Raw genomic sequence first — 115,343 nt, forward strand, 5'->3', positions numbered from 1 at the left:
GAAATGGATCGCCAGCTGGACGGCTGCTACCGAAGCGTGGTTCGATTTCCGCCGCACCGGTTTGCCTGCATTGAAAGCAGGCCCTGCCGCCAAACGCGAAGTTTTGCCGGTGCGCTTCTATTATATGCAGGATGAATTGCGGATCAATAAAGCGAATGCGGAAGCAGCGGTGAGTAAGCTTGAAATTACCAGCTATTCACAGGCTGATAATGGCAATAGCGCGTGGTCGAAACAATGGCTTTTGCAGGGAACCGGCAAGCCGTGGTAGTCATATTGTTTTTAAGGTGAGTATTTAAAACCGGGACTGTGGGGCCATCCCGCAGTTCCGGTTTAGTTTTTAACCGATAAACCTATCGTCAATGAAAGCCAGGGCCATTCTTTTTTGCTTTTTAAGCTTGTGCCTGAGCCAGGTCACGGTCGGGCAGCATTTCAGGGCTGCGGCTGCGGTGCGGGTGATCACGCCCGATCCGCTGTTACCGGTTTCAGGCGGCATTGGTACACCCAAAAAAGCGACTCAGAAGAATGGCGAGCTGTATGCCAGGGCATTTGTCATGGAAAAAGGCGCTGTCCGGATCGCGATCGTGAATGTGGATAACCTCGGCTGGCCGGCCGCGTTGGGGAACAAATCGCGGAAGCTGATCAAAGGCATCGCGCCGGAGAATGTGCTCATAGGCGCTACGCATACGCATAGCGGGCCTGATGCGTATGGTTTTCCCAATGAAAAAGGCGAGTCGTTTGCCGATATGGCTTACCTCGACCGCTGCGTACAGCAAATCGCCGATGCCGTGAACGAGGCGGTAGGGAAACTGGAAGACGCTTCACTGAAAATCGCGGTGGGCGATGCGAAAGGCAAGATCGCCTACAACTACTACGCCGACCAGCTTTATGATCCCCGATGTGGTGTGATACAGGCCGTGGCTACTTCGGGGACTAATAAAGGCAAGCCCATTGCTACGCTGGTGAATTACGCAATCCACCCGGAGGTAATCGGCTCTGGCAGGGGCATTCTGAGCCCGGACCTCTGCGGACCACTGTACGACCGCATCGAATCGCAGGGTGGCGGGACGGCCATTTTCATGAACGGCGCGCAGGGCGGAATGGTAACTGCGGATAACCGTTTGGAAGATGGAAAGGAAGCCAATGACTGGAACGAATGCAAAAGGATAGGAGCGTTGCTGGCCGACGAGGCATTGCGGATCGTGAAAGAAGCGCCGGTGCAGGAAAACCCGGATGTGTTTTGCGCTTCCCGCAGGATCGAGTTTCCGGTGGATTCGGAGATCATGCGTTATATCCTTCAAAAATCACCGATTAAAAATGAAATGGCCGGGGATAACCGCATTGTGACGCAGCTTAACCTGCTCAATATCGGTACGGCCCAGGTGCTTACGGTACCCGGCGAAGCATTGCCCAATATCGGGTATTATGTCAAAAGGCATATGAATACCAAACAGCCATTCCTTTTCGGATTGACGAACGACGCGTTCGGCTATATGCTCACGAAAGTCGATTTCAACAGTTTCAAAAGATATGACTACGTAAGCCGGACGAGCCTGGGCGAGATGACCGGCGAGATTTACATCGAACAGGCATTGAAATTAGTAAAAGATAGCCCCGTACCCGCAGGTGCCGCGCCTAGGCCGGCCGCGCCTAAGCCGGCCGCACCTAAGCCGGCCACCACTCCCGGAAAGTAAACCGAATCTTCAACCCAATACGCGTGATCATGTTTTTGAAAATAGCTGTAAGAACCGCTTCGTCAATATTGCTGGCCCTGGTAGCCATTGTTTTTGCAAATGCACAAAAGGTTACGCCTGAAAATGCATTGGAAAGTTATCTCCATAATGGCGACAAAACCTTCAAATGGGAGCTGAAAGAGACATTCAAACGTGACGATCTGACATTTTACCAAATACTCGTTACCTCGCAGAAATGGCGCGAGTTCACCTGGACACACCAGATGACGGTGATCGTCCCTAAGGAAAACCGCCACGACGACGCATTGCTCTTCATCACAGGCGGTTCCAACGCCAACGGACAGCCGAATTGGAACAGCAAAAAGGATGAAAAAATGTACGAATCGCTCGGTGCGGTGGCTACCACTAACCAGGCTATCGTGGCCTTGCTGAAACAGACGCCCAATCAGCCGTTTTTTGACGACCTCACCGAGGATGCATTGATTTCCTACACTTTACACAACTTCAAAAAGGATAAGGATTACACCTGGCCGCTGCTTTTTCCGATGGTTAAAAGCGCCGTAAAGGCAATGGACGCGGTGCAGCAGTTTTCGCAAAAACAATTGAAGCATACCGTCAATAGCTTCGTCGTTACGGGTGCATCCAAACGCGGCTGGACTACCTGGCTCACGGGTGCGAGCGACAAACGCGTGGAGGCGATCGCGCCCATGGTGATCGACGTGCTGAATATGCCGGTAAGCCTGGATTACCAGATCAAATCATGGGGAGATTATAGCGTGCAAATTGAAGATTATGTGAAGTTGGGCATTCCGCAGTCAACCGGCTCGCCCGATGGGCAGGCCATTACGACGATGATCGACCCGTACTCCTATCGCGCCAAGCTGACGATGCCGAAGATGATTTTCATGGGAACGAACGATGAATATTGGGTGGTGGATAATATCAAAAACTACCTCGACAAGATTCCCGGCAAAAACATGCTGCATTATGTACCCAATGCCGGTCACGACCTCGGCGACGGCAAGCAGGCGATGGAAGCGTTGAGCGCATTCTTCGGCGCGACGATTAACAAACGGCCTTATACCGAATGCAAATGGAGCCAGTCGGTAGCCAACCGGAAGGTAAACCTGGACATTAAGGCTACGCCGGACGCATTGGTGGATGTGATCCTGTGGTCGGCCAACTCGCCCGATCAGGACTTGCGGAATGATACCTGGACCGCCCAAAGTTTGAAAATCAGCCAGAAATCCAATGTGAAAGTGACTGCGGAGTTACCAGCCAGCGGCTTTCGGGCATTTTATGTGGATTTGAAATACAAAACCCCGCAAGGCGATGTCTACACCGAGAGTACCAGGGTGTTTTTGACGGATAATAAGTCGGTTCTGTAAATCCCGGAAATAGGTGTATCTATACCTGACGGGAAACTTGAAATAGCCATGATCAAAATTAAAAGAATATACTGGTGGGCCTTGCTATGCCCGGTTTGGATGTCTTTCTATGCCACAGGTAGTGAGCAACCGGAAAGAACGGTGAAGGAAGTGGTCGATCGTGCTGTAACCAAGTTATACGCATCCCTTACACCCGCTCAGCTGGATACGATTTCGGACAACTATATTCTGGGTGTTCTCAGCGACCGTGATAAGGAGACGTTGTCGACGCGTTTCTGGACTTTCGAGGTAAATGTGCCCGTTCGCGTTTCGCTCATGCGGCATACGGGCCAGGCAGTGGTGCCTTTCTGGCTCTCCAAAAGCGGCTTTCGGAAGACGCAGATGGTCGTCAAAAACGAGGAATATACTTACGAAGTGTGGCAAAAGGATTTCGAAAAAGGCCAGGTAGGGCTGGGTATCAATGGTTTTGATAAAGACAGGCCGGTATACTTCATCAGCGTGGCGCCACTCGACAAAGCTGAAAAACTCACCGTTTCGAATGTGGTTCCTGCGCAATATGCATTGAATACGATGCAAAAAGGCGCATTTACCTATCATGACTGGGACGGCCTCGTGTTGACCGAAGTGCCCGACGAACTGAAAGGCCAGACGCTCTTCACGACCGTGCGAGGACGAGCGCGTGAGGCGCATCTGGTGAATGCATTCCGGCGAACGTCGACGCCCTCTTCCGAAAAACCCGATCAGGTGATCATGACGTGGAGTGGAGACCCTGCCACCACGGCGAATATCCAATGGCGCACGAGCCCGAAGGTGCTCAGAAGCAAAGTTAAATACTGGAAACCGGGGACCTCCGATACGCTCTTTACCGATGCTTCGGCATTCAATATGGAAGACAGGCTGTTGCAGAACGACCGGTTCGTGAACCGCTTTACCGCGCAACTCAAAGGGCTGAGCCCTGGTTCATCCTACCGTTATTCGATCGGGACCGGACCATCGCAATGGTCGGCACCAGCTTCGTTCCAAACCGCTTCCGACCGTGTGAAGGACTTTTCGTTCATCTGGTTCGGCGATACGCATTATTCGCCTATCTGGGGCGATATGGCCCAAAAATCCATCAAACGGCATCCTGAAACCGCTTTTTTCTCCATCGCCGGCGACCTGGTAACTACCGGCCTGCACCGGGATGACTGGGATCAGCTCTGGGCACACGCCGGGCCGACGTTCAGCACGCGGCCATTAATGCCGGTGCCGGGTAACCACGACAGCCAGGATGGCCTGGGCGCGTGGATGTACAAGGAGATGTTCAGCTTGCCGGAAAACGGCCCGGCCGGTCAGCCTTCCGAAATGACTTATGCTTTCAATTATCAGGACGCACTGTTCCTGATGATCGACGCCACACTTTCGGTGCCGGAGCAAAGCGCCTGGGTCGAGCATCAGCTCAAAAACTCGAAAGCCAGGTGGAAGTTTGCGATGTTCCATTTTCCGCCTTACAATTTTGAAGAGCCTTATGACGAAATCAAACGCGAATGGTGTACGCTTTTCGATAAGTATCACGTGGACATGGTCATGAGCGGGCATATGCATTATTACTTGCGCACGAAGCCGATGTTTGGCGACAAAGAAGTGGCGAGCCCGGCGAAGGGTACGATTTACCTGATGTCCATCAGCATTCCCGGCAAGCAGGAACGCTGGCCGAACGAAGATTACGCTTTGGTAAGGTATAAGGACGGCCCGCTTTACCAGCATATATCCATCAAAGGAAATACGCTGCATTACAAATGCCTGAACCCCGAAGGCGAGGTGAAGGACGAGCTGACGATTACGAAGTAGTTAAAAATAAAGCCATTCCGGTCGCCCGGAGTGGCTTTTATATCGCTTTCATTTTGTTGCCTTTGGCGTCGTGGGTTACTTCTGCCAGGCCCAGCTTTTCACAGAGATAGGACAATTCATGTGTTTCCCGATGATGCACATATTAAGTCTCACTCAAACCGCCTGTTCGCCCCGTTCAACTCCCCGTGCGAGCTGATAGCGACGGCGGTGAGGATGGCGAAAATGGCTATGATGAACAGGAAGTTGACGGCCCATCGACTGAGATTCAGGCCACGATCCGAGAAGGACGCCTCGGTTTTTTTCATGAGAACGACCAATAGAGCGACATTCAGGATGTATAGGTATTGCTCGACGCGGTAAAGACTTATGAATGCACAGGTGATGAGAATGCTGTAAACCGTGTACAAGCCCAGGTTGAGAAAGAAGAATTGTTGAATGTCCTCGTATTTGAATGTTAAAAGGGGCGCATTCGGCCGGATGTAGTATTTGAACATCGCGTAAGCGGCGAACGCGATAACGAGAAAAAGTGCTACCCATTGCACATAGGTAGTGATCCCGGCGGCATCAGCGAGCGGATCGAAGCCCTGGATCGTTTCGACCAGCCTTTTCGTTTCAAACGACTGGTCCCAGACGATGAACGGGATGATTAATGTTAGAATAATGATCGGTGCCAGTAGGTGCGAACGCGACGCCTGCGTGTCGGTGACCTCCCATTCGGAAGTGAAAGTGCCGTAAGCCATACCCACGCCACCGAAAAAGCCGATCGAGTATTCCATGACATTCCAGAAATTGAAATGAAGGCCGGACACGCTGCCCATTACCTGCAGAAAGTTGCCGAATGCGAACCCGAAACCACCGCCAAGTCCGGCGAAAACGGCCAGTCTCATGGCCGAATGTTGCTTGTGGCGGATCATGTACCAGAATAGCGCGACGGTCATACCCAGACAGGCGGCCCAGGCTTCCGAGCGGGGAGGTGTCATGAGCCAGCCGAGCTGCTCGATCAGGAGATAGTAAAACAGGATGGCGCCTGCCGTCATTTCGGTGATCAGTTGTGCCCATTGTACCGGTTTTTCGCGGGAGGAGGCCAGGGTAAGCCCGAATAACCCGCCGCCGATCAGCCCGAACAACCCGCCGATTACGCAGAGCATCAGAAACCCGTAATAGACATTCCCGAATTCGAGCCCGCGTGCGAAACCGACCACTTTGCCATAGCTGATAATGCCGCCTACGCCCCAGCCGGCCGCCGAGGCCAATGCCAGTTGAAATGCTTTTGCATACCAGTCTTTGCGCTTGGCGATGAGGACGATGCTCAATCCGCCGACACCACCAGCCCAGGCGGCGCCTTGCTCGTGCCCGAACTGGCCGCGGATGGCCCAGGCAGTGCCCAGCGAAATGCCTGCAATCAGCAGGGCGTAAAGTAGTTGTCTGTTATTCATGAAAGGGATTTGAATAAGGGTTTGTCGGATAAATACTGGATTGTCGTTGAAAAAGACTATAATCCGCCGCTGGCTAACAGCAAATAGCCTGATTCACTTTTGAGATCGTATTTCCAGTAAAATTACCACTACATTTCCCGACACCCATGAGCATCAAAAAGGAGCAACTCGCGATCCACGGCGGACCGAAAACCATTGACAAGACATTCCCCTGGCCGATTTACGATGAAAATGAGGTGAACGCCGTGGCGGCGATCGTCGAGAGCGGTAAATGGGGTAACCCCGATTGCGGAGACGAAGTGGAACGTTTCGAGCGGGCATTTGCCGATTACTGCGGGAGCAAGTATGCCATTACCTGCGTGAATGGCTCGGTGTCGCTCCGGCTGGCGCTGATGGCGTGCGGCGTGAAGCCTGGCGACGAGGTGATTGTGCCGCCTTATACTTTCATTACCACGGCTTCTTCGGTGATCGAATGCAACTGCGTGCCGGTTTTTGTGGATATAGATCCTGAAACGTACAACATCAGTCCGGAGGCCATTGAAGCGGCCATCACACCGCGTACCAAAGTGATTATTCCCGTGCATTTCGGCGGGTTGGCCTGCGATATGGATGCTATCATGGACATCGCGAAGCGGCACAAACTCAAAGTAATCGAAGACGCAGCCCACGGGCATGGGGCCGAGTATAAGGGAAAAAAATTGGGCTCAATTGGGCATGTGGGCAGTTTCAGTTTCCAATCTTCCAAAAACCTTACCTCCGGCGAAGGCGGCATTGTCATTACCGATGATGACGATTTGTATGCCACGATGCATTCGCTGAGGAATGTAGGCCGCATTGAGGGTGGGCAATGGTATGAGCATTATAATCCCGGGTGCAACTACCGCATTACCCAAATGCAGGCCGTGCTGCTCTCAGAACAACTTAAACGCCTGGAAGAACAAACCCGGCGAAGAAATAGTAATGGATTGTATTTAAATGATTTATTGGAAAAAATAGATGGAATATCCCCCCTGAAACGCAACGAGCACATTACATTGCACGGGTATCATATCTATATTTTCAAATACGATGCGGCAAAATTCGGCGGACTGCCCAAAACAGAATTTGCGGCCATGCTCGCCGCCGAAGGTGTGCCGAGCTTCAAGGGGTACCCGCATCCGCTGTACAAGCAACCCCTTTTTCAGAACAAAACCTTCATGTGCTATGCCATTCCCGACAGCGCGGATTACAGCCAAACATTTTGTCCCGTAGCCGAACAAGCCTGTGATACCGACGCCGTCTGGATTCTCCAACATGCTATGCTGGGAGAAAAAGAGGATATGGAGGCCTTTGCAAAGGCGATTTTAAAAATTCAGGAGGCCGTTACAGCGCTCGCCGCATCATAATGTCGGTCTGAATTTCGTCACCGAGTTTGAAAAGGTGCTTGTCAAATTCTGCAAAGCCATTTCGTTTGTAAAAGCCGATCGCCTTTTCATTCTCTTCCCACACGCCCAGCCACACATACGCGTACCGGCGCGCACAGGCGATTTCGATGGCCTTTTCATAAAATAGCTGCCCGATTTTCAGCCCCTGCCATGCCCGCAGGACATATATCCGTTCGATTTCCAATGCGGTATCGTCTTTCAGTTCACTTTGGGCGGGGCCGTGGTTTACTTTGAGATAACCGATCAGTTTGTCGCCATCGTAAGCCAGGTGAAATTCTGAATCCTCATTGCTCAGCTCGGAGGCAACCCGCTCTAAACTAAAACCGGTTTCCAGGTAATGCGTCATGTTTGCTTCCGTGTTGACGGAAGCAAACGATTCATAAAAAGTGTCAATCCCGATTTGCCGGACGGCTTCCAGATCGTTGATGGTGGCCTGAATAAGTTGAATGGACATGTTACTTCCGCGGTAATGCTCTTAATCTCACACCCTCGCTATGAGCGGTGAACTCCGGCGCGTACATGCATTGGATCGTGGTGATACCGTTGCTGAAATCGCCCTCGTGTGTTATAAAAAGCGGGTATTCGAACACATAAGTTCCTTTGCGCAATGCATTGAAGAAAAAATTGGTGCTCGCATCGCGCGTACTTTCATAATACCCGAGGCCGCCCTGCCAGCGATAGCCGCTCATGACATTCACCGGTTCGAGTCCTGACGCCCGCATGTCTTTCATATGCACATATTCCATGTCACGGTCGACGCGCAGCTCGATGCGGACCTTGATTTTATCACCCACCTTCACGGCTTCGCCTTCGCGTACGGGCGTGAGTACGGGGCCATTATCGCTGTTGCTTTCTACAAAAAGCTGTTTGGAGAGCTTTAACGGCGTTTCGGCGAAAGTGATTTTGTCGAGGTCTTCGAAGTATTGCCAGTAGACGGCGCCCCAGGTGGGGAGTTGGGAAGATGCGGAACCACCATTCACGGTAACGTCGATATTACCCATTTGTGCGGTAATGTCCGTGGCGATCGTCTTTTTGAAATAGCCTGTACCGCTTTCCGTTTTCTCGTCTTTTGAACTAACCTCCTTGTCGCCCAAGCGGACGCTGGCGCTCGGGGACTCGGCCAGCCAGTCGCTTCCATTCATCAAAAGCGCGTAACAAGCCTCCGCTGTGGCCTTTGTGCTCTCCCAGTTATTGGTTTGCTTGTTTTTCAGCAACCAGGTTTTCAAGTCCGCGACAGTCGCCGGGTCATTAGCGATTTCCTGGAAAGCCTCAATGAGTAATGCCTGGCGCTCAATGGGCGCTTCATGCCACCACCAGCCACGCTGGTTGGTTTTCCAGTACATGCCAAGTTCTTCGTTTCGAATAGCTGTTTGACGTAATGATTCCAGGATCTGATTCGCCGTTTTTGCATCTTGCGTGCGATGGCATATCAATGCCGTCATGCCTTGCAGCAGTTTGGTTTGGGAAACCCAGGTTAGTCTTGCCCGCTCGCGGTAATATTGGTACGCCTTCTGTGTCGCGGCAGGGATTGGTTTTTTGAAAAAGCTACGCGCATAAAGGTATTGTATTTCAAACGGGCCCGGGACATATTTTTTAAGGTCCGATTTGGATTTAACCAGCTGATCGTAATCCTCTTGAATGCGCTTGTCGATATAAGGCAGCGCTTTTTCCAGGATCGCATTGATATTTCCTGCCTGAGACGAATGCAATGCATTGATTTTCTGTAAATGCGCAATGCCTGTCACAATGTATTGCGTCATGTAGCGGTCGTCCGGGCCGCCTTTGAACCACACGAATCCACCGTTGGGACTTTGCATTTCCCGCAGTTTGAGCATGCTTCCGTTCAATTCGTTTTCCATTCTGACGAGGTCAAAAAGCAATGCAATGTTCCGCTTTTGTTCTTCTTCCGTTTTGGCAGCCAATACCCATGGCGTTTCCTGGGTAAGCAGCGATTTCAACTCCTGATTTTTAGCCAGATTGCTTTGCAGCGCATCCGTGCCTTTCCACGATTTGAAAACCTCGGCGATCCTCGGTGATGCATTCGCGATATGCGAGGCCAGCGAGTTGGCATAATAGCGGTTCCAGGTCTGCTCCGCACATTCATACGGATACTCCATTAAATATGGCAGGGACTGCACCGCATACCAGACAGGGTTGCTGCTGTATTCAACCGTGACAGACTGGTTAGTAAGTGTTTTGGATTTGGAGGAGTCCAGTAGTTTTTCAAATGTAAAATGCTTCGAACCATTTCCTTTCATCGATATGGGCATACTCTCGGTCACCAGCATTCGATTGGGCAGGACCGGTACCAGGTTTTCTTCGCCATCCGACAAGTTGCCTGCCTTCGCAACCGCCCGCCATGTCACCATTTTGGTGAAGCCTTTGGGTATTTCCAACGTGAAAAGCGTGGTGTTGCTTTGGCCCGCAGCGATCGAAAACCGGCTCGATGGCTTTTCGTTTTTGAAATGTTTATCCAACGCATCATTCGTTTCCGTATCAAACAACAAAAGCGAAACTTCTCCATTAACCGCTTCGCTGCTGAGATTTGCCACTTTTACCGGAAAGCTGATCTTGTCGCCTTCTCTCAAAAAGCGTGGGGCATTGGGCTGTACCATCAGGTCTTTCTGCGTAACGATCTCTTTGCTGCTGTAACCCAATGCCAGCTCCTGCGTATGCGCGAGCGCCTGGAATTTCCACCGGGTAAGCGCTTCCGGCATGGTGAAAGAGAAAGTAATGTTGCCTTCGCTATCTGTTTTCAAATCGGGGAGGAAGAAGGCGGTTTCGTTGAAGTTGGTGCGGATGGCAGGTGCCGGCTGCTTTTCCTGCGAAGCTTTTGGGTCGCGTAGGACGCCGTAGCCTACTTTCTCGACTTCATTCGCATTGGTTTCTCCCGTCATCACAGAGGAATCAGCCATTTCTTCTGCTGCTATTGGGGCAGATTTCGGGACAGCAAGAGAAGCCTTGGCGACACTCCGCATATATCTCGCATTGCCACCTCCGACTGGGGAGCTTGGTGGATAACTGCCGAATGTGTGCAAGCCCGAGATCAGTTCATCGTAGCGTTTTTCAAACGATTTGTATTCTCCTGATTCATCATATTGGATATCCGCATTCGTATCGTTAAAATTTCCGCTGTCCGACCAGCCTCCCAGGCCGAAGCGTACGGGCCAGATGTATGGTTTCCGCCATTGGTGCGGGTAGAACTGGTCGAGAGAGGCATCGTACATGCTTCCGAGCATTTCGGCGGCTAAGGATTCCTTTTTGTAACCGCTGATTTTGACTTTCCACGTTTCCTTACTGCCGGGCAGCGTTTTGTCCCTGAATGTCGCGTACTCGATTTGCAGATCCTTATTCGTCCACGGTACCGCAATGCTTTCGGTATACGTGTGAATGCGGTTGTGTTTTACAAATACATAATCCACCTGATAACCGCCCCGGTCTTCTTCCTTAGGCGTGTAGTCGAATCTTTTGAGTTCTTCATTTAAAGTGAGGTAAGAAAAGCCCGCAGGGCCGGATTTACGGTTGGTGGTGCTGATCACGGATGCTTTGTCGACCGAAGTTCCCAAAGTATAAGACGCTTTGTCGCCAGGCTCGGCGGGGGCGGCTGGTGTTGCTGCAATATATTGGGGGTAAGGTGGTTTGTTCGTTCCGGGGTCTTTGAGTTCGGTAAATTTAACCTCGGTCAGTTTTTCGCCGGCCGCATTCGTGCTGCTGATCTCGATTTTATACATGCCTGCGGAAAGGTTAAATTCCGAAACCGGTATCGGGCTATCCGGTTGCAGCGATACCGTCTTTGACACGGGTATTCCGGCTGTTTCCCAGTTTTCCATTTCCGTTTCGCGATCGTACTCGTCATGCGGGAAGCTGGCCGTGAATTCGTTTTTGGACATTGCAAAAAGGTCCGGCCGTTCCCAGTAACGCTTCCGGATAAGCCGGTTTTCGGGCATTATGCGGGTGATCCGGATCGTCGCTTCGGCCGGCGCAAACACGCCTGCGAGGTTTTCGGTGCGGATAGTAAGCGATTTGAATTGGCTTGCCTCCATTTCCGACGGTATTTCCACCTTCAATACATATGATTTGTAGCTGACCGATACGGTTGTTTCCGCGCTTCGAGTTTCTCCGTTGCCATCGGTCACGTCCGCGTGTATGGTATAATCGAATACGGAGTCGGTCTTTGGATCAACTTTACGGTCCGGAATAGCTTCAAAATCGAGATGAAAATGCCCCGAAGCATCGGTTACCGTCTCACCATACGTGATCACCATCGGTTCTTCCGACGCCCACCACCGCTTGCGCAGCCACGCGTACGGGAAGCGCGCCATGCGCACGACACGGTACTTCACCGTCGCCGCGTCGATCGCATTCCCGGCATATGCCATAGCCTTTCCGCTTGCTTTAATTGTCTCGTTGACCTTGTAAGTAGCTTTCAGCGTATCGAATTCGACCGCAAAACGGGGGCGTTTGTACTCCTCGACATAAAAATCAACCCGGAAATTGTCCCTCACCTGGATGTAGAAATTGCCCGGCAGCCCATTACCCGCGATCACAAATGACCCCGAGAAGCTTCCGTATGCATTGACATGGTGCTTCGATTCCGCTACGTGTTCAGCATTTGCATTATAAAGTACCGCCGTGAATTCCTGCTGCTGGTTTTGGAGCACGCCGTCGCCTTTCCCGACAATGCCTTTGTAATAGACCGTCTGGCCCGGACGGTACAGGCTTCGGTCTGTAAAGAGGAAAATACGTTCCGTTCCTTCTTCGCGCGGTGGCTCCGCATCCTCGTTGTAATAGTACCGGTTCTTATTTTCCTGCACGAACAGCCGGTCATTTCCATACGTGATGTCGAGCATGTGCTCTTCTCCGTAGTTGATTTGCCGGATATGCCCGCGTTGGAAATGGCCGTCCTTGTCGGCAGTGAGCAAAGGACCTTTGTTTTTGACATTGCTCCTGGTATTATAATCGTAACGTTTGTGCCACAGTTGTACTTTGGAACCCGGCAACGGCTCACCGGTTTCGCGGTTTAGGACAAAGAAATTGTCGCCTTTTTGGATAAAGCTAATGTCCGAAACATAGCATATCGCAGCGCCCGTTATGCCGTTCGCACGCTCGAAATCGGCTGTGGTGCTGGTGAGCAAAACATACTCCCCGGATGGAAGTCCATCGACTTTAACCTCTACGGAATGCTCCTGGTAATCTTTGGCGTCGGGAAGCGGCTGTTCCCAGGATTTGATCGGCTTTGCAGCGGCTAATGTCTTCCATTTCGTATTCCGCTCGTCATTTTCCAGATTTTTTCGGAGGAATTCATTGAGCTTAATGGCACGGAAGTATAGTTTGTCGAAGTTCCGGTATTTCACCAGCACCCGGAATGGCTTTGCAATGCTGTTAACTGTTTCGACGGATAATGCCAGATTTTTACGGGTGATGGTTTTGGAAAGGTTGTATGCATTTACTCCGCCTTCGGTCTCAGGATTGTCCCGGATGACCTGCCGGCAAATTTCCAGCGCTTTTACCCGCTCAAATTGTGATGCCGAATCCTTACCTGGCTTGTACCTATCTGCTTTTTCGTTCAAATAAGCTGCTTTCAGGTACCAGGCTTGCGCCGCTGCGGGTGTAGATTGGTACTGATCGGCCACGTGGCTGACGGCCAGAAAATAGAGCTCGCTCTCATCCGGGTGCACCGATTTCTGACTTACATACTGCAACCTTGCCAGGTCGACGTCGATCAATGCGGCGGGGTCTTTGTCGTCGAGATGAAAAGCGATCAGTTTCTGATACAGGAGCAGCGCATGGTGTTCCAACGAGGCCGAATCTTTTGTTTCAAACTTCCGGTGCGCGAAGTCCGCCGCGGGGTCAAATGCCGAGGCTGTATTGATTTCAAATGCATATGCAGGCTTTTTGATATTAGGCTCATCGGAAGAAAAGTAATCCAATGCCCTGAATGCCAGCAGATCGAACAACGTTGGGCGAAGCTTGCGCATATTGCCTTTGGTAATAATGGCGTCGTATTGATCAAGTTTGGTATTCTTTAAAATTGCTTCGTCCCGAATGGATTCCAGAAATAGCGCACCAATTTTTTGATGAAAGTCTTCGGTACCCCAGGTAGCAATATCCATTTTGTCGAAACCGGTCGTGGCCGTGCGGTTGTACAGCTGCCAGCGAACGGTTTGGTAATAATTGTAATACTCCGAAGCCACCAGGCTTGTCAGGATCGATCGGGTCGGGCCTTTGCTTTCGGTCATTTCCTTTTCCAATTCCCGGATCGAGAAAATGGAGTTGTTTTCCCTGTTTTCAGTCTGCAACTGGGTCATGTAAACAGCCGCTTTGATGACCTGCGCTTCCTGATTTTCTTTTTTCGCGAGCTGGTAAATGCTTTTGACCTGTTCCAGCGCGTCCTTATCGAGCCCCTTCCCCGTCAACTCACTGACTTTCTTCCATTCCGCATTGTAGCCCTTCACCGGGCCTTGTCCGTACGTGTGCATAGTTAATGATAAGATAATGGTGATGATCAGATAGTAACCGAAGGTGTACGCTAATTTCATCGTGTGAATGATTTGGTTTGTGATGAATTCGATAAAGATAACAAAACGCCGCAGCGCTAAAAACGGCATTGAGCAGCCGGAAAGCGTCATTCAGCAAACAACCGGGGAAAGGCTTGCTTAGTGGAAGTATAAAAGATGTACATTGCCTCTTTTTGCAATATGAAGTATCTTTAAATAATGCTTTTGCAAAATATAACTAATTACTACTCTTCTAGAACGAATTTTATTTTTAAGTAATCATGCGTACGATCATGTTGGTGGCGGGGATCATAGTCGCGCTGGTTTTGGGAAAACTGTTTATCTTCTCGAAATCCGGCGAAGGCAAGGGCTCTGATGCGAAAAAAGGGGGTGAAGGGAAAGGTGCGAAATCATCCGGCGGTGCTGTGCCGGTGAATGTATTTATTGTAGGTAAGGAATCCATTGAAAACCAGATTTTTGCTTCGGGAACGGTAGTGCCCAACGAGGAAGTGAACCTGATGGCGGAAATATCAGGCAGGCTCGTGAAGCTCGACATCAAGGAAGGTTCGTATGTGGCCAAAGGGCAGCTGATCGCGAAAATCAACGACCGCGAGTTACAGGCGCAATTGCAAAAAGTGGCTTACAACCAGGATTTAAGCAAAAAAATAGAAGCAAGGCAGAAGAAATTGCTGAACGTGGAGGCGATTAACCTCGAAGAATATGATGTGACTTCCAACAACATCCGGGTTTTGGATGCGGAAAAGGAAGTGATTGAGGCGCAGCTTGAAAAAACGGAGATCCGGGCGCCGTTCAGCGGACGTATCGGATTGAAATTCATCAGTGAAGGCGCGTATTTGGCTCCGGGTACGCCCATTGTTACGATTGTTCAGAGTAATCCGGTCAAAATTGATTTTACGGTTCCTGAAAAATACAGCCCGAGCATTCGCGTAGGAAGCTCGGTGAAGTTCAACCTCGACGGCGATCCGTCGACTTATAGCGCCAAAATACTGGCCATCGACCCAAAAGTGGACGAAAACCTTCGCACGCTACGTGTACGCGCGCTGGCAGGCAACCCCGACGGCCGGTTTGTGCCGGGTATGTTTGTGAAAGTGCTGGCAGATCTCGACGCGAACCGGGCGGCGATAATGATCCCGACAGAGGCCATTGTGCCGGTTTTGAAGGGTAAGAAAGTGTTTGTAATAAAAGATGGCAAGGCGCAGGAGGCTATGGTGACGACGGGCCTGCGTACCGACAAAAAGATCCAGATCATAGACGGCTTGCAGCCCGGTGATTCACTGATTACCTCGGGTATTATCGCCATCAAACCTAACACCGCCGTGAAGGTCAACCTATGAGTATCTCAACCCTTTCTATCAAAAGGCCGGTTCTCGCGATTGTGATGAACCTGCTGATCATTTTATTTGGGTTCCTGGGGTACAAGTTCCTGGGGATGCGGGAATTCCCGTCGATCGATCCGCCCGTGGTTTCCATCCGCACGAGCTACACGGGCGCGAATGCCGACATTATCGAATCGCAGATCACCGAGCCGCTCGAAAAGCAGCTGAACAGTATCGAAGGTATTAAATCCATCAGCTCCACCAGCAGCCAGGGTACGAGCCAGATCACCGTCGAGTTCGATATTGGTGTGGATATGGAACGTGCCGCGAACGACGTGCGCGACAAGGTAGGGTCCGCCTCGCGGACATTGCCGCTCGATATCGATGGTCCGCCGGTCGTGAGCAAGGCCGATGCCAACTCTGAACCCATTATCGTACTGACTTTCACGAGCAACACCCGCTCGCACCTCGAAGTAAGCGACTATGCGGAAAACGTGATCGCCCAACGCCTGCAGACGATCGAGGGCGTGAGCGAAATCCGCATTTTCGGGCAGAAGAAATATGCGATGCGGATCTGGATGGACCCCGTTAAAATGGCTTCGCTGGGCATTACGACCCAGGATGTGAAAAACGCACTAGACAATGAGAATGTAGAATTGCCGAGCGGAAAACTGGCCGGCGACAATACCGAGCTGACCGTGAAAACGATCGGGCGCTTCCGTACCGAGGAGGATTTTAATGAAATGATCATTAAAAACTCGGCCACGCAGACGATCCACCTGAAAGATATCGGTTCGGCGACGCTGGGGCCCGAGAACGAGGAAACGATCCTGCGGCTCGACAATGTGCCGATGATCGGTCTGGCGATTTCGCCGATGCCCGGCGCGAACTACCTCAATATCGCCGAGGAGGTCAACAAGCGGATGGAGGCCATCAAAAAGGAGCTTCCCAAAGATTACAAGCTGGACACGCTGATCGATAATACCATTTTCGTAGAGCGTTCGATTGAGGAAGTAGGAGAGACGCTGCTAATCGCCATCGTGCTCGTGGTAATCATCATTTACCTCTTCTTCCGCGATTGGCTCATTGCCTTCCGCCCGCTCATCGATATACCCGTTTCGCTCATTGGTACATTCTTCATCATGTACATTATGGGCTTTTCCGTGAACGTACTCACGTTGCTCGCGATCGTATTGGCGACCGGGCTTGTGGTGGACGACGGTATTGTCGTCACGGAGAACATTTTCAAGAAGATCGAACAGGGCATGAGCCCGATCGAGGCTGCCATTAAGGGCTCCAACGAAATCATATTCGCCGTTTTATCCACATCCATTACACTGGCTTCCGTGTTTTTACCGGTGATTTTTATGGAGGGTTTTGTAGGAAAACTGTTCCGGGAGTTCGGTATCGTTATTTCCGCCGCTGTATTGATCTCGGCATTTGTTTCGCTGACATTGACGCCGATGCTGAATGCCTACCTGGTGCGCAAGACGCATAAGAAAAGCTGGTTTTACGAGAAGACGGAGCCGTTTTTTGAAAAGATTACCAATGACTACGGCAATGCACTGGGCAAATTCCTGAAAATGCGCTGGGTGGCTGTGCCGCTGGTGGCCATTACGCTGGGAATGATCTGGTTTTTCGGGAAAGACCTGCAATCCGAACTAGCACCGCTCGACGACCGTAACTGGTTCCGGATCAATATGACGGCGCCGGAAGGCTCCTCGTTTGAATTCACCGACCGATACATGCAGAATGTGAGCGATATGCTGATGGACTCCATGCCTGGCCGGAAAGGGCTGATGATGATTACATCGCCCGGGAACTCAGGTCTCGGTGCGGCCAATACGGGTAGCGGACGCATTGCATTGGTAGACAAAACGTTAAGAAAAGAATCGCAACAGGAGATTGCGGATTATATCAATAAAAAGCTGAAAACAATGCCGGACGCCAAGTCGTTTGTCGTTCAGCAGCAAACTATTTCTGTGGATTCCCGGGGTGGCTTGCCCATTCAGTATGTGATCCAGGCGCCGGATTTTGAGAAGCTGAGAGAATACCTCCCGAAATTCATGGAAGAGGCTTCGGAAGATCCCACATTCGCGATTACGGACGTCAACCTGAAATTCAGCAAGCCGGAAATCCAGATCGTGATCGACCGCGAAAAGGCGAAATCCCTGGGTGTGTCGGTACAGGATGTGGCGCAAACGATGCAACTGGCATTTGCCGGGCAGCGTTTCGGTTATTTCACGATGAATGGCCGTCAGTACCAGGTAATCGGCCAGTACGACCGTGCCAACCGCGACGAACCGCTGGATTTAAAGAGCATGTTTGTTAAAACGAATACGGGTACCCTGGTGCAGCTGGATAATATCGTGAAAGCCGAAGAAGAGAGTAGTCCTCCGCAGCTTTTCCACTTCAACCGTTACATGAGCGCCACCGTGCAGGCCGCGCTTGCACCAGGCAAGACCATCGGCGACGGTATTGCGGCCATGGACCGCATCCGCGATAAATTGAACGACGAGACGATTCAAACCTCATTGAGCGGCTCGTCCCGCGACTATGCCGAAAGTTCGTCGAACACGATGTTCTCGTTCTTCCTCGCATTGATATTGATCTACTTCATCCTGGCCGCCCAGTTCGAAAGTTTTGTGGACCCGTTCATTATCATGTTCACGGTACCACTGGCGATTGGCGGAGCTGTATTCTCGCTTTGGTTTTTTGATCAGACACTCAATATTTTCAGCCAGATCGGTATGATCATGCTCATTGGGCTGGTAACGAAGAATGGTATACTTATTGTCGAGTTTGCCAACCAGTTGCGCGAGCAGGGTCGTAGCATTCAGGAGGCGGCATTGGAAGCAGCAACAATGCGTTTTAGACCTATCCTCATGACCAGCCTTGCCACCGTCCTTGGGGCATTGCCCATCGCGATGGCGCTCGGTTCCGCGGGCCGCAGCCGGATGTCGATGGGTATCGTGATCATGGGAGGGCTGCTCTTCTCGCTCGTTTTGACATTATACGTCATCCCTGCCATTTACACCTTCTTCTCACGTCCTAAGAACTTCGAGAAAATGAAAATGATCGAGCGCGTGGCGCGTGATAGTGAATTGGAGGAGCCGGCGCATTTCTGAGAGCCGAATCAGAGGAATTGTATCAAATGGGAACGTGGACTACCGCGTTCCCATATTTTTTAACATCCTCACATGCGAGCCCAACGCGTTGCGAAAGTTGGATTTTGCATTGTAGACCAAACCAAATTCAAGAGCGGTGGCTTTTACAATCGGTGACAACGCGTGGTAATGAACGTGGGAGATAGTGGGGAACAAATGGTGCTCGATCTGATAATCCAGGCCGCCGATGAACCAGGACAACATGCGGTTTTTACCCGCAAAATTAGACGTTGTTTGCAGCTGATGTACTGCCCATGCATTTTCGATGCTGCCGGTTTGATCGGGCTCGGGCTGTTCCGCGCCTTCTACGACGTGCGCCATTTGAAATACCGTGCTCAATATCATTCCCGCAGTTCCGTGCATGATCATAAAGCCGATCAGCCACTGACCAAATGTGATGGAGGTGAAGGCAAGCGGAATGACGCAAATAAACACGACGTAGGCCAGTTTGGTTAAGATCAGTCTAATTAGCTCTTTTTTAGGGAAAGGCTTCGTCATTCCCGATTTTGACATTTCATTAAAAAGGGATATTTCCTTAAAATCTTTCCACAAGAACGACAGCGTCATAAGGCTGTATAGGAAAAACGCATAAATGTGCTGAAACCTGTGGATATACCTTTGCTTTTCCTGGAATGAAAGACGCAGGAGAAATTTGCCGGTAATATCTTCGTCGACGTCGTGGATATTCGTGTAAGTGTGGTGCAGTCGGTTGTGTTGCACCTCCCAATTGTAGGCATTTCCGCCAAGTAAATAAATGGATGCACCAAATACCTTGTTCAGCAGATTGGACGTCGCCAGCGAGCCGTGAATGGCATCGTGCATGACCGACATACCTACGCCCGCTACGCCGAGACCCATCACAAAAGCAAAACCTGCCATTGCCAGCATGCCGAACTGATTGGAAAGGATCAGAATATAGGGAACCAGATACAAGCTCAGCATGAACAATGCTTTGTAAATAATACCGGACCCACCCGACTTGCAGATGTCGTTGGTTGAGAAGTACTGATCGACCCGATGTCTGAGGGTTGGAAAAAACGTACTTTTCTCCAAGTTGGTAAATTTGACTTTCTGATATTGCATTGAGGGCAAGCGGAAGACGCAGTTTAGATTAGTGGGATGGCTCCGAGAGAACGGAGTTTTGCCGCAAATATTGGCAAATGCTTGATATAATTTCAAAACTAGCCTCAAAAATGCTGTCGAAAACTGATATTTGAAACATTATTTTGAAAATGTACCTAAAAACAAAAGAGGTCGACATTCCTGCCGACCTCTTTCTGATTTATCAGAAATGCTTTCTTAAAGCGAGAATTTTGCTTTGATCGCATCTACGAAATCGAGTTTCTCCCAGGTGAAGAGTTCAACTTCGACTTCTTTTTCTTCGCCGTTGGCGCCTTTGAACGACTTCTTCACGATTTCGTTCTTACGTCCCATGTGGCCGTAAGCCGCTGTTTCGGAATAGATCGGGTTGCGCAGTTTCAAGCGTTGTTCGATCGCATATGGACGCAAATCGAAGATTTCGCCCACTTTCTGAGCGATTGCACCATCGTTTCCTTCCACTTTCGCAGTTCCGTAAGTGTTGATGTACAAACCGCAAGGCTCAGCCACACCGATCGCGTACGAAACCTGAACGAGTACCTCGTCGCACAAACCGGCTGCTACCAGGTTTTTCGCGATATGACGCGTTGCGTATGCCGCAGAACGGTCTACTTTGGAAGGATCTTTTCCGGAGAATGCACCACCGCCGTGAGCACCTTTACCACCATAAGTGTCTACAATGATTTTGCGCCCTGTAAGACCCGTGTCACCGTGAGGACCACCGATTACAAATTTCCCGGTCGGGTTGATGTGGTGTGTAATGTCGCCTGTGAACAGTTTTTGCAGTTCAGGCGTCAGTTTCGCTTTCACACGTGGGATTACGATATTGATGATATCGTTTTTGATTTTCGCAAGCATCGCTTCTTCGGAATCGAAGTCGTCGTGCTGTGTCGAAACCACGATGGTGTCGATGCGTTGTGGAACGTTGTCGTCGCTATATTCGATCGTTACCTGTGATTTCGCGTCGGGGCGCAGGTAAGGGATCAGTGAAGGTTCGTTGTTGCGGATGTACGACATCTCTTGCAGGATCTTATGCGCCAGGTCGAGAGCAAGCGGCATGTAGTTCGCTGTCTCGCGGGTCGCATAACCGAACATCATACCCTGGTCACCAGCTCCCTGTGCATTTGCTTTCGATTCGAAATCCTCGGCCACCGCAGCGCGGTCAACGCCCTGGTTGATGTCCGCGCTCTGATCGTGGATCGCTGAGAGAATACCGCAGGAGTTCGCTTCAAACATGTATTCACTCTTCGTGTAACCAATCCGTTTAATCACTTCGCGGGTGATCTTCTGAACGTCCAGATAGGTGTTGGTCTTTACCTCGCCGGCCAAAACTACCTGTCCGGTCGTTACCAGTGTTTCGCAGGCCACCTTACTATTGGTATCCCATGCTAAGAAATTGTCAATCAGTGCATCTGATATTTGATCGGCTACCTTGTCAGGATGTCCTTCAGATACGGACTCCGAGGTGAATAAGTATGGCATTGGAAACGAAATAAGAAGTTAAAGAATGTTTTAAATGTGTGATAGATTTACCTCGTAAGAAGCGCTTCTATTTTCCTAGTTGAAGGCAAAAATAAGTAATCATTTAGATAATGACTTTGTGAATCGTATTGTTTAAGAATAATTTCCTCAATTTTCTCAAAATTCAATCCGTTTTCCTGTCTGATCCTGTAAATGGTGTAGTTCAGGCTTTTAACTAGTTCGACCAGTCTGTTGGCCCGGTCCTGCAATACCTTGAGGTTTGTCTCGGCGTTGTGGCAGTCAAGTACTTCGCAGGTGATCACGGGGTTGTGTTTTTGCAGCGTCTGCCTCAGCCCTGTAAGCACTTCCAGCTCGGCCCCTTCCACGTCGATCTTTATAAACGATATATCTCCGATCCCCTTCATGTCGAGCTCGTCGAAGGGGAATACAGGAATGTAACTTACGTCTTCTTCGCTGTAATGACCCGGACGGAGCTCGCCGACGATCGTCGCTGATTGGTCACCGCCTTCTTTGCAATAGAATTTGAGAATTTCGGTAGAAGAGGAGAGGCCTATCGGAATGAGGTGGGTATTGCGCAGCTTATTGGCCTTAATGAGTTTGTTGACATAAAAGACGCATTCGGGACTTGGTTCGAAACCGTAGTAGGGATTGTCCCCGTAGCTGCGAAATGCGATCAGCGACTGGCCCACATTCACGCCTATGTCTATGAAACTGCTTCCCTGCGGTAATTCGACCGCTTTTAGTAGCTGCAAAAACCAATTCTTGTCTTCCACGGCGAAATTGGGCAATCCAATGTTGTTAACGACGGGAATTTTAAAGCGCTTGTTGTTCTGGGTGATCGACTTGGTGAAGTTGACGTACCGGGTCAGGTCCTTGACGGACTTTTTGAGAATGTTGGTCAGAGAAGCCATTGAGTACGAGTGGTATAGTAAGGATGTAAACGTACATATTTATGCCACGGATTCAAATGCAATTTCGCTTACGGTTACAAAGAATAATACTCATTTAATGAACAAAGCCGGAATAGCGTCGCTAAACCGGCTTTGTTCATTAAATGAGTATTCTATTGGTTAGATAGGCACATTCACATGGCGTTCCGCATGGTAGCTGGAACGCACCAAGGGGCCTGATTCAACGTATTTCAGTCCGCGTTTCAGTCCTTCTTCCCTGTAATTGTCGAACATTTCGGGCGTGATCCATTCGATTACCTCGTGGTGCATCTTGGTAGGTTGCAGGTATTGTCCCAATGTAAGGATATCGAGGCCGTTCTCAGCCAGGTCGTCCATGGCTTTGTAAACTTCGTCCTGCGTTTCACCAAGGCCCAGCATAATGCCCGATTTGGTACGCTGGCCAAATTCTTTCGTACGTTTGATCTGTTCGAGGCTGCGGGTGTATTTTGCCTGCGGGCGTACCGCGCGATACAAACGTTCCACAGTTTCCATGTTGTGGGAAACTACTTCCTGGCCCGCTTCGATCATGTGGATCAGCGCGTCCCAGTTGCTTTTTACATCGGGGATGAGCGTTTCAATGGTCGTCTCCGGCGTATTTTCCTTTACCTGACGAACGGTTTGATACCAGATTTCCGCGCCTTTGTCTTTCAGTTCGTCGCGGTTAACCGATGTGATTACCGCATGCTTTACCTGCATCAGCTTGATCGCCTCTGCTACGCGGCGTGGTTCGTCGGTGTCATATTCATTAGGCCGGCCGGTCGCTACCGCGCAAAAACTGCAACTTCTGGTACACACATTCCCGAGGATCATGAAGGTAGCCGTTCCGGCGCCCCAGCATTCCCCCATATTCGGGCAATTTCCGCTTTCGCAAATGGTGTGGAGTTTATAGTTATCGACCAGCTGTCTTACTTTCCTGAATTCGGGGCCTGCGGGGAGCTTAACCCGGAGCCAATCGGGGCGTTTTCTGCGTTCCGACGGTATTACTGGCAATTCAATCATATCAATCTGTAATGGTAATTATCTTTTCTTACTTCCAAAATAAAGGGTCAGGTATCCGGATGTAAAAAAGGCCTTATTCTGCGCATCCGCCATAATCGTAATTTTTCTTGAAAAAGCTTCGGCTATAAAACCGACTTCGACGCCGGTTACATTATCCCGGAAAGCGCTCAGTTCGAAGCTCATCGCCGTTTTAATGTGCAGCCCGGGTACTACTTTCGATTTCCCGAAACCGGAGAAAAAGCTGCCCGCACCGATAATGTCACCGGCCCTGTTCGGATCGAAGGGCTGCGTGGTCACGCGGCCGTCGGAGCCCTGGTACTGGACCATATAAGGCTTTTCAAAGCCTAATGAAGGGCCCGCGGCGATTATCCCGCTGATCGAAATGCCTTCGTCGTCCTGCCGGCTGAACAGCGAGATTTCACGGCCATATTCCGGACGGAGTACAAACAGGTAATTTTGTTTACCATAGACCAACCGCGCACCGGTCACAAAATCCTGGGTGGAAAGTTCTTTCGGGTGCTTCACATTCACCAGTTCCAGCGCGAGGTAGCGGTATGCATTCTTTCCGAACATTTTGGAGCCCAATGCCGACGACTGGCGAAAAACCGCGCCCCCGAGAATCCCGGAGTTGGTATTGGTGGTAATACCCACGGAGGTAAATGATTTATAGGTCTCCTCGGCGTCCTCGTTATTTTTCACAGACCTGCGCTGAGCGTATATTTCTGTCGATAGTGCAAACAGAATGGCTACTGAAAGTAAAAGTTTTACACGCATCATATTATTAGTATAAATTCCCTGTGAATGTGTATGTGTCGTATGAACAGTGAAAGTACAAAATAATAGCGTATGCTGCTGTATATCGACACCACTTTAACGGTTTTTTGTACATTTATGTTCTTTAAACGAAAAAAGATACGAAAAAGCCTGTTGGCGGCCTCTAATCCGCCTAAATGCCGGTCATTTCTCGCATTTCTAATGTCCTTTTAATCAGAGTCTTTTGGTGAAAATCATTTATCAGGTCGTCATCCGGGTTTTCGCATTTCTATTCAGGTTAGCAGCACCTTTCAATTATAAAATAAAGCTTGGCGCGGACGGGCGGAAAGGCCTTCTCGATCGTCTGCGTGCATCTTTTCAGACGCAAGCGGCGGGGCGGCAGGTAGCTTGGTTCCATGCGGCATCGCTGGGGGAATTTGAGCAGGGGCGGCCGGTTATCGAAGCTTACCGGAATGCTTACCCTGGTCATTTTATATTGCTTACCTTTTTTTCGCCTTCGGGTTACGAAATCCGGAAGAATTACAATGGTGCCGATCTGATTTGTTATCTGCCGGTTGATACGCGCTCTAATGCACGTGAGTTTGTGAAAATTATCAACCCGCACGTTGCTTTTTTTATCAAATACGAGTTTTGGTTTAATTATCTCCGCGAGCTACGGAAAAACGGTAGCTACATTCTTTCTTTCTCCACTATTTTTCGTCCAAACCAGATTTTCTTTAAACCCTACGGCGGCTTTTTCCGGGAAATGCTGGGGTATTTCGACCATTTGTTCGTGCAAAACCAGGCTTCCGTGACACTGCTTAAAGGCGTCGGCATTACCAATGCCAGCATCGCGGGCGACACGCGCTTCGACCGCGTACGTGCGATCGCGTCCAACGCACGCGAGCTGCCTGAAATCGGGCAATTCAAAGGCGATAGCCCGTGCCTGATCGCGGGCTCGGTGTGGGATGCGGATATGCAGGTGCTCATCCCAGCGCTGAATGCATTAGCAGGCAAATTAAAGGCTATTATCGCGCCTCACGAGATCAAGTCGGAGGAAATAGCCGGCTGGCGTTCCAAATTGAACGGTCGTTCCATTTTGTATTCCGAAGTGGCGGCCGGGCAAGAGGCGGAGGGGTTCGATTATTTGATCATCAACAACATCGGAATGCTCTCGTCGCTTTACCGTTACGGCAATATGGCCTACATCGGCGGTTCGTTCGGTGTAGGGCTCCACAACATCCTCGAAGCCGCGACATTCGGGTTGCCGATCGTTTTTGGTGACAAAAGCTATCACCGATTTCAGGAAGCAGTGGATTTGATTGAAAAAGGAGGGGCATTCCCCATAGCGGACAGGGATCAGCTCTTCAAAATCTTGGAGAATTGGGTTAATAACCCTTTCGAAGCGCAGAATGCGGGCAATGTAAGTGCCGGATACGTGCAATCGGGGACGGGTGCCACGGAGCTGATTATGCGGAAGGTGCAGCAGGCAATAGGCTGACGACGCCCCGGTTGGAGCGCCGTCAATGCTACTTTCAGGAGAATTCCTTTGCAATCAGATTGTCGAACAAATAGGCCTGTGTGCCCAGCAAACGCGCCTTGGCGCCCAGCTTGGAAATATGGATCGAAAGCGGGTTTTTGAAATCCGACAGGCAGTATTTGTTAATCGCCTGCTCGATCGGATTGGAAATGAACGGCCCGGCTTCTGCCAGCAAACCACCCACGATGATTACCTCAGGATTGAATAAATGAACCGCCGTAGCAAGTCCTTTGCCCAGCTCGGTACCGACAGTACTCAGCAGGTCGATCGAAAATTCGTCGCCCGCATGAACCGCTTCGATGATATGGGAGGTTTCCAGCAAGTCGAGATTTCCATTCACGATCTGTTTCAGGATCGTCGCTCGGCCGCTGTTGATGCCGTCCTTGGCCTGGCGGATGAGCGCGATGGCCGAAGTGATCGTGTCGAGACAGCCTACCTTTCCGCAATGGCAAAGCATTCCGTCCGGTTTCACCTGGATGTGCCCCAGCTCGCCGGCAAAGCCCGATGCACCGTTGAATACCTCTCCATTAATAATGATCCCCAATCCGACTCCCCAGTCGATATTAATCGTCAGCACCTGCGATTTATCCACGGCATAACCGAAGCGGTGCTCGCCGATGGTCGTAGCCTTGGTATCGTTAAAAAGGCACACCGGGAGGTCGAAATGCTCTTTGAGGTACGTTACCAGCGGTACACCCGGAGGTGTCAGGTTCAGGTAAGTTAAGTTAATGCCCTGCGAAGAATTGATCAGGCCCGGCATCGAAACGCCGATGCCCCATAGTTTGCCGCGGGTGATATTGTTGGATTTCAGGAAATCGTCCGTCGATGCGAAAAGCTCTTCGAGGAAATTCGAGGAGTCGTCGAGGCGGATGTCGACTTTCCTTTTCAGGATCAGCTGGTTATGCAGGTCGAAAATGCAGAGCTGCGTATCATGGCGATTGATGTCCATGATCAGGTTCAGGTATTTCTTCGCGTTCAGGCCGTAAAGTACCGGTGGACGGCCGGCCCTGGCGGGTCCTGTACCCGTCTCCGTAATCCAGCCTTCCCGCATCAGGTCGTTTACGATTCCGGTTGCGGACGGGATACTCGCATGGAACAACTTGGCCATTTTGTTAATGGAAGTGTCGCCGGATTGATATAGATGCAACAACAGGCTGCTTCTAATGCGATTTTTACGAATATCAATGACCGAACTCGGTTCTTCTGCCACTAAGTCCATTCTGCGGAGTAAAAATAATTATAGGATGACGTTTTTAATTTTCTTTATGATTGGGTGTACTAATGTAGGAAATAATCAGTAAAAACGGGTGTGATTTTAAAAAATATTATTATTTGTTGTAAAATCCTTAGCAAATCGGGCGATATGCCAAACGTTTGCTAATAGTAATGCGGTCACAAAAAAGGGGATTTTTTAACTTGAAAGAGATAATGACAAGAATGCAAGTAAAAATCTCGGACGTGGGAAAACTACTTGTTTTGTAGCTGCTTTTGACTTCGCGGCCAAATTTTAGGGACTTCTGCCAAAGTCCTTTTAAATTCGCTGATTCCAAAACAAAGACAAATGAGTTTAATAAGGGGTTTGGTGCTGCGTTCGACCGGTTCATGGTATGAAATCAGGGATAGCAGGGACGGGCACATCTGGCAGTGTCGTTTGAAGGGTAAATTCAAAGCATTGGGTTTGAAAGTAACCAACCCGATCGCGGTGGGGGATTATGTGAATTTCGAGGTGGAAAACGAGGGTGAAAACTTCGGCATTATCCATGAGATCGTTCCGCGCGAGAATTATGTGATCCGCCGTTCGGTCCACAAAACGGCCCACGCACATCTCATTGCTGCGAATGTGGATCAGGCTATATTGATCTGTACATTGGTTTTCCCCCGCACTTCTTTGGGCTTTATCGATCGGTTCCTCGTGGCTATCGAGTCGTTCCGCATTCCGGGCGTGCTGGTTTTCAACAAGCAGGACTTGCTGAACGACGAAATGAAGGAATTCCAGGCCGAACTCATGCAGTTATATACCGGTCTGGGCTACCGTTGCCTTACTACGACCGCATTGGCCGATCTCGGTCTCGGTGAATTCAGGGCATTACTGAAAGACAAAGTTTCATTACTTTCCGGCCATTCGGGTGTCGGCAAATCGACGCTCGTGAATGCGATCGCGCCCGATCTGGACATTAAGACACAGGAAGTTTCCACATTTGCGAACAAGGGCGTGCATACGACCACATTCGCGGAAATGTTCGAGCTGGAAAAGGATACATTCATCATCGATTCGCCGGGGATCAAAGAACTCGGGCTAGCCGATATGGAAAAGGAGGAAATCAGCCATTACTTCCCCGAAATGCGCGATCTGCTCAATCAATGCCGCTTCAACAATTGCCAGCACATCAATGAACCCGGCTGTGCGGTGAAGGATGCCGTTTCGGAAGGAAAGATCGCAATGAGCCGTTTTGAGAGCTATTTGAGCATTATGGCGGGGGATGATAACCGGAAGTAAGATGACGAACGTCGAACACATCGGTATTGCGGTCACGGACCTTGCCGCGGCGGAAGCGGTTTATACCGCGTTGCTCAACACAGCTCCCTACAAACGCGAACCTGTCGAATCGGAGCAGGTGACGACTTCTTTTTTTAGAGTAAACCAAACCAAAATCGAGTTGCTGGAAGCCACCAGCCCGGATAGTGCCATCGCCCGTTTTATTGAAAGGAGAGGCGAAGGCGTTCATCACATTGCTTTCGAAGTGGAAGATATTGTTGCTGAAATGGAGCGGCTGCGCAATGCTGGTTTCACATTATTGAATGAAGTGCCCAAGAAAGGGGCAGACAATAAGTTGGTTTGTTTTGTGCATCCTAAATCTGCGAATGGGGTACTGATTGAGCTTTGTCAGGAGGTGAAAAACCGTTAAATAAACTTAGAATTGAATATGTAACCGATAGTTTCAAGAAATATTTTCTTTAACTATTTTTGGTTGAACGTAATTAATTCTACTAATGAAAAAAGTAATTCTATCTCTCTCTCTCGTTTTGTTTGCATTGTTTTCTTGTGAGCAAGAGCAAATTTCCTCCCAGGGCAAGGCCTCCGGTAAGGGCTCAAAGTACATGTCGCCTGCTGTGGAATCGGGTGTCGCAGCTGATTTGCCTCCTGAGATGCCTGAAAGCGGGCCCTCGGGAGGAGACCTCACTTTTTATCCACCTCAATCGCCTGCCATATTTAATGCGACACCCTTTGTGCCGTCAGGTCAGGCAAGTTCATCATTTAGTTCGACTGGCGGAGTTACCACTGATGCAGTAGCGTTTGGGCCTGCGGAGGGGGATGTTTTTCCCTTTGTTCCTCCCACGGGTGCTGCGAAAGTCTGGATGGGGTTTATTTTTGACAATCAAAATGGGCCTAATGCCAAATTGCTAATAAGTGGGTATCCGATTGCTATTTCAAATTCACACGCTTACTGGTATGGTGGGCCGCTAACCCGTCGACTAGTGGCAGTGGGTCTTGGTAGTGGTCTCTCGGATATAAATTTTACTTGGGTACCTGCGCATGTTGAGAATAACGTAGTGATCCCAGGAAACTATGATCTTTCTGGATCAGGTACAACATATTCTGTTGCCAATGCCGAAGTGACGATTACAGAATTAAGTATTAATGCCCAAGACCGTTTAACGTTAAGAGCAACCGTCAAGATTGGAAGTTCGACCTATCAGGTTAATAAGACAAACTATATAAGGGTACATTAAATTCTTGGTGATTTGCCATGGATGACATGGCAGATCACCAAGGCCTAGAACGGCAACCCCACCGCAATATTCAATATCAGATTCTCCTTTCGCCAGGCTTTGCTTCCAAAATTGATTTCATTGAATACCCACGGACTTTTGTATTCCAAAACAATCCCCTCATCGTTTACCGTCTTGGCCTCATTCACATACCACGGTTTGCGGAATGGCGTCGCCAGATCGAGGCGGAAGATCAGGTAAGAGAAGTCGAGGCGGAGACCGATACCTCCTCCGACTGCCACTTGTTTCAAAAATTTGTTGCTGATCAATGCCGTGCCTGGGTATGCGGCGCGGGTACTATCGCCGAATGACCAGATATTACCGGCATCAACAAAAACAGCGCCGTTAATAATGTCCGTGAACTTCATCCGAACTTCCGAGTTGAATTCGAGCCGGATATCCGCGAAAGACTGGTACCCTAGCAAGCGGATAGATAACGTGTCCGGAGCAACCGAGCCTGGTCCCAACGAACGTGCGCGAAACGCTCTGAGCCCGGTGCTACCACCACCAAAATATTGCTTGAATTGCGGTATTGGCATCGTTTTAGAGTTTCCGTATGGCTTTGCGGCACCAACGAGAATACGGTTCGCCCATTTAATCGACGGGGTGATTGTGCGGTAATATCTTACGTCGCCATCTACTTTTACATATTGCAGGATAGGCACTTTAAGAAATTCTTTGGGATAGCCCTCATCGTTTTTCTTTGCTAAAAGGCTTAGAATGTTCCCGCCCCACTCGACACCGCCACTCATGGCGACCTGATTTTTGCTAAATGGCCGCGGGGTAGGGCGATAGGAGATTGAATAGTTTGAACCCATTATGAAGAATTTGGTATCGACCAGCCGGAAGAGCCGGTCAATGTCCAGCGGGTTGGTATTCGGGTCTGAGGCGACTTCCCCAAGCAACTCGGTATTGATATTCCTGGGTTCTACGAAGTTGATGGAAATAGGCGCGAATGTATGCTCTACCTCTGAGTTGCGACGCCATACATACGACCAGTCACCACGGATGGAACGCGTGGTGTAGAAGTTACGCTGTATCCGGTTCTCGTAGGTCAATGACAGAATGGTTTTGGGCAACGACTGACTTTTTTCAGGTCTGATCCTTACAAAAGGAATGATAAACCTCGGAAACGACAGATCAGCTGTGGCTCCATAGCGGATGTATTCGTTGCCAATATTGTTAGAAGTCGTACGGCTTCCGCCCAACTGCACGTCGAATCCGAAATATGCTTTGATCGCCAGCATTTCGGCGCCACGGAAGAAGTTGCGGTTACGCCAGGTCACATCAAGTTGCGAGCCACCCAAGTTGTTGGATTTCGTACTGGCCGAGAGGATGGTCTGCAACGACTTTTTCTTCATCGGCGCCAGATCATAATACACATCCAGCAATGCTGAATCGGAGCGGGGGACGAGGTCGAAGCGGTTTTTGACGAAGCGGAAATTTTGCAGGTTAATCAGCCTTTGCAGCGATACGTCGTGCATGGTATTGGTATACATATTCCCCCTTCTGAAACCGATGGCGTCGTAGAAAATGCGTCGTTTGTAATTGTTGCCCGGGTCTGTGATCGTAATGCCCCTGCGCAGCGGCCCGCGCGCGGCGAGACCGGTAGAGTCGGCCAGCTTGTTTTCGTCGGTGCCGGTATTGACGAAAATGCGGTTGATAAAATACTGTTTCAGCGAAGTCTGCGCTGTTTCCTTTTTTACTTCGAGAAACAAATTGACCTGTTGAGGCCCCAGCGTCGAGTCCGCGCGGCCGATGGTCGAATCTACTTTTACAATCAGGTAATCGGGGTTGAAATAGTAATAGCCCTTGCTTTTCAGCTCCTGGTCGATGCGGGTACGCTCGGTCGTGACCACGTCCAGGCGGATAGGGTCGCCTTTTTTTAGTAATGTTTTCTGTTTGGTCAAAACCAGGTCGCGGTTAAAAAGCGAGCTGTCGGGCACGACGTAGCTGATCTCGTTGATCACGTAGCGCGGCATCACGTACGCATCGTATTCCGTGATCGCGGTGCGTTTCCGCTTGTTCTTGTTCGGAACGATTTTGCCCTTCGCATTGGAGCGGTAATAGCCTTCATTATCCAGGAATGCCACCATGTTGGCCGCGTTGATATCCACAATGCGCTGCGTGGCGTAGCGCGGCGGTTCGCCGAGTTTTTTGCGGAACCAGCTTCGCAGCCCGCCTTCATCTTTCGGTTCGCCGATCCAGTAGTAAAACCACACTTTCCACGGAAACCCGAAAATAGTCTTATTGGCAGGCGGCTTGATCAGTCCTTCCAGCTGCTCGGCTACGCCGGTTACATTCGGCTTGGAAATGCTGTCGGGCTGCACATTTACCTTGTTGCCCACATAAATGCTCTGCCCCTCGGGTACATATCTATTGACCGAGCAGCTGCCCAGGAAAATACAGATTGCCAGTATATATCCTATGTTACTTCTCATTGCGCTGCTTTTGGAAAATTTCACGGAACAGGTCATAGTCCGCCGTAATGATAAAACTCACACCGGTTTCGATGATGAAACCTTCGAGGATCGACTGGTACTGGTTTTTGCGGTAACCGCGGAACATGTACCGGCCGTCTTTACTGATGGAATAGTCGAGAGCGATGTTGTCGAAGACCTCGGTTGAATTACCGGCGTTGGACTTGCTTTCGAGTTCAAAGTTTTTGCCTACCGAAATTTTCAACCGGTTGTTCAGAAATGCCTTGCTCAGGCCGACATTCAGGTCGGTGCGGGCGCCGGTGGACTGATCGGCTGTGGAGTTCAGGCCGATGTTCAGGTCGACACCCTTCACGAGATCAGATGCCAGGTTATTGAGCTGGTCGGTAAGCAACTGGCTCACGCTTTGGCGGGCGACAGCTTCCGCGCTGGAACCGATATTGAAACCGGCAGTGGATTGATCGGTGATGAACTTGTTGGTAATCAGCAATGCAAATGCCTGCTTATTGGCTTCCGACGGATTGTTCTCCATATCCTTCCAGAATGTCTGCTGCATCACGTCGTTCTGTACCTGCTTGTCGACGGCATCGTCGGGTATGGCAATTTTGAATGCGATGTTAGGTGTTGTGAGATTTCCCGTGATCACGATCTGTACCTCCACCGGTATTTTGCTCGCACCCTGGAATTTGGCGGCAATGGAGCCCGGGTCGACCATCACGGGATAGACTGCCGTAATATTCAAATCAGCCTTCATCGGGTCCCCTGTCCAGAGCAGCGTACTTCCCTTTTTGATCTCAAACTGTCGTTTCAGGATTTGCAGCGTGAGGTCGTAGGAACCTTCTGTTAAGTCATAAGAACCCAGGAGGAAGAGTTGCCCGTTCGGCGCGACGCCGGTATTGAGCTGCGCATTACCTTTCAGGCGGATATTATCGCCATTCAATTCGTCGATCACTACTTTGAACTCCGATTTGTCGTCCACATCGATATCCAGCGAAATCTGCGAAGCAAAATCGACCATGACATTTTGTGCCGCTTCGACCGAATCCTTTTTGACGACTTGCGTGGAATCGCTCATGTCCACAAATTCGATCACCCCTTTGGAGGCGTCACCCGCTTCTGTGGCATCGCTGGGCATTACCACCGTGATATTGCTTCCCGGGTCCACCTTCACATTGCCGTCGATCACCGATTTGGCACCCACGCCTTTTACAGTCAGGTTGGCGTCGATATTGGCTTTCCCGAAAAACAACTCATTCTCTTTCTGGGTCGAATTCAGGACATTGAAGTTTTTGGCAGAAATATTCAGGTTATACCCTACATCCGGCAGCTTCGCAATGTTCACGTTCCCATTGATTTTCATCGCCTGGTTCAGCGAATCGGTAATTGTGAAGTTGTTAAAATTGATATTCTGGCCCGCGAACTGGATTTTTTGCCCGGCGAGCGAGTACCGTGATCCCAGCTGCGTCGCATTGAATGCTACATTGTCGAAATTGACGGCGCCGTCCAGTTTAGGGCTGTCGGTAGCACCGGTAATGGCAATGTTTCCGGTCAGGTTACCTTCCGCGCGTTTGAGCTCTCCGAAACTGAATGCTTCGATGGTTTTGGCACTGAGTTTTTTCAGATCCATCTTGAAATCCATCGGACTTTCGGATTTCAGATTGTAGCTTCCGCGGATATTGACGTCGTTCTGGTCGTTCACGAGCGACATTGCAACGCGGATCAGGTTTTCAGTTTCGTTGGTCGATTTCAGCGACAGGTCGCCCACCGGGATTTTGGTAACGGCCAGGTTATTGATCGTCAGCTCGCCCGTGTACACCGGCGAGCTCATGTAGTTGCTAAGAAGCACTTTCCCGTTCAATGTGCCGGTCGCAAGCGTCGAATCGAGCGTGGCGATCTCGATCAGCGGGCCAATGGAGATATTGGCCATCGTAATGTCGAGCGGGCTGTTCGGCGCTTCGGAAGTCGAGTTGATTTTTAAAGACTGACCCTTGTTGCTGATCGCCAGATTCTTCACATACACGCTATCGGACGCATATCGCACGTAACCCGCCGTGTCGGTCTCCCATTTATCGTAGTTAAGCAGCAGATCGTCGCGCAGGTTGAGGCGGTATTGGTTATTATTCACCGCGAGGTCGCCTTTCACCGCATGCCTTTCGGTGTTCACCGAGTCGCGGACGATGAAGTCGAACTTCACATCATTATTGACAATCTGGCTTGCGAGGGAAGCATTCTGCATTCGGAAACCGCTCGTATTCACCGAACCTATATTCGCATTGAAAGCCGCATTGGCCTCCACCGTGCTGAAATCCACCGACACGCGCTCGACAATCGTGCTGTCGTAATTGACCATCGGAATGCTTAGCCGGGCTACCAGCGAGGAATCCTTCTGGTTATCCATTTGCGCACGCAGCTGGATCGTCTTCATTTCCCGTATTTCCGGAACGAAAATCTGAATGGCCGGGTGGTTGTTGAGTGTGGCATCGAGGGCAAAATTGACCGGTTTGGTCACTTCCTTGTAAGTCAGATCAGGTGATTTAAAATGCTTTCCTACCTCGGTCAGGATCGCGTCGCCGATTTCTGTGTAGGAATACTGGCCGGTCATTTTAGCTTTTAGGATAGGCGATTCGATATAGGCCTGCCGCCCGCCGCTGGAATCGGTCAGTTGTACATTGATATTCGAAATGCCGATCGGCTTGCGATGGTGGGTCAGCACCAGGCTGTCGACATTCACCGTACCCAGCGGGTTTTCCGGATTTGTCGAAGGCATATCGACCTTGATGCTGCCTTTCACTTGCAAAGAATCCGCGTACAAATTCAGCGCCGTTAAATCCAGGTTGGTTATTTCCATATCCGCTTTGACCGACGGGTATTCTTTGGACAAATCGGCTTGCGCATTCAGGTCGAGGTCGATATTGCGGTCTTTCATATCCGCGGAAATGTTAGCCAGACCATGGTCGACGTCGCCTTTCAGTTTCAGGTTTTGATACACATAACCTTTGATATCCGCGCTCTCGATCGTACCGTCCAGCTTCGCTTTCATCGTTTTCGGCGCATACCCGACGCCGTCCAGATCGGCGCGGAGCGTCAGTTTGCCCATTTCGGTTGGGGGCTGTTTCGTCAGTTTACCGAGGTCGAACTCCGTAAATGTCAGCGTACCATTATATTGTGCCCGCAGACTGTCGGTAATGTTTTTAAGATTTCCTGAAAAAGTACCTGTGCCAAACGAGGTATTGATGGTCGTCGCCAAAGTTAGGTTCTCCATCGAGCCTTTTATTTTTCCGGAGACCTTTATGGCATCGGGCAGTTCAATGGAAGCCGGTACCGCGCTGTCGGGAAGCATTTTAAGCAAATCGGCTTTGGTAGAGGATATTTCATTGATATTCAAATCCATATTCAGCTTTTCCGCATCCGGCAGCCCTTTCAGCCGGCCGTCTGCGCTCAGTACCGTGCCATCGAGCATGGTAAATTTCGCTTTCGAGATCAGCATATCATCCACCGATCCGGTAATCTGTCCCGTACCTTTCACCACTCCGTTCGGCTCCTGGTCGAATGGTGGGGTTTTGGCCAGGTCGGGCACGAGCAGCAGAATGTCCGCGAAGGCAATGCGGCTGTCGGTGAGGCGTAGTTTGAGTTTAACCTTGCCAATATCGTTCGTCAGCTGATCGAGGTTTTTGTAGCGGAGGCTCAGCTCGTCGCGTAACAGGGTATTCGGAGTTTTGAGGTAAAGATTGTGGAGATAGGTTTCACGATCGCCGTAAGCGAAATCGGTTCGGAATGCGTCCAGGCGGAAACCGCTTTTATCTTTGAATGAAGCGGATTTCAACGCGCCCGCGATGTTTTCGGGCGAGAAAAGGAATTCCCGCAAATCTACATTCAGGTTTTTGATGTTAAGGTGCGCATAGTCGAGGCCTTTGGGGACGGCAGGAGAATTGAAATCATCGTAGCGGATGTCGTTGTTTTCCAGCTTGATCTCACCCACTTTCACATACCAGCCGGGTGCTTCGGCCGCCGTAGTGTCTTTCTTTTCGTCCGTAGGAGCGCCGGTCGCCGGGCCGCCGGCCGCCGGAGCGCCGGTCGCCGGGCCGCCGGCCGCTTTGGGTTTCGGTTTTTTGGCAAATTCAGCGAAAAGCGACATGTTTTGCAGCGAAACATTCTTCACATCCACACGCTGGCTACCCATGTAAATGCTGTTCACATGCCCGGCGAATTTGTCCACGGTCAAGCCATTTTTCAAGCCTGAAACTTCGTCGTCAAATTGCCATTTGAATTGTTGAATATCAATATCGCCGACTTTGATATCGAGGGAATCGGCCGGATCGGGCTTTGGCTCGGGCCCGGCGGCCGCTACTTTCAATGCATTATACATTCTCAGTTTTACCTGGCTGTTATGCAATGCAGTATTGGTGAGATGATATTGCGAAATGGTCGGGTTGAATTTATCGAATTTCACCAGGGCCGAATCGATGTTCCCGGAAGCGTCGGTACCGATTATGGCATCGCGGTAGGAAAACCTGACATCTTTAAGCGAAATCTGGTCCAGCCGCATTTTGAGGGGCTTCGACGGCGTAGTATCGACTTCCGTGGTGTCGGTACCGGCAAATGCGTCGACGATAAACTGGAAATTGAATGTAGTGTCCGGCAAAACGCGGTTGATATTGGCATTCACTCCTTCCAGTTCCACTTTATTGATACCGATGTCACCTTTAATGAGGCTGTACATATCCAGGTCTACGTAGAGGCGTTTGCCCGAAACGAGGGTGTCGCCATGCAAATCTTCGAAATACACGCCTTCGAGCAGTACCCAATCGGGAATATCGAAGCGTACTTTCTCGATATTGACCTTGGTTTTGAGTTTTTTACGTAAAAAGGAATTCGCCTGGGACGTTAAAAAATTCTGGCCGAACGGTGTCTGGATGCCCCAGATCAACACGCCAACCAGAATCAAAACTGTCAGGAGTATTATGGCCAATACTTTCAGTGCTTTCTTCATCCCTGGCTGTTTTCCGCCACATCGAGGCGTTGAGAATCTTGGTTTCATGAAACCTGCCGGCAGGATACGGGTTTCGGCCGGCAGGTGTTTTAGAGGTTGGTATCCCCGTTGTTATCTTTTAAACAGTTCGACGTTTACATTGTCATTCACAGTCAATGTAGATTTGATCGTCACCGGCTTTTTATCCTGGCTGTTCAGTTCCACGAGTTTGGTGGGGTACAAAATACCATACGCGGATTTGGCGTAATCTGATAAATCGCTGGTGGTTTCCACGCCGCCCTGGTTCGTTTTCTGGCGCAAAAGCAGACCCGATTTAGCATCGAAATAGAGGTTGTATTTCACGCCTTTTCCCTGCAATTCCACATTGTTTACCTGCGCCCCATTGAGTGTTTCGGTACCCACAGTGGTCGCGATCAGCCCCCGATTTTTGTAATTGATAAATGGCACGAGGTTGTCATACAATTCCATGCGCATATTTTGCTGCTCGGCCTGGCTCAGGTCTTTTACATCCACTTTCTGCCCGATCGGCACCTTGATCCACCCCTGATCGCCCTTCACGGTATACACAAAGCTGCGTTTCATGATGGTTTTGTTCTTATAAATCGACTGCTCGGGGATGGAGGCTGTGATCACCGCATTGTACGGAGTAGCTGCCGCTGCGGAATAGCTTCTGGACAGATTATAGGATTTTACCCCGTCCCATAGCGCTTTGCCGCCCGTCGCCTTGTAAAACTGTGAAAATATGGAGTCAGCGGGCAATTTTTGTGCGTACGAACCAGCCGTTACTAATAGCAGCGCGGCCAGCATTTTGAGCTTTTTCATTTGTGTAAAGATTTTGTTTTAAGTTTTTGACCTGTTTCCGGATTCCGGTTGGCCGGACCTCGGTTTTTTAGATCACTATGCGTGTTCGGGGTTTAAATAAGCAAAATTAATCGACTCCTGTGCGAGCTATTTGCAAAAACCGTTCCATCAGAGCCGATCCGGGCGAAATTGAGGCTGGCAGTGCTTCCTATGCGCTTCGGGAACTGCTTGTAAATGAAAAGGAAGGGCCGAAACGACCCTTCCTTTTCACATATATTAACAATTTCTGCCCGGCGGATCAGGCATCGTCGCCACTTGCGGAAATTTTTCCGAACCTGTATTGGAAAGTCACATTCACGAGCCGGTTGGTCTGGTGCCAGTTCGACGATTGCGAATAGGTATCCGTGTTCAGCTGGCTTCTGTAATTCCGGGACAGGAAAATGTCCTGCACATTAAAGGAAATGGTCGCCTTCTTTTCGAGCAAATCTTTCCGGATACCCATATTGGCGATGAAAACGCCGTCGCGCGTGCCCTGCGCGATCGCCCTCGGGCCCTCGTAGTTCACATATGCCGATGCGCGGAAGTCGGCCGGGAGCGTGATGAATGCATTCAGGTTACCCGAGTAGCTCCACGTGCGGTTGTCGATCTGCGCGATGGCGGATACCACTTCGCTGCGGAAAATGCGGCCGCTACCATTCAATTTTACAATGTCTCCGAAAAGCTTTTGGGAAAAGTCGGTTTCAAAACCATAATTCAACTCACGGCCGACATTGTCATATCTGGTGAGCGAAACGCCTGCTTCATCGATCGTACGGATCTGCGTGATGGCATTGTTGGAATAATCCATGAAAAGCGATGGGCCCCAGCCGCCGTTGGCTTCGTAGTTGGAATAGCCCATTTCAGCCTTATGCGTAAACTCGGGACGGAGGTTCGGGTTACCCGTTTTTACGTTGCGTGGATCGGAAACGTCGGTATAAGGGTTCAGCCAGTCGGCCTCGGGGCGCTGCACGCGACGGCTGTAATTCAGTTTCACCTGCGAGGCTTCACCCAGCTTGCGCGTCACGGCGAAAGACGGTACGAGCGTGAGGAAATGCACGCTGAAATCCTGGTTACGGCTGATCTGGTTGATATCCTGGTTGTAATCGGTGACGCGCAAACCTGCCCGGACGCCCCAAAGATCGGTTTTTTGCGAGAATGTCATAAACCCGGTGTAGGTAGCATCCTTGTAGCCGAAAACGTTGCTGATATTGTTGTCAAAAACGTAGCCGTTCGTCTCGCGATCGAGGTTGTAGAAAGCATTTACATTGTCATTCGAGCTGCTGCGCGAGCGTATGCCGGCTTCCAGGGTCGCTTTCGGGTTGATAGGCCAGGTATAATCGGCATTCAGGAAAAGCGAATGGCGGTTGTTGTTACGCAGGTTTTGCTGGTTGCGCATCAGGCTGTCGATCGTACTCTCCTGCGCGAAATATGATTCCCCGTCGGACCCGCCGAGCGAATAACTCGAATTGAAATTAAGCTGATGGTCTTTTTCGGCAAATTTCAGGCGGTAATCGAGGTTGAAATTGAGGTTATCGCCGTTGCCTGTGCTGTTGTTCAGGCGGCGGAAGGTCTCCGAAACCACGCCCGAAGCGAGCGTCGTTTCGTTGAGGATATTGCTGTTGTTGCGGTTGTTGTCACGCGAGTAGTTCACCCCGGCTTCGATGGAGTTCTTATCATTGAAATCATAATTGACCCCCACTCGGCCGAATGCATTTTTGCCTTTGTTGCCGCCGGTACCATCCTGCTGCAAATGCGACTTAGATTCGGTCACGAAATTGTCGCGGCTCAAAGCTCTTTCCCAGGTTGTAGCGCGCGTTTGCCCGCTCAGGGACGCGTTCAAGCCAAACTTTCCGGCTTTGTAGCTCAGGTTACCCGATGCCGCATTGTTGTTTTTGTTACCGATGCTTAACCGCGCACCGCCGTTCATCCCGCGGATTTTCGTCTTTTTGGTAATAATGTCGATCACCCCTGAGGCACCTTCGCCTTCATATTTCGCGGAGGGCGTCGTCATCACGTCGATCCTTTCAATCAGGTTTGCCGGGAAAGATTGCAGGATCGTGGGGAGGTCACTGCCATAGAGGTTGGATGGTTTGCCATCGATGAGCACCACTACATTCCCTTTTCCCCGGACTTGCGGGTTGCCGTTTTCATCGAGCGAAACGGCCGGTACTTTTTCGAGCAGGTCGCTTACATTGTTGCTCGTTGCGAGCATATCCTTCCCGATATTGACCATCTTCTTGTCGATATCGTCCACGATCATGGTCTTTTCGCCTTTCACCACCACTTCGGCGAGCTTTTGCGCTTCGGGCTGCACGGTAATGCTTCCAAGATCGAGCAGGCTGGCTTCGGCCGCCAGTTTTACATTCGGGCGGTATAGCGTTTGGTAACCCATATTGGTCACACGCAAAATGTAGTTGCCCGCTGCAACTTCGGCAATGGTGAATGCTCCGTTCTCGTCGGCTACTGCACCGTTGACGAGCGACGAGTCTTTGGGCATCAGCAAGGCCACAGTAGCAAATGCGACCCCGGCATTGTTGGGCCCCTCAACGATTTTGCCCACCAGCTTACCACCGACCGCACGCTGCGATTTTGTAGGATTCACAGGACGCGAATGGTTGCCAGGGGTTGCGAGAAGTAGATGTGTAGGTAAAATTAGGGCAAGACTGTTAAGAAACAGAGTTCTTTTCACGGGTATAGGATTTTAGATTTTATTAGGAGTCAAGCAGGGCAAAGATGCCGGTTTCGTATTGTAAAATATAACTAAATCAAGCGTTAAAGCTTTAATGGGTACAAAGTTACATGTATTTGTGGTAACGTACCCTTTTTCGAAATAATTACATAAAATTATAAAAAATTTAAGATTCGCAGTATTTTAAAATAGGAATACGATAACTTGCAGTATTTTTAAATAATTTTAATAAATACCGGATTCCTAATTCATGAAACGTTTCCTTTTCGGATTAATCTGTTGCGTGCTCGTACACTCGGCAATGGCGCAGATTAACGTCATCCCCAAACCTACCCAGGTCCTGACGGCCAAAGGCGCATGGACGCTTAAAGCCAAAACGAAGGTCGGCGCACCTGCCGACGCCAAATGGTCGCACGTGGCGGAAATGCTGGCGGCGCAACTAGGCAAAGCCACCGGGCAAGCCGTTTCTACCGCGAAAGGCAAGGGCGACATATCATTAGTTCTGTCGTCGGACACCAGCCTCGGCGAGGAGGGCTACCGCTTGCTTTCGACTTCCAAAGGCGTAACCATTCAGGCGCAAACTGCCAGGGGCGCATTCTACGGTGTGCAAACGCTTTTGCAACTTCTGCCAGCGGAAATATTCAGTGAAACACCTGTCGCAGGAGTGAAATGGACCGTGCCTTACGTGACGATCAAAGACGTACCCCGCTACGCTTACCGCGGCTTGATGCTCGATGTCTGCCGCCATTTCATGCCGATCGAATTTGTCAAAAAATACATTGATCTGATTGCATTGCACAAGCAGAACCAGTTCCACTGGCACCTTACCGACGACCAGGGCTGGCGTATCGAGATCAAGAAGTATCCCGAACTGAAAACCATCAGCTCGAAGCGCAAGGAGACGATGAAGGGGCATTACAAAGATCAGAAGTTCGATGGGACGCCTTACGAGGGCTTCTATACCCAGGACGAAATCAAAGAGGTGATCAAATATGCGGAGGACCGTTTCGTGAATGTGATCCCCGAAATCGAAATGCCCGGGCACGCGCTGGCGGCATTGGCTGCTTATCCGCAGCTGGGCAACAATCCCGACAAAATTTATGAAGTAGGTACGAAATGGGGCGTTTACGACGACGTGTTCATGCCGCGCGAAGAGACTTTCAAGTTTCTCGAAGACGTGCTCACCGAGGTGATCGACCTTTTCCCCAACAAATACATCCACATCGGCGGCGACGAATGCCCGAAAGTACAGTGGAAAGAAAGCCGTTTCGCCCAGAACATCATTCAAAAAGAAGGATTGAAAGACGAGCATGGTCTGCAAAGCTATGTGATCAAGCGGATCGACAAATTCATCACCGCGAAAGGCCGTCGTATGATCGGCTGGGACGAAATCCTGGAAGGCGGGCTTTCACCTAATGCGACCGTCATGAGCTGGCGTGGTATCGAGGGCGGTATTGCTGCTGCAAAAGAGCGCCACGACGTGATCATGACGCCGGGCAACTTCTGTTACCTCGACCATTACCAGGCGGAAGCCAAGACGCAGCCTATCGCAATCGGCGGCTTCACCGACCTGGCGGAGTCATACTCCTACGAACCAACTCCCGCAGAACTTTCAGCCGACGAAGCGAAGCACATCCTCGGCGTACAAGGCAACGTATGGACCGAATACATGAAAACGCCTGCCTACGTACAATATATGGTATGGCCCCGCGCCACCGCATTGGCCGAAGTCGGTTGGACATCGAAAGAAGGCAAGAACTTTGAAGATTTCAGCAAACGCATGGAAATCCATAAAAAACGCCTCGACTTCCTGGGCGTCAACTACTTCGGCGCGCCTACGAACGACAAGTTTGAGTATGTCTGGCCGGAGAAAAAGTAGTCGTGTTGGTTTGGACATTTGAGAAAGCATCCCGCGGTGGCGGGGTGCTTTTATTGTTTAATGAATATGCCGATATTTACTCTTCATTGATTTTGTGATATGAAACCGAAGAAGCGAATAATTACGATTTATAAGAACCTCAACGATCCGTATATCGATGTAATGCTCACCGGGATGGGGGAAACGCCACGTGAGCGTTTTGAGAAGTTTTTCGAGATTCGGAAAAAGTTAGAGCTTTTCATCGGTTTCGACCATAGTACCCGCGATAGAACCATCAAAATCCGCAAAGCTGAATGGATTTAGAAAACACTGAATTCCTTGAATTCACAAAATGCGCACACTTAAAAGAACTGGAATACCTCATTGTCGGCGGATTTGCGATGTTTTTGAATGGATTGAATCGCGCTACAAACGACGTGGACATCTGGATTAACCCTACCCATGAGAATGGTCGGCGCCTGGTGGATGTATTTCGATGTATGGATTTGGATGAAAGCGAGATTTTCAAACTTGAACAGCTGGATTTTACCCAGCCTCATGTTTTCGGCTTTAACGGGGAGCTCGATATTGTTACTCAGATTCACAGAAACTTCGATTTTGTTGATGTATTCGACAGATCGAGAAGTTTTATGAATGCGCAAGGTTCAACCATTCATTTCTTGCATTTAAATGACCTGCGCGAACTGAAGGTGCTTGCGAGAAGACCACAAGACCTCCGGGATGTCGTGATGATCGACGATTTTATAGCACTTGGTGGCGGCTCTGCTGCCGATTGATTTCTGATCGAATCATTCAAAAATAAAATTCCCCCACCTTCCTCCCCCTTCCTGCGAAACATTCTATTTTTGCAGGATGTATAAGATTCTCATCTCCCCTATACTTTTCCTGTTTGACGCTGAGCGCATTCACTATTTTGTGTGCGAAGTGCTGCATTTGGCATTCAAAATCCCATTCGTACCGCAGCTCATGCGGGCAATGTACACGTACGAGCATCCCGATCTGGTGCAGGAAGTGGCTGGTTTGCGGTTTCGTAACCCGGTAGGGCTTGCGGCCGGCTTTGACAAGAATGCCGAAATGGTGGACCAGCTGGAAGCGTTGGGCTTCGGATATATCGAAATCGGGACGGTGACACCACGCCCTCAGCCTGGGAATGATAAGCCTCGTTTGTTCCGTCTTAAAAAGGATAAGGCGCTGATCAACCGGATGGGTTTCAATAACAAAGGAGTGCAGGTAGCTGCCGCAAAACTGGCGAAACGGAAGTCCAAAATCCTCGTGGGAGGGAATATCGGTAAAAATAAGGATACCCCTAACGAGCAGGCACTCAGCGATTATCTGATATGTTTCCGCGAGCTATTCGATGTCGTGGATTACTTTGTAGTGAACGTAAGCTCGCCGAATACACCCGGATTGCGGGATTTGCAGGAAAAGGGACCGTTGACCGAAATCCTGAAAGAACTACAAACAAAAAATAAAGAACGGGCTAATCCCAAACCGATTTTCCTGAAAATTGCGCCGGACCTGACGACTAGCCAGCTGGATGACATTATCGATATCGTCAAGGAAACAGGCATTGCAGGCGTAATCGCAACCAACACGACGATCAGCCGTGAAGGACTTGTAACCGATTCGTCGGAAGTGGCGCAGATAGGTGCGGGCGGATTGAGCGGTGCGCCGTTGACACATCGCTCGACGGAAGTAATTCGTTACCTTTGTGAACAATCCAATCATGCATTTCCCGTTATCGGAGTCGGCGGCATCGCTACTCCCGGACATGCTTTGGAAAAAATAAATGCAGGCGCCGCCCTGATTCAGCTTTATACCGGCTTTATTTACGAAGGACCCGGTGTGGTCAGCAGGATCTGCAAGGCACTGGTCAAGAAGTAATATTCAGAAAAATCAGCACTTCACGCATCCCGGAATTGAAATAAATGTCAGTCAATAAGCCAAGAGGTAACACACAGCGCCAGAAACCGGAGGAAGCGGCTGCGCCCCGTATTCGTGTATCCCTCGATTGGGAACACATTTTCACCAGCCCGAAGAATACGTTGGCCTGGGGCACATTCTTTATCGTCCTGGGATTGATCCTGGAAACATCTTTCTTTTCCTACATCGTCACCGGCCTGTCCGATCAGAGCGTGCTCGACGGACTGGGGCATCAGTCGATCCGCGATGCCGGGCGACAGACCCGCAATTTCCTGGGCGTGCTCGGGGCGGTGGTTTCGCACATTTTTGTTTATCGCTGGTTTGGGTTAGGGGCATTGTTGTTGCCTCTCGTGCCATTTGTTGCAGGCTGGAAAATGGCCTTCGGCAGGGAAATACTGCCGTTAAGCAAAACCACCAAGGAAGTGATCTTTTTCACCCTGTGGGTCAGCGTGCTCATGGGCTACATTATCCTCATGAGCAACAGCGAGAATAATCTGAGCTTCCTTTCGGGCGGCTTTGGTTATCTGGTGAACATTGCACTTTTCGACTGGCTGAAATGGGGAAGCGTAGTGCCTATCCTCTTCGCATTGTTCGTATTCGCAGTATTCTTCTACGACGTGCGCGACAGGTATGAGTCGTGGCAGGCGAGGCATGCGAAACCGGAAGCAGTTGCCGGCGATGACACGACGTCACCCGCCGAAACCGAAGCGGCAGCTGTTGCCGAAAGCAAATTTGTATCAGTAGTAAATGATACTTATGATGATGAAGTGCCAGCGTCCGACGAGCAGCCAGATTCTGACCTTGAAGTAGAAGAAGAAGCCCCGCACGTGGCGCCGCATCCCGCGGTAGTATTGCCGGTTACGCCTCCCGCACCCTCCGTAGCCGCGTCGACGAGCATCGAGTTGCCGGTAATGCCGATGGAAGTATCGGCGGTCCCATCCGAGCCACTGCTCGAACTGGAAGTGGAGGATACCACGCATTCAAACGAAACTGTTGAGGAAGAATTCGAGGACGAGGATGTGAATGCATCCATATTACGCGAATTCGGGCAGTATGACCCGATGCTCGATCTGCCGCAGTACCATTTCCCGAATATCGACCTGCTAAACGAGGTAGTCGAAAACCAGCATGAGAAAGTAAGCCAGGAAGAGCTCGAAAGCAACAAAACCAAGATTGTCGATACGCTCGGCAGCTATGGTATTAATATTTCTAAAATTAAGGCGACGATCGGGCCGACCGTGACGCTTTACGAGATCATACCGGAAGCGGGGGTAAGGATTTCGAAGATCAAAAATCTTGAAGGCGATATTGCATTGAGCCTTGCCGCATTGGGTATCCGTATCATTGCCCCGATGCCGGGCCGGGGTACGATCGGTATCGAGGTGCCGAACAAAAACAGGGAAACGGTTTTTGCGCGATCGGTACTCGCGAACGATCGCTTCCAGAAATCGACTTACGACTTACCCATTGTTTTGGGGAAAACCATTTCAAACGACATCCACATTGCCGATCTGGCGAAAATGCCCCACTTGCTGATGGCGGGTGCCACCGGGCAGGGAAAGTCGGTGGGTTTGAACGTGATTCTGGCTTCACTGATCTACAAAAAGCACCCGGCGGAGCTCAAATTCGTACTGGTTGACCCTAAAAAGGTAGAATTAACCCTTTTCAACAAGCTGGAAAGGCATTTCCTCGCCAAGCTCCCGAATGCGGAGGAGGCGATCATTACCGATACGAAAAAGGTAATTTTTACCCTGAATTCCCTGTGTATCGAAATGGATTCCCGCTACGACCTGCTGAAAGAGGCCGCGGTACGGAATTTGAAGGAATACAATGCGAAGTTCGCGCAGAGAAGGTTGAACCCTGAAAAAGGACACCGCTTCCTGCCTTATATCGTACTGGTGATCGACGAGTTGGCCGATTTGATGATGACGGCCGGCAAGGAGGTAGAAACGCCGATTGCGCGTTTGGCGCAGCTGGCGCGTGCGGTGGGCATTCACCTCGTGGTGGCGACACAGCGGCCATCGGTGAAGGTTATCACGGGGCTTATCAAGGCGAACTTCCCGGCGCGTCTGTCGTTCCGGGTGACGTCGAGTATTGATTCGCGGACGATCCTGGACATGGGTGGTGCCGAACAGCTCGTAGGTCAGGGGGATATGCTGCTGGCGATCAACTCGGAAGTGATCCGCTTGCAATGTCCGTTCATCGACACCCGCGAGATCGAGGATATTTGCGAGTATATCGGCGGGCAGCGCGGTTACGACGAAGCCTACGCATTGCCTGAATATGAAGGGGAAGATGCGGCAGAAGGCAAGGCCGAGCTGAACCCGGATGATTTCGACAGCCTGCTACCCGATGCGGCGCGCCTGATCGTAACGCACCAGCAAGGCAGCACGTCGCTGATCCAGCGTAAAATGAAGCTCGGATACAACCGCGCGGGACGCATTATGGACCAGTTGGAAGTACTGGGTGTGGTAGGGCCGTTCACAGGCAGCAAAGCACGCGATGTGATGTTCCACGACCTGAATATGCTGGAAGAGCATCTCCGCGTAATGGGCGTAAGCTAAGTTCCGGCACCATTAAACCATTGCCGTTTTGTAGCGTCTAAAATTGAAATATTTCACTTAAAACCCCGTTTTTATAAACTTAGTTGGTATTAAATAATTGAATATGAGAAATTTAAAGAATAGTACTTGTTTGCTTGCGGTATTGACGATTTTCCTTTTGAACTCATTCACTTCGAATGCACAAGGCGACAAAAAGTCAGCGGATATACTGAATGCTATGAGCAGCAAGTACCAGAAGATCAAATCCTTTAAAGCACTTTTTACCTACATTACCAAGGGTGAAAAGCCGCTCAAAGGAGAAGCGACTGTGAAGGGCACGAAGTTTAGGTTGAAAATGGCAGGTCAGGAGATCTTTAACGATGGTAAACTGATGGCAACGTACATCAAAGAAACCAATGAAGTGAATTTGCAGGATTTCGACCCTGCCGCCGGCGGCGACCTGGATCCGACAAAAATTTATTCAGCATATAAAAAGGGCTTCAAATCCGCTTTTGTGAAGGAGAAACAGGAAGCAGGCAAGGCTGTCGAAGTAGTCGAACTGACCTCGACCAACAAAAACAGCCAGGTGAACAAAGTGCAGATCGAAGTGAATAAGGCTGATAAGTCGATCAGCAGCTGGAAGATTTTCCAAAAGAACGGACAGGAGGTAACCTATAAAGTGGATCAGTTTGTGCCCGATGTGAATGTGGCCGACAATTTCTTCGCTTTCAACGCCAAGCAATATCCGGGTGTGGAAGTGGTTGACCTGCGATAGTTTCCCGCGACATACTAAAAAAAGCAATGGGTGAGCCTTTCGGTCTCACCCATTTTTCTTATACGCGTTATAATATCGTTGATTATCGGAGGTTACGGTTTGAGACAAGGTTTTTATGTAAATGGTTGCATGTGATATAGAACTTGTCTATTTCAATTCGGGCGCGCCAGTAGTGCCCGCACGTGCTGCTCGGTGTTGGAGAAATGCGGCGTTCCTTCGACTTCTTTGTTCAGAATACGCTGGATACGGTGGTTTTCGTAAGCCCTGAAAACCGCCGGGTGCACGTAATACTTCTTGCATACGGCGCGGGTATTGCCCAAATGTGCGGCTACTGCATCCAGGCAGGTGTTCTCGATGCGTGTCACCTGTCGTTGCGAAGCGGCTTTTTCCTGGTGACTCAGGTATTCGAATGCGGTAACGGTGCCCATCCAGGTCCGGAAATCCTTGGCGGAAAAATTGGCGCCTGTATAGCGGCGGATGTAGTCGTTCACCTGTTGGGCATTCAGGGCGCATTTGCCGCCTGTTTCGGTAGTGTATTGAAAAAGCCGCTTTCCCGGCATTTGCTTGCATTGCTGCACGAGGCGTGCCAACTGCTTGTCGCGCAGATTGATGTCCTGCTGAATACCCTTTTTACCTTTGAACATAAAGCGGATACGGCTGCCGGTCACCGTTGCGCAGCGCGCATCGAGCGTGGTAATGCCCGACGACCCGTGCCGGACCTTGTAACGCTGGTTGCCTACGCGCATACAGGTTTTGTCCATTAGCTTGATCACCAATGCAATGGCTTTCGAAAGGTCGAAATCGCGTTTGCGTAGATCGTGCTCCACCTGCGCACGTAATGCGGGAAGGGCTTCCGAGAAAGTGAGCAGTTTATAATATTTGGTCTGGTTCCTGACGAGGTTCCAGAACGGATGATAACGATATTGTTTCCGGCCGGCGGCATCGATGCCCGTGGCCTGTAAATGCGTATCGGGGTCTGCGCTGATCCAGACGTTGGTCCAGGCGGGCGGAAGTACGAGAGACTTAATGCGTTTGATCGTCTGCGGATCTTTACAACGCTGGCCGTCTGCGTCGGTGTAGTAGAAGCGGGGCGCTTTTCCTTTCCGTGCGTAACCGGGTGCATTCTCCGACTGGATATAGTGAAGCCCTGCCGCTTCGGCTGTTAATGCAGGGTTTTTTCTGAGTTTTTTAAACTGTTGGGCCGTGATGACGGGCTCGTCGGGTATTTGTTCAAGAGCTGCGGCTACTGACATGTGGTTTACCGTTTGTTGTTGTACCACAAATCATAATAATTTAATACCAACCCACAGCGCACGCCACAACCCTGTGCTAAACGGCCCGCCAGCGCCTGTACATCCATTTAGTACCCAATAAAAAATCCCCAGCCCCACCGGTTGAGCGGCTAAGCTGAGGAACAATGTACTCACACGTGCGGGCCGTTACGCGATGGGAAAATAGATGGTGAAAACCGACCCTTCCCCGAATACCGATCTGGCAACGATAAACCCTTTGTGGTTCTCCATGATTTTTTTACAGATCGCCAGCCCGATGCCCGTTCCCGGGTATTTGTGTGCGGGATGGAGGCGTTGGAAAATGTCGAATATCCTGCTTTCGTATTCGGCTTCGAAACCGATCCCGTTGTCCTGAAAAGAGATTGCGTGATAACGGCCCACGGCAGCTTTTTCGGGGGAAATATCTGTTGCTTCTACAATGCTTGCGGTTATGTTGATAGCGGGGCGCTCGTCCGGCTTGACGAATTTAAGCGCATTGCTGATCAGGTTAATGAAGAGCTGATGTACCTGGAAAGGAATGATTTCGAGGGACGGTAAAGTTTCCGCCCGGACCGTAGCGTCTTTTTCATCGATCGTATCCTGCAACTCCGAAAGCACGTTGCGCAGCACATCGTTCAGGTCGGTCGGCTTGAAGACCTTTTCCATGGTACCCGCTTTCGAATAGGCCAGGATATCTTCGATCAGCATTTGCATTTTCTCGGCCGCGAAACGCATTCTCTCTACGGAATCCTTCACCTGAACGGACAAGTCCGGGTCCTCGCGATCGAGCACTTTGGAAGCAAAAATCTGTATTTTCCGGAGTGGCTCCTTCAAATCGTGGGTAGATATCCAGTTCAGGTTGGAAAGCTCCCTGTTGGCAAGCCGCAGCTCTTCGTTGAGGCTGCTATTCCGATCTTCCTGCGCCCGGATCACCCGGAAATTGATATGCTTCTGCAACGCATAGGAAAAGCTCGAAGCCGCATTGATCTCCGATTTTCGCCAGGGCGCACTTTTATCTTTTACAATCTCCATCCACAACTCGAACGATTTGCGCGGGGAAAGCCGCACACCGTCCTCATTTTGCAAAACGGCCTTGTCGGGGTTACCTGCCCAGTTGATGGTCTCGATTTTTTCCTGTCTTAGCCACAAAATCCCGTCATTTTCACCGGATACCATCGAGTGATAGATCACCCCCGCTGCATATTTGGACATGTTTTTCGCCGCCGGGTAAACCTCCGAAAGGTTATCCGTCTCAAACGTCTGGTTGGGATACGCATTCGAAAGAAATGCGAACAGATCAAGCAGTTCCGCATCCGACGGTACCAGGCCATTGGTATACAATAAACCTTCGTGGTAAATGGCTGCGCCGGTTGCATTCGCCAGTTTCAGTAACGAGGGCGGCTGGTGGCTGGCATCCATGAAGTTCTCGGTTTCGTGGAGGGTCGCGAGCGCATTCACGAGGGCTTTGTCCACTTCCTCACCGATATTATATTCTTCGGCCACTTCGCGCACCGCGATTTGCGATGTAAGGAAATGTCCCTGCAACAACGCCGAGAGTCGCGTGTAGTGCGGCAATATCTTGGGTGCATAATGGTGACAGGCGATCAGTCCCCAAAGTTTCTGGTTTTGCAGCAGCGAAATGGTCAGCGTTGCACCCACGCCCATGTTTTTCAGATACTCGATATGCATAGGCGACACGCTCCGCAGGATCGACAGGCTCAAATCCAGCGAATGGTTGCCCTTATCGGCCGAATCGTCGATCGTCAGCAGCGGGACCGGCGCATAGTTAATATCCGCGATCATCCGTAACGGGTTGCGGATGTACAGCTCGCGCGCCTGTGCGGGGATGTCCGTATGCGGGTATTTCTGGTTGGCAAATGATACCAGGTCATCGCGCCGACTTTCGGCGATCACCTCGCCGTTGTACTGCTCGTCGAACCGGTAGATCATCACACGATCGTAGCCGGTAATGTTGCGGGTTTCATCCGCAATCTCCTGGCAGAGGTCGAGTAACCCGCTGGAATTCTCCATGATCGACACGAAGTTGCGTGTCTGTGTATAGAGGTTCGGCAAATGCAATGTGCCGTCGGGGAACGGTTCGAGTTCCAGGATCACATTGTCGCCGCTCTGGTGAACGGTAGTATTGAACGAAGTCCCGTTCAAATCGAAAACAAACGGTTTTGCCGAATCGATAGTCTCCACATTGGCATACGATGCGAAACGATGGGCCTGTTCACGGGGGAAAATATCCGCAATGTCTTTGCCCAGTACTTTCTCCGGGCCAATACCGATATAGTCGGCACTGTTGGCGCTGCAAAACCCGATTCTGGAATCCCCTTTTTTGATCCCCAACAAAAAGCCATGGGGCTGAATACTGCCGGGTATATGGATGGGTTCACTTTCGCAATTTGTCAGGTTGACAATGTCGCGATTCACAATGTCCTTGATATTCATTCCTGCTGATCAGTTACGACCGGCCCGGGCCGCGTCATGCTGCCCCAACCAATTGTCAATGATGGTAAAAGTTTTTTTAGCGGCGCCGATCACTCCGTCCCTTTCCTCGTATTCGTCAACAAATTGTGTAAGCGAGGAGATGAAACTTTTCCACAGGTTTCCTGTCTGCGCACCATATCCCCAGAAATAGGAAGCGCCATGCTCAGGTGTGAGCCCGAGTACTTCGTGAATATGCCGGTACAGGATCTTTCCGCCCAGTGTGGAACCTTCGAGCACGTACATAATGCCTAGCGCCTCGGCAACCGAAGAAATGTCGAAACGGTATACCGGCAACGCATCGATTTCCGCCTCGGTAAGACCCGTGGCCAGAAGGTCGTCAATGATCAATCGCGACTTATAACGTTCGGGTAAATCGATGATAACGTGAGAAATAGCAGGGAATACCTGATCTTCACAGGCGATGGTCACTCCGAAAAGAGCGCCCAGGTAGGCCTGATAGTCCTTGACGGATACGGAGGGGGTGAGTATTGCTTTGGAAAGTGGGTTATCTTCCAGTTTCTGGTGGCTTTCCGCTGTCTCGTGTCTTAGTCGTTTGAAAAATAAGTCTTGCTCCGTGTTGAAAGCAGTTGCTTCACTCATACTGAATGCGAATTGAAACCTGTAAGACTAGTTGGTTATCAAAAATTGTTCCAGCCCCTCGGGCATCGTCGCGGCGGCCCGTTCGAGCAGGCACATTTTAAGGATTTCTATCAAGCCATTGAAGCTCGTCGGCTTTTGAATATAAAGGTTCGCTCCGCTACGGTAGGCCGATTCCCACAAGTACTGCGCGACCGACGTGGAAAGTATGACGATCGGCACCTGTTTGTAGGCTTCCAGACCCCTGATTTCTTTCAGGCATTCAAGGCCGTTTTTAACCGGCATGTTCATGTCCAGAAATATAATTTCCGGTTTACCCTCCGTGCCGTTTAGCATGCGAAGCAATTCCACGCCGTTTTCGGCGACGGTAAGATTTGTTTCCATCGGGATGTGTGCCAGCGCTTCCTGGAACAGGAAGGTATCATCATGGTCGTCGTCGGCCAACAGGATCCGCAAGGGGGTAACGGGCTTCATTAAATGGGGATAGAGGTAGGTTTGGAAAACAGCGGAACAACCCGCAGGGTGTTGAGGTTGTCGACGGATAGCTACAAAAGTATCCGTTTTTCAGTTGCGGTGGCATAGTTTTTTAATTTTCAATGCCCAAATCATCAAAAAATGAAAACCGCTTATGAAAAAGATCGCATTTAGTATCCTCATGGCAGCTACTGTGGTGGCATTTACAAATTGTAACAACACCAAGACAGAGGATAGCAAAGAAGTTGCCGAAGAACAGAACGAAGCAAAACTCGATACGACGGCATTGGAAGACGATTCCGAGTTTGCCGTAGCAGCAGCCGACGGCGGATTAATGGAGGTCCAACTGGGAGAGCTGGCGCAGAAAAACGCGACCAGCGCCGATGTTAAAAAATTCGGGGAAATGATGGTGAAAGATCATTCGAAGGCCAGCGAGGAACTGAAAACCCTGGCAGCCCAGAAAAATATCACACTGCCTTCCATGCTCAGCGACGACAAGCAAAAGAAATACGATGACCTGGCCAGAAAGAAAGGTGCGGAGTTCGACAAAGCCTATATTTCTTTCATGGTAGATGACCATAAGGAAGATATCAGCGAGTTTGAGGAGGCTGCGAAAGATGCCAAAGATGCCGATGTAAAGGCCTGGGCGGAAGGCAAGCTTCCCGTTTTGAAACACCACCTGCAAATGGCGGAGGCGATCGATAAAAAAACCAAATAACCTGAATGGATTGATTTTAGGAGCCCGGAGCGAAGTATTCGTCCCGGGCTTTTTTGCTTTTAAAAATGACGGATAGTGAAAACAAATCGCCAATTTGTAATTTTAGACCCCGTGAAATCCGGCTTTACAAAGTAATTCCGGTAAAACGCTTGCGAATTGATTTTGCATAAGTTTATTTTGTCTACCTATTATATAGAGTATTTCATGTTTGCTATTCTTACCCGTCCTGCGAAGTTGACTCTGGCGGCCTTTTCAGGCCTCATCGCGCTGGCTATGTCCGTCACGACGACGCTCGCCCAAACCGCTCAGCGCCCGAACATTATTTTTATTTTTTCCGATGACCACGCCTATCAGGGGATCGGCGCTTATGGGAACAAGATCGTTAAAACACCCAATATCGACCGTATTGCACGCGAGGGGGCATTGCTGACCAATAACCTGGTGACCAATTCAATATGCGGTCCTAGCCGCGCCACTTTGCTGACCGGCAAGTACAGCCACCTGAACGGCTACAAACGTAACGACCGGACAAAGTTCGATACCAGCCAGACACTGCTTTCCGAAACGCTCCGCAAGAATGGCTACCAGACGGCCTGGATCGGTAAAATGCATTTGAACAGCCTCCCGGCGGGTTTCGATTACTGGAATGTACTGCCCGATCAGGGACATTATTATAACCCGGAATTCATCGGTCAGCCGAACGACACGACCAAATATACGGGCTACGTTTCCGACCTCATTACCCAGTTCGCGACCGGCTGGCTCGAAAAACGCAACGACAGCAAACCATTTTTCCTCATCGTGGGCCACAAAGCCACGCACCGCGAATGGATGCCCGATTTGCAGGACCTCGGCGCTTATGATAATGTAACTTTCCCGCTGCCGTCGACATTTTATGACGATTACAAAGGCAGAAAGGCCGCTGCCGACCAGGATATGACTATCGACAAAACCATGCGCATGAAGTTTGACCTGAAAGTGGGCGTGGATTACGAGAAGGATTTCCTTTACAGCCGACTTAATCCCGAGCAGAAAAAGGTTTTCAAAGCCTATTATGACAAAGTATCCAAAGAAGTAACAGACAAAAATCTGACGGGTAAAGCATTGGTAGAGTGGAAATTCCAGCGTTACCTGCGCGATTATTTCTCAACGGCCAATTCGCTCGACCGCAATATAGGCAAGCTGCTCGATTACCTGGATAAAAGTGGTTTATCTAAAAACACGGTCGTGATCTACGCGTCGGACCAGGGCTTTTACCTCGGCGAGCACGGCTGGTTCGACAAGCGCTTTATTTATGAAGAATCATTGAAAACACCATTTGTAATCCGCTATCCGGGGGTGATCAAGCCGGGGACCAAAGTAAATGACCTCGTTGTGAACATCGATTGGGCGCCGACGGTACTCAATATCGCAGGTGTGAAAACCCCGGCGGATATGCAGGGTAAATCGTTCTTGCCATTGCTGAAAGGCACGCAAACCGCGCAGGTACCCTGGCGGAAAGAGGCTTATTACCATTATTACGAATTCCCGCAGCCGCACCACGTACACCCACATTTCGGGTTGAGGACAAATCGCTACAAGCTGGCCTATTTCTACGGCGGCGCCGATTCGTGGGAGTTGTATGATTTGCAGAAAGACCCGAAAGAGGTTTCCAATATTTACGGAACGAAAGAAACAGAAAAGCTGACAGCTGATTTGAAAGAGAAGCTGAAAGCATTGATGAAAGAGTACAAGGACGATGAGGCATTAAAAATCGTCGCGACCGCGAAACCATGACCAGCGTGGGAACTCCCCGAGTGGCGACTCCCGGAGTGGGAACTCCGGAATATGATGCCATAGTGGTAGGCTCCGGCCCGAATGGGCTTGCGGCCGCTATTACCTTACAAGAATCGGGACTTTCGGTTTTGTTGATCGAAGGAAAGGACACGATCGGGGGCGGTATGCGCACCGCGGAACTGACGTTACCGGGTTACCACCACGATATTTGCTCTGCCGTTCACCCGATGGCATTGATGTCGCCGTTCTTTGAAAGACTTCCGCTGGCGGATTTTGGATTGAAATTCGTTCAGCCCACGCACGACGCGGCGCATCCGCTCGATGGCGGCCGGGTGGCGGTACTCGACCAGTCGGTAGAATCGACGGCCCGCCAGCTCGGTGCCGACGGCGATACCTATCGCAGATGGATGGGTGGCCTGCTGGAATCCATTCCAAAGTTGCTGCCCGATCTGCTCGGACCGCTGCAATGGCCGGCAGAGCCTTTCCGGCTCGCGGGATTCGGGTTACAGGCATTACCACCGGCTACCTGGACGGCCGGGAAATTCAAGACCGCCGAAGCGCGTGCAATGTGGGCCGGAATGGCCGCGCATTCGATCCAGCCATTGGGGAATATCGCGACTTCGGCCTTTGGCATCATGCTCATGGCCGCGGCGCACATTAAAGGATGGGTAATCCCCGTGGGTGGGAGCCAGCGCATTGCGGATACATTGGCGGCTTATTACCAATCGCTTGGGGGCAAGATCCAGACGGGCTGGATGGTTGGTTCGTTGAATGAACTGCCGTCTGCGAAAGCCATTTTAATGGACGTAACGCCCAAACAGCTGGTGCAAATAGCAGGCGACAGGCTGAGCTCTTCCTATAAAAGTCGTTTGGGAGCTTACCGCCACGGCCCGGGTGTTTTCAAAGTGGATTGGGCACTCGACGAGCAGATCCCGTTCCAGCGTGAAGAATGTCGCGGAGCCGGCACGGTGCATTTGGGGAATACATTGGAGGAAATCGTGCAGTATGAACGTAATGTGGGGAATGGAAAGCGGGGAGAGAAGCCTTTTGCATTGGTAGCTCAGCAAAGTCTTTTCGACAAAACCCGCGCACCCGAAGGCAAGCATACGGCCTGGGCTTACTGCCACGTTCCGAACGGCGACGACCGCGATATGACCGATGTCCTCGAAAGCCAGATCGAACGGTATGCGCCGGGCTTCCGGGATGTGATCAAAGCGAAACACGTTACCAATGCGTCGGCATTTGAACAATATAATCCGAACTATATCGGAGGGGATATCAATGGGGGTATCCAGGATATTTTGCAATTGTATTCGCGGCCGGTGCTGAGCATTTCGCCGTACCGTACACCGGCGAAGGGCCTTTACATCTGCTCGTCGTCCACCCCTCCGGGCGGGGGCGTGCATGGGATGTGCGGGTACCACGCGGCGCGGCAGGCGTTGAAGGATATTTTTAAAATTGAAGTTAAAAAAGCGTAACCGGGTTACAGGAATATGGAGTTTTCAATAAAAGGATTTTGCGGACTGGCGGGTATTTTGGCCGTGACATTATGGAGCTGCGGGAGCAAACAAACCGCCGAGGAGAAACGCAAAGCCGACAGCCTCGCGGCCTGCATTGCCGACGGCATGCCCTCGCGTGCATCCGCGATCCGCAATGCGAGCCTGGTAACGGAAGGTAAGGGCGACAGCACCGGCATGGTGTGGATACCTGGTGGCAAGTTCCTGATGGGCGCCGACGAGTTCCCCGACTCCCGACCAATGCACGAGGTGACGGTGAATGGCTACTATATCGATGCGCATGAAGTCACGAATGCGGAATTTGCCGCATTCGTGAAAGCGACCAACTACAAAACCGTTGCCGAACGCCCATTAAACCCGGCCGATTATCCCGGCGTACCTGCCGATAAGCTGGTGCCGGGCTCGGCGGTGTTCACGCCCACGCCCACACGCGTGAGCCTTGACAACCCGCTTCAATGGTGGAATTACGTGCCGGGCGCCAACTGGGCGCATCCGGAGGGTCCTTCCAGTTCGACCAAAGGCCGCGAAAACTACCCTGTTGTGCACGTATCCTACGAGGATGCGGCGGCCTATGCCAAATGGGCGGGGAAAAGGTTGCCTACCGAAGCGGAGTGGGAATTTGCGGCACAAGGCGGCAAAGGAAATCACACCTATTACTGGGGCGATCAGCTCAAACCGGACGGAAAATGGGTGGCTAACATTTACCAGGGCAGTTTTCCCGACAAGAATACAAAGGAAGATGGCTATCTTACCGCCGCGCCTATCAAATCCTTCCCTTCCAATCCTTATGGCCTGTACGATATGGATGGAAATGTGTGGGAATGGTGCGAGGACCTTTACCGCCCGGATTATTACCAGAAAAGCCCGGCTGCTAACCCGAAAGGGCCGTCGGATAGCTATGATCCCGACGAGCCGGGCGCGGTGAAACGCGTTCAGCGCGGAGGCTCATTCCTTTGCAGTGACGACTATTGCATTCGTTACAAAGCCGGCAGCCGCGGCAAGGGAGAAGTGACCAGCGGAAGCAACAACCTTGGTTTCCGTTGTGTAATGGACAAAAAATGATGTGATTACCAAATTGATACTGATATGAGTGTGCGCTTTCTGACCGTACCGGGGCTGGCGAGCTCAGGCCCGCAGCATTGGCAGACCATCTGGGAAGAGCAATATCCCGACCGTTTCGACCGCGTGCAGCAGGAGAACTGGGATTGGCCTGTGAAAGAGGAATGGGTGGCGCAGCTGCAAAAGCAGATCAGCGAACTCACCGGGCCGACGATCCTCGTAGCGCACAGCCTGGGCTGCATTACCGTGGCGCATTGGGCGCAGGAGCACAGTTCGGAGCTGATCAAAGGCGCGTTACTGGTGGCCCCGGCGGACGCGGAGCTTTCCAAGCGGTTGAATTTCGTGGTCGGCTTTACGCCCATACCCGTGCGTACGATCCCTTTCAAAACGATCGTGGTGGCGAGTACGAACGACATTTACGCGACCATTGGCCGATCCAAAGTGTTTGCCGCCAACTGGGGAAGCGATTTTGTGAATGTGGGTAAAAAAGGGCATATCAATGCCGTTTCGGGGCTGGAAGACTGGGTGGACGGCAAGAAGATATTGGAACAGTTCGAGGGCGTAAAATTGCTTGAAAGCGAAGCAACGCGTTCCTGAGAACCAGCGTATGGGATTGTTAAAGCCTGTTAATGATTTATTAAGTGCTTTTTATTCTTTATATATTTCAAATCAAATCTTCTACACTTTAAACTATTGAAATTATTATGAAACGAATGTTTGTACTCGCAGCAGCTGGCTTGCTTTTCAATGTTGCTGCAATTGCCAACGGTCCCGGAAAGAATGCTGCCGACAAAACGCTGAAGGTAGATCCGAAAGCGAGCTCCATCAACTGGGGTGCCAAAAAGGTAACAGGAACGCACGCCGGAACGGTACCTCTGGAAAGCGGTACACTGGTGGTGGATAACGACAAGCTCAAAGGAGGAAGTTTTGTAGCCGATATCAAATCGCTCGTCGTAACCGATGTGACCGATAAGGAAATGAATGGTAAACTGACCAATCACCTCAAAAGCGACGACTTTTTCTCTGTCGAAAAACACCCGCAGGCAAAACTGGTGATTTCAACCGTGACACCGAAAGGTGGTAATGCTTACGACGTAACAGGCAAGCTGACGATCAAAGGAATCACACAGGACGTGAAATTCCCGGCGACAGTTACGTCCGATGCCAAAAAGGTGACTGCCAACGCGAAAGTAGCGATCGATCGTACCAAATACGATATCAAATTCCGCTCGACCAACTTCTTCGAAAACCTTGGCGACAAGGCGATCGACAACGATTTTACACTCGACGTAAATCTGGTAGCGAACAAATAATCAGCGATTATTTAAAAGATATGAAATCCGGTTTGAGCGATCAGACCGGATTTTTTATTGCCCCGGAGAGCCTTATATTTGAAAAATATGATTTGATAACTGATAGAAATTCTATGAAAAATTTTATCGCCGGCTTCGCTATATGCACATCTATCCTGGCCGGGCAGGCATTTGCACAAACCGAAAACAAGCTTCCTGAATGGGCTTTCGGCGGTTTCAAACGACCGGCCGGTGTAAACCCGGTCATTTCTCCCGATAGTAATTCGCGTTTTTTCTGTCCTATGAACAAACGTCAGGTCGATTGGGAATCGAACGATACATTCAACCCTGCGGCCACCATGAAGAACGGCAAGATCGTGGTGCTTTACCGCGCAGAGGACAAAGCCGGCAAGGCGATCGGAATGCGTACCTCGCGGCTGGGATATGCCGAAAGTGAGGATGGCATTCATTTCAAAAGAAGAAAACAGCCGGTATTATTCCCGGCGGAAGACAGCCAGAAATCCAACGAATGGCCCGGCGGCTGTGAGGACCCGCGCGTGGCAGTTACCGAAGATGGCTTGTACGTCGTGATTTACACGCAATGGAACAAGGATAAGGCACGCCTGGGCATTGCCACCTCCCGCGATTTGATCAGATGGGAAAAATACGGCCCGGCATTCAGGGAGGCCTATAATGGTAAATTCAATAATATCTGGACAAAATCGGGCTCGATTGTAACAAAATTGGTTGGCGACAAGCAGGTTATCGCAAAAATCAACGGCAAATACTGGCTCTATTTCGGCGAAGCCAATGTGAACGTCGCGACTTCGACAGACCTCATTAACTGGGAGCCCGTGGTCGATACCAATGGTGAGCTGGTAAACCTGATCTCCCCAAGAAAGGGCTATTTCGATAGCAATCTCACTGAATGCGGCCCCCCGGCCATCCTGACCGATAAGGGTATTGTAATGCTTTACAACGGCAAAAACGACAAAGGCGAAGATGGCGACAAACGTTTCACGCCTAACAGCTACTGCGCAGGGCAGGTATTATTTGATAAAAATGATCCTACCAAAGTGCTCGCCCGCCTCGATACCCCTTTCTTCCGTCCGATGGAGCCGTTTGAAAAGAGTGGCCAGTATGTCGCAGGGACCGTTTTTATTGAAGGAATGGTGTATTATAAAAAGAAATGGCTGCTCTACTACGGCTGCGCCGATTCGCGCGTAGGAGTGGCAATGTATGATCCCGCCGCGAAAACAGCGGGCGATCCGATTCCCAACTAGCAGGTCAGTACAGGATAGTGCATCAGATATTTTTAGGAATTTTTGGATATTAATTTCTGCTTTTTTAAGAGATGTTAATATCCAAATGCCCCTTGCAATAAGGGAAGTCAGTTGTTCCGGAGTCACTAAACCTATAAATGCGATCAAAATGAGTTTCAGATTTATCAAGGCCGGAATGCTTCTGGCCGCCGTGATGACCCTCACCAGCCAGGTCGACACTTTTGCCCAAAAAGCCGAAAAAGGCTTCAAATCCATCTTCGACGGAAAAACACTCAAAGGATGGGACGGCGATCCAAAGTACTGGCGCGTCGAAAATGGCTCGCTCGTGGGCGAAATCACTCCTGAAACGCTTTTGAAAACCAACTCATTCATCATCTGGCGCGGCGGCGAACCCGGCGATTTCGAACTGAAAGGTTCATTCAAGATCGCGACGGCCGGAAACTCGGGAATCAACTACCGCAGTGAACAACTCACCGACGTTCCTTTTGCATTGAAGGGCTACCAGGCCGATATCGACGGTAAAAACAACTACACCGGCCAGAATTACGAAGAACGCAAACGTACCACATTGGCCTATCGCGGACAGAAAACGGTTATCAAAGAATATACCGGCGACAAAACGCCGGAAGGTGTCCGCAAGAATGTATCCAAGAATGCCTGGACCGGCTTTGAAGTAGTTGGCTCGCTCGGTTCTTCCGATTCATTGAAGACGTTGATCAAAAGCGAAGACTGGAACACTTTCCGGCTGGTTGTGAAGGGAAATCACCTGCAACACTACATCAATGACGTCCTGATGAGCGATGTTACCGATAATGACACGGTAAATGGCGCCAAAAAAGGCCTTTTAGGCGTACAGGTACACGTAGGCCCGCCTATGAAAGTGGAATACAAAGACCTGCGCATCAAACAATATTAATCAAACATCGGCCGGCGGCTTCGGTTGCCGGCTTAATGCCCATTATGAATAAAATCGGATTTAATGTGCTGGCCTGGACGGCGGCAGTTTCGGATGATCTCTTCCCGATTATCGAAAGGCTGAAAACGATTGGATACGACGGTGTCGAGTTCTATTTAGGCCCCCAGGAAGCCGCGGCTTACCAGCGAATGGGCAGTTTTGTGAAAGACCTGGGCCTCGAAACCACGGCGGTAATGACGCTCGGAGCGGATGAGAACCCGGTGAGCGATTCGGCTGACGTTCGCGGGAGGGCTCTGGACAAAATCAAATGGGCAGTAGACCGTGCGCATGACCTCAATTCGAAAGTCATTTGCGGGCCTTTCCATTCGGCGCACACCGTTTTTGTAAACCGTCCGGCCGAAGACCGGGAGTATGCATTGGCAGGCGAAGTACTGAATGCCGCTGCCGACTATGCGGCACAGGCCAACATCACATTTGCCCTCGAAGCGCTCAACCGTTTCGAATGTTATTTGTGTAATACGATGGAACAGCTGTTCAAACTCGTGAAAGCGGCAGATCATCCGAATGTGCGCGCGATGTTTGACACACATCATTCCAACATCGAGGAAAAAAGCTATTTAAGCGGACTGCAAACCATCGCGCCCGTACTTGCGCACGTACACATCAGCGAGAACGACCGCGGTACGCCGGGGACGGGCCAGGTGAAGTGGGACGATGCATTCGCAGCACTGGCGGCGATCAAATACGACGGCTGGCTGACGATCGAAGCATTCTCGCGTAACGATCCCGGCTTTGCGAATGCGATCGGTGTTTGGCGGGAGTTTAACGAGCCGTGGGACATTGCCGAAAACGGCTACAAATTTATCCGCGAAATGGGCCTGAAACACGGGCTTTGATCAACCACCTTTTTCAGTCCGGGTTATGAAGAATCTTTTGAAATCAATGCTGGCGCTCGGCATTGCACTGATCACTTTCGGCTCCCAAGCGCAGGACGATCCCGCGAAACACCGGGTCGTGTACAAAGGTGATAAGGGGCCGGGTGCGGGTAAAAACATCGTTTTCATCGCTACCGACCATGAATATCGTGGTGAAGAATCGCTTCCCGCGCTGGCGCGCATTATGGCCAAACGCTACGGGTTCACGTGTACGGTCGTATATGCGCTCGATTCAAATGGCTACATATACCCGGGCAGCTCGAATGTAAAAGGCCTCGACGTGCTCGACAAGGCCGACCTGATGGTGCTTTTCATGCGTTTCGCACATTTCGGGGACAAGGAAATGCAGCATTTCGAAAACTATATCAAACGAGGTGGCCCTATTGTGGCATTCCGCACCTCTACCCACGCATTTGAAATTAAGAATGACCCGAAATGGGAGCATTATACCTGGAACTACAAAGGCCCGAAAACGGCCTGGAAAGATGGTTTTGGAGAGTATATTCTGGGTGAAACCTGGGTATCGCATTATGGGACGAATCACAAGCAATCGTCTAAAATCGTCATTGATGAAGCGCAAAAGAATCACCCCATTATGCGCGGCGTGAAAGATATGTGGGTACAATCGGGCGGTTACACGGCTGCTCCCAAAGGTACGGTACTCGCGAAAGGTCAGGTACTGAACGGTATGACGGCCGATTCTCCTGCCGATCCGACCAAAGAATTGCTACCGGTTGCCTGGATTCGTGATTATCAAATGGAAGGCGGCAAAAAAGGCCGTGCATTCACCACCACGCATGGTGCTTCCGAGGATTTGAAGGATTATGGGTTTAGAAGAATGGTAGTGAATGCGATGTTTTGGAGTTTGGGAATGGAAAATAATATTAAACCAGACAACGATATCGCATTCGTAGGGCCATATGAACCTACAACCTTCAACTTTAATGGGTATAAAGCGAATGTAAAACCTTCCGATCTGGCGGGCTGGGATTCGCTGATCATGCCGGGCGAGGTAGTAAAGAAGAAGAAGTCGAAGTGATTTTTACGTAATTGAAAATAAACTTTTTAATGTCTCAGCAACTTCCATTTCGCTTTGGGTCAGAGGTTTACACCTGGTTCATGAGCAACAGCGGCCAAACGCATCAGGGCCGGTTAGGGCATATGATCGAAGTGATCGCGAAAGCGGGTTTCACGGGTATTCAGCCCATTTTTACCTGGATGGGCGACCTCCAGGATCCTGATTTGCTCGAAGCCAAACTCAAAGAGCAAGGTATCGAACTCGCCGCATTGGCACTCGCGTTGGACTGGAATGAGGCCGAAGAAACCGAACGCGAACGTGAAGTAGCCGACCACGCCATCCGCGTATTGCAACGCTTCCCGGGAGCCGTACTGAATACCGTCCAGATTCCGACGGGAAGACATAACATTGAAGAGCGCCAGAAACGCCTCGTGAATATTGTCAACAAGGTATCGCGCCGCGCCGCCGATAAAGGTGTGCCATGCAGCTACCATCCCAATTCACCGCACAGCTCCATTATCCGCACCGAGCAAGATTATAAAATCGTACTCGAAGGCCTGGACGCGTCGGTAACCGGCTGGACGCCCGATGTAGGCCATATTATCAACGGCGGTATGGACCCGCTCGCGAAAATGAAGGAGTACCAGTCGCTGATCAACCACGTGCATTATAAAGACTGGGACGGCAACCCCGAGTTCACATTAATGGGGAAAGGCAAAGTAGACCTGCTCGGTGTAACCCAGTGGCTCAAAGATATTAACTACACCGGCTGGATCATCTGCGAGGACGAAGGCGAAGAAGCCCTCGAAGACCCGGATTTTGTGACATTGCACGACGGGAAGTGGATTCAGGAGGATTTGATTCCTTCACTAAAATAACCTCCCCACTCATGCCCACCATCAAAACCAACGGTATCAATTTTTACTACGAAGAACGTGGTTCCGGCGAGCCATTATTGCTCATTATGGGCATTACCGCGCCGGGAGCAGTGTGGAATGTCCATGTGGCCGATTGGAAGCACCATTTTCGCTGCATTATCGGCGATAACCGCGGCGTAGGGCTGACCGACAAACCTGCCGGACCTTATTCCACCGAGCAGATGGCGGATGATTACGCCGGTTTGCTGGATTCTCTGGGTTTGGAAAATGTGAGTGTGATCGGTTGTTCGATGGGCAGCACCATTGCCCAGCAATTGGCGATCCGGCATCCGAAAAAGGTGAAATCGCTCGTACTGATGTGCCCGTGGGCGCGTTGCGACAATTATGCGAAAGGCCTCTTTCAGCATATTATGAATGCCAAGGCCCGTTTCCGGCCGGAGGAGTTCAGCCTGTACATTCAGTTGCTGATCTTTTCTAAATCGTCGTGGGATGATGCGAAACAGCACGAAGACCTCGAAAACGGTCGGTGTATCGATGCGTTCAACCCATTCCCACAGCCATTGCACGGCCTGGAAGGACAGGTGGCGGCCTGCATTAACCACAATGCATTGCCGGAGCTGGGTAAGATCAATGCACCGACATTGGTGATAGGGGGAAGGGAGGACATTTTTACGCCGGTATGGATGGCCGAAGAGGTCGCCGGCGGCATCCCCGGTGCCGAGCTGTTCCTGTACGACAAGCTCGGGCACGCATTCCATTTTGAAAATACAGAAGATTTCAATGCCCGCGTGAGAAACTGGCTGACCAGCGTGCCGGTAGCCTGATCCCGCATTTTTTAAGTTAAATGCATTAAAAAGAGGCATTTTGCGCCTTTTTCAGGTTTAGATAATTAGTAGTTTAATTAAGATATAATGGAGATCGGCGATTCGAAAGGCACTGAAAAGCTAGTGGAAGACTGGAAAGTAAAGGTGTCGAACCACGCACAGGTAGGCGGTATAGAAACTTCGGTGCTGGACAATGGCGCTGGTCGCGGTACCCGCATTGCGTGGATCAATACCGGCGGCGGCTTGCGCTTTAAGGTGGTGATCGACCGGGCGATGGATATTGCAGAGGCTTTTTACAACCAGCATAGCCTGGCGTGGATCAGTCATGGCGGTGTTACTTCCCCGCAACCGTTTTCTGATAAAGGCATCGACTGGCTTCGCACGTTCGGGGGTGGCTTGCTTACAACCTGCGGCCTCTCGCACGCAGGCGGGCCCGAGTCTGACAGCTTCGGCGACCGCGGATTGCACGGGTTGATCGGCAACCAGCCCGCGGAAATCGTTTCGATCGTCCAGCCGGACCTGCGCGCCGGGAAATACGATATGAGCATTACCGGCATTATCCGCGAAACGCGGCCTTTCGGACCGAGTTTGGAATTGAAAAGAACGATTTCAGCCACATTAGGAGAGCCAAAACTGCGCATTCACGACGAAGTGATCAACAAAGCCAATACCGCCGCGCCGCATATGCTGCTGTACCACTTCAATTTCGGATGGCCGATTGTGGACGAGGGTACCGACATTCTCTGGAACGGTCAATGGCAACCACGGTTCGAGGAAAATGCGAAGATTTTCAAGGAAGGTAATGCATTCAAAAAAGCACCTGCACCGCTGGAAAGCCACCTCGGAAGCGGAGAGGAAGTAGCATTGATCGATGTGGACGCGGACATTTTCGGCGACAGCATTTGCGGCTTGCATAATGAGAAGCTGGGAGTAGCCATCGCATTGAAATTCAAAAAAGAGCAATTACCCTGGCTGGCCAACTGGCAGCATTGGGGCAAAGGCGAATATGTGACCGGCATCGAGCCCAGCACGCACCCGCTCTCGGGTCAGGCGAAGGCGCGGGAGGATGGGACGCTCATTTTCCTGCAACCGGAAGAAATCAAAGAATACGATCTCGAACTGAGCGTCTTGACCTCAAAAGAGGAGATCGAGGAATTTGAGTTGAAGGTGAATGTATCGTAATGTTTGCAACAAATGTTACGGTGCGCTGCACCTTGTCAACAAATCTTGCGGTGCTCTGCACCGTAATCGATAAGGTGCAGCGCACCGTAAGATTTGTAGTAGTTGAAACCGCGATGATCGTTGACACGAAATATTTGTAAAATAAAACCGGTGCAACGCACCACCATATTTATAACCAAAACCAATTCTTTAATACAAAAACAATGGGACTTTCAAGTATAGCTGAGAAGGCGTTGGAGCAGGGAAAGGGAATTTTGCGTCTGGCGCCGACATGGGTGCCGCGTTCGTTTTGCGTTCCCGGTCGCAGGATCAAGTTGCACCCTGATGATTATTACGTGCTGGGTGGAGAGCGTGGTGGTATCGATGAGCGTTGGTTGTCGTCCACGACTCCTGCGGAAAATGGGCCGCTTACAGGCGAAAATGAAGGTTTGAGCCAAATCGTTTTGGAAGATGAGTCGGGCGTACAAAAAGTGACATTGCGAGACGCGGTAGAAGAGCTGAAAGGTCAGATTATAGGTGACAGACTTTGGGATCAATACAAAAGCTGGCCTATGTACTCCAAATTTTTTGACAATATGGGGCCGCTTCCGCATCATATTCACCACAGAGATGAGCACGCCGCGATGGTGGGCCAGAATGGAAAGCCTGAGGCCTACTATTTCCCTCCTCAACTGAACAACCACGGTGGCGATTTTCCCTATACATTCATTGGTATCGCTCCCGGTACTACCAAAGAGCAGATCAAAGAGTGTCTGATGAACTTTACCAAGGGCGACAATAAGATTACCAATTACTCCCAGGCGTTTCGTCTGGAACCGGGAACAGGCTGGGATGTTCCTCCTGGCATGTTACATGCGCCAGGCAGCTTGTGTACCTATGAGCCTCAAAAAGCATCAGATATTTTTGCGATGTATCAATCTCTTGTTAATGAGGCTGTTATTCCGGAAGAATTGCTTTGGAAAGGAACGCCGAAAGACAGGATTGGCGATTATGACCTGTTGATGGAAGTAATCGACTGGGATTTGAATGTAAATCCTAATTTGATGGAAAAGCATTTCATGCGCCCCAAACCGGTAAAAGATGTCGCTGCGATGGCGGAAGAAGGGTATAGTGAAAACTGGATTTGCTATAAAAACGAGGCTTACAGTGCCAAGGAACTTACCGTTTTTCCAGGACAGACTGTTACCATTACCGACGCTGCCGCATACGGAATGATTGTGATGCAGGGCCATGGTAAATTCGGTGTGTGGGATATCGAAACCCCTGCATTGATCCGCTACGGACAGTTGACCAACGACGAGTATTTCGTAAGCGAAACCGCCGCGACTGAAGGCGTTACGATCAGCAACCCGTCCAAAACCGACCCGATTGTGATTTTAAAGCACTTCGGTCCAGGTAACCCTGATTTAGTATTGTAAAAAACTAAAATTCCTTAAACCATGCCTGAAAATAATTTCCCTAAACTCCACAATGCCACATGGCCTGGTATCGTGGGCAAAGGTTCCGACTCGGAGCCGATCATTCCTTTTGATACACTGTTGGAAAAAACCGCTGCCGCGGAGGTAGACGGCGTGAAGTTTGACGGTGTCGATATCGGTCTTTTCGACGAGCATATCGGCGAATACCTGAATGCAGCCGATGGCGGTAAGCGCCTGGCCGACAAACTGGCGGGGTATAACCTCGAAGCCGGAAGTCTGGTAGCCAATGTATGGGCCGGTTCGGCGATGGGCAGCCAGGATGCCCGCGATACGTTTGTGGAGCAGGTACGTAAGGCATGCGAATTCGGTAAGCAACTCCGCGACGCCGGTATCCGTAACGGTGGCGTGATTCGCATCGACTCCGCTGCTTCGCCGGAAGCATGGTCGGCCGACCCGAAAGGCAATACCAAACAAATTGCGGAAACTTTCAGACGTGCGGCCGACGTGGCAGCCGATTTCGGCGAACGCCTGGCTGCCGAAGGCGAAATCTGCTGGGGTGGCATGCACAGCTGGAAAGCGATGATCGATACACTCGAAGCGACAGACCGCCCGAATGTAGGTTTCCAGGCTGATATGTCGCATACATTCCTTTACCTGCTGGGCTACAATGCGCCGGAAGACCGCATTCTGCCCGCCGATTTCCAATGGGATGATCGCGCTACTTTGGATGAGGCCTTCAAGAAAATGACCGCCGCGCTGCGTCCGTGGACCATCGATTTCCACGTAGCACAAAACGACGGAACCGTTCACGGAACCGGCTCACACGATAAAACCGGCCGCCACTGCCTCGCAACCGACCCGAATGGCAAGCTCGACATTGTACACCACGCAGGCTTCTGGCTCCGCGACGAGAAAGGCGAACTCACGAAAGCATTCCGCCACATTTGCTGGGACGGCTGTATGTTCCCGAATGAGGTAATGTACAAGCAGGAAACGTGGAACGACATCCTCGCTGCGCTCGTGAAAGTGCGTAATGCGCACGGGTGGCAGGCGTAAGCGTTTTCGAATATTCCAAAAACCTAAGGCTCGAAGCAACACGCTGAAAGCCCCAACCAACAAAACCAATGTCAGAAAAAAAACAAATACGCGTTGCCCTGATCGGTTCCGGTTTGATGGGCCGCACGCATACCAATGGTTATAAAAGAATCGGGGACTTTTTCCCGGAACTCGAATACCGCCCGGTGCTGGCGGCCGTATGTTCCCGCAACGAGGAGAAAGTGAAGGCTTTCGCCGAGCAGTGGGGCTACGAGTCGTACGAAACGGACTGGCGGAAAATCATCGAACGCGACGATATCGATGCGGTGGATATTTGTACGCCGAACGATACCCATGCAGAGATCGCATTGGCGGCGGCGGCAAAAGGTAAGATGATCCTTTGCGAAAAACCGCTTGCACGTACACTCGCGGAGGCGAAAACAATGGTGGATGCTATTGAAAAAGCAGGTGTTAAAAACACGGTCTGGTATAACTACCGCCGCGTACCTGCCGTGACTTTGGCGAAACAAATAGTGGATTCAGGTAAGCTGGGCCGTATTTTCCATTACCGCGCGAACTTCCTGCAAGACTGGACGATCAGCCCGGATGTACCGCAGGGCGGAACCGCTACCTGGCGCCTCGATGTGGACGCGGCGGGTTCCGGCGTAACCGGCGACTTGCTCGCGCACTGTATCGACACCGCGATGTGGATCAATGGCGGTATCAAGGATGTGTCGGCCGTGGCTGAGACATTCATCAAAGAACGCAAACATGCAGGCACCGGAGAAGTTCAGAAAGTGGGCATCGACGACGCTTGTATCTTCCATTGCCATTTCGACAACGGCTCATTGGGCTTGTTCGAATCTACGCGTTATGCGCGTGGCCACAAGGCGCTTTATACTTTTGAAATCAATGGTGAGCATGCTTCTATCCGCTGGGATTTGCATGATCTGAACCGACTGGAATATTTCGATCACGCCGACGACTCGATCGTTCGTGGATGGAGGTCTATCCTGGTGACCGACGGCGACCAACCTTACATGAAACGTTGGTGGATCCCGGGTACCAGCATTGGTTATGAGCATTCGTTCATACACCAGGCGGCGGATTTCTTCGAAAGCCTGCAAACCGGCAAACCTTGCTCACCGACTTTCAAAGACGCTTACGAAACGCAGAAAGTGTGCGAAGCGGTACTCGATTCGGCGGCTTCCAAAAGCTGGAAGGATACCGGCGTACACTGGGAAGGTTAATCCAATAATGCATTCATAATCTGAGGCTTTAACCGGATCTGTTCTGCGGATAGGGTTAAAGCCTCAGTTTCGATACTGGTATGTCCGACTACATTCTGAGGGTTAAGGAAATTTCCAAGTCATTCTCCGGCGTCAAAGCGTTGGACAATATTCATTTTGACCTGAAAAAAGGCGAAGTGCATGCCTTAATGGGCGAAAATGGGGCTGGGAAATCCACTTTCATGAAAATACTGATCGGACTGCTGACGCCGGATTCCGGGGAGGTTTTGCTGGAAGGCGAAAACCTGGTAGGAAGCAATGTGAATGAAACTTTGAAAAAAGGCATTTGCATGATCCATCAGGAAATCCTGATCATTCCCGAACTGACCGTGGCGCAGAATATTTTTCTGGGCAGAGAAAGGGAAGTTTCGGGGAAAAGCGGCGTGTTGTCCGGTTGGTTGAATGATGCTGAAATTAATCAGCGTGCGGCTGCATTGCTGGATCGAATGGGTGTTAATATCGCTCCGAAGGCGAAGATGAAGCACCTCAGCGTGGCACAAATGCAAATGGTCGAGATCGCGAAGGCTATTTCGCACAATGCCAAAGTGATCATCATGGACGAGCCGACTTCGGCGATTTCCGACAAAGAGGTAGCGACATTGTTCCAGATCATCCGGGATTTGAAAGCGCAGGGTGTCAGCATCATTTATATTTCCCATAAAATGGATGAGATATTCCGGATCTCGGACACCATTACGGTGCTGCGCGACGGGAAATACATCGGTGCCAAATCCGCCGCAGAACTCGATTACAATGCATTAATCGCCATGATGGTCGGCCGGGAGATCGATCAGATGTTTCCGGAAGCGACGCAGCCCCTTGGACAGGAAGTACTTTCGGTGCGGAACCTGGGCAGGGCGGGCAAGTTTTGGAATATCAGTTTTAATGTAAAATCCGGAGAAATACTGGGGTTAGCAGGACTAATGGGTGCGGGTAGGACTGAAATCGCCAGGGCGATATTCGGGCTGGACCAATGGGATGAGGGAGAAATCACGATCAAAGATTCTCCGCTTCATGCGCGTACGCCGCGCGAGGCCATCGACCGGGGCATCGGCTACGTGAGCGAGGATCGGAAAGGGCTTGGGTTTATTCCCCGGATGTCTGTGAAGGACAATATCACGCTTTCGAGCATGAACAATCACCGCAAAGGCGGTTTTATCGACACACACAGCGAACAGTCGGCCACCGAAAAAATGATCGCCGATTTGAAGATCAAAACGGCCGGTACCGGTCAGCATGTAACCTATTTGAGCGGGGGAAACCAGCAAAAAGTCGTCATCGGCAAAGTACTGCTCGCTTCGCCCGAAATCATCATTCTCGACGAGCCGACACGTGGCGTTGACGTCGGGGCGAAATTTGAAATTTATAAACTGATCCGCAGCCTCGCCGACCGGGGCATGGCGGTCATCATGATATCATCGGAGCTGCCGGAAATCCTGGGCCTCAGCGACCGGATACTGGTGTTGTCCAAAGGCAAACAAACCGCGCTGCTTTCAAAGGCGGAAGCTACGCAGGAGGTGATTATGCAGTATGCGGTAGCGTAAGCGGTGCCGACGGCCGACCGCCGATGAATTACAGTGAATGTAACCATGAAACATTGTCCGTGAACGGCCGTGAGAGGTCAGACCAAACCAAACAATGTTGCCATACCCAACCAACGCATGAACAGACTCTCCAAACTGGGCCAGTACGGCATCTTCTTCGCATTTGCATTGATATGCCTGGTGCTGGCATTGAGTACGCCGAAGTTTTTTACCGTTTCTAACCTGCTGATTATCGGTAATCAGGTGTCGATCAACGCATTGCTGGCATTTGGCGTCACGTTTGTGATCATTACCGGCGGGATCGACCTTTCGCTGGGTTCGATGGTAGCCGTAACGGGCGTAGCCGCCGCGAGTTTCGCGCATCCTGATACTTATCCGCTTGTGATACCATTGTTGGTCGGGCTGGGTGCCGGTTCGGCGATGGGCGCATTCAACGGCCTCGTGATTACGAAAAGCAAAGTGCCACCATTCATCGTCACGTTAGGAACAATGACGATCGGCCGGGGGCTTGCATTAATCCTGAGTAAAGGGCGGCCCGTTTCAAATCTTTCCGACGCATTCAACTTCATTGGTGGAGGCAATATCGCAGGCATTCCATTCCCGATCATTATTCTGCTCATCGCATTTGCAGTTTGTTCTGTTGTTTTAAATAAAACCATCCTCGGGCGCTATATGTACGCGGTGGGGGGCAACGAGCCTGCTGCGCGTGCGTCGGGTATACGTGTGAGCCGTGTCAAAATGTGGGTATATACCATTTGCGGGTTGCTTTCTGCATTGGGTGGTATCCTGCTCACCTCCCGCATTACCACCGGACAACCCAATGCGGGCGCCGGATTCGAGCTGGATGCAATTGCCGCAGCCATTATCGGTGGTACCAGCACCTCGGGCGGTACGGGAACCATGACAGGCACGTTGATCGGCGCACTCCTGATCGGTGTGATCAGCAACAGCCTGGATTTGCTGAATGTGACTTCTTACTACCAGCAAGTGGTGATGGGTGTGATCATTATCGGGGCGGTGGTGCTGGATGGGGTGGGGAAGAAGGATTGATTAATATAAATTCGACGGCCGACCGCCGATGGCTTAATGACATAGATTTATGAAACGTAACTTAATTTTTGCTACCCTTATCGCTGCCGCGTCGCTTGCTGGCTGTAATCAATCATCGGACAAAGAGTCGGGATCGGACGGAGGTAAAAAACTGGTGATCGGCGCGACGATGCTGAGTATGCAGAACGAGTTTATCGTAAATGTGAGCGATGCGATGGAAGCGAAGGCCAAAGAAATGGGCGTGGAGCTGATTACTGTCGATGCAGAGCGCTCTGCATTGAAGCAAGTGGAACAGGTCGAAAGCTTTATCGGCCAGGGTGTGGACGCGATCATCATGAATCCCTGCGAAGTGGAAGCGAGCTCACCGGCCGTCAAACTGGCAATGGACGCTAAAATTCCTATTATCAATGTCAATTCCGAAACATCTGCCAAGCCCACCGCATTTGTTGGCTCGGACGATACCGAATCTGCACGCATTGCGATGAAATACATTGCCGAAAAGCTCGGCGGCAAAGGGAATGTGCTGATGATGCACGGTTTCATGGGTCAGGCCGCGCAAATCAGGCGCGATAATGGTGCGAAGGAAATCCTGAAAGCCAATCCGGGCCTCAAACTGCTCGCGGAGCAAACCGGCGAATGGGACCGTGCCAAAGGAATGTCCCTTACCGAGAACTGGATTCAATCCTACGGAGACAAGATCAACGCGATTTTTGCACAAAACGACGAAATGGGCATGGGCGCCGTGAAAGCACTCGAAGCTGCGGGTTTAAAGGGTAAGGTGCTCGTGGTGAGTGTAGACGCTATTCCCGACGCATTACAAGCCGTAAAAAAAGGAACATTGGACGCCACCGTTTTCCAGAATGCCAAAGAACAAGGCGGAAAAGCGATTGAGACGGCGGTGAAAGCGGCTAAGAAAGAGGCGTTTGAGAAGGAGGTGTTGATTCCATTTCAGTTGGTGGATAAGGGGAACGTTGAGAAGTTTTTGAAATAGACTACCGTTTTAACGCACGGAGCCTTTCGAGTCCCCCGCTTTCAATAAACTCCCGGGTGGCTTCCATTTTTTCTTTGAGAATCGCCTGGACCTTAGGGTCGGCAAGTACTCTTTTTTTGCGGTCTTCGAAACTCTCAACCGGTGTTTTCATCGCTGTCTAAGTTTTAAAATGTAAACTTGATAGGTTTTATTAAGCTCAAATGGCTCAACAACAGTGCCGCTGTCACCATAAATTTCGTAATACTTTTGAATATTTGAAAGCTCTTTTCCAAGAACCATCCTGTACAGACGGCTCTTGGCGGGTGTGTTACCCTGGATTTTTATCTCGGCGTAGGGGTATCGCTCCAAAAAGATACGTAAGCATTCCGAGACAGTCGACATGACTTTTTCTAAGTCGAGATTGTTTTCCGGGGAAGCAATATCACTTAGTTCTCCATTCGGAAGTACATCTAACAGCGCCAGATTGAAAAGTCCGTTACTATGCGGAAATTCTGTAAAAAGCACCGCTTTTCGAATAGTTCTCTCGAAACTGACGCTTACGAACTCAAAATAAAGTTGGTCATTATCCGACTGAAAAGGATAAAACTCTGACTGCATACAAACGCTGGATTGTAAGTACCATATCGAATGCAGGAAGTTGAGCCGCTACATGTCGCAAATGTAAAATAATCTTCCCTTAAAAGTAAAACGCCACGCTCCCCGCCCTTTTACCCCCGTATGGCATTTTGCCAGTTTCCTAAAACCAATCAAAACCACGAATGAATACTTTCAATATCAACCGCCGTAGCTTTCTCCACGGGGCCACGGCTGCATTGGCACTTTCCACTTTCGGAGCGCAGGGAATGGACCTGATCAATCCCGCCAAAACATGGCGTGTAGGGTTAATTGGTACGGGTTGGTATGGTAAAAGTGATCTTTTCAGACTGATTCAGGTAGCGCCGGTGGAGGTGATCGCGCTTTGCGATGTAGATAAAAATCAATTGAACGAAGCGGGCAAACTGGTGAGCCAGCGGCAGAAATCGGGCAAGACACCGAAACTGTACGGCGATTACCAGAAAATGCTTGCTGAAAACGAAATGGACATCGTACTGATCGGCACACCCGACCATTGGCATGCATTGCAAATGATCGACGCGGTGAAGGCCGGTGCGCACGTGTATGTGCAAAAGCCTATTAGTGTGGACGTAATGGAAGGGGAAGCGATGGTGGCCGCAGCCCGCAAATATAAGAAGGTCGTACAGGTAGGAACGCAGCGGAAAAGCACGCCGCATTTGATCGACGCCAAGAAAAATATCGTGGATGCAGGCTTGCTGGGTAAGATTTCGCACGTCGAAATGTGCTGCTATTACCATATGCGGGCAAATGGTAACCCGCCGGTAGAAGCAGTTCCCGATTACCTGGATTACGAAAAATGGACCGGTCCCGCGCCCCTGCGCCCGTACGACGGCTCGCCACACGTGCGCTGGTGGAGAACGTTCATGGAATACGGCAACGGTATCACAGGCGATATGTGCGTGCACATGTTCGACACCGTGCGCTGGATGCTGAAACTGGGCTGGCCGAAAAAAATCTCGTCGACCGGTGGTATATATGTGCAGAAAGAAGGTAAGTCTAATATATCCGATACGCAATCGGCGATTTTCGAATATGACGGACTGAATTGTGTGTGGCAGCACCGCACTTGGGGAACGCCGAATAACCCCGATTACCCGTGGTCGTTTACGCTTTATGGAGAAAAAGGAACGCTTTGGGCGAGTACCATGGCCTACGATTTCATTCCGCAGGGTAAAGGCGAGAAGATCCACAAGGATGTGGTTTATGAAAAAGAGAAGTATCCCGAAGACCTGAAAGAAGACAAGATCGAGCTGAATGCCGCACCCGCAACGCGCCTGCATATGCTCGACTTCCTGAGTGCGATCGAGAACAGCGGCAGGCCGGTTGCCGACATCGAAGAGGGGCATATTTCGACGTCCAGCTGCATTTTGGCAAATCTTTCGATGAAAACGGGCCGTTCAATTGTTTATGACCCAATAAAACGCGAAATTGTGGGTGATAGAGAAGCCAATGCATTACTTGCCCGCGCCTACCGGGCTCCTTACAAACATCCTGACTATAAACACGTCTAGGATAGGTCATTAAAGTTCGTGGTCCCTTATATATTCCCAGTACATCGCGTCCGGCAAAATCCGGGCGCGTTTTTGTTTCAGGCCTGTTTATTTTCAATGCGCGGCTGCAACAGACGAGGCCGGATCACGGTAAAGTTAAATAGCGGGTTTGAAGGGCCTGCAAACGTTTGAAACCGGTCAGAATAAGTAATTTAGGCGATCGATATATCAGTTTTATTTGTTTATAAGTTTAATAGATGTTTCACAGGCATTTAAACCAAATCCCCTCTGAAACTGTCAGAGTAATGTAACATAACCAAACGTTCAAAAACACGATGAAAACCATAGTGAAGTTGATAAAATCCGCTGGTATGGCGGTTGTGGCGGGTGTATTCATGATGGCGTGCAGCAATGCCCTTCAAGTCAGTTACGATTACGACTCGGCTGTGAACCTGAAACAATTCAAAACCTTCAAAGTGGAGGCCGAGCATAATATGGAACAGGACCCGTTGCTGGGTAGCGAACTGAACAGGCGCCGGTTGGGCGATGCCGTGGTGGAAGTGATGGAAGCCAAAGGCTACAAAATGGACACCCAGAATCCCGAAATCGTGGTGCGGTTTATGACGGATGTGAAAGACCGTCAGCAAGTACGCTCCAATAATATGTATTCTCCATACATGTGGTGGTATGGAGGTGGCAACAATATTTCTACCTACAATTACCAGGAAAGCCGCTTTATCCTGAATATTTACCAGAAAGCGAGCGAGCGAATGGTATGGCAGGGTTGGGCATCCGGAAAAGTGAAGGCGCCAACCAAGAAGGAAGATCAGAATACCATGATCAAAAACACGATGTCCGATATTCTCCGTTCGTTTCCACAGGCCACGCTGGATACTTATAGCAGGAAGTAATTTGTTAAATGTTCATCATACAAAATGCCGGGCTTATGTCCGGCATTTTGTATGATAAATCACTCTTCTCTAAAACCCGTTTCTTCCATTCTGATCCTGCGATGTTCTTCGGGTTTTGGCTCGTCGATCGGCTAATGCTTTTCTTACGGTTTCTCCTACAAATCCTGCCCGTTTCGATACTCCTCGGATGCCTTTTTCACAATGGCGTCCCCATCGTGCAAATCCCCGAATACTTCCACGAGCGTATCGACCACCACGCCACGCTTAACAGGTACCCATTCGGCTTTTTTGCCTTTGTCGCGGATCACAAATACCTGCTCGCTGGAATTGACGACGGCGGTTGTCGGAACAAAAAGGGTGTTACCCGTGCGCTCGGTGTTGAGTTGTACCTGTGCGTACATACCTGCTTTTAACTCGTTGGAACGGTTGTTGACGTCGAATTCGGTCATCATGGAACGGTTTTCTTCGGCTAATGTGCGGGAACTGCGGGCGTAAACAGCTTTGTAGATTTTCTCGGGACTGGCCGAAACGGTGAAACTTACTTCGCCTTTGTTAGGGATGGCGCTCGACATGTTTTCGGGGATCGCGAGCGTCAGACGTAGTTTGGTGTTGTCTTCCAAAATGAATAAAGGCTTGGCTCCGCCTTCGCCGGGGCCTACAAGCGCGCCAGGGCTGATATTTCTTTCCGTAATAATGCCGTCGAACGGCGCTGTGACGGTAAGATAATGCGAAAGCTCTGTTTTGGTTTCCATAAATGACTTCGCGGCCTGTACATTCCCTTTGGCTACGGACATCGCCGAGCTGTCGGCGGCTGCGCGTGCTTTGGCGAGGTCAAGCTCATTGAGCGAGACGGCTCCCTCAGTCCGGTTGGTTTTTTGCAAGCGGCTGTATGTCAATGCGCTGGCTTGATAGCGGGTTGTTGTTTGCTGTAATGCGGCTTCGGCGGCGATAAGCTGCGCTTTGGCCTGGCTTAGTTCGGAGATCACTTCCGGTGCCTCCAATACTGCCAGAACCTGCCCCTTCCGCACCATTGTGCCCCGGTCTGCATTCACCGTTTTGACAAAACCTTTGATTTTCGGATGAATGCTGACCTTGTTCCACGGTTTCAACTCGCCGGGTAATGCGATCTGCTTGGCCGGTTTCATGCTTTTTACATAGGCCAGTTCCACAACCTGGGTCTCGGCCGGGGCTTTGGCTTCGTGCTTTTCGCTGGTTTCGGCGGTGCTGCTGCATGCGCTCATACCGGCCGCGACGGTGATCAATATCAGAATGGATTTCAAGGTATTCATGGAAACAGCTGTTTGGAGTTTTTTACGGAAGAAATTGCTTTCGGGATCTTCGGGATCGAGGGATACCGAGTTGACGGACGCTTTACGCTGTACCAGCGTGAATACCGCAGGTAAAATGAGCAGAGATGCCAGTGTGGAAGCGATCAGCCCACCGATTACGGCTTGCCCGAGCGGCGCGATCTGGTCGCCGCCCTCGCCGAGGCCGGATGCCATCGGGATCATCCCGGCGATCATCGCGATACTCGTCATCAGGATCGGGCGGATACGGCTGCCGGCTGCGAGCGTTACGGCTTTGTGCGCATCTTGCAATTTGAGGCGCAGGTTTTCGGCATTGGTTACCATCAGGATCGCATTCGCTACCGATACCCCGACGGACATGATCAGTCCCATGTAGGATTGCAGGTTCAACGTCGCGCCGGTAAGTAACAGCAGGCCAATCGAGCCCACAACTACTGCCGGGATGGTTGAAAGTACTACCAACGAAAGTTTGAACGACTGATAAGTAGCTGCGAGCAGAAGGAACATGATCACGACGGCGATCAAAAGACCGGTCTGCAAGCTGCTCAATGTTTCTGTCAGCAGTTCGGTTTGGCCTTTCAGCTCTACAATCACCCCGCGCGGCGGTTCGCCTGCATTCTTGATCGCTTTCTGAACGGCGGTAGTGGCAGCACCGAGGTCTTTTTTATGAATGTTGGCCGTGACGGTCACCAACCGGTTCGGACCGGCGCGGTCGTATTCTCCGGGGGCGGTTTTTTCGGAGAATGTTGCCACATCGGCCAGCAGCGGATTGCTGACGCCGGTTTTCAAAGGAATCGTACCAATATCTTCCACGGACGTCATCTGGTATTCCGGAATTTGAACCTGAACCTGATAGGCGAGCCCTTTCGCGTCGTCGAGCCAGAGGTTTTTGTCTGTAAAACGGCTGGAAGATGTAGCTGCTACCATCGAGCGCGCCACCTGGGTGGAGGTAATACCCAATTGCCCGGCCCGTTCGCGGTCGATTTTTACGTCGAGGATCGGATATTGCAATGGCTGTGCGATCTGCACGTCGCGGAGGAATGCGATCTGTTGCATTTCCTTCTGGATTTTACGGGCAAACCTTCCGGCCTCTTCCACGTCTTTGGCAGCTACACTCACCTCGATCGGCGTCGATGCGCCCTGGCTCATGATTTTGTCGACCAGCTCGATGGGTTCGAATGAAATCGCCAGATTCGGAATTTCCTTCGCGATTCTTGCCCGCAGCTTTTCCTTCAATGCATCCATTTTTACGGGAAATTCTTCTTTCAGGGAAACCTGCAAAACCGCCTCGTGCGGGCCGCTGTTGAACACGAAAATATTGGAAGTACCATAGCTGGAAGGAACTGTACCCACGTAAGCCGAGGATATTTCGACATGCTCTTTACCCACTTCCGATTTAATCAGATTCAAAACCTTCAACGTAGCCTCTTCCGTGCGCTCCACGCGTGTACCGTCGGGTACCCGCATGCGCATCTGGAACTGGTGACTGTTGGCTTTGGGTAGAATGTCGGTACCGATGAGGAAGAACCCGCCGACGATTAATGCAATGGTTCCGACCAGATATACCGGAACGACCAGGCGCTTGCCCATGATGCCGCCGAGTACATTCAGGTATTTCAATTTAAACTTTTCAAAACCGGTAGGCGGCAGCGACGGGTGCGCACCTTCTTCGATCACGTCGTTAACTTCCTGGCTGTCTAAGGCCAAAGTAGGCGCTTCATGATGCGGATGGTCTTTCAAGAGCCAGTTGGAAAGTACCGGTACCAATGTCTGTGAAAGCAAAAACGAAGCGATCATCGCGAAACCTACCGCCAGCGAGAGTGGCAAAAACATCGATCTTGGAATACCACTCATAACAAACGACGGCGCAAAAACGGCCAGGATTGCGAGCAGAATCAGGAATTCTGGAAATGCGATTTCCTTACACGCGTCCCAAATGGCCTGTTCTTTCGGTTTGCCCATTTCCTGATGCTGGTGAATGTTTTCAATAGTCACCGTCGCCTGGTCGACGAGTACCCCGATAGCCAGCGCCAGCCCGCTCAATGTCATGATATTGATGGTTTGACCAAACAAATTCATCAAGATCACCGCCGAAAGAATTGAAATAGGAATAGTTACGATCACGATGATCACACTGCGCCAGTCCCTGAGGAAGAGTAGCACCATCAAACCCGTCAGCAATGCGCCGAGAATACCCTCGGTAATGAGGCTTTTCAAAGAGTTGGTCACATACACCGATTGGTCGAATTCATAGGAGATCTTTACGTCTTCCGGCACGGCATTCCGCAGCTGTGGCAGTGCGGCGCGGATATTGTTCACCACATCGAGCGTCGAAGCATCCGATTTTTTAACCACCGGAATATAAACTGCGCGGCGGCCATTGATCAATGCATAGCTCACCGTAACGTCCGCGCCATCTTCGACAACACCTACGTCACGAATGAACACAGTAGGTCCCGCTCCGACGCGGATAGGGATATTTAAAAAATCTTCCGGTTTCTTAATGAGCGAGTTGACCGGCGTCATCAAAGTTTTGTCGCCCATACGGATGTTACCGGCCGGCGAGGGCTGGTTGTTGGCAATAATGGATTTGATCACCTCTTCCGGCGTCAGATGGTAGCTGCGGATGCGCTCCGGGTCGACCCGTACGACGATCGTACGTTGGTTACCACCGAATGGCGGCGGGCTGGAAACACCTTCGATGCGGCTGAACATCGGCCGCACGCGGGAGGACGCGAAATCCTGGATTTCGTTCAGCGACCGCGAGGCGCTTTCGAACACCATTTGCCCGATCGGTACCGAGCTGGCATCGAAACGGACCACCTGCGGGGGTACGGTGCCCTCGGGCATGTAGGCCTTCGCGCGGGAGACGTTGTTGGCGACCTCCGCTGCGGCCTGCGCCATGTCGGTGCCGGGATAGAACGAAAGTTTGATCAATGATAATCCCTGGATCGTTTTCACATCCACATCGCGGATACCCGACACGTACAGGAAGTGGTCCTGGTAGCGGGTGGCGATGAAGCCGTCCATCTGGTCGGGCGCCATACCGCCGTAGGGCTGCACCACGTAAATGGTGGGCAAATCGAGGTTAGGGAAAATGTCGACGGGAATGCTCCGTATCGACAGAATCGAGAAGAATAGGATGCCTATCACGACCACCACGATGGAAATGGGCTGTCGGAGGGCAGTTCTGATGAGTTGATACATAATATTAGTTGTTTATCTGGCTCAGGAAAATGTCGAGGTCACCCGCGGCGGCGGCTTTCAGGAGCAGCGAGCGCCATGCATTGCCGTTGGTGACGAATTTGTCGATCTCCGCGCGGTTCAATGCATTTACACTTTGTGCCAATGTGAAAAGGTCGGTCAAACCGCTCTGGTAACGCGCTTCGGCCTGGTTGAATGCGGTTCGCGCGGCTGCGAGCTGCACGGGGGTAAGGCGTGCCTGCGCAAGCGAGAGCTGGAACTGGATTTCGGATTCGCGCGACTGGCGGTCGAGTTGCAGTTGTTGGGTTTTATATAAAGATTTGAACCGCTCGGCCTGGAATTGCTCGGCGTGATAGTCGTTTCTGACTTTGAAAATATTGGTCAGGTTCCAGCGTGTGGAAACGCCGACCAGGTAGTTGTAAACCTGGTATTTCACCCCGCTGCCGAAATCGGTGCGGAAGGAATCGTCCTTGTTCGAAACTCCTGAACCGCGTCCCCAACCAGCGCCTACCAGTGAAACAGACGGCAAATAGGAACGTTTAACAGCAAGGCTCCGCGCCACCGAGGCATCGATCTGCGCTTGTGAAAACCTTAATGCAGGGTTTTTGAGAAATGATGCGATTTCAGAAGAAGCAACGGGCAGTTGGGCATAAAAACCCATCGTATCCACCGCGATACTGTCGTGCAGCTCACCGGTCAATTCCGAGAACCGCAGGCGTTGCGCCTTTTCTGAACGTTGGCTTTCCAGCAACAGCAATTGGGCTTTGGCATATTCCGCCGCGGCTAGTGAGCTATCGACGCCCGGGCGCATGCCGGAAGTGACGGCGGCGTCGGTAACACGTTTGAAAACGGCGGCCCGTTCCAGGTTCTGGCGCTGGGCGTCTACCAGTTTCTGGTTAATCAGCAGCAGCAGATAGGCATCGATGATTTTGACCTGATGCTGAAAGAGCTCGTTCTCGTAATCGGCCTGGGTGCGGGCCAGGTCGGCTTTGGCGGCATTCACATTGGCATTAATTTTTCCAAAATTGAAAACCTTCCAATCGACCATGGCGGTGGTGAAACTGCCGAAAGTCGGCGTGTAGATATTTTCGGGACGGATACCGCCGGAGGGCGATAATGCGCTACCCTCATTAGGCAAAAAGGCACCGGCCACACTGTTGCTCGTGGCATAGGTATATTGATCCTGCACGATGAATGCAGGCAAATAGTCTGTTTTGACGGATTTGATGCGGCTTTCGGCGCTGTGTATTTCGGCCTGTTTGGCTTTCAGGAAGGGGAAATTGCCCTTGCCTTGCTCCAATGCCTCGTGCAGTTTAATGTGCTGCGCATTTGCTTGTACGCATGCGAAGACAGCGAAAAGCAATGCAAGCCAGCGGTTTTTAATACCGAAGATCCGGTGTGCCGGAGAATGCGCGTTTCCCGGCGGAAAAAAGCGGGAAACCGAATGATACTGGGAGTGCTTCATAATTCGGGTTAAAGAGATTTTTAGCCGAAATTAGAGCTCAATTCTGGAAACATTTGGGAAACACAACCTTGCAATGGACTGTTTATTACGCGATTATCCTTCCTAAATGTTTCCAACTTCAGGGTGTATTTTTGTAAAGTATCTTTTGAAAGAGGAATGAAAATTTTAGTTGTCGAGGACGAAAAAGGGCTTGCAGAAAGTATCACCGACTACCTCTCCCGCGAGGGGTTTGTTTGCGAGGTGGCCAACACCTTCTGGCAGGCCGACGAAAAGATCAGTTTGTACCAGTACGATTGCACGATCGTAGACCTGACGCTGCCCGATGGCAATGGTTTCGACATTATCAAAACATTGAAAAAGATCGCAGCGGCGACGGGTATTATCATTATTTCGGCCCGTAATACGCTGGAAGACAAGTTAAAAGGGCTGGAAATCGGTTCGGACGATTATATGACCAAACCTTTTCATCTTTCCGAGCTGAATGCGCGGGTAAAGTCGCTCATCCGGCGCAGGAATTTTGGGGGAAACAATGATATGACCTGGAAGGATATCCGGGTCAACTTGCCTGCGCGGAAGGTTTTTATTAAAGACATTGAAACCACATTGTCCAAAAAGGAGTACGATCTGCTGCTTTATTTTCTTTCCAATATCGATGTCGCATTAACCAAGGAATCCATTGCGGAGCACCTCTGGGGCGACAATATGGATTCGGCCGATTCGCTGGACATGGTGTATTCGCATATCAAAAACCTCCGACGGAAAATCGTGGAAAAGGGCGGAAAAGATTACATTCAATCGATTTACGGGATAGGTTACAAATTCACCGCACCTTGAAACTGCTCGAAAAAGCCAGTCGCATTTACCTGATCGCCTCCTTGCTCATTTACGTGGCGGTGGGGATTGCTTTTTACTGGATCATCAATTTCATGATCTACGACGAGGTGGAGAGCCGATTGATGGTCGAAAAGCAGGATTTCGAGACTTACGTCCGCGCGAACGACACCTGGTCCAACAATTCCTACTTCGTCGAGAATAAAATCGAGGTCGTACCGGTATTTGGCAAATTCGACAATAAGGTTGCATTTACGGACACGCTCATCAGCAACCGCTACGACGAAACGGCCGATCCGTTCCGGCAGCTCACATTCTACACATTGATCGGCGGCTCGCCGTACCGCGTCGCGATCCGGAAGTCGATGATCGAATCCTACAAGCTGATTGAGGCCATTTCGGTTGCGATGATCGCATTTTTGGGGCTTTTGTTGGTCAGTACCTTCCTGTTTCACCGTGTTTTATCGGGGAAGCTATGGAAACCGTTTTATGATTCGCTGGCTAGAATCAAGGATTTCGACTGGACGAAAAACAAGCCGCTGGAAACGGTGCGCAGCGAAATCACGGAGTTCAACGAGCTGGGCGATGTGATGGAGAAAATGGCTTCGAAGATGCAGCACGACTACCGCAGCCTGCGCGAGTTTACCGAGAATGCTTCCCACGAAATCCAGACGCCGCTCGCGCTCATCAATGCACGCGTGGAGCAGTTTATTCAATCCAAAGATCTTGGCGAAAACCATACCTACTGGATCGAAGAGATTTACCATGCGGCACGGCGGATGTCGAGGCTTAATCAGGGCCTTTTATTGTTGGCAAAAATTGAAAACCAGCAGTTTACGGAACAGGAAGAACTCGATCTTTCGGAGCTCGCATTGAACAAGCTGAAAGATTTTGAAGATATTTTGCAGCATAAAGACATCCGGGTTTCCTTGCAGTCGGCAGGTAGTTTCCGTAAAGTGATGTCGCCGGCGCTGGCGGAGATTCTTTTAACCAACCTGATTAACAATGCGATCCGGCACAACTATACCGGCGGGGAGCTCAGGCTGGAATCCGGTGTCGACTATTTACAGGTCAGCAACACGGGCAATCCGCTAAAAAGCGAGCCGGAGCGGTTGTTCGAACGGTTCAAGAAAGAATCTGCCGGAGCAGAATCGCTCGGGCTTGGGCTGGCGATCGTGAAGCAGATTTGTGATAATTGTGAGCTGCGGATTTCTTACCGGTACGAGGAGCCGGTGCATTCGATCAGAATAATGCTGTGATGGTGCGAAGGTCCTGCTTCGCACCATGCCATGCTATTTGGCCACTTTTTGCAATTCAGCTTCCAGCGTTTTGTTGTTAGGGAACTCCTGCGGAATCCATCGGTTCACGATCTTGCCCGCACCGTCGATCACCAGGAACGGATACCGGATATCGATGCCATATTTCTCTTTCAGAACCTCGATATTTTCGTCCGAAGCCCATAAATGCTTCGCCGTCGGGCGCGTCTTCACATATTGTTTCCAGGTCGAAAGCGGAATGCCTGTGGCGACGGAAATGTAGGCGAACGTCACCTTGTCCGCATATTTATCTTCCAAAACCTTCAATCCCGGCTCGTGCTGGCCGATACTGAACGAAAATACCATCAGCACCGGCTTGCCTTGTAATGAGGAAACCGTTACCGCCGCGCTGTCCGTACCCAGCAATGTAATGTCCGGGATGGCCGCGCCGGGTTGCAGCGATTCTTTGGTCTGGATCAGTTTGGAAACATATTCGGTGTAAGGCGATTGCGGGAATGTCGTTTTGTAATCTGCCAGCATTGTTTTCGCCGTTTCAATGCCCGGGATCGCCGTTGCGGCGTAATTGAGCCAGTAGGTGGCGAGGTATTCTTTCTGTTTGGGATAACCGGCCAGTTTTTCCTTGCTGAATGCATACACATCCTTCAATGCCTCGGGGCTGATCTCATATCGTGTTTCCGAACCTAGCGGGTACTTGCGGGTCGAGGGGATGAGTGCCCAGTTGCGGAGCTCGTCGCGGTAGGCCTGGCTGAGCAATGCGTCGTCGGGCTGGATTTTAAAGTCGGTCAATGTGAAATCTTCGAGTTCTTTCCGTTGCGTCGCGTCGAGTTTCGCCACGCGGTTACGGCGCATGATCTTTTCCTGAATGAGCTGACGGGTGAGCGACGGCTCGGTCGCTGTCGTAGCAAGCACATACGCTTCGAATGCCGGCACGACCGGATTAGCCATTTTGAATTTTTCAAATGCATCCAGCCGTACTTTTTTCAGGCTGTCGCTCTGCTGTACCACGCTTTTGTTATCGATTTGCGAGGGTTTGTAGCCGAAAACCGGCAAGTACTGGTATTGGTTTTCCAGAAAATAATTCTTCAAAAATGTCTGGTAACCTGCATTCTTTCCTGTGAAAGTCACGTCTGCATTCTCCGCGACATTGATCGTCAGGTCGTCGCCGGGTTGGAGGAATAGCATCCAGGTTTTATTCACACCGCTGCCGCTGTATTGGAGGCGCATCATTTTGGGCTCGCTGAGCTGGATGACGGCTTTTTCAGTGGTTTTGTCTGCAAAATTCACCGAGGCCACGGCGTCGAGCTTCGCGTCGGCAAGGCCCGTGCCCAGATTGGGGTGAAAATGTACATCTTCCAGCACCAGCGTAACGGTCACGGGAGCTTGTTTTGCCGCTGTGAGCGTGATATTGGCCGTATTTTGCGCGTAAGAAGTCCAGCTCAGTGCTAGGCAGAATAGTGTGAGGATCAGAATGTTTATGTGTTTCATCGGTTCGCAAGGGAAAACTGTTTTTTACCAAAATAGGAAGTGTAAAAATTGTGCCAATATACGTAACTCCTGGTGGTATCTGTTCCGGCGGCTTACTGAGCGTGGGCCGCGGGCACATTAATGCAGTTTTTCAAAGCATTAATAGGCCAACTACTGTAAATTCGCTCCCTGATTATCGATTGTTCCCATGACCCGCGTTTCACAATTCCAGTTCAATACGCTCCGCGCCCGGTTCGAGGGGGAGTTGTATTTTGACAATTCCACGCTACACACAGCCCAGCGCACCGTTTACGCCACCGACGCGTCGGTTTACCAGGAAATGCCGGTGGCGGTGGCCTTGCCAAAAACCGTGGAGGATATCCGTGCGCTGATCGGTTTTGCCCAAAGCAATAAGGTGACGTTGATACCCCGCGCCGCAGGCACGTCGCTGGCCGGTCAAGTGGTGGGAAAAGGCATTGTGGTCGATATTTCGAAGCATTTCCGAAAGATTATCGAAGTAAATGCAGAACAGAAATGGGTACGCGTGCAACCGGGCGTGATCCGCGACGATCTGAACAAACATCTTGCGCCTTACGGGCTGCTTTTCGGCCCCGAAACTTCCACAGCCAGCCGCGCGATGATCGGCGGAATGATCGGGAACAACTCCTGCGGGCTGCATTCCATCACCTGGGGCGCCACGCGCGATCATTTGCTGGAAGTGAAAGTACTGCTTGCGGATGGCTCCGAAGCGGTTTTCAGCGAGCAAACCATCGCCGATTTTACGAAGGAAATCCGGGAAAAGCAGATCAAAGGCCAACGCCTGCAATCTATTCTCGCGGGTATGTTCGGGCTCATATCCAATCCTATCGACCAGGATTTAATCAAAAAACAGTTTCCGAAACCGACCGTCACGCGCCGCAACTCCGGTTATGCGCTGGATGCATTGGTCAGGAATTTTGAAAAAGGAAATATCAACCTCTGTAATCTTATCGCGGGTTCCGAGGGTACATTATGCTTTGTTACCGAGGCCAAAATCGCATTGGTGGACGCCCCGCCCGCAGCGGTGGGCGTCGTGTGCGTGCATACGAACTCGCTCGCGGAGGCATTGCACGCTAATCGGGTGGCGATGGCGTACGATCCGAAGGCTTCCGAGCTGGTCGACAAATACATTATGGATTTTACCAAAAACCATAATGTGTACTCCCAAAATCGTTTTTTCATGCAAGGTGACCCCGCTGCGATGCTGATGGTGGAGTTCTGGGGCATTGCGAAAGAGGAAGTAGAGCAAAAAGCTGCTGCACTGATCGCGCAGTTACAGGCTGAAAACCTGGGATATGCCTACCCGCTATTGTTCGGTGACGATGCCAACAAAGCCTGGGACATCCGCAAGGCCGGTCTCGGCCTGATCCGCAACTTGCCCGGCGACACCCAGCCGGTGAACCTGATCGAAGACTGTGCGGTAGCCGTGGAAGATTTACCGGCATACATTGAAGAATTGGCGGTATTGCTGGACAAACATGGTTTGCACGCGTCGTACTACGCACACGCGGGCGCGGGCGAGCTGCATGTAGAGCCGATGATCAACCTGAAAACGAGTGAAGGAAAACAGCAATTCCGCGATGTACTGGCAGATACGGCCGTACTCGTGAAGAAATACAATGGTGCATTATCCGGCGAGCATGGCGACGGGCGCTTGCGTGGAGAATTCATTCCCTTCATGATGGGCGAGGAAGTGTATGAAATGTTCAGGCAGGTGAAGCGGATTTGGGACCCGGATGGTGTTTTTAATGCCAACAAAATCGTGGACACCCCACCGATGAACGAGTTTCTGCGCTACGCCCAGGACAAACCCAGCCCGAAGATCGATACCATATTCGACTTTTCGAGGCAAGAAGGCATTCTCCGGTTAGCCGAAAAGTGCAGCGGCTCGGGCGACTGCCGGAAAACCGAACTAACCGGCGGTACCATGTGCCCCAGCTACATGGCCACCCGCAGCGAGCGCGACACCACGCGGGCCCGTGCGAACATTCTCAGGCAGTACCTCACGCCCGAGACCGCTCCTAATACCAGTCAGGAAATGGTAAAAGAAGTGCTCGATCTGTGCCTTTCCTGCAAAGGCTGCAAATCGGAATGCCCTTCCAGCGTGGATATTGGCAAAATGAAGGCCGAATTCACACAGCAATATTATGAAACGCACGGCATACCGATGCGCAGCAAGCTGATCGCCAATTTTTCAAACCAAATGAAACTGGCCTCGATCGCTCCCTGGGCATTCAACGGCATATTCGGGACGCCCGCATTGCGGAAAATTGCCAACAAAATGGTCGGTTTTCATCCTGAACGCTCCATGCCGAAGCTGGATAGCGAGACGCTGAAAAGCTGGTGGGAAAAACACCAGCGAAGCAAGCCGGCAACTGCGCCGCATTCCCGGACTGTGTATCTTTTCTGCGATGAATTTACCAACTATAATGATGCGGAAGTAGGCAAAAAAGCGGTATTACTGCTCGAAAAGCTGGGTTACGAGGTCATTATTCCCGAGCATCTGGAATCGGGGCGGTCGTATTTGTCCAAAGGATTTGTAAAAGAGGCGCAGAAACTGGCTGTGCGGAATGTGGCATTATTGAAAGATAAAATCACTTATGACGCGCCGCTGGTGGGCATCGAGCCGTCAGCAATTCTTTCGTTCCGGGATGAATATGTGGATCTGGTAGGCGAAAGCGAGCGGGAGCATGCGCAAAAGATCGCGGAGAATGCATTGCTATTCGAGGAGTTCATCGCACGCGAAATCGATGCGAAACGCATTCTTAAATCTGCATTTGCGGGTAAAAATCAGCTGATCAAGCTGCACGGACATTGCCATCAGAAAGCGCTTTCGACTTTAACGGCTTCTAAAAAGGCCTTGCAGTTGCCTGAAAATTATCATGTTCAACTCATACCGTCGGGTTGCTGCGGAATGGCGGGGTCGTTCGGGTATGAACAGGAGCATTATGAGGTGTCGATGCAGATCGGCGAGTTGGTGTTGTTCCCAACTGTCCGGCAGCAGCCCGAAGATGTGATCATCGCGGCTGCCGGGACGAGTTGTCGCCATCAGATCAAAGACGGTACCGGGCGCAAAGCCATGCACCCGGTGGAGATTCTTTATGATGCACTGATAAAATAGCCACTATTGGGTACCGCGGACGTGCTCATTAACCGTATCGGCACGCATTTGGGTACCTGATGTATCGGACGCCACGGTATCGACGACTGTTGTGCCCTGGTCGGCCGGGTTGTCCGCCTGGCCCGACAGATTTCTGTCATGGTTAAAGAAGCCGCCAAACCAGGCGATCAGCGAAAGAACGATACCGACGCCGACGATCCACTTCCAGACGTTTTTCACGTTCTTGGTGGCTCTTGCTTCCTTATCTGTTTCTTGCCTGTTCATGGGTTTAATGATTTAGTTTGAAATAAACCTTACCATTTCCATACCAGCGCGATCCGGCACTTTTTGAGCGACTTTTCAAGCGAATTATATAACATTGTGTTGATAAAATTTCCCCAAACTAAGTCGCTTAATTAAAATGTAATAAATCGGGGACGTTTCATGTTACCTTTGCTGGAAATTTCGTTTCACGTACTAGTTCTTCTCACAAACCAGCCATATTCATGAAAATTAGCCAACGTTTCTTCATACTTCTTTTTGCACTTTTCCTATTTACACAAGTCGGCGCCGACGCACAAAACGACAACCGTTCATTCTTTTCGGTCACAGCCGGATACAGCTTGCCCGTAGGAGAGCTCGCAAGGGAAAAACTGAACGACCCGTTTGCGGGGCTTACAGGCTCGGGATATTATGGTCAGGTCAATTACGATTTCCGCATAGCACGCTGGTTTGGGTTGAAACTTTCGGGAAGCATGAATCAGAACACCACACGCCCGCAGCCGATTGTGGATATTGCCGATCTTCGCGTGGAGGAAATTAAAGGATTTATCAACGAAACGACTTCGCATACCTGGGATACGAAGGTATCGCGCTGGAAATTTAATGCGATTATGGCGGGGCCTGCCATATTCCTCAATTTCGGGAGGGTACAATTGGAAGGGCACGTACAGGGAGGTTATGTAAAAGTCACTTCTCCCACCGTGGACATGACGGGTACGTTTCAATCCGGTGAAAACCAGATCCTCGTGCATTTGAGCCCTGCTTCCACCAGTGGTTTCGGGTTAGGCGCGGGAGCGAGTTTGCGTTTGCCCATTGCCGGCCCATTGTATTTCCACCTTTCGGGTGACTTCCTGGCTACCGAGGCGCAGTTGAAAGACGTAGCCGTGAATGTACGGGTAGGTAATTACCCCGAGGTAGGTATCCCAATCAATGAAAAGCGATTTGTAGGCGTTGCAAATATCGGAGCAGGATTAGGGATTTCGTTTTAGGTACTACTAATACCAAAAAGAAAACGGGCCGGATGCCGCACGCATCCGTCCCGTTTTGCTTTCTAATGCATCCTGATTTGCGTCATTTCGCAAACCAAAGCTTCATTTTCATGTCATTCTTGCCTCCCTGGGCGGTGAGGGCCGCTGAGAAATTGTCGTAATTCAGCGATTCTTCCGAGTTCGGGTAGGGCAGCCGCGTTGGAATGACATTCTGGTTGGTATTCAATACAGGAGGTTTCAAATCAGGGATGCCGGTTCTGCGGAATTCGGTCCAGGCTTCGAGGCCCTGGCCGTACAATGCAATCCACTTTTGCTCCATAATCTGTGTGAAACCGGCAGCACCGGGTTTCAGAGCATTTGCATTGAGGTATTCGGGAGAAACGGTCAGTTTGTATTGGGCAAAAGAGGCGGTAATGGCATCGGTGTAGTTTTTGGCTACGTCGCCGGCTGCTGCAATTCCTTTGTAGGCGAACTCGCTTTTAAGAAACAACAGCTCCGCATAGCTCATAATCACGCCGGGCGCGGTAGGGCCGGTGAAAAAACTACCGACCCTCGAAGTGCTGTCGAGACCTAGTTTTCCGGCCTGCGAAGAAGAAAGACCGTTAGGGACGCCGGTGTATTCATCTTTTAACGCCGGTTTGTTGGCGTAGATGGGCAGGCGAGCGTCCTTCAAATCTTTCATTTTGTTTACCAAAGTGGCACTTACGCGGTGGTCGTCGCGTGTTTTCCGGTTCACGTTGACCGGGTTCTGGTTGTTGGTGGCATCCAGATAGTTGAGTTGAACGTTCTCGGCTACGGAAGTAATGACCGGATATTTAGCAGGATCGCTCAGGATCCGGGTAATTTCGGCCTTCACGTCAATGGGGGCATCGGCTTTGTCGATCATGCGGCTCAGCACGCGGAGGCTCAGCGTGTTAGCGAATTTCTTCCATTTGGTAAGGTCATTGTTGAAGAGAATATCGCCCCCGATCGTCATATTCTTGTCGGTAGCGTTGATCGACTCCCCGGCCGATTTAAGCTCAGCCACAATGCCCGCGTAGACATCCTTTTGCTTATCATATTTAGGCAAAAGATTCCCTTCCAACCCCTGCAATGCATCGGTATAAGGGACATCTCCATACACATCGCTCAGTAACATGAATGCCCACGACCGCAATATCACCGCCACCGCCTGGTAATTGACGTTGCCCGATTCCTTGCCGATTTTGTAGATGCGTTGATAATCCGCCAGCGATTCCACATACAAGCCTTGCCAGGCCGCGGTGTATACGTCGCTTGAAACCGTGTACTGGTCGATGTCGGTGTACTGTATCCGCGCCCAATGCTGCGAGTAACCGTCACCGATATCCATTCCGAGCGAGCCTCCCCAGTAAATATCGACCGCACTCTGGATGCCGTGTGGCAGGAAAAGGTCGGCGGTACCGGTAGCTGCGCTGTTATTATTGGTATTGATCGTGTCGAAATCGCCGGTGCAGCTCGTTGCGCAGATGATTGGGAACGAAAGCAATGCCGAAATGCCCATTGAATATATTTTCTTTTTCATCGTCTCGGGAAATTAGCCTATAAGTTGAAACTGATATTGAAGCCCATGGTTTTGGTTGTCGGGATTTGCCCGTTTTCGATCCCTTGCAGGTTACCGTCGTTGTAGTAGCTGGTTTCGGGGTCGATGTGCGGCAGGTTACTCTTCAATAGAGCCAGGTTGCGTCCGACAATGGAGATGGCGATGTCGCGGAATGGCAGTTTGTTGAAGACTTTTCCTGAAAGCATATAGGTCAGCTTCACTTCCCGCAACTTGATGTAGCTCGCATCGAAAATGGTATTCTCGTTGTTGGTCAGCAGGTAATATTTGTGATGGTACTCTTCCGATGAAATGCGTTTCTCGTTAGGCACATACTCGGGCGCGGCCGAGGTTCCGATATTCACCACGCCTTGTCCAACCACACCATCCTCACGTCCGAAAGTAGTTTCTTTCAAGACACCGGTGTACCGGCCGATATTGATCGATTGCGAGAAAATGTCCCCGCCCTGCTTCATATCGATGAGCGTGCTGAGCGAGAATCCTTTGTAGGTAAATGTGTTGGAAATGCCGCCGATCCAGTCGGGTGTGAAGCTGCCGAGCACGCGGCTTACCGGGTCGATCATCGGGTATCCCTGGCTGTCGTACACGATCTGGCCGTCGGGCGCGCGCAGGAAGCCTTTGCCAAAGAAGGTGCCGTAGGGCTGGCCTACGCGCGCTTCCACTGATAATCCTCTGAAACTGTTGCTCGATGTGGCCTGAGTCAATGCATTGTAGCTGTTGTTCAGCTGATAGGTGGTAAGCCCGCCGTCGAGTGCAACGACCTTGTTGTTGTTTTTAGCCCAGTTTATTCCGATATCCCATGAAAACTTGTCGAGCTTCACAGGCGTGGCGGTCAGCTGAATTTCAATGCCCGAGTTTTTGATCTTACCAGCATTCAGCAATTTAGAAAGGAACCCGGTGGCATTGGAAATGTTAACGTCCAGGATCTGATTCTTGGAAACCTTGTTGTAATAGGTCACGTCGAGGCCGACACGGTTTTGCCACAACCGGATATCCGCCCCGATTTCATAGGAAGACGTGATTTCCGGTTTCAGATCCGCATTCAGCATCGCATTGTTTTCCGAAAGGCTCGGCGTGCTTCCCCAGGCATTTTCGTATTTATAGGTACTTACCAAACGATAAGGGTCGGTGTCGTTTCCTACCTGGGCCACACCCGCACGTAATTTTGCAAAAGACAAAACCGATGATTTGATGTCAAATATGTCCGTCACGATCGCGCTCACCGCCGCGGAAGGGTAGAAATACGAGCGGTTATTCGCCGGTAATGTGCTCGACCAGTCGTTTCGTGCGGTCAGGTCTAAGAACAGATAGTTACGGAAGCCGAGGTTAGCGGCCGCGTAAAGGCTGTTAACGGTCTTTTTGATGTAACTGTTTTCACCGACGAGCTTCTGGCGGGAGTTTCCGAAGTTGTAAACCCGTGGGATCGCCAGTTCGGTAGCGCCCATATAGTTGCGTTGCGCGTAGTTTGAGCGGTGGTTTCCGCCGATGTTGGCCGTAATGTCGAAATCCCCGAACTTATGGGTTGCATTGAGCAGGAAATCCGAGTTGGATTCGCGAACGAAGATTTGCTCCTCATTGTAAGCATCGTAAAGCGCCGAGGTGCCGATGATCGCCTGGCGCGCGGCACTTTTGGTCTTACGGCGGTCTTCATAAAAATCGGTACCGGTGCGGGCGGTCAGTGAGAGCCAGCTGGTGAATTTGTACGTGGCCGAGAAGTTGCCGTAAAGCCGGTCCTTTTCGTTGGCCCGGGTGCTCTCGTTGAGCAGGTAATAGGGGTTTGTCCAATAGTTGTCGTTCCAGTTGTACTGGTAAATGCTGCCCGGCTTTTTGTAGGCTTTCAGTTTGTCCATATCCACCTGGCGACCAAACCAGATAAAGTATAAGCCGAAATTGTTACGGTTGTCGGAGCCGTCTTTGATGTAATTTCCCGTTGCGCGAATGCTGAGTTTGCTGGTGAGATTCCAGCTTGCATTCAGCGAAACAGTCCGTCTTTTGTAATCGGTATTAGGTAAAATACCCGTCTGATCCAGGTTGGTGAACGCGAGCCGGAAATCGGCTTTGTCGCTGGAACCTGTTACGGCAACGCTGTTGGTGAATGTTCTGCCGGTTTCAAAAAACTTGTCCACATTGTCGGGGTGCGCAATCCAGGGTGTGGGAGTCCTGGTACCATCGGCTGCAACGGGTGAATCGAATTGTGGAATGAGGCGGCCATCCAGTCTGGGCCCCCAGCTTTCATCCACGCCGTCACCCTTGCCGCCGCCTTTGCCATCCACGTAGGCAAACTGCCCGGCGGCACCCTGGCCGTATTCATTTTGCCATTCAGGCAGCCTGAACGGGCTTTCGAAGGCCGTATTGGAATTGACCGAAACTCCGATCCCTTTCGTGCCCTTACCGCTTTTGGTAGTGATCAAAACCACGCCATTCGCCCCGCGGGAGCCATAAAGTGCCGCCGCGCTTGGGCCTTTCAGCACGTTGATCGACTCTACGTCGTCCGGATTGATCGCTGCGGCTGCATTACCATAGTCGATACCCGTTCCTGAGCCGAAGTTGCTGTTATCCACCGGTACGCCGTCGACTACAAACAACGGCTGGTTGTTACTCCCGATGGAGCTCGCGCCGCGAATGATCATCCGCGACGAGGAGCCCGGCGCGCCATTGGAATTGGTGATCTGCACCCCTGCCAAACGCCCCGAAAGCGAGTTGACGAGGTTGGTTTCGCGTGCCTGCGTGAGCGTTTTGCCGCTTACCTCTTGCACGGCGTAGCCCAATGCCTTCTTTTCACGGGCAATACCAAGCGCCGTTACGACAATCTCGTTAAACTGTGTCGCGTCGTTTTCAAGCATAATGTCGAACACGGTTTTCGAGCCGACCGGGATTTCCATCGTTTTGTAGCCGATAAACGACACAACGAGTGTTGCATTGGCCGGCGCGGTAAGCGTGAAATCGCCGTTGGTGTCGGTAGTACTGCCGCGGCTGGTGCCCTTGATGAGGATGCTGGCACCGGGAAGGTAACCGTCCGCCGATTGTACTTTGCCTTTGATGCTCAGGTCTTGCGCAAAACCTGTTCCGGAGAGGAACAGCAAGACCCATAGGAAGCCTAGTGTAAAGACTTTCTTCATAATTGATTAAGTAATGGAGTGAAACAGTTAGGTATTCTCTTAAAAACAGAAGAATCTTCTATTTTTAATTAATTTCAAAAAATATAGCATTGATAAAAAGCATTTTGATAAAATATTCGGCGACAAAAGCTATTTTATTTAAAATTTAATATTTTAAAATGAGATGTTTATACGCAGTTACAGGAAGCAGCAACTGGCTGAGTGTGAGAGTGCGGGGTTATGACTGCATTTGGTCGCTCAGCGATTTCGCGGGAGTGGTCTGCATTTAGGGGTATTATTGAAAGTAAGCGGCGTTTGAATTGCTATATTTGCATTCTGTTCAAAATGAGCGGCCCTGTGCCGTTCACATTCGCATATTTCGAATATAGCTTTAAATGAAGGTTCTTAAATTTGGCGGCACCTCTGTCGGATCGGTCGACAGTATCAAAACGGTAATCAGTATCCTCGAAGAAAATCTGTCCAAAGGCGAGCGCATTGCGGTCGTTTTTTCTGCCATGGGCGGAGTAACGAACAGGCTCATCGAAATCGGGAAAATGGCGGCCGCCGGCAATACGGAATATGTCGAATTTTTGAAAGGCGTGGAGGAAAGACACTTCGCGGTCGTACGCGGGTTGATTCCTGTGAAAAACCAGAGCAGTACGTTTGCCGCTGTGCGTGGGCTTTTCAATGAGCTGGAAGACATTCTTCGCGGCGTTTCCTGGATACGGGAACTGTCCGAACGCACGCTCGACCTCATTATGAGCTTCGGAGAGCGGCTTTCGACGCTGGTCATCACCGAAATCCTCAAAAGCAAAGGCGTCGCCGCCGAGTTTTGCGACGCGCGCCAGGTCATCCGCACCAATGCTACCTATGGCATGGGCGATGTCAATTTTGAAGTTACCAATCATTTAATATTGGAGCATTTCGCGAAAAGCACGGCGTTGCAATGCGTGACCGGCTTTATCGCCTCTACCGCCGAGGGCGTCACGACGACGCTCGGCCGCGGCGGCTCCGATTACACCGCTTCCATTCTCGGTGCGGCGCTCGAAGCCGAGTCGATCGAGATCTGGACGGACGTCGACGGTATGATGACCGCCGACCCGCGCAAGGTCGCGAACGCATTCACGATCCCTTCCATTTCCTATGCGGAAGCGATGGAGCTGTCGCATTTTGGCGCGAAGGTGATCTACCCGCCGAGTTTGCAGCCTGCATTTGCCAAAAATATCACCCTGAAAGTCCTGAATACTTTCAACACCGATTTCGAAGGCACGTACGTTCAGAAATCCGCTAACGGTAAGGAATATGTGATCACAGGCATTTCGTCCATCGACGAGATCGCGCTCGTGAATATCCAAGGCAGCGGGATGATCGGCGTGGCGGGTATTTCCGGGCGTTTGTTCACGGCGCTTTCCAACAATGCCATTAGTGTGATCCTGATCTCGCAGGCATCTTCGGAGCATTCGATCTGTTTCTCAATAGACCCGAAGAATGCGCAGAAAGCGATTGACGTGCTCGAAAAAGAATTTGCTACGGAGATTGGTCTGGGGCATATCGATGGTATTTCAGTGGAGAAAAACCTCTCTATCGTCGCTATTGTGGGTGAGGGGATGAAGAAAAACACCGGTATTTCGGGTAAGCTGTTCTCGGCTTTGGGTAAAAACGGTATCAATGTAGTGGCCACCGCGCAGGGCTCTTCGGAGTTGAATATTTCGGTGGTTATCTCAAAAAGCGACCTTTCCAAAGCACTGAACGCGATTCATGGCGTATTCTTCCAATCGGAAACGCGCTCGCTGAACCTGTTTATCGTCGGGGTAGGATTGATCGGCGGAACGTTGATCGAACAAATCCGCAATCAGACGAAATACCTGCGCGAGGAAAAGCTGTTGAACCTGAATATCGCCGGTTTGTCCAATACCAAAAAAATGCTCCTCGACCCGGACGGCATCAAACCCGAAAACTGGCGCGACCGCGTGATGGACGAGGGCGTGAAAACGAGCCTGCCCGCATTCGTGCAGCGCATGATCGAGCTCAACTTGCCGAACAGCGTTTTTGTGGACTGTACTTCCGATAAGGACATTGTGCAATATTACCACATGCTGCTGGATGCCAGCATTAGTGTCGTAACACCCAACAAAGTCGCCAACTCGGGCAGCTATTCGGAGTACATCGCATTGCAGCGGACTGCATTACAGCGCGGCGTGAAATTCCTGTACGAAACCAATGTAGGTGCCGGTTTGCCCATTATCAATACCATTCAGGGATTAATGGCGAGCGGGGATAAGTTTTTGAAAATCGAAGCGATCCTCTCGGGAACGCTATCCTATATATTTAACAATTTCGGTGGCGACAACCGCTTTGTGGACGTTGTGAAAGAGGCCAAAGCCAAAGGCTTCACCGAACCCGACCCACGCGACGACCTCAGCGGTGCCGACGTAGGCCGCAAAATCCTGATCCTTTCCAGAGAGGTAGGGGTGGCATTGGAGCCGGAAGAAGTGAAAATCTCACAAATCCTGCCCGGTAACTGCCTGAATGCCCCGACAGTGGATGCTTTCTTCGGAGAACTGGAAATCTCCAATGCATTCTTCGCCGATATGCAATCCGCGGCCGAAGCCAAAGGAGAGAAACTGCGCTACATCGCGACCCTCGAAAACGGCAAGGCCACCATCGAGCTCAAAACCGTTGATGCGGCACACCCTTTTTACACGCTCTCAGGCAGCGACAACATCGTATCATTCACCACCGAACGTTACAAAGACCGCCCGCTCGTGATCAAAGGCCCGGGCGCCGGCGCCGAGGTGACGGCCTCAGGCGTGTTTGCGGATATCATGAGTATCAGTAGCTATTTGGGATAGAAGGAGTTAAATTGCCGGCGTTATTCTGAACCATTTTGAGCTATGAGCGACAGGAAAGTACCGGAATCGATAGCGAAGTTGACGGAGGAGTTCGTAGCTGGTATCCGCACGCTTTATGGGGAGCGGCTCGATAAGGTGATTCTTTTTGGTTCCTATGCCCGTGGAGAGCAGCATGAAGAGTCTGATGTTGACTTTTTGGTAGTTTTGAATGATGAGCGTATAAATGCATTTGCAGAAATTAGCCGAATGTCCGGCATTAGTGCCGAGCTTGGGCTAAAATATAGTTTTTGGATATCAACGGTTCCTATTTCGATAAACAGGCTGCTTCAAGGTGAGGTGGCTTTGGCTATTAATGTTCGTAAAGAAGGAATCGTTGTATGACAGAATTAACCGCAGGCCGGATTATGAAAAAGGCTGCGGATTGTTTGGAGGATGGTAAAGGTGCATATAAGCTCGGGCTTTATGAAGCTTGTGTCAACCGTGCCTATTACACCATGTTCCATTCGGTCCAGGCCTTGTTTTTTGTGTCGGGAATTAAAACTAAAACCCACGCAGGAGCGCACTATAAGTTTCGCGAATTGTATTTGAGGACTGGCTTTCTGGATTCCACATTGAATATCAGAATTCAAAGGACATTCGAAAAAAGGAATTTTGGTGACTATGACTATGATGAAGTAGCGGAGCATGAGGCGCAGGAGTCTATTGAAGACGCTGTTGTCTTCTTTGAATCCGTTCTTCAATATTTAAAGGAAAACAACCATTTACAGTGAATTCAGTAAAAGCTTTTGCGCCGGCGACAGTCGCTAATGTGTCGTGTGGGTTTGATATTTTCGGGTTTGCCATTCAGGAGCCGGGGGATACGGTCGAGTTGTACAAGCGTGACGAGCCGGGCGTTGTCATTACGGATATCACGGGTGACGAAGGACGGCTGCCACGCCAGGCGGAGAAGAACTCGGTGACGGTGGTGATGCTGGCTTTGCTGAAACATCTGGGTATCAAAGACCTGGGCTGCGAAGTAGTTTTGCGCAAAAATATGCCTCTCGGCAGTGGAATGGGTTCCAGTGCGGCGAGCGCCGTGGCGGGTGTGGTAGCGATGAACGAGTTGCTGGGTAATCCTTTAAGCCGTAGAGAATTGCTGCCTTTCGCGATGGAAGGCGAACGTATTGCGTCGGGTTCGGCACATGCGGATAACGTGGGGCCGTCGCTTTTGGGCGGTTTTGTTGTGATCCGTAGCTACAACCCGCTGGATATCTTCACGATCCCGGTGCCTGACGATCTTTATTGCACGCTCGTGCATCCCGATATCGAGATCAATACCAAAGATGCCCGCTTCATTCTGCGCAACGAGGTTTCGCTGAAAAATACCATTGCTCAAATGGGCAATGTCGCTGGCCTTGTAGCCGGTTTGATGAAAGCGGATTACGACCTCATCAGCCGTTCGATGGTGGATGTGATAATTGAGCCGGTACGCTCCATTTTGATCCCTGAATTCAAGGAAGTAAAGCAGGCGGCTATTTCGAATGGGGCACTGGGGTGCAGCATTTCCGGCGCGGGACCTTCTATGTTTGCACTCAGTAGAGGCATCGAGAATGCTCAGAATGCAGGAAAAGCCATGCAGGAGCGGTTCGCGAGTGCGGGGATCGAGTCGGCGGTGCACGTGTCCGGGATTAACCAGGGCGGGGCGATGGTGCTTCAATGATTGAATGAGCCGCCGTGGAAAGGGTAATGTGTAGGCGCAGCTGATTTAAGTGCAGAGGAAAATGCCGTTAGGCATGTAACAACAATTCATTTTTGGCGATAATGTGAACTTTCAGGCTCGCGAATCGCGTTAAAATGAACAGATAATAAAACATTAGAAAAATGGTTACGGTAAGCGATACAGCCAAAAATAAAATTGTAGAACTCCGCAAGGCTGACGGTTTCGACGACGATTATCAGATTCGCGTGGGGGTGCTCGGCGGCGGTTGTTCGGGTTTGACATATAATCTCGAATTCAATTCCGAATCGAAGCCGAATGATATGGTTTTTGAGGACAAAGGAGTGAAGATTATCGTAGACAAAAAGAGCCTGCTGTACCTGGCTGGAACGACCCTCGATTTTAGCGACGGGTTGAACGGAAAGGGTTTCCAGTTCATCAATCCTAACGCCACCCGTACTTGCGGTTGCGGCGAAAGCTTCGCGGTATAATTAAATTATTAAAATATTTTATTTTGAAAAAACGCGCTCCGAAACCCGGAACGCGTTTTTTTTATCGTTTTGAATGGGTTTATTTTGAACCGTCTTTTTACACACCGCATTACGGAACGTTTAAATCCACTTGAATGAAACCAACTCTTTTGATTTTGGCTGCCGGCATCGGTAGCAGATACGGAGGTATCAAGCAGCTCGACCAGTTCGGTCCCAACGGAGAAACCATCATAGATTATTCTTTATACGACGCCATTCGCGCAGGTTTTGGAAAGGTAGTTTTTATCGTACGCCAGGAGATCAAGGAAAGCGCCGAGGCCATTTTCGCCCCGAAACTGAAAGGTAAGATTGACTTTGACTTTGCAATTCAGGGAATCCAGTCATATGTCCCCGAAGATTTAGGCAGCGTAGAACGCACCAAGCCCTGGGGAACGGGCCATGCCACTCTTTGCGCCTGGGAACAGACCGACACGCCGTTTGCCGTGATCAATGCCGACGACTTCTATGGTCGCGACGCATTTGAAACGATGGCGCAATTCCTGCAAACCGATACCAACGACAAGCAGCATGCAATGATCGGCTACGAGCTGAAACGTACGCTTTCCGAGAACGGCACCGTTTCTCGCGGCGTATGCGTCGAGCGCGAAGACCACAACCTGGATTCCGTCGTGGAACGTACCAAAATCTTTGAAGAAAACGGCACAATCTATTTCGAAGAAGGCGAAACCCGCACCGAACTCGCGCCCGAAACGCCGGTATCGATGAACTTCTGGGGTTTCAAACCCTCGATGTTCCCCATCACCAAAGACCTTTTCGAAAAATACGCCCGCGAAAATATCAACACGCCGAAAGCAGAATTCTACATCCCGACGGTGATGACGCACATCATCAAAGACGGCCTGGGAGATTGCCGGGTATTTCGCATTGCTTCCGACTGGTTCGGGGTGACTTACCCGGAGGACAAGCCATCGGTGCAGGCATCGCTGAATGCGCTGCATGAGGCGGAGGTGTATCCTGGGAAGTTGTGGGATTAGTGCATGGGTGATCCGTTCGTTTGAATCAGGACATATCAACTAAAAGGCGTTCGCGAATCTCGTGGACGCCTTTTGCATTATCTCTAAGCCTGATCACAATTTGATACCCGACAGACAAGAATGAAGAAAACAATGTCCGATCGGTTAAGAACCAATGAGTTGCCGGAAATAAAAAATGCTTCCCGGAATTCCAGGAAGCATTTCAAAATATAGGTCGTACTATTTACTTTTTAATCAGAACTCTGTGAGAAGTTTTAGAGCCGTCCTTCCGGTTGATTACCAGAATGTACGTTCCGGCCGGCAGGTGTTTCACGTCCACTTCGGTTTGTGGCCTGGCGGATGTAAATGCCATCGTTCCATTTGCAGAAATAAGTTGCAGTGATTTTACCTGCTCCATGTTGATGGATTGGATAAAGAGGCGGTCCGCAACCGGGTTGGGATATACGGAGACGATGTCCTCGTATTCCGGTCTGGCAAATGGGATCTCTGCTTTTTCAACACCTTCGCTTGCCAGTACAGGCGGCGTGCCTGCGGGGAGGTAAAGAAGATATTCAGGAACAGTGCGCCACGGGCCGTATACTTGCCCTGTTAAAGCCGTAGCAAGGTCATATTTAAATCTCACCCGCATCCGGGTCACTGTCCATGGTTTCGTAATACCGATTTTGATTTCATTAAACTGTAAAACGCTAGATGATGCAAACTCATCGTCGATGATCGTACTGTTTGTAATAGGAGTGTTAGCGACTTTGGAGAAGCTGGTTCCATTTTGCGTGTAGTCCCACGCCAGACGGCCCTTGTTGCGCCCCAGGAAAGACGTGGGGTAAATGCCTACCACAATCGAAGTTTGGGCCGACTGTCCATAAGTCATCGGCGTGAAATTCGAGTTGTACAACCGGGTGTTGTTCCGTTTGTTTTTTCCCGCAAAGCCATCGTTACCAAAATAGGCCCTCGCAGCCCCGTTGTTTGTCATCCCACTTTGGTCAAAGCCGGGTATACCCACCACTATATCGCTGTATCCGTCCCCGTTCAAATCACCTCCGCCTGAAACAGCCTGCCCAAAGTGATCTTCCACTTGTTGGCCTTTAAGCGAAAAGCTGCTGGTGCTATTAAGGCCATTTTGCGATCCGTGGAAGATCCAGATGCCACCGCCGTTTGCCACCGCATCATCATAGAACGGGGCTCCAACGATTACGTCGTCATATCCGTCACCGTTCACGTCCCCGGCACCTGCAACCGACGTACCGAATTCGGCCCCGGCCTGGTTAACTTCCAGCAGTGTACTAAAAGCTGATAAAGTTCCCCCCATAGACCCGTAATAGACTCTGGCGACGCCCTCGTTGTTTTGGCCATTGCTCACGCCGGGAGCGCCTACAATAATCTCGGCGAAACCGTCTCCGTTTACATCGCCAGCGTTGGAAACCGAAGTGCCAAAGGCAGCGTTGGGTGTGTTTGATTTAATGTTACTATTGGATAAAGTACCGGCCGGAATCCCGCCACTAGCACCATGCCATATATAAACAGATCCTTCACCTCCGGAGGACTGGGCCGCCCCACCTATCACATCAGCAAAGCCATCACCGTTGACATCAGCCGTAGCAAGGCTTGATCCCAGTTTTGTCCCACCCGCAGGTGCGTATACAATGGTATAGTTCGCATCGTCGATGCCATTGCCTGACCCGGGATATATGGCGATCATCCCGCATTCTGATTTGAAATTGGTGGTATAAAGCGGCTCGCTGACAATCACATCCGCAAAGCCATCGCGGTTGATATCCCCACTTGCCACACTTGTTCCCATTAGATCTCCGTTACCATGAAAAAGGGTCTCGGCGAGGTTATAGCTGCCTTGAGAATTGCCTGAATAAACGTATGCTACACCTTTCGCCTGACCAAACGTTGCGCCGGGTGCACCTACGACAAAATCGTCAAACCCATCTCCGTTGAAATCCCCCGCACTGGAGACAGACCATCCCATTTTGGCATCCTTCTGGTTACTTTGGAAGGTAACAGCCGTTAGCGATAATCCGTGAGCAGCACCTTTGTACACAAAAGCGCCTCCTTCGTTCTCTTCGCCCAGATCGTATTGAGGCGCGCCCACGATCACGTCGCTGTAACCATCGCCGTTCACATCCCCTGCGCTCGATACGGAGAAGCCCAGCCACATATAGAATTGGTGAATTTGGAGAATCTGATTGGAATTCAGCGGCGTGCCGTTGGCAATGATGGGATCAATGGTGACGGGGTATGCCGCACCTGCCACGTCCACGCTGATCTGGATGCGGTTGTCCACGTAGGCCAGGGTCGCATTCAGGGGTTTTTTGTTGGCATCCCAGCATTTGAGATCGCTGTAAACGAGTTTGTTGCGGGATTTGTCATCGGCTGTTTCGGAATAGAAGCGCAGCTCGTTGCCGGAGCCTTGTTCTACTTTGAGGCCTTTTGCCGTCATTTTGACTTGCAATTGACGGGTGCCTTCCGGGGCGTTTTCAACGATGAAATTCTGGCGGACGCCGTCTTCGTTGTTGATGAATTCCTCGGTAAATGCGTCGTGGCTGATCTGCACTTTATTCTCGTGGTGGTTGGCGGTGGCATCTGCTTCGGGCTTGTAGAGCAGCTTGCCGTCGGCGAAGATACCCTCGTTAACCAGCTCCATTTTAAAGCCTTCGCCCGTCGTGTCCACGCGCGTCTGTACGGTCAGTTTGCCGGGTTCGTAATAAGCGCGAATATTATTCTTCCGGTTCGGGCTTTGCAGCTTTTGTTTTTTCTCGTCGTAGGAAATGTGGTATTCCTGCTTTTCCAGCGAGCCGCGGATGTCCGCTAATGTCGCTTCGGAAACGCCTGTCGGCAATGCGTCGGACGTTTGTGTCATCGCTTTGGTAGGGAGCGGTGCGGTTCGGTGGTGTTTGTGCCACAACCCTGCTCCGAGGAGAGTCGTGCCAGCCAGGGCAACCGCCATGGCCCTTTGATAAATCTTTTTCATAATACGTGTGTAATTGGATGTTTTTAACTACGGGATTATTCCCGCGTTTAAATTTTGCGAATACCAGAATTTAAAAGGCTAAGCGATTACTCTCAGGCGAAAATCGCTTAGTTCGTGGTTCGTTTATCTCCCGAAAGTAACCGCCCGATTAGTTCAGTACCACGGAATGGGTACTTTCATGTGCGTCGGCATAACGGACGCGCAGGATGTAACTACCCGGACGGATGCCACGGAGATCCAGTTTGTCGGAGCTACCTTTCCAGGTTCGGAGCGGGACGCCTTCCCTTGTCATTAATACCGAACCCACGATTGTGAGCTTTCCCTTGTCAACGTGCAATACCGTGGCTGCCGGGTTGGGATATACGTAAGCTGCTTCTGCGACTGCTTTGTCTTCACTACCCGCATGGATTGGTACCGGCGTGCAAGTGGTTCCTGTGAGTATCCCGATAAGGTACCTCCACGGCCCGTACATCTGGCCCGTCAATGCAAGGGCAGGATTATACTTTATTCTAACTCTCAGATTTGTGCTAATGCCTTGTTTGTTGACTTTACTTTTCAATTCGGAGCCTGTTAGGATTTGAAAACCTTTTTGAGATCCGTTGAAGGAAACGCTGTTGGCAAAAAGGCCATTGGAAGCCGTTGAAAAACTTTGTCCGTTACCGATTGTTTCCCAAACCAGTTTCCCTTTGTTTTTTCCTAAAAATGACCTGGAATGCAACCCGATCCCAAAATCGCTTTTGCCATGCTGCTGATAGTTCAACGGTGTGACAAGATCCGGGTTGTACAGGCGTATGTTATTCCGTAGTCCCCGGCCATTGTTCCCATAATAAACAAAAGCAGCGTCCGCATCCGTCTGGCCGGAGCTGAAATTGGGTGAACCCACGATCATATCACTATACCCGTCGGCATTGACGTCGCCGGCGGCGGCCACCGACCATCCGAAGAAATCAAAAGTGTCATTGGGATTGCCGGTAATCCGTTGGGGACTTGGATCGATCCCTGCCGGTGATCCGTAGTAAACCAGTGCAAGGCCGGTCATGATCGAGGTATTTTCATCCATAAACCAGGGCTCACCGACGAGTACATCGCTATATCCGTCGCCATCGAGGTCGCCTGCGCCTGCGACGGACTCGCCCATGGCAGCGGCCATGCCCGTCTCGTGTGCGTACAGGTACGTCACGTTCGCCTGCGTGATCCCGGTCGGAGCACCGTAGTAAATGCTGGCAGCGCCGTCGCCATTGTCGTAAGCATTTGCGCCGACAATCAGATCGTGAAAACCGTCGCCGTTGATATCGCCCGCACCGGATACATCCCAGCCGAAATGTGCCTGATCCTGTATGCCTTTAATCCACTCCATATCAAGCGAATCCAATGATTGGGCTTTCCCATAACCAATGAAAATGGCTCCGGCGTCGTAGTCACCCAGGCCGTATGCGCCTGCAACGATATCGTCGAGGCCGTCGCCGTTCAGGTCACCGGCAGGAGATACCGCATTACCGAGCCGTGCATCTTCCTGGTCGCTTTCGATGATCCGCATTCCTGCCAGGTCCGGGCCGTTCACAGAACCGGGGAACAGGTAAAGTGCGCCTTCTTCCGATTGGCCATTGGAATAGTTCATCGCGCCGATGACTATTTCGGAAAAACCGTCGTCGTTAAGGTCGCCTGCGTGTGCTACCGCGCACCCAAACCACGCGCCGGATTTGTTGCTTTCCAGTTGAATGGGATCAATGTTAATGCCTGACGCAGATCCAAGGTATATAAATGCCGCCCCTTCTTCATCCTGGCCGTTGTCGTAATGCATGGCGCCTGCGATGATGTCGCCAAAGCCGTCGCCATTGATGTCCCCGGCGGCGGAAACGGAGGCCCCAAAGTTCGCATCCGGCTGGTCGGCTTCGAGCATCACAGATGCAGTTTTGCTAATGCCGCTCGGCGTTCCGGGAAATACGAATATAACGCCTTCTTCCGCCTGACCATTGTCGTAATGTGGCGCGCCGACGATGATCTCGTCGTACCCATCGCCATCGATATCGCCCGCACCCGAAACGGCATACCCGAATGCCGATTCCGGCTGGCTGGAATGCAGAGCGGCCGCTTTGGCGGTGTCTGGGCCGGACGCGCCGCCATGCCAGACCATGACGGCCCCCTCATTATTTTGTCCATGATCATACAAATGGGCGCCGATGACAATGTCGCTGAATCCGTCGCCATCGATGTCCCCGGCGCTGGCGAGCGACTGGCCCAGGTAAGCATTCGCCTGGCCGCCTCTGAAAATGGATAAAGGTTTTTTATTAATACCCGCCTGAACCCCGGAAAAGAGCTTAACCACGCCTTCATTGAACAGGTTTTTGCCCTGCATTTTACTGGCAATCATAATGTCGGCGTAACCATCGCCTTCCACGTCGCCCGCGCAGGCAACCGTGCGACCGAATTCCTCATTCATTTGCTGGCCTGCCAGTGTGATCGAAGCATTGGCATTGATTCCGTTCGGAGAGCCGAGGTGAATTTTAACCAGTCCCTGGTCTGCAAATGCCTTGTCGTAATGCGGCGCACCGACGATGATATCGCTGAACCCGTCGCCATTGAGATCGCCTGCGGAAGCGAGCGAGGCGCCCAGGTGCGCGTCGGACTGGTCGCTTTGCAGGATAGTGGGAATCAGTGATATTCCCTTCACACTGCCGAGGTACACCAATGCGGCCCCCTCGTTAGCTTCCCCCAGATCATAAAACGGCGCACCTACGAGCACATCGGAAAAACCGTCGGCATTGACGTCCCCCGCTCCCGCTACCGAAGTGCCCATTCCGGAGATCGACTGGTTCATTTCGAGGACGGTTACCTTGTTAGGATCGATTCCATTCGTAGAGCCGGCATAGACAAATGCAGCGCCTTCATTCAATTGCCCCTGGTCGAATTCACTGGCACCCACCATTAAATCGCTATAATTATCGCCATTGATATCACCGGCGAGGGCAACGGATATGCCGAAATGCGCCTCGGACTGGTTGCCTTCGAGCACCACGGCCGGATTAGGTTTTACGCCTTTGGGAGAGCCGAAATACACAAACACAACACCTTCATTGGCTTGTCCTTTGTCATAAAACGGCGCACCCAGCGCGATGTCACTGAAACCATCGGCATTGATATCTCCCGCACTGGCTACCGAATATCCCAGTTCGGCATGCGACTGGTTGCTCTCCAATACCGTGGGCACCGGGTTCAGGCCGTTGGGAGAGCCGTAGTAGAGAAATGCAGCGCCTTCTCCGTCCTGTCCGTTGTCGTAATGCGGTGCTCCTGCGAGTACATCGCTATACCCGTCAGCATTTACATCCCCTGCGGAAGCGACCGAAAAGCCCAGCCAGGCATCCGCCTGATCTGCTTCCAGCAGCGCATTAGCATTAACCGGACTGCCATTTACCACAATAGGATCGATGGTTACCGGGTAGGCGGCGTTGCGCACATCAACCGTGATCTGGATTTGTTGGCCCGTGGCGGTCAGTTGCGCGGCGAGCGGCTGGTTTCGAGCGTCCCAACATTGCAGGTCGCGGTAAATGAGGCGCGGGTTTGTTTGGTCATTTTTATTAAAAAACAACAATTCATTTTCGGCACCATTCCGAATGCGCAAGCCCTGTGCGGCCAGCTGTACTTTCAGCTCTTTCGTGCCCTCAGGTGCCTGTTGAATGATAAAATTCTGCCTTACACCCGCTTCATTATTAATAAATTCTTCGGTGAATTTCGAATGGCGGATCAGCAGTCTGTTTTCAAGTATTTCAGGTTTGGCTGCCGGATCGGGGTGGTCCAACAGGCGGCCGTCGGCGAGAATGCCTTCATTTTTTAATACCAATGAAAAATTATGGTCCGCAGAATCGATCCGGTTGCGGATGATGAGGTTCCCTGGGCGGTAATAAGCGCGGAGGTTATGCCTTCGGTTGGGGCTTTGCAGGATTTTCCGCGCACGGTCGTAGGAAATGTGGTACTCGCGGGCGGCAATGGATTCGGCGAGGCCGGCCGGAACGTCGCTGGCGGTGTGTCGGGCAGCTTTTTGCGGATTACCGTTGGCTGCCGGGTGAAAAGAAGCGGGAGAAAAGCAAGCGTAAAATGCGTAAGTAAACAGGAGGAGAATGGATGCCGCGATCGACAAAGGAAGGATGTGTTGTTTCATGGATCAAATTGAGTTTAAGTTGAAGTGTAAAACCGGGAGCGGTGAGCTCCGACCTCAATTTTGTATTAATTACAAACTCTTTTCAAATCCGATGATCAGGTAACGGGATGGGTTAGCAAACGGAAAAATGGGCAAGAAAAAAGCCAGTCGCGGAGGTAGTTCCCGGGACTGGCTTCAAGTAGTTGTGTTATTTCAATGCATTACTTCTGCACCAGCGCTTCCAGCATTTTCTCGGCCAGGAATTGGTTGCCGGCGTCCGTCAGATGCACGCGGTCGGTGGTAAGGATACCTTTTTCCTTGTTTTCAGGATTGTTTTTGGCCAGATAGTCCTGGAAATGCTTGCGCAGGTCGAGCAGTTGCAGGCTATTGCGCGTCGCAATCTCGCGGATCAGTTTGGAATACTGGTTCAAATCGCCGTCCTGCTGGTTGGAATTATCATTGCGCTCGCCGATTACAGTAGGTGTGCACACGATCACGCGGATATTCTGCGCTTTCAGCTTTTTGATCAATGCTTCGTAGAACCTTACATATTTGTCGGGATCGGTACCGGTTCCTGATGATGCTTTGTGCCAAACGTCGTTGATACCCACGTAAATGAACACCACATCCGGCTTTTTGGCGAGCACGTCGTCTTCCAGTCTCAAATAGAGGTCGTATACCTTATTCCCGCCGATTCCGGCTCCTACCAGCTCGTATTGGCTGTCCTGGCCTTTGGCTTTCAGCATTTCGCCTACTTTGGTGATATAACCGGTAGGGCTTACGCCCGCCTGGGTAATGGAATCGCCGAAGAAAACGACGCGAAGCGGCTTGTCGGCACGCATGGCAAGTAACGGAAGCGCGATAATGGCAATTTGCAGCAGTTTGAAAAGTACTTTCATGGGTTGGTTAATATGTGATTTTTGGTGAAAAGACTCGTTGGCGACGGAAATACCCTTTTTGATCGCCGTCGGCTGTCAAGTTTTCAAGACACGTATTTCCGAATTCCCCGCCCCGAAATGCAGCGTAAACCGGGTGCCCGGTTGCATTTGTGTTTCGAGGTGCGACGGGATGTCCAGCTGGCGGATTTTTCCGTCGATCCAGGCATGGATGGTCAGCGTTTCGTTGTTTCTTTCGAGGGTTAGCACTTCTCCGTAGACGAGTAGTCCTTCGATTTTATCATTCAAATACACTTCCCCGGGTGTTCCAATGCGCGTTAACCTGCCATTTTCCATGATCGCTACCTGGTCGGCCAGCCTGAAAATCTCGCCCATGTCGTGGGTGACGAGGATGACGGTGAACGGCCGCTCACGCCGCAGTTTTAGCAATAAATCCTGCAATTGCAGCTGCATGTCGGGGTCGAGGGCGGCGAAAGGTTCGTCCATTAGAAGCAGCTCCGGCTCGCGTACGAGCGCGCGGGCCAGCGCGACGCGTTGTTGTTGCCCGCCCGAGAGCTGGTGTGGTTTCCGGTCGGCCAGTTGCGTAAGACCCGCCGTTTCGAGCAAATGCCCGACCAGCTCCGTGTTACGGTTTCGGGTTAGCGCAAATTCCAGGTTTTGCATCACGGTCATATTCGGGAACAATGCATAATCCTGAAAAATAAAACCGATATGCCGTTGCTGGGCGGGAAGGTGAATGCCGTTTGCAGTGTCCAGCCATTGGTTTTGACCAAAAGTAACGCGGCCGGACCCGGGTATGGCGAGTCCGGCGATTTGCCGCAGCAAAGTCGTTTTTCCTGCACCCGATGGCCCGGTTAGCGCGAGAATGCTGTTACCCGGTAACGAGAAATCTATTTCCATCGGCAGGACGCCGTGCGCGGTGTGCAAAGTATGCCGGATATGGACGTCAAGCAGGTTGTCTGACACGGAGCAGGCGGTTGTTAATGGAATAGACCAGCAGCAAAATAATGAAAGTGATTGCAAAAAGCACAAGGGCGTAAGCATTAGCGGCCGGATAGTTCAATGCTTCTACCTCGTTGTAAATCGCGACGGACGCCACTTTGGTCACGCCCGGAATGTTGCCGCCGATCATGAGTACCACACCAAATTCCCCGACGGTGTGTGCAAATGTGAGCACGAATGCCGTGAGAATGGCTGGTTTGCAATTAGGGATAAGCACCTTAACGACGGTCTGCCATTCGCTTTTGCCCAAAGTGTAAGAGGCTTCCCGCAGCGAAGCAGGAAGCGATTGCAGACCCGCGCGGATGGGGTAAACCATAAACGGCAGGCTGTACAAAATAGAAGCGATAACGAGCCCCTGAAACGAAAAAACCAGCCTCAATCCTAACCAATCTTCAATCAATGCCCCAAACCAATGCGACGGGCTGAATGCCAAAAGCAAATAAAACCCAATCACCGAAGGCGGCAGGACCAGCGGCATGCCGATCAGCGCCTCCACCACGCCCCGGCCTTTGAACTTCCCGAAAACCAGCCAGTAGGCGATGGGTAAGGCGATTACCAGCAGCAGAATTGAAGTGATGCTGGCTAGTTTGAAGGTTAGGAGAAGTGGTTGGAAGTCCAATTTAGTTTGAATGAGTGAATGGATGAATGGGTGAATGGTCACGTGTGGTCATGTATTGTTAGTATTTCTATGATTAATCCCGACAATTCTTGACCACATCTGACTACACTGGACCACGCCTGACTATTATTTGTAACCATACCGCTTGAAAATCGCTTTCGCTTTCGGTGAATACAGGAATTTGTAGAACGCTTCGCTGGATTCTTTTTTAGGCGAGGTTTCGCTGTGTTTTAATAGGATTGCGGCTTGCTGAATGGGCTTGTATAAGCTCGAATCTACGAGGATGTAATGCCCTTTGCCTTTCATTTCAGGAGATAACACAATGGATAATGCATTGAAACCGGCTTCTACGGAGCCTGTGGTAATGTACTGGGCGGTTTGGGCGATACTTTCACCGTATACGAGCTTCTTTTCGGTTTGTTCGTAGAGTTTTAATGCATTCAATGCCTGTACCGCCGCTTCGCCGTACGGCGCCGTTTTGGGGTTGGGAACGGCTATCTTTTTGACTTGGCCGGTGGCGAGTATTTGCGGATTGAGGTCGGTTTCGGGGATGTCTTTGGACCATAATACCAATGCGCCGGTGGCGTAAACTTCCGGTTTCAGATCGGAGCCGCCGTTTTTGAAGATTTCTTCGGGGTACTTGGTGTCCGCGGAAACGAATACGTCGAATGGCGCGCCCTCGCGGATCTGCGTCGTGAGCTTGCCGGAAGAGGCGACTACGATCTCGATCTTTTTGCCGGATTCTTTTTCAAATTCCTGCTGGATTTCCTTCATCACATATTGCACGTTCGCCGCGGTGGCGACGACGATTTTTTCCGAAGGTTTGGAACAACCGGCCAGCAATGCGGCGAAAAGAGCTAGGATACGTAGTTTGTTCATGCCGCAATTTAAAATATTGTTTTGCAATAATAACCGCTTATAACCTCCGCGGAGCGTCCCCTCGCGAAATTGTCGTAAATTGCGCCCCGTTTCGCCGGGCTGTTCCGGACGGGCGTTTTAACCGCTGATAGCCAATAGCTAAAAGCACAATTTAATCATTATAATGATCATAGAAACTGCACAACGCACCAGGCAGACATCGGAATACTACTTTTCGGTGAAGCTGGCCGAAGTGCGCAAGCTGATTGCCGAAGGGCATGACGTCATTAATCTGGGGATCGGAAACCCGGATATGATGCCCTCAGTAGAAACACTGGAAGCATTGACAACCGCTGCCTATCAACCACAGGCACATGGTTATCAGCCTTATACAGGCACCCCCGCTTTCAGAAAATCAGTGGCAGATTTTTATTATCGTACCTATGGCGTAACACTCGACCCTAATACCGAAATATTGCCGCTCATTGGCTCCAAAGAGGGCATTACCCACATATCGCTGACGTTCCTCGATCCGGGTGACGAGGTGCTGGTGCCCGAGCTAGGCTATCCGGCCTACCGCGCAGTGAGCCAGATGGTCGGTGCGGTGGTGAAAGAATATCCGCTGCGCGAAGATCACGGCTGGCAGCCCGACTGGAATGCGATGGAAAGCCTCGTAACGCCGAAAACGAAGCTCATGTGGCTCAATTACCCGCACATGCCCACAGGAGCGCCCGCTACGCAGGAGCTGTTCGTAGAAGCAGTCGCATTTGCGAAAAAGCACCGGATATTGCTTTGTCATGATAATCCTTATAGCCTGATCCTGAACAAGAAAGCGCCTATCAGCCTGCTTTCCGTCGAAGGTGCCAAAGAGGTGGCGATCGAGCTGAATTCGATGAGCAAATCGCACAATATGGCGGGCTGGCGCATGGGCTGGCTTTCTGGCGCGAAGGAGTACATCAGCGCGGTGCTGACGATCAAGAGCAACGTCGATTCGGGCATGTTCTGGGCCATGCAGGAGGCTGGCGCAAAGGCATTAGGCAACCCGGCCGAATGGCATGCGGAGCGCAATGCGGTGTACCAGGGTCGCCTGGAAGCGTCGGAAGCGCTTTTGCGTACGCTCGGCTGCACGTGGGACGACAAACAGGAAGGTATGTTCCTCTGGGGCAAGCTACCCGATTCCACGGAATCGGCGGAGGCGCTTGTGAACAGCATCCTCGTTGAAAAGCACGTATTCATTGCGCCGGGCTTCATATTTGGTCCAAAGGGCCAGCGATATATCCGTTTGTCGTTATGCCTGCCTAAGGAAAGAATCTGGCAGGCGGTCGAGCGGATTAAAGGGTAATAGTGATTAAGATTTAAATTCAAAATAATGATAATCAGTATCATAGGGGTCGGCTTGCTGGGCGGGTCGTTTGCTCTGGGACTGCGCGAGAAATACCCGCACGTGAAATTCGTGGGGGTAGACAACTCGTCGGTCAATCAGAAAATAGCATTGGCGAAAGGGATCGTGGACGAGATCCTGACGCTCGACGAGGCATTACAGGTGTCGGAGCTGAATGTGCTCGCAACGCCCGTGGACGCCATTATAAAATTGCTGCCCTATATGCTCGATCACCTGCCGGATGGCCGGACGATCACGGATTTGGGTTCTACGAAAGAACTGATCTGCAAACTGGCGGACAAGCATCCCAAACGCGGCCAGTTTGTAGCGGCGCACCCGATGGCCGGTACCGAAAACTCGGGCCCGGGCGCGGCATTCAGGGAGCTTTTGATCGATAAAAACGTGATCATCTGCGACAAGGAGAAAAGCAACCCCGATTCGCTGGCGCTGGTCGAAACTTTTCTGCGGGATGTGGGCATGAAAATCCATTATATGCAGCCCGTCGAGCACGATTTGCACCTGGCCTATGTGTCGCATTTGAGCCATATCAGCTCTTTCGCATTGGGTATGACCGTGCTGGACAAGGAACGCGACGAGCGCGCGATCTTCGATATGGCCAGTACCGGTTTTTCTTCCACGGTGCGTCTGGCGAAAAGTTCGCCCCAAATGTGGGCACCGATTTTTGACCAGAACAAAAAGAACGTTTCCAAGGCTTTGGGAGATTACATTGAGCTTTTGAAAAAATTCAAAGATGCCATCGATGAACGTGATATGGACGCCAGCCTTTCCTATATGGCCCGGGCGAATGATATCGGGCGGGTTTTGGCGGGGATTGAAAAGAAATGAGTGAATGACTGAATGATTGAATGAGTGAATGAGCCGCAGTGGAACGGGGAATGAGTGAATGAGTGGGGTAATTCTGGTCAGGAGATAGTCAGGTGTAGTTGGGAATTGTTTCTTGTAAGTAATTGATAATTAGTTTGTTGTAAATGGTTCTGAAATTTTTCGGAACCATTTGCGTTTTAAGGCCTGTTAGGTTAGGGTCGCTTAGCGGCTCCTCTTCTTGATTGATTTTGAAGTACATACTCAATAAAACAATAAGAAATGACAAAAGCGCATGGGGTTTTGGTGGCGGTATTGATAGCAGCAGGCATTTCATTAGGTGTTCACCGGGCCGACCCACTTTCCAATCATTCTACTATAAAAACATCGCCGGCCGCGAAGACCGATTCCGCTGTTACCCGTTCCGAATGGATTTCATTATATGACTCGCTGGGCCTGAAAAAGCAGGGCTTGTCGGAACGTGCATTCTACTGTGCATGGTTTGGTTTTCAAAAAATCAAGCTCGATAATCCGATCATGGCGATCTGCGATTTTACACAATCTTCGCGCAACAAGCGGCTGTACGTGATTGATTTACTGAAAAAGAAAGTGCTTTTGAACACTTATGTGGCGCATGGCCGCAATTCCGGGAGCGAGTTTGCCGAACGTTTTTCCAATGCAAATTCCTCTTTCCAATCGAGTTTAGGTTTTTATAAAACATTAGGCACTTACCAGGGCAAGCACGGCCTGTCACTTCGGTTGGAAGGCCTAGAAAAAGGCATTAACGACCGAGCATTGGAACGGGCTATCGTCATGCACGGTGCGGATTATGTGAGTGAATCATTTATCAAAAGTACCGGCAGGCTCGGCCGCAGCCTGGGTTGCCCCGCAGTGTCGATCGCCGATTCCAAAAAGCTGATCAACCTGCTCTACAATGGTGCCGGACTGTTTATTTACTCCGGCGACCAGCATTATATCCAAAAATCTTCATTACTCGCGGGAATGGAAGCCATTGCCGATGTTCAGGCATTGGGCGTTTCGCGTTTGTAAACGTCCGGGAAATACATCAAGTCGCCTTTTGGATTGCAATCCGCCGGCAAATACAGCAAAAATACCGGAACCCTGACTTTCAGCTTATGCCATTTCGGCGGGTGCGAAACAGTATCGGGTTCGGTCATGAAATCGCTGTCCAGCAGTTTTGTACCTGCCATATAGTTGGCCAGATCGGTCGGGTGTTGCACACGCACGCACCCATGGCTGCGCCAGCGTTGATTGCTGTTGAACAGATATCTTGCATTGGTATCGTGCAGGTAGATTGCCAGCGGGTTTTTGATCTCCACTTTTAGCAAACCCAACGAATTATCTTCGCCAGTTTCCTGCCTGAAACGGTAAGGGAATTTTTCGGCGGTAAGGTCGCCCCATTCCAATTCTTCGGGATTGATCGCCTGCCCGTCTTTGTCGATCACCTGAATGCGGTTTTTAGCCAGATATTCCGGGTTCGCCGCGGCTTTCGGGAAAATCTCTTTGATTGCAATGCTTTTGGGGACATTCCAATACGGGTGTGTTACGATGCTCGTCGCGTAGGTGTCGATCGTGGGTGTGGGCGTATCGCGCTTACCTACCACGGTGCGCATGGTGAGGACATGCTGACCGGCCGAATCCATCGCGGTCAGGTAAGCGCCCCGGATATTGACCATCACAAACCGTGGTGCGCCCTGTATTTGCCGGTGAATCCAACGGTAGGCATTCAGGGTTTGGGCCACATATGCCGCGCTATCCTTTTTTTCTTCCTTCAATAACCGGGCGTAGTGGATTTTCAGGTTATGGTAGACCGGGAAAACCGGTTCCAGCTTTTCCAGGACTTTTTCCACCGATTGGCCGTTAACAAGTTCCTCAGCCGCGTCGCGGATCAGGGTTGTGTCGGATTTA

General features: G+C 50.8%; 83 protein-coding genes (2 of these 83 cut by a window edge). 51 read left to right on the forward strand and 32 right to left on the reverse strand.

The window, feature by feature from the left end; all coding sequences use genetic code 11:
• From BMW93_RS07330 to BMW93_RS07345, 4 genes are all read left to right on the forward strand, one after another.
• A protein-coding gene (locus BMW93_RS07330; protein ID WP_090374581.1) for a SusD/RagB family nutrient-binding outer membrane lipoprotein crosses the window boundary here: on the forward strand, window positions 1-268 show its 3' end. The gene continues 1,376 nt to the left of window position 1, outside the view; only the last 268 of its 1,644 coding nucleotides appear in the window; its start codon lies beyond the left edge, outside the window; the stop codon is at window positions 266-268.
• Between the two features lie 91 nt (window positions 269-359).
• Window positions 360-1,691, forward strand: coding sequence for a hypothetical protein (locus BMW93_RS07335; protein ID WP_229240255.1), 1,332 nt, complete (start codon window positions 360-362; stop codon window positions 1,689-1,691).
• Window positions 1,692-1,720: 29 nt separating this feature from the next.
• Entirely contained in the window at window positions 1,721-3,079 is a 1,359-nt protein-coding gene (locus tag BMW93_RS07340; RefSeq protein ID WP_090374582.1) for a PhoPQ-activated pathogenicity-related family protein, read from the forward strand.
• A gap of 48 nt (window positions 3,080-3,127) precedes the next feature.
• Window positions 3,128-4,909, forward strand: coding sequence for a metallophosphoesterase family protein (locus BMW93_RS07345; protein WP_090374583.1), 1,782 nt, complete (start codon window positions 3,128-3,130; stop codon window positions 4,907-4,909).
• A 149-nt stretch (window positions 4,910-5,058) separates the two neighbouring features.
• Here the strand turns inward: BMW93_RS07345 and BMW93_RS07350 are convergent, their stop codons facing one another.
• The gene (locus BMW93_RS07350) at window positions 5,059-6,345 is read right to left on the reverse strand and encodes a hypothetical protein (protein ID WP_090374584.1); all 1,287 of its coding nucleotides are present in this window, start codon (window positions 6,343-6,345) and stop codon (window positions 5,059-5,061) included.
• A gap of 146 nt (window positions 6,346-6,491) precedes the next feature.
• Between BMW93_RS07350 and BMW93_RS07355 the strand changes: the two genes are divergently transcribed.
• Window positions 6,492-7,730 (forward strand): DegT/DnrJ/EryC1/StrS aminotransferase family protein, encoded by a 1,239-nt coding sequence (locus BMW93_RS07355; protein ID WP_090374585.1) that lies wholly within the window; start codon window positions 6,492-6,494, stop codon window positions 7,728-7,730.
• On the opposite strand, the gene BMW93_RS07360 is transcribed toward BMW93_RS07355, so the two are convergent.
• Both BMW93_RS07360 and BMW93_RS07365 read right to left on the reverse strand, forming a co-directional pair.
• The gene (locus tag BMW93_RS07360; protein ID WP_090374586.1) at window positions 7,708-8,223 is read right to left on the reverse strand and encodes a GNAT family N-acetyltransferase; all 516 of its coding nucleotides are present in this window, start codon (window positions 8,221-8,223) and stop codon (window positions 7,708-7,710) included. The genes BMW93_RS07355 and BMW93_RS07360 overlap by 23 nt on opposite strands.
• A 1-nt stretch (window position 8,224) precedes the next feature.
• Window positions 8,225-14,308, reverse strand: coding sequence for an alpha-2-macroglobulin (locus tag BMW93_RS07365; protein ID WP_090375060.1), 6,084 nt, complete (start codon window positions 14,306-14,308; stop codon window positions 8,225-8,227).
• Window positions 14,309-14,547: 239 nt separating this feature from the next.
• On the opposite strand from BMW93_RS07365, the gene BMW93_RS07370 reads away from it, so the two are divergent.
• Window positions 14,548-15,621 carry an efflux RND transporter periplasmic adaptor subunit gene (locus tag BMW93_RS07370; protein WP_090374587.1) on the forward strand — a complete coding sequence of 358 codons (1,074 nt, stop codon included), beginning with the start codon at window positions 14,548-14,550 and terminating at the stop codon, window positions 15,619-15,621.
• Window positions 15,618-18,731 carry an efflux RND transporter permease subunit gene (locus BMW93_RS07375; RefSeq protein WP_090374588.1) on the forward strand — a complete coding sequence of 1,038 codons (3,114 nt, stop codon included), beginning with the start codon at window positions 15,618-15,620 and terminating at the stop codon, window positions 18,729-18,731. Before BMW93_RS07370 ends, BMW93_RS07375 begins: the two co-directional genes overlap by 4 nt.
• Before the next feature lie 39 nt (window positions 18,732-18,770).
• Here BMW93_RS07375 and BMW93_RS07380 read toward each other — a convergent pair whose 3' ends face one another.
• From BMW93_RS07380 to BMW93_RS07400, 5 genes are all read right to left on the reverse strand, one after another.
• Window positions 18,771-19,823 carry an acyl-CoA desaturase gene (locus BMW93_RS07380; protein WP_229240257.1) on the reverse strand — a complete coding sequence of 351 codons (1,053 nt, stop codon included), beginning with the start codon at window positions 19,821-19,823 and terminating at the stop codon, window positions 18,771-18,773.
• Between the two features lie 246 nt (window positions 19,824-20,069).
• Window positions 20,070-21,350: a methionine adenosyltransferase gene (gene metK / locus BMW93_RS07385; RefSeq protein ID WP_090374590.1), complete on the reverse strand. Its 1,281-nt coding sequence runs from the start codon at window positions 21,348-21,350 to the stop codon at window positions 20,070-20,072.
• A gap of 47 nt (window positions 21,351-21,397) precedes the next feature.
• Window positions 21,398-22,261, reverse strand: a complete 864-nt coding sequence (locus tag BMW93_RS07390) for an FkbM family methyltransferase (protein ID WP_090374591.1) — start codon at window positions 22,259-22,261, stop codon at window positions 21,398-21,400.
• A gap of 159 nt (window positions 22,262-22,420) precedes the next feature.
• The gene (gene lipA / locus BMW93_RS07395; RefSeq protein ID WP_090156965.1) at window positions 22,421-23,299 is read right to left on the reverse strand and encodes a lipoyl synthase; all 879 of its coding nucleotides are present in this window, start codon (window positions 23,297-23,299) and stop codon (window positions 22,421-22,423) included.
• An 18-nt stretch (window positions 23,300-23,317) separates the two neighbouring features.
• Window positions 23,318-24,076 (reverse strand): hypothetical protein, encoded by a 759-nt coding sequence (locus tag BMW93_RS07400; protein ID WP_090374592.1) that lies wholly within the window; start codon window positions 24,074-24,076, stop codon window positions 23,318-23,320.
• A gap of 220 nt (window positions 24,077-24,296) precedes the next feature.
• Between BMW93_RS07400 and BMW93_RS07405 the strand changes: the two genes are divergently transcribed.
• Window positions 24,297-25,553 (forward strand): 3-deoxy-D-manno-octulosonic acid transferase, encoded by a 1,257-nt coding sequence (locus BMW93_RS07405; RefSeq protein WP_090374593.1) that lies wholly within the window; start codon window positions 24,297-24,299, stop codon window positions 25,551-25,553.
• A 34-nt stretch (window positions 25,554-25,587) separates the two neighbouring features.
• Here BMW93_RS07405 and BMW93_RS07410 read toward each other — a convergent pair whose 3' ends face one another.
• The gene (locus BMW93_RS07410; protein WP_229240258.1) at window positions 25,588-26,700 is read right to left on the reverse strand and encodes an ROK family protein; all 1,113 of its coding nucleotides are present in this window, start codon (window positions 26,698-26,700) and stop codon (window positions 25,588-25,590) included.
• Window positions 26,701-27,153: 453 nt separating this feature from the next.
• On the opposite strand from BMW93_RS07410, the gene rsgA reads away from it, so the two are divergent.
• From rsgA to BMW93_RS07425, 3 genes are all read left to right on the forward strand, one after another.
• Window positions 27,154-28,089, forward strand: coding sequence for a ribosome small subunit-dependent GTPase A (gene rsgA / locus BMW93_RS07415; RefSeq protein WP_090374595.1), 936 nt, complete (start codon window positions 27,154-27,156; stop codon window positions 28,087-28,089).
• A 1-nt stretch (window position 28,090) separates the two neighbouring features.
• Window positions 28,091-28,498, forward strand: a complete 408-nt coding sequence (mce, locus tag BMW93_RS07420) for a methylmalonyl-CoA epimerase (RefSeq protein WP_090374596.1) — start codon at window positions 28,091-28,093, stop codon at window positions 28,496-28,498.
• An 85-nt stretch (window positions 28,499-28,583) separates the two neighbouring features.
• Window positions 28,584-29,324, forward strand: coding sequence for a hypothetical protein (locus BMW93_RS07425; protein WP_090374597.1), 741 nt, complete (start codon window positions 28,584-28,586; stop codon window positions 29,322-29,324).
• A gap of 44 nt (window positions 29,325-29,368) precedes the next feature.
• Here BMW93_RS07425 and BMW93_RS07430 read toward each other — a convergent pair whose 3' ends face one another.
• The 4 genes from BMW93_RS07430 to BMW93_RS07445 all read right to left on the reverse strand — a co-directional run bounded on the left by BMW93_RS07430 (window position 29,369) and on the right by BMW93_RS07445 (window position 40,233).
• Window positions 29,369-31,804 carry a BamA/TamA family outer membrane protein gene (locus BMW93_RS07430; RefSeq protein WP_229240259.1) on the reverse strand — a complete coding sequence of 812 codons (2,436 nt, stop codon included), beginning with the start codon at window positions 31,802-31,804 and terminating at the stop codon, window positions 29,369-29,371.
• Window positions 31,794-36,791, reverse strand: coding sequence for a translocation/assembly module TamB (locus BMW93_RS07435; RefSeq protein ID WP_090374599.1), 4,998 nt, complete (start codon window positions 36,789-36,791; stop codon window positions 31,794-31,796). The genes BMW93_RS07430 and BMW93_RS07435 overlap by 11 nt, the downstream gene beginning before the upstream one ends.
• A gap of 111 nt (window positions 36,792-36,902) precedes the next feature.
• Window positions 36,903-37,613: a hypothetical protein gene (locus tag BMW93_RS07440; protein WP_090374600.1), complete on the reverse strand. Its 711-nt coding sequence runs from the start codon at window positions 37,611-37,613 to the stop codon at window positions 36,903-36,905.
• A 277-nt stretch (window positions 37,614-37,890) separates the two neighbouring features.
• Window positions 37,891-40,233 (reverse strand): TonB-dependent receptor domain-containing protein, encoded by a 2,343-nt coding sequence (locus BMW93_RS07445; RefSeq protein WP_090374601.1) that lies wholly within the window; start codon window positions 40,231-40,233, stop codon window positions 37,891-37,893.
• Window positions 40,234-40,570: 337 nt separating this feature from the next.
• Here BMW93_RS07445 and BMW93_RS07450 point away from each other — a divergent pair, with 337 nt between their 5' ends.
• The 6 genes from BMW93_RS07450 to BMW93_RS07475 all read left to right on the forward strand — a co-directional run bounded on the left by BMW93_RS07450 (window position 40,571) and on the right by BMW93_RS07475 (window position 47,440).
• Window positions 40,571-42,199: a beta-N-acetylhexosaminidase gene (locus BMW93_RS07450; RefSeq protein WP_090374602.1), complete on the forward strand. Its 1,629-nt coding sequence runs from the start codon at window positions 40,571-40,573 to the stop codon at window positions 42,197-42,199.
• 99 nt (window positions 42,200-42,298) lie between these two features.
• Window positions 42,299-42,502, forward strand: coding sequence for a hypothetical protein (locus tag BMW93_RS07455; protein ID WP_090374603.1), 204 nt, complete (start codon window positions 42,299-42,301; stop codon window positions 42,500-42,502).
• Window positions 42,493-42,975, forward strand: a complete 483-nt coding sequence (locus tag BMW93_RS07460) for a DUF6036 family nucleotidyltransferase (protein WP_090374604.1) — start codon at window positions 42,493-42,495, stop codon at window positions 42,973-42,975. The genes BMW93_RS07455 and BMW93_RS07460 overlap by 10 nt, the downstream gene beginning before the upstream one ends.
• A 76-nt stretch (window positions 42,976-43,051) precedes the next feature.
• Window positions 43,052-44,083 carry a quinone-dependent dihydroorotate dehydrogenase gene (locus tag BMW93_RS07465; RefSeq protein WP_090374605.1) on the forward strand — a complete coding sequence of 344 codons (1,032 nt, stop codon included), beginning with the start codon at window positions 43,052-43,054 and terminating at the stop codon, window positions 44,081-44,083.
• 44 nt (window positions 44,084-44,127) lie between these two features.
• Window positions 44,128-46,686: a DNA translocase FtsK gene (locus BMW93_RS07470; RefSeq protein ID WP_090374606.1), complete on the forward strand. Its 2,559-nt coding sequence runs from the start codon at window positions 44,128-44,130 to the stop codon at window positions 46,684-46,686.
• A gap of 103 nt (window positions 46,687-46,789) precedes the next feature.
• Complete coding sequence (locus tag BMW93_RS07475; RefSeq protein WP_229240260.1) at window positions 46,790-47,440, forward strand: outer membrane lipoprotein carrier protein LolA; 651 nt, start codon at window positions 46,790-46,792, stop codon at window positions 47,438-47,440.
• 152 nt (window positions 47,441-47,592) lie between these two features.
• On the opposite strand, the gene BMW93_RS07480 is transcribed toward BMW93_RS07475, so the two are convergent.
• The 4 genes from BMW93_RS07480 to BMW93_RS07495 form a co-directional block, all read right to left on the reverse strand.
• On the reverse strand, window positions 47,593-48,693 hold the full coding sequence (locus tag BMW93_RS07480) for a DNA topoisomerase IB (protein WP_090374607.1): 1,101 nt from the start codon (window positions 48,691-48,693) through the stop codon (window positions 47,593-47,595).
• A gap of 186 nt (window positions 48,694-48,879) precedes the next feature.
• On the reverse strand, window positions 48,880-51,165 hold the full coding sequence (locus BMW93_RS07485; RefSeq protein WP_090374608.1) for an ATP-binding protein: 2,286 nt from the start codon (window positions 51,163-51,165) through the stop codon (window positions 48,880-48,882).
• Window positions 51,166-51,174: 9 nt separating this feature from the next.
• On the reverse strand, window positions 51,175-51,804 hold the full coding sequence (locus BMW93_RS07490; protein ID WP_090374609.1) for a biliverdin-producing heme oxygenase: 630 nt from the start codon (window positions 51,802-51,804) through the stop codon (window positions 51,175-51,177).
• A gap of 27 nt (window positions 51,805-51,831) precedes the next feature.
• Window positions 51,832-52,275, reverse strand: a complete 444-nt coding sequence (locus BMW93_RS07495; RefSeq protein WP_090374610.1) for a response regulator — start codon at window positions 52,273-52,275, stop codon at window positions 51,832-51,834.
• A gap of 154 nt (window positions 52,276-52,429) precedes the next feature.
• Between BMW93_RS07495 and BMW93_RS07500 the strand changes: the two genes are divergently transcribed.
• The 19 genes from BMW93_RS07500 to BMW93_RS07590 all read left to right on the forward strand — a co-directional run bounded on the left by BMW93_RS07500 (window position 52,430) and on the right by BMW93_RS07590 (window position 73,000).
• Window positions 52,430-52,993: a DUF4142 domain-containing protein gene (locus BMW93_RS07500; RefSeq protein ID WP_090374611.1), complete on the forward strand. Its 564-nt coding sequence runs from the start codon at window positions 52,430-52,432 to the stop codon at window positions 52,991-52,993.
• Window positions 52,994-53,197: 204 nt separating this feature from the next.
• Window positions 53,198-54,769: a sulfatase gene (locus tag BMW93_RS07505; RefSeq protein WP_090375062.1), complete on the forward strand. Its 1,572-nt coding sequence runs from the start codon at window positions 53,198-53,200 to the stop codon at window positions 54,767-54,769.
• A 35-nt stretch (window positions 54,770-54,804) separates the two neighbouring features.
• Window positions 54,805-56,247 carry an NAD(P)/FAD-dependent oxidoreductase gene (locus BMW93_RS07510; protein ID WP_218147683.1) on the forward strand — a complete coding sequence of 481 codons (1,443 nt, stop codon included), beginning with the start codon at window positions 54,805-54,807 and terminating at the stop codon, window positions 56,245-56,247.
• Window positions 56,248-56,262: 15 nt separating this feature from the next.
• The gene (locus BMW93_RS07515; RefSeq protein WP_090374613.1) at window positions 56,263-57,348 is read left to right on the forward strand and encodes a formylglycine-generating enzyme family protein; all 1,086 of its coding nucleotides are present in this window, start codon (window positions 56,263-56,265) and stop codon (window positions 57,346-57,348) included.
• Between the two features lie 24 nt (window positions 57,349-57,372).
• Window positions 57,373-57,942, forward strand: a complete 570-nt coding sequence (locus BMW93_RS07520) for an alpha/beta hydrolase (RefSeq protein WP_090374614.1) — start codon at window positions 57,373-57,375, stop codon at window positions 57,940-57,942.
• 116 nt (window positions 57,943-58,058) lie between these two features.
• A complete protein-coding gene (locus tag BMW93_RS07525; protein ID WP_090374615.1) occupies window positions 58,059-58,658 on the forward strand; it encodes a YceI family protein in 600 nt (199 codons plus the stop codon).
• Window positions 58,659-58,771: 113 nt separating this feature from the next.
• Window positions 58,772-59,920 carry a glycoside hydrolase family 130 protein gene (locus BMW93_RS07530; RefSeq protein ID WP_090375063.1) on the forward strand — a complete coding sequence of 383 codons (1,149 nt, stop codon included), beginning with the start codon at window positions 58,772-58,774 and terminating at the stop codon, window positions 59,918-59,920.
• Between the two features lie 175 nt (window positions 59,921-60,095).
• Complete coding sequence (locus tag BMW93_RS07535) at window positions 60,096-60,836, forward strand: DUF1080 domain-containing protein (RefSeq protein ID WP_090375064.1); 741 nt, start codon at window positions 60,096-60,098, stop codon at window positions 60,834-60,836.
• Window positions 60,837-60,880: 44 nt separating this feature from the next.
• Window positions 60,881-61,732, forward strand: a complete 852-nt coding sequence (locus tag BMW93_RS07540; RefSeq protein ID WP_090375065.1) for a sugar phosphate isomerase/epimerase — start codon at window positions 60,881-60,883, stop codon at window positions 61,730-61,732.
• A gap of 25 nt (window positions 61,733-61,757) precedes the next feature.
• On the forward strand, window positions 61,758-62,810 hold the full coding sequence (locus BMW93_RS07545) for a ThuA domain-containing protein (protein ID WP_090374616.1): 1,053 nt from the start codon (window positions 61,758-61,760) through the stop codon (window positions 62,808-62,810).
• Between the two features lie 29 nt (window positions 62,811-62,839).
• Window positions 62,840-63,667, forward strand: coding sequence for a sugar phosphate isomerase/epimerase (locus tag BMW93_RS07550; protein WP_090374617.1), 828 nt, complete (start codon window positions 62,840-62,842; stop codon window positions 63,665-63,667).
• Between the two features lie 11 nt (window positions 63,668-63,678).
• Window positions 63,679-64,491: an alpha/beta fold hydrolase gene (locus BMW93_RS07555; protein ID WP_090374618.1), complete on the forward strand. Its 813-nt coding sequence runs from the start codon at window positions 63,679-63,681 to the stop codon at window positions 64,489-64,491.
• A gap of 87 nt (window positions 64,492-64,578) precedes the next feature.
• The gene (locus BMW93_RS07560) at window positions 64,579-65,673 is read left to right on the forward strand and encodes an aldose 1-epimerase family protein (RefSeq protein ID WP_090374619.1); all 1,095 of its coding nucleotides are present in this window, start codon (window positions 64,579-64,581) and stop codon (window positions 65,671-65,673) included.
• A 203-nt stretch (window positions 65,674-65,876) separates the two neighbouring features.
• On the forward strand, window positions 65,877-67,091 hold the full coding sequence (locus BMW93_RS07565) for a class I mannose-6-phosphate isomerase (protein WP_090374620.1): 1,215 nt from the start codon (window positions 65,877-65,879) through the stop codon (window positions 67,089-67,091).
• Between the two features lie 21 nt (window positions 67,092-67,112).
• Window positions 67,113-68,147 carry a TIM barrel protein gene (locus BMW93_RS07570; RefSeq protein WP_090374621.1) on the forward strand — a complete coding sequence of 345 codons (1,035 nt, stop codon included), beginning with the start codon at window positions 67,113-67,115 and terminating at the stop codon, window positions 68,145-68,147.
• A gap of 68 nt (window positions 68,148-68,215) precedes the next feature.
• A complete protein-coding gene (locus tag BMW93_RS07575; protein WP_090374622.1) occupies window positions 68,216-69,376 on the forward strand; it encodes a Gfo/Idh/MocA family protein in 1,161 nt (386 codons plus the stop codon).
• A gap of 80 nt (window positions 69,377-69,456) precedes the next feature.
• Window positions 69,457-70,959, forward strand: coding sequence for a sugar ABC transporter ATP-binding protein (locus BMW93_RS07580; protein ID WP_090374623.1), 1,503 nt, complete (start codon window positions 69,457-69,459; stop codon window positions 70,957-70,959).
• 117 nt (window positions 70,960-71,076) lie between these two features.
• A complete protein-coding gene (locus tag BMW93_RS07585; protein ID WP_090374624.1) occupies window positions 71,077-72,009 on the forward strand; it encodes an ABC transporter permease in 933 nt (310 codons plus the stop codon).
• Between the two features lie 49 nt (window positions 72,010-72,058).
• On the forward strand, window positions 72,059-73,000 hold the full coding sequence (locus BMW93_RS07590) for a sugar ABC transporter substrate-binding protein (RefSeq protein ID WP_090374625.1): 942 nt from the start codon (window positions 72,059-72,061) through the stop codon (window positions 72,998-73,000).
• A 1-nt stretch (window position 73,001) separates the two neighbouring features.
• On the opposite strand, the gene BMW93_RS35385 is transcribed toward BMW93_RS07590, so the two are convergent.
• A complete protein-coding gene (locus BMW93_RS35385; RefSeq protein WP_177194041.1) occupies window positions 73,002-73,151 on the reverse strand; it encodes a hypothetical protein in 150 nt (49 codons plus the stop codon).
• A complete protein-coding gene (locus tag BMW93_RS07595; RefSeq protein WP_090374626.1) occupies window positions 73,148-73,597 on the reverse strand; it encodes a DUF6934 family protein in 450 nt (149 codons plus the stop codon). Before BMW93_RS07595 ends, BMW93_RS35385 begins: the two co-directional genes overlap by 4 nt.
• Before the next feature lie 161 nt (window positions 73,598-73,758).
• On the opposite strand from BMW93_RS07595, the gene BMW93_RS07600 reads away from it, so the two are divergent.
• A complete protein-coding gene (locus tag BMW93_RS07600) occupies window positions 73,759-75,126 on the forward strand; it encodes a Gfo/Idh/MocA family protein (RefSeq protein WP_090374627.1) in 1,368 nt (455 codons plus the stop codon).
• A gap of 314 nt (window positions 75,127-75,440) precedes the next feature.
• Window positions 75,441-76,016 (forward strand): DUF4136 domain-containing protein, encoded by a 576-nt coding sequence (locus tag BMW93_RS07605; RefSeq protein WP_090374628.1) that lies wholly within the window; start codon window positions 75,441-75,443, stop codon window positions 76,014-76,016.
• 155 nt (window positions 76,017-76,171) lie between these two features.
• On the opposite strand, the gene BMW93_RS07610 is transcribed toward BMW93_RS07605, so the two are convergent.
• Window positions 76,172-80,530 (reverse strand): efflux RND transporter permease subunit, encoded by a 4,359-nt coding sequence (locus BMW93_RS07610; protein ID WP_090374629.1) that lies wholly within the window; start codon window positions 80,528-80,530, stop codon window positions 76,172-76,174.
• Between the two features lie 4 nt (window positions 80,531-80,534).
• Window positions 80,535-81,992 (reverse strand): TolC family protein, encoded by a 1,458-nt coding sequence (locus BMW93_RS07615; RefSeq protein WP_090374630.1) that lies wholly within the window; start codon window positions 81,990-81,992, stop codon window positions 80,535-80,537.
• Window positions 81,993-82,148: 156 nt separating this feature from the next.
• Between BMW93_RS07615 and BMW93_RS07620 the strand changes: the two genes are divergently transcribed.
• Window positions 82,149-82,826 (forward strand): response regulator transcription factor, encoded by a 678-nt coding sequence (locus BMW93_RS07620; protein WP_090374631.1) that lies wholly within the window; start codon window positions 82,149-82,151, stop codon window positions 82,824-82,826.
• Window positions 82,823-84,082 (forward strand): HAMP domain-containing sensor histidine kinase, encoded by a 1,260-nt coding sequence (locus BMW93_RS07625; protein WP_177194042.1) that lies wholly within the window; start codon window positions 82,823-82,825, stop codon window positions 84,080-84,082. Before BMW93_RS07620 ends, BMW93_RS07625 begins: the two co-directional genes overlap by 4 nt.
• 33 nt (window positions 84,083-84,115) lie before the next feature.
• On the opposite strand, the gene BMW93_RS07630 is transcribed toward BMW93_RS07625, so the two are convergent.
• Entirely contained in the window at window positions 84,116-85,585 is a 1,470-nt protein-coding gene (locus BMW93_RS07630) for a thioredoxin family protein (protein ID WP_090374632.1), read from the reverse strand.
• A 187-nt stretch (window positions 85,586-85,772) separates the two neighbouring features.
• On the opposite strand from BMW93_RS07630, the gene BMW93_RS07635 reads away from it, so the two are divergent.
• Window positions 85,773-88,724, forward strand: a complete 2,952-nt coding sequence (locus BMW93_RS07635; RefSeq protein ID WP_090374633.1) for an FAD-binding and (Fe-S)-binding domain-containing protein — start codon at window positions 85,773-85,775, stop codon at window positions 88,722-88,724.
• A 3-nt stretch (window positions 88,725-88,727) separates the two neighbouring features.
• Here BMW93_RS07635 and BMW93_RS07640 read toward each other — a convergent pair whose 3' ends face one another.
• Window positions 88,728-88,988 (reverse strand): hypothetical protein, encoded by a 261-nt coding sequence (locus BMW93_RS07640; RefSeq protein ID WP_090374634.1) that lies wholly within the window; start codon window positions 88,986-88,988, stop codon window positions 88,728-88,730.
• 221 nt (window positions 88,989-89,209) lie between these two features.
• Between BMW93_RS07640 and BMW93_RS07645 the strand changes: the two genes are divergently transcribed.
• Window positions 89,210-89,974: a hypothetical protein gene (locus BMW93_RS07645; protein ID WP_090374635.1), complete on the forward strand. Its 765-nt coding sequence runs from the start codon at window positions 89,210-89,212 to the stop codon at window positions 89,972-89,974.
• Between the two features lie 82 nt (window positions 89,975-90,056).
• Here the strand turns inward: BMW93_RS07645 and BMW93_RS07650 are convergent, their stop codons facing one another.
• On the reverse strand, window positions 90,057-91,517 hold the full coding sequence (locus BMW93_RS07650) for a SusD/RagB family nutrient-binding outer membrane lipoprotein (RefSeq protein WP_090374636.1): 1,461 nt from the start codon (window positions 91,515-91,517) through the stop codon (window positions 90,057-90,059).
• A 17-nt stretch (window positions 91,518-91,534) separates the two neighbouring features.
• On the reverse strand, window positions 91,535-94,672 hold the full coding sequence (locus BMW93_RS07655) for a SusC/RagA family TonB-linked outer membrane protein (RefSeq protein ID WP_090374637.1): 3,138 nt from the start codon (window positions 94,670-94,672) through the stop codon (window positions 91,535-91,537).
• 374 nt (window positions 94,673-95,046) lie between these two features.
• On the opposite strand from BMW93_RS07655, the gene thrA reads away from it, so the two are divergent.
• From thrA to BMW93_RS07685, 6 genes are all read left to right on the forward strand, one after another.
• On the forward strand, window positions 95,047-97,503 hold the full coding sequence (gene thrA / locus BMW93_RS07660) for a bifunctional aspartate kinase/homoserine dehydrogenase I (RefSeq protein WP_090374638.1): 2,457 nt from the start codon (window positions 95,047-95,049) through the stop codon (window positions 97,501-97,503).
• Between the two features lie 42 nt (window positions 97,504-97,545).
• Window positions 97,546-97,884, forward strand: a complete 339-nt coding sequence (locus BMW93_RS07665; protein WP_090374639.1) for a nucleotidyltransferase domain-containing protein — start codon at window positions 97,546-97,548, stop codon at window positions 97,882-97,884.
• Complete coding sequence (locus tag BMW93_RS07670; protein ID WP_090374640.1) at window positions 97,881-98,273, forward strand: HEPN domain-containing protein; 393 nt, start codon at window positions 97,881-97,883, stop codon at window positions 98,271-98,273. Before BMW93_RS07665 ends, BMW93_RS07670 begins: the two co-directional genes overlap by 4 nt.
• Window positions 98,270-99,202 carry a homoserine kinase gene (locus BMW93_RS07675; RefSeq protein ID WP_090374641.1) on the forward strand — a complete coding sequence of 311 codons (933 nt, stop codon included), beginning with the start codon at window positions 98,270-98,272 and terminating at the stop codon, window positions 99,200-99,202. Before BMW93_RS07670 ends, BMW93_RS07675 begins: the two co-directional genes overlap by 4 nt.
• Window positions 99,203-99,363: 161 nt before the next feature.
• Window positions 99,364-99,690, forward strand: a complete 327-nt coding sequence (locus BMW93_RS07680; protein WP_090157735.1) for an iron-sulfur cluster assembly accessory protein — start codon at window positions 99,364-99,366, stop codon at window positions 99,688-99,690.
• Between the two features lie 134 nt (window positions 99,691-99,824).
• A complete protein-coding gene (locus tag BMW93_RS07685; protein ID WP_090374642.1) occupies window positions 99,825-100,724 on the forward strand; it encodes a sugar phosphate nucleotidyltransferase in 900 nt (299 codons plus the stop codon).
• 223 nt (window positions 100,725-100,947) lie between these two features.
• Here BMW93_RS07685 and BMW93_RS07690 read toward each other — a convergent pair whose 3' ends face one another.
• The 6 genes from BMW93_RS07690 to modA all read right to left on the reverse strand — a co-directional run bounded on the left by BMW93_RS07690 (window position 100,948) and on the right by modA (window position 111,232).
• Entirely contained in the window at window positions 100,948-103,701 is a 2,754-nt protein-coding gene (locus tag BMW93_RS07690) for an FG-GAP-like repeat-containing protein (protein WP_090374643.1), read from the reverse strand.
• A gap of 148 nt (window positions 103,702-103,849) precedes the next feature.
• Entirely contained in the window at window positions 103,850-107,857 is a 4,008-nt protein-coding gene (locus BMW93_RS07695; protein ID WP_090374644.1) for an FG-GAP-like repeat-containing protein, read from the reverse strand.
• Between the two features lie 200 nt (window positions 107,858-108,057).
• Window positions 108,058-108,735 (reverse strand): SGNH/GDSL hydrolase family protein, encoded by a 678-nt coding sequence (locus tag BMW93_RS07700; RefSeq protein ID WP_090374645.1) that lies wholly within the window; start codon window positions 108,733-108,735, stop codon window positions 108,058-108,060.
• A gap of 75 nt (window positions 108,736-108,810) precedes the next feature.
• Window positions 108,811-109,698 carry a sulfate/molybdate ABC transporter ATP-binding protein gene (locus BMW93_RS07705; protein WP_229240264.1) on the reverse strand — a complete coding sequence of 296 codons (888 nt, stop codon included), beginning with the start codon at window positions 109,696-109,698 and terminating at the stop codon, window positions 108,811-108,813.
• Window positions 109,679-110,353: a molybdate ABC transporter permease subunit gene (gene modB / locus BMW93_RS07710; protein ID WP_090374646.1), complete on the reverse strand. Its 675-nt coding sequence runs from the start codon at window positions 110,351-110,353 to the stop codon at window positions 109,679-109,681. The genes BMW93_RS07705 and modB overlap by 20 nt, the downstream gene beginning before the upstream one ends.
• Window positions 110,354-110,479: 126 nt before the next feature.
• Window positions 110,480-111,232 (reverse strand): molybdate ABC transporter substrate-binding protein, encoded by a 753-nt coding sequence (gene modA, locus BMW93_RS07715; RefSeq protein ID WP_090374647.1) that lies wholly within the window; start codon window positions 111,230-111,232, stop codon window positions 110,480-110,482.
• Between the two features lie 163 nt (window positions 111,233-111,395).
• Between modA and BMW93_RS07720 the strand changes: the two genes are divergently transcribed.
• The 3 genes from BMW93_RS07720 (at window position 111,396) to BMW93_RS07730 (ending at window position 114,464) form a co-directional block, all read left to right on the forward strand.
• Window positions 111,396-112,553 (forward strand): pyridoxal phosphate-dependent aminotransferase, encoded by a 1,158-nt coding sequence (locus BMW93_RS07720; RefSeq protein WP_090374648.1) that lies wholly within the window; start codon window positions 111,396-111,398, stop codon window positions 112,551-112,553.
• A 27-nt stretch (window positions 112,554-112,580) separates the two neighbouring features.
• Window positions 112,581-113,438, forward strand: a complete 858-nt coding sequence (locus BMW93_RS07725) for a prephenate dehydrogenase (RefSeq protein WP_090374649.1) — start codon at window positions 112,581-112,583, stop codon at window positions 113,436-113,438.
• A gap of 258 nt (window positions 113,439-113,696) precedes the next feature.
• Entirely contained in the window at window positions 113,697-114,464 is a 768-nt protein-coding gene (locus tag BMW93_RS07730) for a murein L,D-transpeptidase catalytic domain family protein (protein WP_090374650.1), read from the forward strand.
• Here the strand turns inward: BMW93_RS07730 and BMW93_RS07735 are convergent.
• Window positions 114,437-115,343, reverse strand: the 3' portion of a protein-coding gene (locus tag BMW93_RS07735; RefSeq protein ID WP_090374651.1) for a L,D-transpeptidase family protein. Its footprint extends 290 nt past the window's final position; only the last 907 of its 1,197 coding nucleotides appear in the window; its start codon lies beyond the right edge, outside the window — the gene reads right to left on this strand; its stop codon occupies window positions 114,437-114,439. The two genes, BMW93_RS07730 and BMW93_RS07735, sit on opposite strands and share 28 nt — an antisense overlap.

It is taken from the genome of Dyadobacter sp. SG02, assembly GCF_900109045.1.
Taxonomy (GTDB): Bacteria; Bacteroidota; Bacteroidia; order Cytophagales; family Spirosomataceae; genus Dyadobacter.

Bases quoted from the DNA above. Each gene is read 5' to 3' on its own strand.
- BMW93_RS07335 (WP_229240255.1), top strand. From the start codon at position 360: ATGAAAGCCAGGGCCATTCTTTTTTGCTTTTTAAGCTTGTGCCTGAGC.
- BMW93_RS07340 (WP_090374582.1), top strand. From the start codon at position 1,721: ATGTTTTTGAAAATAGCTGTAAGAACCGCTTCGTCAATATTGCTGGCC.
- BMW93_RS07345 (WP_090374583.1), top strand. From the start codon at position 3,128: ATGATCAAAATTAAAAGAATATACTGGTGGGCCTTGCTATGCCCGGTT.
- BMW93_RS07350 (WP_090374584.1), bottom strand. From the start codon at position 6,345: ATGAATAACAGACAACTACTTTACGCCCTGCTGATTGCAGGCATTTCG.
- BMW93_RS07355 (WP_090374585.1), top strand. From the start codon at position 6,492: ATGAGCATCAAAAAGGAGCAACTCGCGATCCACGGCGGACCGAAAACC.
- BMW93_RS07360 (WP_090374586.1), bottom strand. From the start codon at position 8,223: ATGTCCATTCAACTTATTCAGGCCACCATCAACGATCTGGAAGCCGTC.
- BMW93_RS07365 (WP_090375060.1), bottom strand. From the start codon at position 14,308: ATGAAATTAGCGTACACCTTCGGTTACTATCTGATCATCACCATTATC.
- BMW93_RS07370 (WP_090374587.1), top strand. From the start codon at position 14,548: ATGCGTACGATCATGTTGGTGGCGGGGATCATAGTCGCGCTGGTTTTG.
- BMW93_RS07375 (WP_090374588.1), top strand. From the start codon at position 15,618: ATGAGTATCTCAACCCTTTCTATCAAAAGGCCGGTTCTCGCGATTGTG.
- metK (WP_090374590.1), bottom strand. From the start codon at position 21,350: ATGCCATACTTATTCACCTCGGAGTCCGTATCTGAAGGACATCCTGAC.
- BMW93_RS07390 (WP_090374591.1), bottom strand. From the start codon at position 22,261: ATGGCTTCTCTGACCAACATTCTCAAAAAGTCCGTCAAGGACCTGACC.
- lipA (WP_090156965.1), bottom strand. From the start codon at position 23,299: ATGATTGAATTGCCAGTAATACCGTCGGAACGCAGAAAACGCCCCGAT.
- BMW93_RS07400 (WP_090374592.1), bottom strand. From the start codon at position 24,076: ATGATGCGTGTAAAACTTTTACTTTCAGTAGCCATTCTGTTTGCACTA.
- BMW93_RS07410 (WP_229240258.1), bottom strand. From the start codon at position 26,700: ATGGCCAAGTTGTTCCATGCGAGTATCCCGTCCGCAACCGGAATCGTA.
- rsgA (WP_090374595.1), top strand. From the start codon at position 27,154: ATGAGTTTAATAAGGGGTTTGGTGCTGCGTTCGACCGGTTCATGGTAT.
- mce (WP_090374596.1), top strand. From the start codon at position 28,091: ATGACGAACGTCGAACACATCGGTATTGCGGTCACGGACCTTGCCGCG.
- BMW93_RS07425 (WP_090374597.1), top strand. From the start codon at position 28,584: ATGAAAAAAGTAATTCTATCTCTCTCTCTCGTTTTGTTTGCATTGTTT.
- BMW93_RS07430 (WP_229240259.1), bottom strand. From the start codon at position 31,804: ATGAGAAGTAACATAGGATATATACTGGCAATCTGTATTTTCCTGGGC.
- BMW93_RS07435 (WP_090374599.1), bottom strand. From the start codon at position 36,791: ATGAAGAAAGCACTGAAAGTATTGGCCATAATACTCCTGACAGTTTTG.
- BMW93_RS07440 (WP_090374600.1), bottom strand. From the start codon at position 37,613: ATGAAAAAGCTCAAAATGCTGGCCGCGCTGCTATTAGTAACGGCTGGT.
- BMW93_RS07450 (WP_090374602.1), top strand. From the start codon at position 40,571: ATGAAACGTTTCCTTTTCGGATTAATCTGTTGCGTGCTCGTACACTCG.
- BMW93_RS07455 (WP_090374603.1), top strand. From the start codon at position 42,299: ATGAAACCGAAGAAGCGAATAATTACGATTTATAAGAACCTCAACGAT.
- BMW93_RS07460 (WP_090374604.1), top strand. From the start codon at position 42,493: ATGGATTTAGAAAACACTGAATTCCTTGAATTCACAAAATGCGCACAC.
- BMW93_RS07465 (WP_090374605.1), top strand. From the start codon at position 43,052: ATGTATAAGATTCTCATCTCCCCTATACTTTTCCTGTTTGACGCTGAG.
- BMW93_RS07470 (WP_090374606.1), top strand. From the start codon at position 44,128: ATGTCAGTCAATAAGCCAAGAGGTAACACACAGCGCCAGAAACCGGAG.
- BMW93_RS07475 (WP_229240260.1), top strand. From the start codon at position 46,790: ATGAGAAATTTAAAGAATAGTACTTGTTTGCTTGCGGTATTGACGATT.
- BMW93_RS07480 (WP_090374607.1), bottom strand. From the start codon at position 48,693: ATGTCAGTAGCCGCAGCTCTTGAACAAATACCCGACGAGCCCGTCATC.
- BMW93_RS07485 (WP_090374608.1), bottom strand. From the start codon at position 51,165: ATGAATATCAAGGACATTGTGAATCGCGACATTGTCAACCTGACAAAT.
- BMW93_RS07490 (WP_090374609.1), bottom strand. From the start codon at position 51,804: ATGAGTGAAGCAACTGCTTTCAACACGGAGCAAGACTTATTTTTCAAA.
- BMW93_RS07495 (WP_090374610.1), bottom strand. From the start codon at position 52,275: ATGAAGCCCGTTACCCCCTTGCGGATCCTGTTGGCCGACGACGACCAT.
- BMW93_RS07500 (WP_090374611.1), top strand. From the start codon at position 52,430: ATGAAAAAGATCGCATTTAGTATCCTCATGGCAGCTACTGTGGTGGCA.
- BMW93_RS07505 (WP_090375062.1), top strand. From the start codon at position 53,198: ATGTTTGCTATTCTTACCCGTCCTGCGAAGTTGACTCTGGCGGCCTTT.
- BMW93_RS07515 (WP_090374613.1), top strand. From the start codon at position 56,263: ATGGAGTTTTCAATAAAAGGATTTTGCGGACTGGCGGGTATTTTGGCC.
- BMW93_RS07520 (WP_090374614.1), top strand. From the start codon at position 57,373: ATGAGTGTGCGCTTTCTGACCGTACCGGGGCTGGCGAGCTCAGGCCCG.
- BMW93_RS07525 (WP_090374615.1), top strand. From the start codon at position 58,059: ATGTTTGTACTCGCAGCAGCTGGCTTGCTTTTCAATGTTGCTGCAATT.
- BMW93_RS07530 (WP_090375063.1), top strand. From the start codon at position 58,772: ATGAAAAATTTTATCGCCGGCTTCGCTATATGCACATCTATCCTGGCC.
- BMW93_RS07535 (WP_090375064.1), top strand. From the start codon at position 60,096: ATGCTTCTGGCCGCCGTGATGACCCTCACCAGCCAGGTCGACACTTTT.
- BMW93_RS07540 (WP_090375065.1), top strand. From the start codon at position 60,881: ATGAATAAAATCGGATTTAATGTGCTGGCCTGGACGGCGGCAGTTTCG.
- BMW93_RS07545 (WP_090374616.1), top strand. From the start codon at position 61,758: ATGAAGAATCTTTTGAAATCAATGCTGGCGCTCGGCATTGCACTGATC.
- BMW93_RS07550 (WP_090374617.1), top strand. From the start codon at position 62,840: ATGTCTCAGCAACTTCCATTTCGCTTTGGGTCAGAGGTTTACACCTGG.
- BMW93_RS07555 (WP_090374618.1), top strand. From the start codon at position 63,679: ATGCCCACCATCAAAACCAACGGTATCAATTTTTACTACGAAGAACGT.
- BMW93_RS07560 (WP_090374619.1), top strand. From the start codon at position 64,579: ATGGAGATCGGCGATTCGAAAGGCACTGAAAAGCTAGTGGAAGACTGG.
- BMW93_RS07565 (WP_090374620.1), top strand. From the start codon at position 65,877: ATGGGACTTTCAAGTATAGCTGAGAAGGCGTTGGAGCAGGGAAAGGGA.
- BMW93_RS07570 (WP_090374621.1), top strand. From the start codon at position 67,113: ATGCCTGAAAATAATTTCCCTAAACTCCACAATGCCACATGGCCTGGT.
- BMW93_RS07575 (WP_090374622.1), top strand. From the start codon at position 68,216: ATGTCAGAAAAAAAACAAATACGCGTTGCCCTGATCGGTTCCGGTTTG.
- BMW93_RS07580 (WP_090374623.1), top strand. From the start codon at position 69,457: ATGTCCGACTACATTCTGAGGGTTAAGGAAATTTCCAAGTCATTCTCC.
- BMW93_RS07585 (WP_090374624.1), top strand. From the start codon at position 71,077: ATGAACAGACTCTCCAAACTGGGCCAGTACGGCATCTTCTTCGCATTT.
- BMW93_RS07590 (WP_090374625.1), top strand. From the start codon at position 72,059: ATGAAACGTAACTTAATTTTTGCTACCCTTATCGCTGCCGCGTCGCTT.
- BMW93_RS35385 (WP_177194041.1), bottom strand. From the start codon at position 73,151: ATGAAAACACCGGTTGAGAGTTTCGAAGACCGCAAAAAAAGAGTACTT.
- BMW93_RS07595 (WP_090374626.1), bottom strand. From the start codon at position 73,597: ATGCAGTCAGAGTTTTATCCTTTTCAGTCGGATAATGACCAACTTTAT.
- BMW93_RS07600 (WP_090374627.1), top strand. From the start codon at position 73,759: ATGAATACTTTCAATATCAACCGCCGTAGCTTTCTCCACGGGGCCACG.
- BMW93_RS07605 (WP_090374628.1), top strand. From the start codon at position 75,441: ATGAAAACCATAGTGAAGTTGATAAAATCCGCTGGTATGGCGGTTGTG.
- BMW93_RS07610 (WP_090374629.1), bottom strand. From the start codon at position 80,530: ATGTATCAACTCATCAGAACTGCCCTCCGACAGCCCATTTCCATCGTG.
- BMW93_RS07615 (WP_090374630.1), bottom strand. From the start codon at position 81,992: ATGAAGCACTCCCAGTATCATTCGGTTTCCCGCTTTTTTCCGCCGGGA.
- BMW93_RS07620 (WP_090374631.1), top strand. From the start codon at position 82,149: ATGAAAATTTTAGTTGTCGAGGACGAAAAAGGGCTTGCAGAAAGTATC.
- BMW93_RS07630 (WP_090374632.1), bottom strand. From the start codon at position 85,585: ATGAAACACATAAACATTCTGATCCTCACACTATTCTGCCTAGCACTG.
- BMW93_RS07635 (WP_090374633.1), top strand. From the start codon at position 85,773: ATGACCCGCGTTTCACAATTCCAGTTCAATACGCTCCGCGCCCGGTTC.
- BMW93_RS07640 (WP_090374634.1), bottom strand. From the start codon at position 88,988: ATGAACAGGCAAGAAACAGATAAGGAAGCAAGAGCCACCAAGAACGTG.
- BMW93_RS07645 (WP_090374635.1), top strand. From the start codon at position 89,210: ATGAAAATTAGCCAACGTTTCTTCATACTTCTTTTTGCACTTTTCCTA.
- BMW93_RS07650 (WP_090374636.1), bottom strand. From the start codon at position 91,517: ATGAAAAAGAAAATATATTCAATGGGCATTTCGGCATTGCTTTCGTTC.
- BMW93_RS07655 (WP_090374637.1), bottom strand. From the start codon at position 94,672: ATGAAGAAAGTCTTTACACTAGGCTTCCTATGGGTCTTGCTGTTCCTC.
- thrA (WP_090374638.1), top strand. From the start codon at position 95,047: ATGAAGGTTCTTAAATTTGGCGGCACCTCTGTCGGATCGGTCGACAGT.
- BMW93_RS07665 (WP_090374639.1), top strand. From the start codon at position 97,546: ATGAGCGACAGGAAAGTACCGGAATCGATAGCGAAGTTGACGGAGGAG.
- BMW93_RS07670 (WP_090374640.1), top strand. From the start codon at position 97,881: ATGACAGAATTAACCGCAGGCCGGATTATGAAAAAGGCTGCGGATTGT.
- BMW93_RS07680 (WP_090157735.1), top strand. From the start codon at position 99,364: ATGGTTACGGTAAGCGATACAGCCAAAAATAAAATTGTAGAACTCCGC.
- BMW93_RS07685 (WP_090374642.1), top strand. From the start codon at position 99,825: ATGAAACCAACTCTTTTGATTTTGGCTGCCGGCATCGGTAGCAGATAC.
- BMW93_RS07690 (WP_090374643.1), bottom strand. From the start codon at position 103,701: ATGAAAAAGATTTATCAAAGGGCCATGGCGGTTGCCCTGGCTGGCACG.
- BMW93_RS07695 (WP_090374644.1), bottom strand. From the start codon at position 107,857: ATGAAACAACACATCCTTCCTTTGTCGATCGCGGCATCCATTCTCCTC.
- BMW93_RS07700 (WP_090374645.1), bottom strand. From the start codon at position 108,735: ATGAAAGTACTTTTCAAACTGCTGCAAATTGCCATTATCGCGCTTCCG.
- modA (WP_090374647.1), bottom strand. From the start codon at position 111,232: ATGAACAAACTACGTATCCTAGCTCTTTTCGCCGCATTGCTGGCCGGT.
- BMW93_RS07720 (WP_090374648.1), top strand. From the start codon at position 111,396: ATGATCATAGAAACTGCACAACGCACCAGGCAGACATCGGAATACTAC.
- BMW93_RS07725 (WP_090374649.1), top strand. From the start codon at position 112,581: ATGATAATCAGTATCATAGGGGTCGGCTTGCTGGGCGGGTCGTTTGCT.
- BMW93_RS07730 (WP_090374650.1), top strand. From the start codon at position 113,697: ATGACAAAAGCGCATGGGGTTTTGGTGGCGGTATTGATAGCAGCAGGC.